Genomic DNA, 115,343 nt, shown 5'->3' with positions numbered 1-115,343 from the left:
CTAGTAATCGTCGAACGCCAAGAACATCCGTAATGGATAACGCGTGCCCGTTGGCGGCCACTACAAGCGCGCCGGCTGGTGTCGGCGAGGCTACGATCGAAAAGCGGTTATCGCGAGCGAGCCTATCATCAGCCAACAAGGGCGTTTCGTTCATACATCGTGGCGGTAGCTTGAATCCTTGTGTGGAGTATTGTTGCGCCAAAAGTCCCAGCGCCTCGCTGCGCAATTCCCCTGATCGGACACATGCCTCCAATCGCTCAATGTAGTATTCAGTTGAGCGCGGCAGTTCAGGGGTGATGATCCCTCCGCTAATGAAGGGTTTGTCGCAGGGCGCAACGTCCAGAAGAGGTTCGCGTGCTAGTAATTTCTCTAGCAGCTTGGTAACAGCCCATAATGGATGAAAGTCAGATTGATTACACCAAATACCAATACTTAGGGCAACGCTAAAGTCGTTACTCTGCGCCTCGGCCACGTGCCATTCCCGCGACGGCCAGTAGATAAACCCACCCGGCCCAGCAGATAGTTTGTAAGAAGACGCCTTGTGCTCCTCGTATATCATGGAATTAATGATCGAGCTATTGGCGCCAACATACTCGGGCGACCATAGACGGAAAGACTTGCGACCGATCAATGGGATAGTAAATACACTCATCGGTCCTTGATGAACACCGAAGGGCGTTGTGCGGTAAGAGCCAAGGAAGATTGCTGTATCCAGCCATCCATTTGGCAAACCTGTGTATGGCAGGAAGTGACTAGTGATGCGCCTGCATTCTCCCCAAACCTGAGCATTGAATGTGTGGGGTTCGGCGAGAAGAAGGGTATATTCACACCCGTGTAGCTGGCTTTGCATCCGATCCCTGTAGCCCTCAAAATTCCTATCGTCCGCACGCGGTAATAGATTGTCGAACGTCGCCTGTTTGATCCCGTCTATCCAAAAGCAGAATTTCGCCTCCTCACCTCCTCTTCGCCACACTTCTGCTGCTGTCACTAGAGACTCGAACATTGCCGGCGTGAGGTTGTCGTTCAAATCAACAAATTCACTCTCACCTGACGTTGCAACCTTCTCCCAGCAGTCGCGTGCGAATGTGGGCCATACCGTGCTAGTACCGTTGCACAAGGTCGTCATGATTTTGCTCACAGTAAGGGGTAGATGAAGGATGCAAAGCCGGCCGGTGTAGCTATCGCCCAGAGTAGTGCGAGCAAGCACAGCGCAACCACCAATGGGAGTAGCCAACCTTCACCCTCCCTAATCAGTCCTCGGATCAACGCAATAAGATCCGCCAACACAGAGTGCAAAATCATCACCAATCTATTCAGATTCATAGACGCTTCACCGAGATATTTCCACAAACGAGCAGATCGATGCCTGTCATACGGAAAAGCAAAAGTGCATCCATCTCATCGTTGACAAGTGGCATGCCTGCAATATTCATTGAAGTGTTAAGAAGTGCTCCGAGCCCGGTGCGCTGTTTAACCCTCTGGAGAAGTTCGTAAAGCCAACCGCCGTCAGAGGCACTCACTACTTGGGGCCTGGTTGTACCATCCACATGCATTGCGGCACGCACTCTCGGAATAGCTTTGTGCCGTACTTGGGCCGTAGCCTGCATCCATCGGTAGGGCATAAAGAGTGCGTTGTGCAGATCAAGCACAGCTTCTGCGTCCTCCTGCAGTATTGAAAGGGCAAAGGGACGGAAGCGAGATCTTAGTTTGACTTGGCTCGCCAGCCGCTCTGCCTGGCGCACACGATCAGGTAACATAAGAAATGATCGATTTCCCAAGGCTCGAGGTCCGAATTCAGCGCGCCCTTGGGCCCAGCCGACGATGCTTCCGTTACAAAGCTCTTCGACACACAGTTCAATTGCGTCGCGAATGTTGGCGTGCTCGATCATACGTATTCCGCACCCCATCTGAGCTATTGTCCCTTTCCAAATCTGCACTGTTTCCTCACCTAGCCTCTCAGGGATTTCCTTGCCAAGGTAAGCGGACACTATCCCCAAGCGAGGCTCTCCCAGATGAGCGGCCAACCAGGCGGCTGCACCAACGGCCGCCCCGGCATCACCAGGATCAAGCGGCACAAATATGTTGGTAAATCCTGCTTTTTCCGCCAATTTGGTGACCATCACCGAATTATTAGCAACGCCGCCAGCAATGCATAGATTCTGCTGCCCACTTTCTAATCGGAGCTCATTTGCGAGTTCCGTGGCCCGTTGCTCCAAATGTGATTGCATCGCTGCTGCCAGTGAAACAGCACTCCGTGTAGCACCTTCGAGGTTTCCTGGGCGCGGAGCGCGAGCGTCAAGACAACCCAGCGCGTCGCTCCTCATGCACCCAAGGTAAGCATTTAGGGGGCCATCAAATGCGCGATCATCATCGAAAGCGAAATTTAGGTTACGAACATTCAATTGTTCCTCGATCGCTCGCATTGAGGCGAAGCCCTCGCTACCGACGAATCCTGCAAGTGCCATCGTGGAGCATTCATCAGCATTCGGTTTCAGACCTAGCAAACGTGTAACCGCCGCGAAAGGTAGACCTAGCGATTCTGAAAAATCCAACTCTCGCAGCAGGCTGAGTGGATTTCCGCGTTTGGCGAGAAACAGTCCGCCAGAGGACCACTCCCCTACGCCATCGAGTGTCATAACCGCCGCAGATTCATAGGGCGAAAGCAAGAATGCTTGTGAGGCATGCGCTTCATGATGGGGGCAGAAAGAAATGAGCTTCGGAGCTACTCCAAGATGCGCAGCCAATTGCGTGCGAATCCAAATACGTTTGCCAAACCATGCCTGCAGCTTGTGGCCAACATGCGCTGCGTTGCCGGGCATACCGGTTAATAGCAAACAGAGCGCACGACTGAGTGCCACATGCGGACGCTCGTAGAAGACCACATGGTCTAAAGAATTGGATTGAATGCCAGCCTGAGCCAATACAAATTCAATTGCCTGTCGTGGATACGCGGCATCGTGCTTACGTAGTGAAAATCGTTCCTCAGCACTTGCGGCAACCAATGTGTTGTCCGATACGAGCGCGGCCGCACTGTCGTGGTAGTAGCAAGAAACGCCTAGTATGTTCGCCACGCGCTCGCTCCCCTGCTATGTCCGCTCTGCGCCGGCCTGAGCAGGGCGCTGGTAGAGGTATGCATCTACACTCAGGAACTCCAGATAGCGTGGACCTCGGAGTATGACCCAAGGGATATCCAGTATTCCCTGAACTGCAACAAGCCCGCTTTCCTCGCAAATCAAATTATCTCTTTCACGAAAGGGAGCAACGATCAATAGATGTCCAGACGGTGCAACCGTGCGACTTAATTCGTTCGTCACTGCATTTGGTGCACTGACTTCATCTACGACATTCAGAGCGCTGACGAGTGACCAAGCGGCGCTACGCACAGGTAAATGCTCAGCAGCTGCGACGATGAGTTCAGCAACTCCGTTTTCGCTTTCTGATAGCGCCGGGATCATTGAGCGTCCCGTGTGTACAGCTGGAAATGAAATATCAATTCCGAGGGAGATATCTGTTCCCTGCTCCGCCGAAATCGCAATTGCTGTGCCGACGCTACAGCCGATATCTAAGTGCCGCGCTCCGCGCTGGTTTTCAGTGTGGCGACGCACCAATTGGTAGGGACCGACTGTAGCTGATTCGACGATCAGCGCTCTAAGCATAGGCGAGACTACTTCATCGGCCGGGTTCTTATCGACGGCTATACCGGAAAAACACAGATGATTGAATACGTACGGCACAACTTCTTCATCCACGTGATGTTTACCATCATAAGTGAACTCGAATCCCTGTCGCAGACACTCTGGAACAGCTGCATCAGGGATCGTGCGTTCAATGTATCCGCGATGCTTCGAGATCTCATCCTCCCAACTGGGCGTTACGACGGCTACCCCATCAATGACGGGGTATAAACAACCGAACTCACACTCAAGAAAGCCGCAGAATAGATCAGTCCCACGTACTTCGCTGCCACTACTTATGTATAAACTCATTTCGTCTGGGCAATGCGGACAAACGAGCTCCTGAAGCAACGTGAGGTTCATTTCGATGTCCTTGCGGTGAGGCGAGCTTTGGCATGTCTAGCTAAAATGGGCCAAAACATTAGTAGAACACCGGTTGCCAACCATCGGCCTACCGTGCCCATTACTTCCGCACCCGCTACACAAAGGGCACTCCAGCAGAGCCTTAGCTTGGCCAATCGAAGCGCCCGAAGCACAGCAATCCGACTCCCGCAAATGCGCCTCAGGTGCAGCAACGCGCCAAAACGATGAAAGGCCTCGTCTGCTTCGATTGCAGTGAACTCTGGAAGCTGTTGAATCAGTTCCGACCATGCTTGGCGATATAGCCAAAATGCTAGGCGGGCCATCGTCTCCCCCACTACCAAATCCGCAAATAGACGTCGGTCGGTGGCGGCTGCCCCCGTTAGCACCTGAGTAGAACTGGCGAGTTCAGACATTCGCGCTTCTTGAGAAGCCAAGTTGCCGAACAAGGTCGAATGACGGAATTCATCGGCAGACACACGCAATAGGAATACTCGCTGACAAGCTGTCAACACATTCGAACGCGCACCTGAAAGTGCTTTCCAGCCACTGTCGAATTCCGTATCGGCTAATCTCTTGGCTAGCCGTCGCGTACGAATGTGCATAGTCGTCCCTCACTGTGAAAATGACGCTAGCTCAGCAATGTATGTTCAGCAAGAAATTGCAACTGAATGGTACGAAGGCAGAGCGAATAAATCGCTTCTAGGAAAAATCCAGATGTGTTCGCAAGGGATATACCCACACTCTATGTAAAACTGCGAGGCTCTAACCTGTCTCTGAGTTTTCACATACACGAAAGGCCGTAAACCGCATCACGAGCGCCTGGTTTCAGATGATGCTGTGGAAAGATTCGGATTACCGCTCACTCGATACAGGCATGCCCATCCCTGGGGAACCCCGCGGCCGGAGCGCGACTCGCCGCAATATTCCAACGAAAATTCGATTTTTTGGGGAATGAGCGATTCAAGAAAATATCTTGGCTAGCTAACAGTCAGCGCAGCGGATTATTTCGCTAATCCGCTGTGCAACCCCGTGCTCGGTGTGGGGTTTATGCGACGTCTATGTCTTAGTGGCGAACGCCGGAACCATGTTGCAGCGGCCTGTAATGGGCAATCGGGGCGCGCAGAACGCATAAGGCGTTGCTATTATTGATCACGGTTGGGACAAAACATCGTATTGAGCTCTGATCCCGAAGCAGCACCAACGAATCCGTCGAATCTCCCCTGCTTAGCAAGAACTTGAGCTGCACGAATGAACCCGCGCCAGGCCACGACCGACACTGACACGCCTCACCCCCAACTCTGCAATCTCCTGCAGTGTCAGTTCGGTTGCGCCGGCGACCAACAAATTCACTGGCTTCGGAGCGACTGCGGCCACTACTGCAACGATCTGCTGACGGGTGGTGATGCCCGGCGCGTACAAGCAATCTGCTCCCGCCGCCGAATAGGCTTGAAGTCGAGCGATAGTGTCATCCAGATCAGCAATACCCATAAAAAATTGTCGGCTCGGGCCACTAACAATATTTCGGTGCTCGACCGGTCAATAATCTCGCGTACGGCACGGACTCTCGCGACAGCGTCGTCGAGGTCTCGTATGGGTTTTGATGTGTCGCCAGTCGAGTCTTCGATCGACAATCCGGCGATGCCTGTTTCGATGGCCAGTGAAACACTTTCTTCGAGATCGTTGAGATGATCAGCGAATCCTGCCTGAAAGTCGGCACTGACCGGCACATCGGTAGCAGCAATCATCTCGCGAAGGTGGCGGATAACTGCATCGCGATTCATTTGGCCATCGGACACGCCATTTGCCCATGCCAGCCCCGAGCTTATGGTGGCCAGCGCTTTAAATCCTAAACTTTGCAAGTAGAGTGCGCTTCCTATGTCCCATGGATTCGGAATCACGAAAAATCCGCTCTTGTGCAAGGTACGGAACGCTCTTTGCATATTTATCGCATGGGTTATTTGGCAGCGTTTATCTCTATACGCGACAACCTGTCCATTTATCCTCGGCTCGGAAGACCCAGGCATATTGCCTGCGCCTCGCAAAACTGAACGAGTGATTTACCGATACCTTTCCCCCGCCCGGCTTCAGATACGGCCACATTTTCAAGAAACATATGCTGATCCTCCGGAAAAAATACGATGAAACCATGCAACTCATCTTGTTCCCCAGTGGCTAGATGCACATGACCGGCTGCGATCTGTGCTCTGAAATCAGCTAACATCGGCGCAGGCTTTCGCCCTATCACTGAAACATAATGGGCATACGCTTGCTCGGCACAAGAGCGAACAGCTAATTCATCGTCTGCAACTGCTTGGCGGATCATGTGTTGTGCGCTCATGGAAATTCCTGACGAAATATTGTGTGTTGTTTGCTTGGAAAAATCGTGTAGGCACCCAGTTGAGACTAAGACACGGACGGCTGCAGACGAACAGTGGTGCGAGACGCTCTAGAGTAGGCGATAATTTCAGGCATTACGTCGACGAACTCTACGCGGCAATCGAGGACGTAGTGGTTGGGCGCCCAATTTTACGCGGTGATCAAGCTCGCTCAGGACCTCGCGAGCTTGATAGGCATCAATCTCGATCAGTTGCTCAAACATCTGCAAGCCTTCAAGTTTTGTTCCTTCCGTCCGATAGAGCGTGATCACAAGCGTTCTGCACCAATACCGGCCGCGATAACAGCCCCTGGTACTGCGGTCATCTCTCGCGGAACGGCGTACCGCGAGGTCCCAAGTAGTTCCATCCAGCCAACGCGCAGTTTTTATCTTAGGCGCGTTCGCACACTAAAGCGAGACAGCTACTGGTGTGCAAATCGGCACGCCAGACATCCAGCGGCAATTGCCGACTGATCAGCCACGCCGCTGGCACAAGCGCCGCCAGGCCCAGCGCGCGTTTCAGCGCTGCCCGGCGTGCCGGATCAGGACGATCCAGCGTGGCCATGGCTAATGCCGATGGCAGATCGTTGAACCGTTGGCGCAATAGCTGAATCTTCTGCCAAGCGTTTTCATGGCGGCTATCGCTGCTGCGCCAGTATTGCAGGCGCGCGTGATCTTCATCCGTCGCTTCGCCAGACTCGAGCAACGCCAGCCATTGTGCGGCGGCGCGTGCCACCTCGCGCGCTTGTGTTTCGGGCGCAACGCGCATCATAGATCCAACATCAAACAATGCTCGTAAGCCTGCGCCATATAACGTTTTATTGTTCGTTCAGACACCTGCAAACGCGCGGCGATCTCGCGGTAACCGAGGCCCTCGAGCTGACTCCACAAAAATGCCCGGCGCACTGGCCTGGGCAAGCCATCAAGCAGTTCATCCAGCGCTTGCAGGGTTTCCAGCAACAACCAGCGCTGCTCCGGTGACGGCACGCTCTCCTCGGGCAATTGCGCCAAGGCTTCCAGATAGGCTTTTTCGAGGCTGCGGCGGGTGTAGAAATTGCTCAGCAAGCGTTTGCCCACGGTCAGCAGATACGCACGTGGTTCCTGAATATCTCTAAGTGGCTGAGCGCTGCCAAGCACGCGCAAGAAGGTGTCCTGACTCAGATCTGCCGCATCCCAGGCGTTACCCATGCGTCGACGCAGCCAGGTTTCCAGCCAGCCGCGATGATCGCGGTACAAGTCGTGCAGGTTCTGCTCCGAGGCCGGCGCTGCTTCAATCATCCAGGAGACCCTGCGCGAAGTTAGATTCAAATGAGACTGATTCTATTTAACTTCGCGTGGGACACAAAGGGATTTTCGTCGTTACGCCGTTCGCGAGCGCTTGAGGGTCTCGCTCGGCAGCTCTTTGAACAGTGCCTGGTAACTGCTGGAAAACCGCCCCAGATGCCAGAACGACCAGTGCATGGCCACCTCAGCGACTGTGGTGTCCGCCGGTCTGCGTTTAAGCAATTCGCGGTGAGCGCTGTTTAATCGGCGCAAGCGCAACCAGTGGCTTGGCGTCATCCCGGTATAGGCCTTGAACGCCTGTTGCAATTGACGCAGTGGCACGCCGGCGACGTGCGAAAGCTCCAGCAAATTCAACGTCTCTTCCGGCGAGTCGGCAGCCCACTCGCCTACTCGTTTCATGATCATTCGTTCTTCGTTGCGGCGCTGCAAACCGCCACGGTCAAGATCAATACGCGCGTTATCGAGGATGAACAAACAATCTTCAAGTAATTGCTGGGTTAGCGATTCTTTACTAGGTAAATCAACGGCTTGCGTCAACTTCGTGAGAATTGAGCTTAACCAGCGACTGAACAGCGCGTTTTGCCCGCCATTGAGCGGCGCCATAAACAAGCCTTCCAGTTTCGCCACATCCAGACCGTGCTGGCGGACAAAATCCGGACCGAACACCACGGCGATTTCCTGATAGTTCTCCGGGGTGATCCAGATGTTGCGGCTGTCTTCATTGAGCAGATACAGCGCGTTGTCGCTGCGATCAAAACAGAACGCCAGAGCACCCGATGGCGCGCTGAAATTCTGCTCGACCCGGGTGTTCATCTGCTCTTCGTAAACCTCGACCCCCTGCAAATCCAGATAGCGGATCTGCCCGGCGAAATGCCCCGGCGACATCTGCTGGTAATGCTGGACCCAACCCGGCGTGGCGCGGATTTGCTCGGAGACATCAGCGGTGTTGAAAGCCTGAACCTGTAGCGGATTACACGTTGTCATGGGAGACCTTGCGCACTCTTTTGGTGCGCTTTGGTGCTGCTTAAAGTGGATAGATGGAACTGCAAGGCTCGCCCAAGATAGTCGTCAACGCGCCACAGGGGAAGGGGCGGAAGATGAAACCCGCCCTCCCCGGCGTCTACAAAACCAATAACGAGGTCTTTATGAATGCCCCTTTCGATCAGCTGTTCACGTGGCTGAAAGATCACAAGATTACCGAAGTTGAATGTGTGGTCAGCGACCTGACCGGCATCGCCCGCGGCAAGATCGCACCGACCAACAAGTTCCTGCATGAGCGAGGCATGCGCCTGCCGGAAAGTGTGCTGCTGCAAACGGTAACCGGGGATTTTGTCGACGACGACATCTACTACGACCTGCTCGACCCGGCCGATATCGACATGGTCTGCAAGCCAGTGGCCGACGCGGTCTACGTGATTCCATGGGCGATCGAGCCAACCGCCATCGTCATCCACGACACCTTCGACAAGTTCGGCAACCCGATCGAGCTGTCGCCGCGCAACGTGCTGAAGAAGGTTTTGCAGCTCTACACCGACAAAGGCTGGAAGCCGATTGTCGCGCCAGAAATGGAGTTCTACCTGACCCAACGCTGCGAAGACCCGGACTTGCCGCTGAAGGCACCGCTGGGCCGTTCCGGTCGCGCCGAAAGTGGTCGGCAGTCGTTCTCCATTGATGCCGCCAACGAATTCGATCCGCTGTTTGAAGACGTTTACGACTGGTGCGAACTGCAAGGTCTGGACCTCGACACGCTGATCCACGAAGACGGCCCGGCGCAGATGGAAATCAACTTCCGTCATGGCGACGCGCTGGATCTGGCCGACCAGATCACCGTGTTCAAACGGACCATGCGTGAGGCTGCGCTAAAGCACAACGTCGCGGCGACGTTCATGGCCAAGCCGATTGGCGACGAGCCGGGCAGCGCCATGCACATCCACCAGAGTGTGGTGGACATCGCCACGGGCAATCCGATCTTCGCCAACGCCGATGGGCAGATGAGCGAGTTGTTCCTGCACTACATCGGTGGTTTGCAGAAGTACATCCCGAAAGTGCTGCCGATGTTCGCGCCGAACGTGAACTCATTCCGCCGCTTCCTGCCGGACACCTCAGCGCCGGTCAACGTCGAATGGGGCGAAGAAAACCGCACCGTTGGTTTGCGTGTGCCGACCTCCGGCCCCGAGTCGATGCGCGTGGAAAACCGCCTGCCGGGCGCCGATGCCAACCCGTACCTGGCGATTGCCGCGAGTCTGCTCTGCGGTTACATCGGCATGGTCGAGGGCATCGAGCCGAGCGCTGCGGTACAAGGCCGCGCCTACGAACGTCGCAACCTGCGCCTGCCGATCACCATCGAAGAGGCCCTGACGCAGATGGAAGAGTGCGAAACCGTTGCGCAATACCTGGGTGAAAAATTCGTGCGCGGCTATGTCGCGGTGAAACGCGCCGAGCATGAAAACTTCAAGCGCGTAATCAGCTCGTGGGAACGTGAATTCCTGATGATGAGCGTCTAAACCACTTCACAAATCCCATGTGGGAGCGAGCCTGCTCGCGAAGCCGTCGGCACAGTCACCATTGATGTTGCCTGACCCACCGCTATCGCCAGCAGGCTCGCTCCCACAAGGGGAATAGCGAACCACCTGAAAAATCCAATAAATTTAAGAGGTGTCGAAATGCGTTTGTTGAAATCCATGGTTCCCGCTGCACTGGCGATGTTGTGCAGCACTGCTGCTCTAGCCCAGCCACAAGTCAGCGTCTACAACTGGACCGACTACATCGGTGAGACCACCCTCGCCGACTTCCAGAGCAGCAGCGGGATCAAGGTGATCTACGACGTTTTCGACTCCAACGAAACCCTCGAAGGCAAGCTTCTGGCAGGCCGCACCGGCTATGACGTTGTGGTGCCGTCCAACCACTTTCTCGCCCGTCAGGTGAAGGCCGGCGCATTCCTCAAGCTCGATCGCTCGCAACTGCCGAACTGGAAAAACCTCGACCCGAAGCTGCTTGAACTGCTGGAGAAAAACGACCCGGGTAACGCGCACGCTGTGCCGTACCTGTGGGGCACCAACGGCATCGGCTACAACGTCGACAAGGTCAAGCAAGTGTTGGGCATCGATCACATCGATTCCTGGGCCGTGCTGTTCGAGCCGGAAAACCTGAAAAAACTCAGCCAATGCGGCGTGTCGATGATGGACTCCGCCGACGAAATATTCCCGGCCGTGCTCAACTACATGGGCATGGATCCGCGCAGCGAAAACCCGGAAGACTATAAGAAAGCCGAAGCGAAACTGCTGAGCATTCGCCCCTACATCACCTACTTCCACTCATCGAAGTACGTATCGGACCTGGCCAACGGTGATATCTGCGTCGCCTTTGGTTATTCCGGCGACGTGTTCCAGGCCGCCAACCGTGCCAAAGAAGCCAAGAACGGCGTGAATATCGCCTACGCCATCCCGAAAGAAGGCGCCAATTTGTGGTTCGACCTGTTGGCAATCCCGGCCGACGCCAGCAATCCCAAGGAAGCCCACACCTTCATCAACTACCTGCTCGATCCACAAGTGATCGCCAAGGTCAGCGCTTCGGTCGGTTACGCCAACCCTAACCCCGCCGCCAAGCAGTACATGGATCCGGATCTGGTGAACAATCCTGAGGTTTATCCGCCACAGGAAGTCCTCGCCAAGCTCTACATCTCCTCTACCCCGCCCCAGGCGATCATGCGTCTGATGACCCGTTCCTGGAGCAAAGTGAAGTCGAACAAATGAATCAGTACACCCAGGAACACGCTCGCTCCTATTACGCCGCATCGGCTCGGGCGAGCACCCCCTACCCCATGCTCAATGGTGATCTGACGGCTGACGTGTGCGTCATCGGCGGCGGGTTTACCGGGGTCAATACCGCCATTGAACTGGCTCAACGCGGGCTCTCGGTGATATTGATCGAAGCCCGACGAATTGGCTGGGGCGCCAGCGGGCGCAACGGCGGCCAGTTGATTCGCGGCATCGGCCATGAGGTCGAAGGTTTCGCGAAACATGTCGGCCAGGAAGGCGTGCGCTATTTGCAGCGCGCCGGGATCGATTCGGTGGAGCTGGTGCGCCAGCGCATCGGAGACAACGCCATCGACTGCGATCTGCGCTGGGGCTTCTGTGAGCTGGCCAACACGCCCGCGCAATTCGCCGCGTTCAAGGAAGAACAGGTCGGCCTCGGCGAACTCGGTTATGCCCACGAAACACGCTTGGTCGGCCCCGAGCAGATCCGCCAGCAAGTGGTCAACGCCGATGGCTATGCCGGCGGATTGATCGACATGGGCTCCGGCCACCTGCATCCACTGGATCTGGTGCAGGGCGAAGCGCGTCTGGCCGCGTCCCTTGGCGTGCGGATCTTCGAGCAAAGTCCCGTGCTGGAAATCATCCATGGCGCGACCGTGCAAGTCCGCTGCGCCACCGGCACCGTGCGCGCCGGCAGTCTGGTGCTCGGTTGCAACGCGCATCTGGATGAACTGGAAAAACAGCTCAGCGGCAAAGTGCTGCCGGCCGGCAGTTACATCATCGCCACTGAGCCCTTGTCCGAAGAGCGCGCCGCGCAACTGATCCCGCACAACCTCGCGTTGTGCGACCAGAAAGTCGGCCTCGACTACTACCGGCTCTCAGCAGACCGGCGTTTGCTGTTCGGCGGCGCCTGCCATTATTCCGGGCGAGATCCGGCAGATATCGCCGCCTACATGCGCCCAAAGATGCTCAAGGTCTTCCCGCAACTGGCGGACGTGCGCATCGACTACCAGTGGGGCGGCAAGATAGGCATCACCGCCAATCGCTTCCCGCAGGTCGGACGGCTCAAGCAGCACCCGAACGTGTTCTACGCCCAAGGCTATTCCGGCCATGGCCTGAACGTCACCCATTGGTGCGCCAAGCTTCTCGGCGAGGCGATCCATTCCGGCCACAGCCAAGGCATGGACGTATTCCGCGGCGTGCCGCACATGACCTTCCCCGGCGGCCCGGCACTGCGCTCGCCGCTGCTGGCACTGGGGATGTTCTGGTATCGGTTGCGCGAGATGCTCGGCTGAGGTGTTTGCTCCTCTGCATTTGCTCTATCCCCAAGCACTTCTATATTGATGAAGTGCTTTGGCGTTCCTGACGCTCAGTGCCTAATTATTCGAGGAGGACACGGATGAAGTCGTCAGCCACCGACGAGCCGCGAGCACCAGGCCAGGCCCCGATCAAGACCCGCCGTTTCAGCGTATCGCTGGTGTGGATCGTACCGATCGTTGCCGTGTTGGTAGGCATTTCGCTGGTGGTGCACAACGTGATGCAGGAAGGGCCGGCCATTGTCGTCAACTTCAAGACTGGCAGCGGTCTGGTGGCCAACAAGACCGAGGTCAAGTACCGCAATGTGGTGATCGGTCAGGTGACCGAAGTCGAGTTGAGCAATGACCAGAAGAGCGTCAACGCCACCATCAAACTGGCCAAGCAGGCCGAAAGTTTTACCCGCGAAGACTCGCAGTTCTGGGTTGTCCGACCGCGCATCGGCGCTGGCGGTGTGTCAGGCATCGATACCCTGCTCTCCGGCGACTACATCGGTGCCGATATCGGCCAGGCCAACAATCGCGCCAAACAATTCAAGGGCCTGGAAAACCCACCGCCGATCACCTACGGCGAACCGGGCAAGCGCTTCATGCTGCACACCCAGGATCTCGGCTCGCTGGACATCGGCTCACCGGTTTACTACCGCAAAATTCCGGTCGGCCAAGTCGTCACCTACGAGCTGGCCCCTGACGGTAAAGGCGTGAACATCGAAGTGTTCATTCATGCGCCCAACGACGCCTTCGTCACCGAAAACACCCGTTTCTGGAACGCCAGCGGCATTGACGTCAGCGTCGGAGCCAACGGATTCCAGGTCAAAACCGAATCGCTGTCATCGATGCTGGTTGGCGGCATCGCCTTCCGTGCGCCGGACTACAGCCCCAACGACGTGGCGGCGGCCGATGACAAGAAGTTCGAACTGTTCGAAGACCAGCTAACCGCCCTCGCCCCGCCCAACGGCAAGGCGCAGTACCTGAGCTTGCGCTTCGACCAGTCCCTGCGCGGGCTCAAGGTTGGCGCACCGGTTGAGTTCCTCGGCATGGAGATCGGCCGGGTGGTGGCGATCAATCTGGATTTCGACGCGAAGAAACGCAGCTTCCCGCTGAACGTCGGCATCGTCATTTACCCGCAGCGCCTCGGTATGGCCTACGGGAAAATGCTCACCGCGTTCAAACACGACCCCAACGACGAAGCCGCCGGCATCCGCCTGATGGGCACCTTTATCGACAATGGCCTGCGCGCTCAGGCCCGCAGTGGCAACCTGCTGACGGGGCAGTTGTACGTGGCGCTGGATTTCTTCCCGAAAGCCGAAAAAGTCGCGTTCGACCCAACGGCCCGCCCCGTTGTGATTCCGACCGTTCCCGGTAGCCTCGAACAGTTGCAGGAAAAACTCGAAGCCGTGGTCGACAAGCTCAACAAATTGCCTGTGGATCGCATTGCCAACAACCTCGACAGCAATCTGGTCGAACTGCGCAAAGGCTTGGCCCAGTTCAACGCCAAGACCTTGCCGGGCGTGCAGAGCACCCTCGCCGATGTCAGCAAGACCTTGCAGTCCGCCAGTTCGACCCTGGCCGAAGATTCGCCGCAGCGCGAGAAACTCACCGAGACCCTCGACGAACTCGGGCGCATGTCGCGCTCGCTGCGTGAGCTGTCGGATTATCTGGGCCGCCATCCGGAATCACTGATACGTGGCCGCCCCGACAACGCCGCGCCAATCGATCTGAAAGGACCGCCACGCAATTGAGCACAGGAGCTTACCCATGGCTGTACCGCTGAAGATCACCGTGTTCGCCGCGTTCATGCTGCTCGGCGCCTGCCGCAGCGACCCGATCAGCTTTCATACGCTGACACCGGTGCAACTGGCCAATACCCGTGCTGGCGGACAAATTCCGATTGAAGGCATCAGCGTGCCGCCGCAGGTCGATCGGGCGCAAATCGTCATTCGCCAGGGCAACAGCGGCCTCGCCATTCTGGACACCGATTGGTGGGGCGCGACGCTGGCCGATGAGTTACGCGGGGCGCTGAGCGATCAATTGAGCAATACCGGTGGGCAAGGCAATGTCTCGGTGCGAATCGAGGTGCAGCGCTTCGATTCAATCCCCGGCCAATACGGCTTGATCGACGCCAAATGGCGCCTGCGCCCTGTCGGCGCCACTGACAGTGGCCTGTTGACCTGCCGCTCGACCCTGCAGACCCCTTCGGGCCCGAGCATCGATGACCTGGTGAGCGCTCAGCAAAACAACGTCAAACGTCTGGCTGAACAGATCAGTCGGGCGGCAGCAGGCAACGCGCGCACCTGCCCTTCCCCGTCCTGATTCGGCTTACAGGTCGAAGCGATCCACCGCACGCCGCCGCTCGTTGTCGTCGCGCACGTCATAATTCGCCGTCGTCTGGATATTGCTGTGATGCGCGAGCTTCTGCGCGATCGACAGATCATGCTCCTCGATCACTCGAGTGATGAACGAGCGGCGGAAATCGTGAGGCATGATCTTCACGCCGACCTGCGTGCCACGCTGGCGGGCGATGTAGTAGATCGCGTGTTTGGTGATGCGCTCGCGGGTGATATGACTGCCACGGCGGATGCGATTGAACAGAAACGCATCATCGCTCTCGCCTTCCTTGAGCTGTGAACGGCGCAGCTCCAGCCACGCATCAAGCTTGGCGAACGCCCAGGCCGGTGCGTACTTGATCAGTTGCTTGTTGCCCTTGCCGGTCACGGTAAGGCTGCGCTCCGTGAAGTCGACCTGGTTCAGATCCAGATCCACCGACTCGGATTTGCGCATGCCGGTGCCATACAGCAACGCAATGACCGCAGCGTCGCGCAGGCCCTGCGGACGCGGGTCGGCGGCGCAGACTTCCATCAATTCATGAATCAGCGTGCGTTTTAGATTGCGCCCCTGCGACAACCGCGTGCCGGCGATGCCTTTTACCGAGCGCATCTTCAGCAGGTGATCCTGACTGATCAGGCTCATCCGCCAGGCTTCGTTCATCACGCCGCGCACGGCGTTGACGTACAGCGACGAGGTATTCGGCGCATAACCGTCGGCGCGCAACGCGGTGACCAGTGCCACCACGTCCTCCGGTTGCAGCGCGTGCCAGGGGATTTCCTCGATATTCACTTCTTCGAAACCGAGACGGTCGGCGGCGTCCTGCAAGACGTAGCGCATGGTCAATTGGCTGGAGGGCGCCAGTCGGGCCAGATAAAGCGTCAGCGGATTAGTGTTGGTCGGGGTGGATTGGGAACTCGACAAGTCAATCAAACGAAACGGCCTTGAATAGAAAACAGTTCAACAAAACAACTTAAAAGTGCAAACAAACTTATATAAAGAGCGACTCTTCTCTATGACTTTTTCACTAAAGATGCCGATAAGCGGAAGAAGTCTGAACGACGGCTGTATGACTTACAGATAGACGAATAGCCGACCGTTTTTTCATGTTCCTTTCACAAAAACGGGCATAACCTTAATTACAACAGGTTGCCCCGAAAGGCCTGCAACCCTGCCGTCCGTGGGCACAAAAGTCAATCAGGCATTCCCCGGCCGGTATTCCAAACCATTGAAATCACGTGTTTTTCAGACAACTGGCTGAAGGATGGCTGTCGCCTCGAGGTTCTTATGAGTCAAGCGTTTCTGCCCTTTTCCCGGCCGAGTATCGGCGACGAAGAAATAACCGCCGTCGAACAAGTATTACGTTCCGGCTGGATTACTACCGGCGCTAAATGCCAGGCACTCGAAGAACAGTTCGCCCACTATGTCGGCTGCCGCCACGCCGTCGCACTATCTTCTGCCACGGGCGCAATGCATATCGCATTGCTGGCATTGGGCATCGGCCCGGGTGACGAAGTCATAACGCCGTCGCAAACCTGGGTGTCGACCGCCAACATGATCTCACTGCTCGGCGCCAAACCGGTGTTTGTCGACGTCGACCGCGACACGCTGATGACGGACGTGGCGCATATCGAAGCGGCCATCACCCCACGCACCAAAGCGATTATCCCGGTGCATTACGCCGGGGCCGCGTTCGATCTCGATCCGCTGTATGCCCTCGCCGACAAGCACGGCATCGCAGTGATTGAAGACGCCGCCCATGCCGCTGGCACCCGCTACAAGGGCCGCCACGTGGGTTCGCAAGGCACGGCGATCTTCTCGTTCCATGCAATCAAGAACATGACCTGTGCCGAAGGCGCGATGTTCGTCACTGACGACGAAGCCCTGGCCAGCCGTGTGCGCATGCTCAAGTTCCATGGACTGGGCGTTGACGCCTACGACCGTTTGACCGGTGGCCGTAAACCGCAGGCGCAAGTCATGGAGCCGGGTTTCAAATACAACCTGGCCGACATCAACGCCGCGATAGCGCTGGTGCAACTGGAACGCCTCGACGCGATCAACGCCCGCCGCACCGAGCTGGCCACAGCCTATCTACAAAAGCTCGAAGGCCTGCCGGTACAGCCACTTGCCCTGCCCGACTACGCGCAACAACACGCCTGGCATCTGTTCATCCTGCGCATCGACAGCGAACGCTGCGGCATGGACCGCGACGCCTTCATGAAAGGGTTGCAAGACCAGGGCATCGGCACCGGCATCCATTTCATCGCCACCCATTTGCACACCTGGTATCGCCAGCGTGATCCCGACCTGTATCTGCCCAACACCGAATGGAACTCGGCACGGCTGTGCTCAATTCCGTTGTTCCCCGACATGACCGATCAAGACCTCGACCGCGTCGTCGGCGCCATCGCCACCCTTATGGATAAACGCCCGTGAAACCTTACCCGATCCGCTGCGTGTCGATCGTCATCCCGGTCTACAACGAACAGGAAAGTCTGCCGGAGCTGCTGCGCCGTACTGAAGCGGCCTGCCGGTTATTGCGTCACGACTATGAAATCGTTTTGGTGGACGACGGCAGTCGCGACGAGTCCGCCCATCTGCTGGAAGAAGCCGCCACCCGTGAAGACAGCCCGTTCGTGGCGGTGATCCTCAACCGCAACTACGGCCAGCACGCGGCGATCATGGCCGGTTTCGAGCAGTGCAAAGGCGATGTGGTCATCACTCTCGACGCCGACCTGCAGAACCCGCCGGAAGAAATCCCGCGACTGGTCGCCGAAGCTGAAAAGGGTTACGACGTCGTCGGCACCGTGCGCGGCAACCGTCAGGATTCGGCCCTGCGCCGCTACCCGTCGAAGCTGATCAACCTCGCCGTGCAACGCTCCACTGGCGTGGCCATGAGCGACTACGGCTGCATGCTCCGCGCTTACCGCCGCACGATCATCGACGCGATGCTCGCTTGCCGCGAACGCAGCACATTCATCCCGATCCTGGCCAACAGCTTCGCCCGCCACACCACCGAAATCGTCGTCGCCCACGCCGAGCGTGAACACGGTGATTCGAAGTACAGCCCGATGCGCCTGATCAACCTGATGTTTGACTTGATCACCTGCATGACCACCACGCCGCTGCGGTTACTGAGCATCGTCGGTTTCACCATGGCCGGGCTCGGTCTGCTGTTTGCCCTCGCGCTGATCCTGATGCGGCTGATCTTCGGTTCTGGATGGGCCGGTGACGGCATGTTCGTACTGTTCGCCGTGCTGTTCGTGTTCACCGGCGGCCAGTTCATCGGCATGGGCCTGCTCGGCGAATACCTGGGGCGCATGTACAGCGACGTGCGCGCCCGCCCGCGTTTCTTCATTGAAAAAGTCTTGCGCAGCCACGCCGTTGTCCCGGCGCCTGCGGTCACCGTTGATGGTCTCTCCTCTTCTTCTACTACCGGTCAGGTTCTCTCATGAGTGCAAAAACTGTTGTCTTCGCTTACCACGACATCGGCTGCGCCGGCATTCAAGCCCTGCTCGACAGCGGCTATGACATTGCAGCCGTGTTTACTAACGCGGATGACCCAAAAGAAAACGCTTTCTACGCCTCGGTTGCGCAACTGTGCGCCAAAAAAGGCATTCCCGTGCACGCCCCGGAAGACGTCAACCACCCGTTGTGGATCGAGCGCATCGCCAAACTCGACCCTGACTACCTGTTCTCTTTCTACTACCGCAATCTGCTGAGTGAGCCGTTGCTGGCCACGGCGAGCAAAGGTGCATTCAACCTGCACGGTTCGTTGCTGCCGCGCTACCGTGGCCGCGCCCCGGCGAACTGGGTGCTGGTCAACGGTGAAACCGAAACCGGCGTAACGCTGCACCGCATGGTTAAACGTGCCGATGCCGGCGCTATCGTCGCCCAGCAGCGCGTCGCCATCGAGCGCAGCGACACCGCGCTGAGCCTGCACGGCAAACTTCGCCTCGCCGCTATCGACCTGTTGCGTGATGCACTGCCCGCCATGCTGCAAGGCCGGATCAGCGAAACCCCGCAGGATGAATCCCAAGCCACAGTGTTCGGCCGTCGCACCGCGGCGGACGGCAAACTGCTCTGGGCGAAACCGGCCGAGCAACTGTTCAATCTGATTCGTGCCGTGACTCAACCGTACCCGGGTGCGTTCTGCGCCGTCGGCGAACACAAGCTGATCGTCTGGAGTGCCGAAGTCGTCAAAGGCAACGACGGTCAGGCACCGGGCCGGGTGATCAGCGTCGATCCGCTGCGCATTGCCTGCGGTGAAGATTCGCTGGTGATCCTCTCGGGTCAGCGTAACGACAACGGTCTGTTTCTCAGTGGCCCGCAATTGGCCAACGAGCTGGGGCTGGTCGACGGCTCGTTACTGCGCGGTGCCGAATCCGGCCGTGCGCCCCGCCGTACTCGCGTGCTGATCCTTGGCGTCAACGGCTTTATCGGCAATCACCTGTCCGAGCGTCTGCTGCGCGATGACCGCTACGAAGTCTATGGCCTGGACATCGGCTCCGACGCCATCGACCGTCTGCGCAGTCACCCGCACTTCCACTACGTCGAAGGCGATATCAGCATTCACTCCGAGTGGATCGAGTACCACATCAAGAAGTGCGATGTGGTCCTGCCGCTGGTGGCCATCGCCACGCCGATCGAATACACGCGTAATCCGCTGCGGGTGTTCGAACTCGACTTCGAAGAAAACCTGAAACTGGTGCGCTACTGCGTCAAGTACAACAAGCGCGTGATCTTCCCGTCGACCTCGGAAGTCTATGGCATGTGCCAGGACAAGAACTTCGACGAGGACACGTCCAACCTGATCGTTGGCCCGATCAACAAGCAGCGCTGGATCTATTCGGTGTCCAAGCAGTTGCTCGACCGGGTGATCTGGGCCTACGGCGCCAAGGGCCTGAATTTCACCCTGTTCCGCCCCTTCAACTGGATGGGCCCGCGTCTTGATCGTCTGGATTCGGCGCGCATCGGCAGCTCCCGCGCCATCACGCAACTGATCCTCAATCTGGTGGAAGGCACACCGATCCGTCTGTTCGACGGTGGCGAGCAGAAACGCTGCTTCACTGATATCGCCGACGGCGTCGAAGCACTGGCGCGGATCATCGATAACGACAACGACGTCTGCAACGGTCAGATCATCAACATCGGCAACCCGGACAACGAAGCAAGCATCCGGCAGTTGGGCGAAGAGCTGCTGCGCCAGTTCGAGGCGCACCCGCTGCGCGACAACTTCCCGCCATTCGCCGGTTTCCGCGACGTCGAAAGCAAGGCGTTCTACGGTGCCGGTTACCAGGACGTTGAGCACCGCAAACCCAGCATCGCCAACGCCAAGCGCCTGCTGGACTGGACGCCGACTGTGGAAATGCGCGAGACCATCGGCAATACGCTGGATTTCTTCCTGCGTGAAGCCATGCTCGAAATCGCGGACAAGAAGTAATGCAGGCCGGTCTACGCATCGACGTCGACACCTTTCGCGGCACCCGTGAAGGTGTGCCGCGCCTGCTGGAAATGCTCGATGAAGCGCAGGTCAAGGCAACGTTCTTCTTCAGTGTCGGCCCCGACAACATGGGCCGGCATCTGTGGCGCCTGATTCGCCCGCAGTTCCTCTGGAAGATGCTCCGCTCCAATGCGGCTGGCCTGTATGGCTGGGACATTCTGCTGGCCGGCACCGCATGGCCGGGCAAACCGATTGGTCGCGAACTCGGGCACTTGATGCGTCAGGCCCGTGACGCCGGTCATGAGGTGGGCCTGCATGCCTGGGATCACCATGGCTGGCAAGCCAATGCCGGGCGTTGGAGCGATACTCAGCTGATCGAGCAAATTCGTCAGGGCGTCGACACCTTGAGCGACATTCTCGGCGCCAAAGTCGAATGCTCGGCCGCCGCCGGTTGGCGCGCCGATGAGCGTGTGATCGAAGCCAAACAGGCCTTCGGCTTTCGCTACAACAGCGATTGCCGTGGGACACGCCTGTTTCGGCCTTTGCTGGCGGACGGCACGCCGGGCACCCCGCAGATTCCGGTGGACCTGCCGACCTTCGACGAAGTCGTAGGCCCCATCGTCGCGGTGCGGGACTTCAACCCATTCATTCTCGACCACTTCCTCCCGCGACAGCTCAACGTCTACACCATTCACGCCGAAGTGGAAGGGATTCTGATGGCTGAGGGTTTTCGTCAACTGCTGGCTGAGGCTCGCCTGCGCAACATCCAGTTCCAACCGTTGGGTGACTTGCTACCCGAGTTCTTCAACACCTTGCCCGTGGGTCGCGTACAACGCGGCGCCCTCAACGGCCGTGAAGGCTGGCTGGGAGTGCAAGGCGCATGATTAAACGCTGGACATTGCCGCTGCTATTGCTGGGCATCTGCTTGCTGGCTTATTTGCTGCCGCTGGGCACGCATGGCTTGTGGATTCCCGACGAGACCCGCTACGCGCAGATCAGCCAGGACATGCTGCTGAGCGGCAACTGGGTGTCACCGCATTTCATGAGCCTGCGCTACTTCGAGAAGCCGATTGCCGGTTACTGGATGATCGCCCTCGGCCAGGAGTTGTTCGGGCAGAACCTGTTCGGCGTACGTTTTGCGTCAGCGTTGAGCAGCGGTTTGAGTGTGTTGCTGTGCTTCCTGATCGCCCGGCGCTTGTGGAACGAGCCGCGCAAAAGCTTCGTCTGCGCCCTGCTCTACATGAGCTTCACGATTGTTGCCGGTCAGGCCGGTTACGCCAATCTCGACCCGCAATTCACCTTTTGGGTCAACCTCAGTCTGGTGGCGCTGTGGTTTGCCGTCGACAGCCGCACCAGCGGCAAGCGCATGGCCGCCTGGGCGGTGCTGGGTCTGGCCTGCGGCATGGGGTTCATGACCAAAGGGTTTCTTGCCTGGCTGCTGCCGGTGCTGATCGCGTTGCCGTGGATGCTCTGGCAAAAACGCTGGCGTGAACTGCTGCTGTACGGCCCGGTGGCGATTGCCATCGCGATCATCGTCAGCCTGCCGTGGGTGTTGGCCGTGCATGCCCAGGAACCGGATTACTGGCGGTTCTTCTTCTGGCACGAACACATCCGTCGGTTTGCCGGTGACGATGCCCAGCACGATGCGCCGTGGTGGTTTTATCTGCCGCTGCTGGTGGCGTTCAGTTTGCCGTGGGTCGGCCTGTTGCCGCCTGCGTTCAAGCAAGCATGGCAGACCCGTACTCAGCCGCCAGTGGTTTTCCTGCTGCTGTGGCTGCTGATGCCGCTGCTGTTTTTCAGCCTGAGCAACGGCAAGCTACCGACTTACATCCTGCCATGCCTGCTGCCGATGGCTCTGCTGCTGGGTAACGCGCTAGCCGACCGCTTGCGTCTGGAGCAAGGCCGGGCATTGAGTATCAATGGCCTGCTGAACGTGTTGCTTGGCTTGGTGATGCTGATTGCCGTGGTGTATCTGCAACTGAAAAAGCCGCTGTACGACCACGAACTGCACAGCCTGGTGCTGCTGTTCATCGGCCTGATCGGCTGGATCATCGCCAACCTGATGCAAGCCTTCCTGCCGTTGCAATGCTGGGCGGCGCCAGCGCTGGGCAGCCTTCTACTGGTCGGCGTACTCCCGGCAGCACTACCCAAATCGGTGGTCGCCAACAAGATGCCCGACCAGTTCATTCGCCATCACGTCACGGAACTGGCGCAGACCACGCACTTGCTGAGTAACGATCTGGGCGCGGCCTCGGCCCTGTCCTGGCGCCTGCAACGCCCACAGGTCGCGCTGTACAACACGATAGGCGAATTGAAATATGGCCTTGCCTATCCTGACGGCATTCAACAGCGGGTCGATCCCGATCAAGTGCAACAGTGGATGCGCGAAGCCCGCCGCAGCGGTTCGGTCGGCGTGGTGATGCGCGTCAAGGGGCAAGACGAACTGGACGAAATCGACAGACTGCCAAAGGACGGCATCCGATACGAACAGGGCAATCTGGTGATCATGATTCTCCCTCGGGAGGCGTCATGAGCCTGTTGCTGCTGTTGGCCGCGTGCGTGCTGACCTGCCTGGGCCAGATAGCGCAGAAATACGCCGTGGAGAGTTGGCGCGGCGTCGAGTCGTCCTGGCCCGAAAAATTGCGTACGCCGTGGCTATGGCTGGCGCTGCTCGCCCTCGGCTCGGGCCTGTTGGTCTGGCTGCTGGTGTTACAGCGTCTGGAGGTCGGCATTGCTTACCCGATGCTCAGCCTGAACTTTGTGCTGATCACCTTGATCGCCCGCTTCGTCTTCCGTGAACCCATCGACCGCCAGCACTGGCTGGGTGTGGCGCTGGTAATCGGCGGCGTGGCGTTGCTGGGGCAACAGTCATGAACCAGCGTCGTGGAATCACTTTCGCTCTCGGCAGCGTGCTGTTAGTCAGCGCCGCGCAACTGGGCATGCGCTGGAGCATGACGCGCCTGCCAACACCCGAACAATGGTTGACGCTGAACAGCTTCGACTGGCGCGCACTGGCCGTCGTCATCACCGCGATTTTCGCCTATGCCCTGTCGATGCTCTGCTGGCTCGGCGCCCTGCGCGATCTGCCGCTGGGCCGTGCCTATTCGCTGCTGAGCATCAGCTATGCGCTGGTGTACCTGTTGGCGGCCAGCCTGCCGCTGTTCAACGAATCCTTCAGTTTCACCAAATCACTGGGCGTGGCGCTGGTCATGCTCGGGGTCATCACCATTAACACGCGTCCGGCTCGTGCGCCCGAATTCAGGAGTGTTCCATGAAAATCACAGTCTTTGGTAGCGGTTATGTCGGTCTGGTGCAGGCTGCTGTGTTGGCCGAGGTCGGGCATGACGTGGTGTGCATGGACGTCGACCAGAAGAAGGTCGATCTGCTGCGCCAGGGCCATGTCAGCATCTTCGAACCGGGGCTGGCCAGTCTGGTGCGCGAGGGGCTGGATTCGAAACGCCTGCAATTCACCACTGATGAACAACTCGCCGTGCAGCATGGTCGAGTAGCGTTCATCGCGGTTGGCACGCCATCCCGTGAAGACGGCTCGGCCGATCTGCGTTATGTGCTCTCGGTCGGTGACGCCATCGCCCGCCACCGTGAGCAGCCGTTGATTCTGGTGGAGAAATCCACCGTGCCAGTGGGCACCGGAGACACCTTGCGCACGCACATCGAAAAGGCTTTGATCAAGGTCGGCCGGCTGCTGCAGTTCGATATCGTCTCCAACCCGGAGTTTCTCAAGGAAGGTTCGGCCGTCGCTGACTGCCGCCGTCCTGATCGCATCGTTATAGGCTGCGAGGGTGATGACGTACGTGACGTGATGCGCGACCTCTACTCGCCGTTCAACCGCAACCATGACCGCATCATGTTCATGGACCTGCGCAGTGCCGAGCTGACCAAATACGCCGCCAACTGCATGCTGGCGACCAAGATCAGCTTCATCAATCAGATCGCTGAACTGGCCGAACATCTGGGCGCTGACATTGAGTCGGTGCGTCAAGGCATCGGTGCCGACTCGCGCATCGGCTACCACTTCATCTACCCGGGCTGCGGTTATGGCGGTTCGTGCTTCCCCAAAGACATGCGCGCCTTGATCCACAGTGCCGAAGAAGCGCATTGCTCCAGCGACTTGCTGCAAGCGGTCGAAGCGATCAACCAACGGCAGAAACACAAGCTCTTCGAACGCATCAACGCGTTCTACAAGGGTGACCTGCGCGGCAAGACCTTTGCCTTGTGGGGCCTGGCGTTCAAGCCCAACACCGACGACATGCGCGATGCGCCGAGCCGGGTCCTGCTGGAGGAATTATGGGCCGCCGGTGCCAGCGTGCGCGCATTCGATCCCGAAGCCATGCAGGAAACCCAGAACCTCTACCCGGACGAGTCGAAACTGATGCTGATGGGTACCCCGGAATCGGTACTGCCCGGCGCCGACGCGCTGATCATTTGCACCGAATGGCAGCAATTCAAGGCGCCGGATTTCGACCTGATCAAGCAACGCCTCAACACCCCGGTGATCTTCGACGGTCGCAACCTGTATGACGCCGAGCGTTTGGCGCGCAACGGCTTCCAGTATTTCCCGATGGGTCGCGGCGAGTCGCGCAAATTGCCGATACCGTTGCAACAATGGCCTCACAGGTCAGACGTCGCTTGATCACGTTGTCGCCTGCCATCCGCCGGCAGTCCCTGATCGCAGGGCTGCTGGCGTTCTTGTTGTTCGTCGCCGGGGTCTACTGGCAGGCCCCGATCGGGTTCGATTCACGCTTTGTACTGTTCGCTCAGGAGATGCTGCGGCACGGGCCGACGGTGTTTCCGACCACGTATGGTCAACCCTATGCCGACTATTCGGCCGTATCGACACTGTTTGTCTGGCTGCTGTCGTTGCCATTCGGCGCGGTCAACGCTTTCACCGCGTGGGCACCGAGCGCCGTTGCCGGTGCGTTGATCGTGACGTTGATGTACCGGCTGCTGACGCCGTATTCGCGGCGCTGGGCGTTGATCAGCATTGCGCTGTTGATGCTCACCGGCACCTTCGTCACCGAAGTGCGCGCGGTGTCACAGGACTTGATGCTCGCCGCCGTGGCGTTTGCAGTGTTCTATCTGGGTTATGCCCATGATCACTTTGGCGGTGGACGGCGCTGGCCTTTGATCTTCGTCTTGTTGTTACTCGGCTTCGGCATTCGCGGGCCGATCGGGCTGGTGGTACCGACCGGCATGTTGTGCAGCTATTACCTGCTCAATCGGCAGTGGTCGCGGTTGCTTGTGTTTGGTGTGTTGGCTTCGGTGTTGCTGGTGGTGTGTGTGGGCCTGCTGTTGTGGTTAGCCAAACTCAGTGGTGGGCCAGTCTTTATGCAAGACGTGATCCGCATGCAGTTCATGGGACGCATGGACGGTAGCGAGGGCGTGAGCGGTTCGCTGTATTACTTCACCAGTTCACTGGGTAACTATGCGCTGGCGTATCCCATGGCATTGCTGGCACTCGCGGCCGCATGGTTGAGCAAGCCGCACCAGCGCGGCCCGGCCTTGCGCCTGGTGCAGTATTGCGCGGCGGCAGGACTGATCGTGATGGTAGGCCTGTCGATTCCGCAGGCGAAGAAGGCTCGGTACCTGCTGCCGATGCTGCCCATGGCGGCGATCATCGCGGCGTATCCGTTTCACGTGATTCACGGACAAGCGTTCAGGTGCTTGCGCGGTTTGCTGCTGGGTGTGTGGCTGCTGACCCCGGGATTATTGATAGCCGGTCTGTTGTTCGCCCAACGACGGTTTCCCGAGCAACTGACCGAAGTCGGCGTGGTGCTGATTGCGTTAGTGGTGCTGCAGTTGGCGGCGCTGTCGCGGATATTGATCCCGCGATGGCGCGCTGAAGTGCTGGCGCTGTGTTCGGTGTTGGCGTTGTGGACGGTATATGTCGCGGTATTTGAACCCGTTGAGCAGCGTCTGTATGACACTCGCACCTTCAGCCGTGCTGCGTTTGCCCAGGTGCAGCAAAACCCCGCCCCGCTGGTGCTGCACGGCATGGGCAAGGACGCGAAGGCGATCAAGTTCATGGTCAACCTCGAACAGGATCTGCAACCGCAGTTCAGCGAAACCGCGCAGCAGCTGGAAGCACTCAAGGGGCCGGCGTGGCTGATGATGGACCGCAGTGATTTCCTGGCCCTCAAAGGTACTCCGCTGGAAAACCTGCAACCGGTACTCAGCGGCCCTTTCGACAAAAACGACTACATCCTGCTGTATCTGAAACCCTTGTAGGCGCTGTCAGGTTGACCGTTGAGCGAGACCCGGTGAGGATGTCGAGCCTGCCCTCGAATCCGAAATAAGGACATTGACCTCTTCGTGGCCACCTATTCGCCCCTCATTCGCCGGTTGATGATCAGCTCGCTCACCGTCGTCATCAGCCGCGCCCTGATCAGCCCGTTATTGACCTTGTTCCTCAGCAACAAACTCGGCCTCAACCCGCAAGACGTCGGCCTGTTGTTGGGTATCGCAGTGTTCAGTGCCACGCTGCTGTCGCTGTACGGCGGCTACATCATCGATAAGCTGGACAAGCGCCAGTTGCTGATCCTGACCATGCTCTCGAGCGGCATCGGCCTGATCCTGCTGACCTTCGCGCAGAATCTGTATCTGGTCACGTTGGTGCTGATTATCAGCGAGACGGCGTCGGCGCTGTTCCTGATCTGCTCCAAGGCGATCCTCAGTGAAAACCTGCCGGTTGGCCAACGGGTCAAGGCGTTCTCCCTGAACTACACGCTGACCAACATCGGCTACGCCGTCGGCCCGATGATCGGCGTGGTAATTGCCGGAATCCAGTCGTCGGCGCCGTTTATCGTGGCGGGTGCGATTGCCATTGGCAGCATTTTTCTGCTGCTCGGTGCCGCCAGAGACGTCAGGCCGATAGCGCCGGTCGGTCAGCCGCAAAGCTTTCTGAAGACGCTGATCATCCTGAAAAACGACCGCACGATGATCCTGTTCACCCTCGGCTGTCTGCTCAGCACCTTGGTGCACGGGCGCTTTACCTTGTACCTGTCGCAATACCTGCTGGTGACCCACACCCAGCAACAGACCCTCGATACCATGGCCGTCCTGCTCGCTTGCAATGCAATCACGGTGATTTTGCTGCAATACCAGGTCGGCCGCCTGCTCAGCCGCGAGCACTTGCGTCACTGGATTGCCGGCGGCACTGCGTTGTTCATTGTCGGGCTGATCGGGTTCAGTCTGGCCGACAGCCTTATTGGCTGGTGCGTGGCAATGTTCATCTTCACTCTGGGCGAAATGATCATCTACCCGGCCGATTTCCTCTTCGTCGACACCCTGGCCCCGGAAGAACTGCGCGGCAGCTACTACGGTGCACAGAATCTGGCGGCGCTTGGAGGTGCGGCGAGCCCGGTGATGTGCGGGTTCCTGCTGATGCACACACCGGCGCCGAGCATGTTCTACGCTCTGAGCGCCCTGGCCGCCGTGGGCGGTTACTTGTGTTTTGTCAGTGGGCGGCGCGTAGCTTCAATTCAGAAATAATGCACTAAAGCTGCATTAATATGAATTTGTCAGCATCGAGATAGATCGGCACACTGTGCGCGTTCCTCCCCCAATGTTGGAACACTTCGAGGGCTTTCCGGATTGTCGGACAGTCCTTTTTTTTGCCCCGAATTTGCTGCAAGGACCGATTCACATGCTCGCTCGCTGGTTGCCCGCCGCCATCAACACCCGCCCCACCGAATGGAGCCGCGCCGCTATCGGCATGGCGTTGGGCACGTTGTTCAGTGTGTGGCTGTGCGCTCAGGTATTTGGCCATGACGTCGCTTATCACCTGATCGGGCCTTTGGGTGCCTCGGCAGTGTTGCTGTTTGCCGTGTCCTCCGGCGCCCTCGCCCAGCCGTGGTCGATTCTGGGCGGGTATTTGTGTGCCGGTGTCGTGGCGTTATTGGTCGCCCATGTGCTCGGGCGCACCCTCGGCAGCGCCTGCCTGGCAGCGGGCATGGCGTTGATTCTGATGTGCTGGTTGCGTTGCCTGCATCCACCGGCTGGTGCTTTGGCACTCACTCTCGTGCTGGCCGATCCGGCGACCATTGCCATGGACTGGAAAGCCATGGAGCCGGTGATGCTCGGCGCGGCGTGCATGCTGCTCAGTGCTTTGGCCTACAACAACCTCACGCGCATTCGTTATCCGAAACGTCCCACTGAACCCGCGCCTGTGGTTGCCCCGGTCGACAGCCAGGCGATCACTGCTGAAGACCTGAAACTCGCATTGGCCGACATGGGGGCCTTCATCGACATCACGCCTGAAGACCTCGAACAACTGATCCACGCCAGCGAACTGCACGCCAAGCGGCGTAGCATCGGAGAAGTCTTCTCCTGACACCACCCTCCCCCTGTAGAAGCTGTCGAGTGAAACGAGGCTGCGATCTTTTGATCCTGATTTAGAAGATCAAAAGATCGCAGCCTGCTGCAGCTCCTACACTGTTGTGGCATTCCATGACTTAGGGCAAAAACGCAGACTGCCCCTGCACATATCCCCGTTGTACACGGCAAATTTGCACTGTTACGATCCGTTAACGCTCGCGCGCGAGCTTCTCGAATAAAGACAATAAAAGCAGGGAGTTAGTGATGACTGCTCAGGCTTCATCCCCGAGGACGTTGTCCATGGATGCCACGCAAAACGAAGTGCTGGCCGAGGTTCGCAACCACATTGGTCACCTGACCCTCAACCGCCCCGCCGGCCTCAACGCCATCACCCTCGACATGGTTCGATTGCTGCAAAAGCAACTCGACGCCTGGGCCACGGACGCTAATGTCCACGCAGTGGTGCTGCGCGGTGCCGGTGAAAAAGCCTTCTGCGCCGGCGGCGACATTCGTTCCCTGTACGACAGCTATAAAAGCGGCGACACGCTGCACGAAGATTTCTTCGTCGAGGAATACGCCCTCGACCTGACTATTCACCACTACCGCAAACCGGTGCTGGCGCTGATGGACGGTTTCGTCCTCGGCGGCGGCATGGGCCTGGTGCAAGGCGCCGATCTGCGGGTGGTCACCGAGAAGAGCCGTCTGGCGATGCCGGAAGTGGCCATCGGTTATTTCCCGGACGTCGGTGGCAGCTACTTCCTGCCGCGCATTCCCGGTGAGCTGGGGATTTATCTGGGCGTCAGTGGCGTGCAGATTCGAGCGGCCGATGCGCTGTATTGCGGCCTCGCCGATTGGTACATCGAAAGCAATAAACTCGTCACGCTCGATGAACAACTCGATGGCCTGGAATGGCACGACACGCCGCTCAAGGATTTACAGAGTCTGCTGGCCAAAAACGCCGTGCAAACCCTGCCCGGTGCGCCGCTCCAGGCCTTGCGCCCGGCCATCGACCACTTCTTCGCCCTGCCGGATGTGCCGAGCATGGTTGAACAATTGCGCGCGGTAACCGTCGCCGACAGCCATGAATGGGCGACCACTACGGCGGATCTGCTGGAAACCCGCTCACCGCTGGCCATGGCCGTCACCCTGGAAATGCTCCGTCGTGGCCGGCATCTGAGCCTGGAACATTGCTTCGCTCTGGAGCTGCACCTGGATCGCCAGTGGTTCGCCCGTGGCGATCTGATCGAAGGTGTCCGCGCCCTGCTGATCGACAAAGACAAGTCACCACGCTGGAACCCGCCGACTCTCGCCGCACTGGACGCTGCGCATATCGCGAGTTTCTTCCACGGTTTTGATGAGAGCGGGAGCTGAGCCATGCACGATCTCGAACTGACTGAAGAACAAGTAATGATCCGCGACATGGCCCGGGACTTTGCCCGTGGCGAAATCGCACCCCACGCGCAAGCCTGGGAAAAGGCTGGCTGGATCGATGACGCCCTCGTGGCGAAGATGGGCGAACTGGGTCTGCTGGGCATGGTCGTCCCCGAAGAATGGGGCGGCACCTATGTCGACTACGTGGCTTACGCACTGGCAGTAGAAGAGATTTCCGCCGGTGACGGCGCGACCGGCGCGTTCATGAGCATTCACAACTCGGTCGGCTGTGGCCCAGTGCTCAACTATGGCAGCGAAGCACAGAAACAAACCTGGCTGGCAGATCTGGCCAGCGGGCAAACCATCGGCTGCTTTTGCCTGACCGAACCGCAGGCCGGCTCCGAAGCGCACAATCTGCGCACCCGCGCCGAACTGCGCGACGGTCAGTGGGTAATCAACGGCGCCAAGCAATTTGTCAGCAACGGCAAACGGGCGAAACTGGCAATCGTGTTTGCCGTGACCGATCCGGATCTGGGCAAGAAAGGTATTTCCGCGTTTCTAGTGCCGACCGACACCCCAGGTTTCATCGTTGACCGCACCGAACACAAAATGGGCATCCGCGCCTCCGACACCTGCGCGGTGACGCTGAACAACTGCAGCATTCCCGAGGCCAACCTGCTCGGCGAACGTGGCAAAGGCTTGGCGATTGCCCTGTCCAACCTTGAGGGCGGACGCATCGGGATTGCCGCGCAAGCCTTGGGCATCGCCCGTGCTGCGTTTGAAGCGGCGCTGGCTTATTCGCGAGACCGGGTGCAATTCGGCAAACCGATCAACGAGCACCAGAGCATCGCCAACCTGCTGGCCGACATGCACATGCAATTGAATGCGGCACGGCTGATGATCCTGCACGCGGCGCGGCTGCGCACGGCGGGCAAACCGTGTCTGTCGGAGGCTTCACAGGCCAAGCTGTTTGCCTCGGAAATGGCCGAGAAGGTCTGTTCGTCAGCGATTCAGATTCATGGCGGGTATGGCTATCTGGAGGACTATCCGGTCGAAAAGTACTACCGCGATGCGCGGATTACCCAGATCTATGAAGGGTCGAGCGAGATTCAGCGGATGGTGATTGCACGGGAGTTGAAGAACTACCAGATCTAACAGCAAAAGCATCGCTGGCAAGCCAGCTCCCACAGGGTTTTCGGTCGATCACAAATGTTGTGTACACCGAAGATAATGTGGGAGCTGGCTTGCCAGCGATGACGTCAGTAAGACTGCTGCATTACTTGCCCTTGAATTCAGGCGTACGTTTGGCCACAAACGCCGCCATCCCTTCCTTCTGATCCTGCGTGGCAAACGCCGCATGGAACACCCGGCGCTCGAAGCGGACGCCTTCAGTCAGATTGACCTCAAACGCGCGGTTGACGCTCTCCTTGACCATCATCGCAATCGGCAGTGATTTGCTGGCGATCACTGCGGCAACCTTGAGCGCCTCATCCAGCAATTCATCGCTCGGCACGATCCGAGCGACGATGCCGCAGCGCTCGGCTTCCACCGCATCGATCAAACGCCCGCTCAGGCACATTTCCATGGCCTTGGCCTTGCCCACGGCTCGGGTCAGGCGCTGGGTGCCGCCCATGCCCGGCAAGACGCCGAGATTGATCTCCGGCTGGCCGAACTTGGCGTTGTCGCCCGCCAGAATGAAGTCGCACATCAACGCCAGTTCACAGCCGCCACCGAGAGCGAAACCGTTGACTGCAGCGATGATCGGTTTGCGGCGATTGGCCACGCGATCGCTGTCGCTGAACAGGTCGTCCATGTAGATCTGCGGATACGTCAGCTCGGCCATTTCCTTGATGTCGGCACCGGCGGCGAAGGCTTTTTTCGAACCGGTAATGACGATGCAACCGATGTTGGCATCGGCTTCCAGGCCATCAAGGGCATGGTTCACTTCGCTGACCAGTTGCGCGTTCAGGGCGTTCAGCGCCTGCGGGCGGTTCAGGGTGATCAGGCCAACGCGGCCATGGGTTTCCAGCAGAATCGTTTCGTAAGTCATGGGCAAGATTCCTTGTCAGAGATTGCGCGAAATAACCATGCGCTGGATGTCGCTGGTGCCTTCGTAGATCTGGCAGACACGCACGTCGCGGTAGATGCGCTCCAGCGGGAAGTCGTTGAGGTAACCGTAACCGCCGAGGGTTTGCAACGCCATGGAGCAGACCTTTTCGGCCATCTCCGAGGCGAACAGCTTGGCCATCGAGGCTTCGACCAGCGCTGGCTGGCCGCTGTCACGCAGGGCGGCAGCGTAATGCACCATTTGCCGGGCGACGGCGATTTGCGTGGCCATGTCGGCCAAGCGGAACGCCACGGCCTGGTGTTCGATGATCGGCTTGCCGAAGGTGTCGCGCTCGCGGGCGTAGTCACGGGCCGCTTCGAACGCGGCGCGGGCCATGCCCACCGATTGCGAAGCGATGCCGACGCGGCCGCCTTCAAGGTTGGCCAGGGCAATCTTGTAACCTTCGCCCTCCTCGCCCAATCGGTTGGCCACCGGCACTTTGACGTCTTCGAAGAGAATCTGGCAGGTGTCCGAAGCGTGCTGGCCGAGTTTGTCTTCGACGCGGGCGACTTTGTAGCCTGGTGAATCGGTCGGCACGATAAGCGCCGTGATTCCGCGTTTGCCAGCACTCGGGTCGGTCACGGCAAACACGATCACGATCCCGGCGTTTTGCCCGGAGGTGATGAACTGTTTGCAGCCATTGAGCACGTAGTGATCGCCTTCAAGGCGCGCGCGGGTTTTCAGGCTGCTGGCATCGGAACCGGCCTGTGGTTCGGTCAGGGCAAATGCACCGAGCATCGCGCCGCTGGCCAGCGGTTTGAGGAAACGTTCGCGCTGATCGTCGTTGCCGAACTTGAGGATCGGCACGCAACCCACCGAGTTGTGCACGCTCATGATCGTCGAGCAGGCGCCGTCACCGGCGGCGATTTCTTCCAGGGCCATGGCGTAGGCGAGATAACCGGTGTCGCAACCGCCCCACTGTTCCGGCACGAGCATGCCGAAAAAACCCAGTCCGGCCATTTCGCCGATGGCTTCTTTGGGGAAACGGTGTTCGCGATCCCACTCGGCGGCGAACGGCTTGAGCCGTTCCTCGGCAAACTGCCGGGCCATGTCGCGGATCTGGTTTTGGTCTTCGTTGGGAATCATGGTGAATCCTTGATTGTTTCCCTATGTAGGAGCTGCCGCAGGCTGCGATCTTTTGACTTTGATTTTCAACAGACAAGATCAAAAGATCGCAGCCTGCGGCAGCTCCTACAGAGGGCGCGCGGTTAGTAGACGCATTCCACGGCCATGGCCGTGGCTTCGCCGCCGCCGATGCAAATGGCGGCGACACCGCGTTTCAGCTTTCTTTGGCGCAATGCCGAGAGCAAGGTCACCAGAATCCGCGCACCCGAGGCACCGATCGGATGGCCCAGCGCACAAGCACCGCCGTGCACGTTGAGTTTCTCGTGGGGGATTTCCAGATGCGTCATCGCCGCCATGCCGACCACGGCAAACGCTTCGTTGACCTCGAACAGGTCAATGTCGCCCAGCGACCAACCGGTTTTCTTGATCAGTTTCTTGATCGCACCAATCGGCGCCACCGGGAACAGGCCCGGAGTGTCGGCAAATGCCGCATGACCGTGAATCACCGCCAGCGGTTTCAGGCCGAGTTTCTGCGCCTGCGACTGACGCATCAGCACCAGTGCCGCTGCGCCGTCAGAGATCGAACTGGAGTTCGCCGCCGTCACCGTGCCGCCTTCGCGGAACGCCGGTTTCAACGAGGCGATCTTGTCCAGTTTGGCTTTCGGCGGTTGCTCATCGTGGCTGATCAGCACCTGTTCTTTGCCGACGGTCACGGTCAGCGGGACGATTTCGTCCTTGAAGCTACCGTCCTTGATCGCCTGTTGTGCGCGGGTGGTCGAGGCGATAGCAAAAGCGTCCTGCGCTTCGCGGCTGAAGTGATTGGTCTCGGCGCAATCCTCGGCGAAGGTGCCCATCAGGCGACCCTTGTCGTAGGCGTCTTCGAGGCCGTCGAGGAACATTGAGTCGAGCACGCGGCCGTGGCCCATGCGGTAACCGGCGCGGGCGCGATCCAGCAGATACGGCGAGTTGGACATGCTTTCCATGCCGCCTGCGATCACCACGTCGGCGCTGCCGGCGACCAGCATGTCGTGGGCCAGAATGGTGGTTTCCATGCCCGAGCCGCACATCTTGTTGACCGTGGTACAGCGCGTCGATTTATCCAGCCCGGCACCCAGTGCCGCTTGCCGCGCAGGCGCCTGGCCGAGGCCCGCGGGCAGGACGCAACCGAACAGCACTTCGTCGACCGCATCGCTGGCAACACCGGCGCGTTCAACCGCCGCTTTGATGGCAGCAGCGCCAAGCTGCGGCGCGGTGAGGCTTTTCAGTTCGCCCTGAAAACCACCCATCGGGGTGCGGACGGCGCTGACGATGACAATCGGATCGTTGGAAATAGTCATGACAAATCCTCCTTACTTGGCGGCCATGCGCAAGGCACCGTCGAGACGGATCACCTCGCCGTTGAGCATGCTGTTTTCGATGATATGGCGGACCAGCGCGGCGTACTCGGCAGGCTTGCCCAGACGTGGCGGAAACGGTACGCCAGCAGCCAGCGATTCGCGAACTTCCGGGGTCATGCCGGCCATCATCGGGGTTTCGAAAATGCCCGGGGCGATGGTCATCACGCGGATGCCGAAACGCGCCAGTTCGCGCGCAGCGGGCAGGGTCAGGCTGGCGATGGCGCCTTTGGAGGCGGCGTAAGCAGCCTGGCCGATCTGACCGTCGAACGCCGCCACCGAGGCGGTGTTGATGATCACGCCGCGCTCGCCGTCGGCATTGGCTTCGCTTTCGGCAATCGCCGCAGCGGCCAGACGCAGCATGTTGAAGCTGCCGATCAGATTGACGTTGATCACCTGAGCAAAACTGGCCAGTGCGTGCGGGCCGTTCTTGCCGAGGATCTTCTCGCCACGGACGATGCCGGCGCAGTTGACCAGACCGTTGAGGCTGTCAAAGGCTTTGACGGTCGCCTGCACAGCGGCTTCGGCAGCGGCTTCATTGCTGATGTCGGCGACGACGCTGTGTACGCCCAGACGCTGAGCCTGCGCGGCAACCGCTTCGGCATTCATGTCCACCAGCATCACCTTGGCGCCGGCATTCACCAGCAATTCAGCGGTGGCCGCACCCAGGCCGGACGCGCCGCCGGTGACGATAAAAACCTTGTTCTCGATCTGCATGACTGTTTCCTTGGATTCAAGCTGAAACGTTTTTCGCTGCGGCCTCTTGAGCCTTGGCGATTTCCTGGTTGCGCAAGATAAAGCGCTGCAATTTGCCGCTCGGGGTCTTGGGCAATTCGCTGACAAATTCGATTTCACGCGGGTATGAATGCGCTGCCAGACGCTTGCGCACGTGCTGGCGCAGTTCTTCGGCGAGCGCAGGTTCCGCGCGGTATTGCGCGCTGAGCACGACAAAGGCTTTGACCAGTTCGGTGCGTTCCGGGTCCGGTTTGCCGACCACCGCCGCCTCGACCACGGCCGGGTGTTCAATCAGCGCGCTTTCGACGTCGAACGGGCCGACGCGGTAGCCGGAGGTGGTGATCACGTCGTCGCTGCGGCCGACGAAGCTGATGCTGCCATCCGGGTTCCATTCCACGGTGTCGCCGCTCAGGTAATAGTCGCCGACGAAGGCTTTGGTTGGTGCGCCTTCATAGCCACCGAACCAGCACATTGGCGATTCAGGCCGGTCGATGGCGAGAATGCCGGGCTGGCCGACGCCGAGTTCGTTGTATTGCTCGTCGAGCACCACGATGCGATGGCCCGGCGAAGCGAAACCGGCGGCGCCGACGTGAACCGGGTGCTCGATGCCGTGGTGGTTACAAAGGACCATACCCAGTTCGGTCTGGCCGTAGTGGTCGTGAATGACCACGTCGAGGTTGTCGGCAAACCAGCGGATCACCTCCGGATTCAAAGGCTCGCCGGCGCTGCTGACGATGCGCAGCTTGCCCTTGATCGACTTGGCGAACTCGTCACCGCCGGCAATCAGCAAGCGATACGCCGTGGGCGAACCGGTCAGGTTGGTGATGCCGTATTTGTTGATCACCCGGCAGGTGCTTTCGAGGGTGAACGGGCCATCGTAGAAGGTGATCGGGTGGCCCATCGACATCGGGCCCGTCACGCCGAAATAGATGCCGTAGGCCCAGCCTGGATCGGCGACATTCCAGAACGCGTCTTCGGGGCGCAGATCAACGGCATCGCGGGTGTAGCTCTGGAACGCGACGATGGCTTTGAGCGGCACCGACAGCGCTTTCGACGGGCCGGTGGTGCCCGAGGTGAACATCAGCAGGAACGGGTCTTCGCCGGTGAGCATCAGCGGTTCACAGACGTTGGAATAGTTGGCCAGTTCAGCCCAGAAACTGAAGTCGCCTCGGACGATACCCTGGCCCTTGGCGCCGCCGACGGTGACCAGTGTCGGGCAATCGGCGACTTCAGCGAGTTTCGGACGGTTGACGGCGTCGGTCACCACCACTTTGGCGCCGGAGCTGTTCAGGCGATGTTCAAGGGCCTTGGGGCCGAATGCGGTGAACAGCGGCTGATAGACCGCGCCGATACGCCAGGTGGCGAACACGGTGATGAGCAATTCGATGTTGCGCGGCAGCAGGCCGGCGACCTTGTCACCCTTCTGCACGCCTTGGGCGAGGAGGAAATTGGCGAAACGCGCGGCTTTGTCCTGCAAGTCGCTGAAGGTGTACGTCGCACTGGCGCCGTCGCGACCCTCCCAGAACAGCGCGATGCGCCCCGGCAATGCATGGCGGTCGCAGCATTCGACGCAGGCGTTGAGCGCCTCAAGCGTACCGCTGAGCGCGGTATCAACGGTGTGCTGATAGTTGAACTGTTCGGTGGCAGACAAGTAGTCGCGCATTGCCAGAATCCCTCTGTGTTTTTTATTAGGTTGGGGAACCGTAAACAACAGAGGGATAGTCGCGCTGTGCGTGGCTTGGGGCAATGGTCAAAGCCATCAAAGTGGCTGACTGGTTTGGCCATGCCTTCGAAAATGACTCACACCTTCTGTAGGAGTTGTCGAGTGAAACGAGGCTGCGATCTTTTGATCTTGCTTTTAAAGGTCAAGATCAAAAGATCGCAGCCTTCGGCAGCTCCTTGTATCTCGACTATCGCTCCGTCAGGAGCGATAGTTCTCGACTGATCATCGAGGGAGGGACTTGGAAGCCGTGCAGCTCCTTAGGCTTTTTGCCTGTGATGTAGATCGTGCTCCAGCCCTCCACACTCACTCGTATAGTTCGAACGGTATCTTGGGCCCGTCTCTGGCGAGAGCCCGCATTCGCAAGGTTGGACAGAGTGCAGTGATGATCGAAAACGGATTAATGGAGAAACGGTCATGTCCAATTTCGTCGGCGTCGATGTCGCTAAAAATACCTTTGATATCGCCACTCACCTGCCAAACGGCAAGCACAAAACCAAGGCCAAACTGGCTAACGACTCAAAAGGTTTCAAAGAGTTTGACGCCTGGCTGAACAAGCAGGTCGAGCCTACAGCTCTGATCGTGATGGAAGCCACCAGCGTTTATCACCTGGAACTTGCCGAGTTCGTCTACAACAAGGGTTACCGGGTCTGCGTCGTCAATCCGGCTACGACCCACGCTTACGCCGACAGCGAGCTGCGCCGGATCAAAACCGACAAAAGCGACGCCAAATTGATCGCTGACTTTGCTCGGGAAAAGGCTGAAAAGCTTCAGCTTTGGGCTCCAGAGCCGCTGAAATATCGTCAGCTAAAGGCGATGGTACGTCGCTTGGATGACCTTCAGGAAATGGAGCAAATGGAGCTCAATCGCCTGGATGTATCCGACGAAAAGGTCAAAGACTCGATCAACTCTGTGCTGCGTCACATCGAGAAAGAGATCGTTGAAACTCACAAATCAATCAAAAAACACATCGACGATGATCCAGACATGCGCCAAATGCGCGACTTGATCGTGACCATCGACGGTATCGGCCAGAAAACCCTTGAGCGGCTGCTGGCCGAGTTGGGCGACCTGCGTAAATATGACGACCCTCGCAAGCTGGTCGCTGCCGCCGGGTTGAACCCAAAGCTGCAGGACTCGGGAAAATTCAAAGGCAGAACAGTGATTTCGAGGATCGGATCGGCTCGCGTTCGGGCGGGTCTATACATGCCTGGGTTGGTTGCACTGAAGCACAACAAGGCAATCATCGCCATGAAGGACCGCTTGAAGGCCAACGGCAAGGCCCCCAAGCAAATCATCTGTGCAGCGATGCGCAAACTCCTACATTTTGTCTACGCCGTTCTTAAATCGGGCCAGCCATTTGACCCGAAAATTGCCCTTGCCCGATGAGGGGCAAGACGGTATCTACAGGAGGAATGCATTTCAGGTGGGGTCATTGAGGATCAGCGTGCGATAGTGCCCGGGATTGGACCCCGACCATTTGCGAAACGCCTTGTAGAACGAGCTCGCATCGGCAAACCCGAGCCGCGCCGCGATTTCAACAAAACTGATCGAAGGCTCCGCGAGCCAGACAATCGCCAACTCCTTGCGCACGCTGTCCTTGAGCCCCTGATACGTCTGCCCTTCCTCTGCCAAACGTCGGCGCAAAGTCGAAGCGGACATACACAACTGCTGCGCCAATGCTTCAGTTTCCGGCCACTGCTCAGCAGGGAGCTGGCGCAAATCCTGTTTGATCCGGCTGGCGAGGCTTTGCGGATCGCGGTACTTGACCAGGATGTTGGCCGGCGCATGGGCCAGGAAGCGTTTCAACTCTTCAACACTGCGCTTGATCGGCAGATCCAGGCAGTCCGCCGAGAAAATCATCCGCGTGCGCGGCCGGTCGAAACGCAGGTTCTCCGAGAACATAACCCGGTAGTCATCGGTGAAGTCCGGTTCCGGGCAACGCAGCTCAATGGCCAGAATCGGAATCCGCCGCCCGGCCAGCCAGCAGGCCACGCCGTGGACGATCATCCAGTAAGTGAAATAGGTGAAGGCACGGCGCGGTTCGGGATCGTCTTCGAGCAGAACGATTTCCGCCAGACTCTGCTGATGCACCAGTTGCGCGGGCAGACGTTCAAGCATCAGCGAGAGGAAACTCAGACCGCCGCTCAAACCGGCAGCGAGTGTCGGTTGCGCCATCGCACTGCGACAAAGGAACTCCAGACTGCCGGACTTGAGCTTGCGCGGGTCCATGCCAAAAAACTCATCATCACCGCGCCGGGCCAACAAACGCCAGAGCCTGGCGTACTGCGAGGCCGGCACCCGGCCATCTTCGGATTGCAACAAGGCCGGCGCAATGCCGACCTTGTTCAGGACTTCTTCCGTGGCCACGCCGGGGACACAACTTTGCAGCAGCGCTTCACGCACCAGTTGAACGGCGATGGTGTCTTTTTCCGACATGGAGCGAGGCAGACCTTGTTGTTTTTGACTGGCGGGCATCTTACCGCACGACAGGAGTACACCACAGAACCCTGTGCAGGAGATCTGTGCAGGGCAAAAACCGGGTTGTTCAGCTGACGTTCAGGTTTATGTCAATGATTGTCATGTGAGAATGACTTTCATTATGTTACAACTTGTAACTCTTCGAATGACTATCTGGATGCCGAATGCTCGTTCCTTTTCTGATCATGCTGCGCGAAGGCATTGAAGCCGCGCTGATCGTTGGCATCATCGCCAGCTACCTGCAACAGACCGGCCGTGGCCAATGGATGCCCGCCGTGTGGATCGGCGTATTTCTCGCCGCCGCCCTCGCCCTGCTGGTCGGTGGAGGACTGGAACTGGTCAGCGCCGAATTCCCGCAAAAGCAGCAAGAACTGTTTGAAGGCATCGTCGGGCTGGTGGCCGTGGGGATTCTCAGCTCGATGGTGTTCTGGATGCGCAAGGTCGCACGGTCGATCAAACATTCGCTGCACGCCTCACTGGATGAAGCCCTGACCTCTTCCAGACATCAGGTCATCGCGTTGATCGCTATGGTGTTCTTTGCCGTGGCGCGTGAAGGCCTGGAAACGGTGTTTTTCCTGCTCGCCGTGTTCCAGCAAAGCGAAGGCCCGGGTGCGCCGATCGGTGCCCTGCTCGGCCTGCTTCTGGCGATTGTCGTCGGCTTCCTGATCTACACCGGCAGCATGCGTCTCAATCTCTCGGTGTTTTTCAAATGGACCGGGTTGTTCATCCTGGTGGTGGCCGCGAGGATTCTCGCCAATTCGGTGCAAGCCCTGCATGAAGCCGGGGTGTGGAATCACCTGCAAACCGTGCTCTTCGACGTCAGTGCAACGCTGCCGATGGACGGCCCGCTGGGCTCGGTGCTGGCCGGCATGTTCGGTTACCAGGATGCGCCAACCGTCAGCACCCTCGGCGCTTATCTGATTTATCTGGTAGTGGCGCTGGTGATGTTTTTCCTCCCGGCGGCGCCCGCCAAAAACGCCGCGCAATCGAATTCCGTTTCCAGCCAATGAGGGCACCCATGTCAAAGCCTAATACCCCACAGGCCTCGCCTCCCCGCGCCTTGCGCTGGGCAGTGGCCGGTTCGGTGGTCGTGATGATCGCCGCCGGCGGCCTGTTCTACTATGCCTCGCAACTGGCGGCGGCCAAACGTCAGCACAACCACGACGAAGTGGTCGTCAACATCCACCCGGGCAGTTGCGAGCCGAATGCGCTGACCGTACCGGCAGGCCGCGCCAGTTTCCGCATCGTCAACCGCTCCGAGCGGGCGGTGGAATGGGAAATCCTCGATGGCGTGCTGGTGGTCGAAGAACGCGAGAACATTGCGCCGGGCTTGAGCCAGGTGATCAACGCCAACCTGCAACCCGGCGACTACGCGATCACCTGCGGCCTGCTGAGCAATCCGCGCGGCACTTTGCATGTAACACCAACCGCCGCTTCCGACGCCGCCGCCAAGGCCAAACCGTCGATGGTCGCCTTTATCGGGCCGTTGTCGGAGTTCCGTGTGTATCTGGCCAGTCAGGGCAGCGCTTTGATCAAAGCCGTGACCGCACTCGATCAGGCGATTGCGAGCGGCGACTTAAGCCAGGCTCAGGCGCTGTACCTGCCGGCGCGTACGGCCTATCAACATCTGGCCCCGGCGGCGCAACGCCTGGCGGAACTGGACAACAGCATCAATGCCCGCGCCGATTACTTCGAAAAACGCGAACAGGATTCAGCCTTTGTCGGCTTCCACCGGATCGAATACGCGCTGTTCCAGCAACGCAAACTCGATGACCTTGCGCCTGTATCTCAGCGCTTGCTGACCGATGTCACCACGCTCAAACAGCAACTGCTTGCCCAGTCGCTGCCACCGGAGCAACTGGTCAACATCGTCGTTCGCAACCTCAACACCCTGGCCGACGTCCGCGCCGCCAGCGGTGAAGAAGAACGCTACAGCCACGGCGACCTCAACGGTTTCGCTGCCAATCTGCAAACCGCGCACAAAGTCGTCGACCTGCTGCGGCCGATGCTGAGCAAATCCGCCGCCGAACTGTTGCCGAAAATCGATCAGGCGCTGGCGGACTTCGACACCCAACTGAACAGTTTCAAGGTCAAGGACGGCTTCGCCAGCTACGACAGCGTCAGCGGCGAACAACGCAAACAGATCGCCGACAAGGCCCAGGCTCTGGCCGACGCACTTGATGGCATTGATCCCGCCCTCGGCCTCTCCGGCCTGTAAGCAGAAGACGAGTACCGATGAAAGATTCAGAACAACTCAACCTGCAACGTCGCCGTGTCCTGATGGGCATGGGCGCGGCCGGTGTCGCACTGGCCGGATCGGCCCTGAGCTGCCCGGCCATGGCCGCAGCGCCGGCACAAGTCACCGAAGCCCCGAGCAGCGATAAAACCGAAGACCGCCACGATTTCCACGGTGTGCATCAAACCGGAATCGTCACCCCGCGCCCGGCGTCAGGCATGCTGGTGTCGTTCGACGTATTGGCCAGTGATCGCGAAGACCTGGAGCGCCTGTTCCGTACGCTCAACGAGCGTATCACCTTCCTGATGAAGGGCGGCCCGGTCGCGCAGATCGATCCGAAGCTGCCGCCGCCAGACTCCGGCATCCTCGGCCCGGTGGTGAGTCCGGACAACCTGACCATCACCGTGTCGGTGGGCGAGTCGTTGTTTGATGAGCGCTTTGGTCTGGCCGACGCCAAGCCCAAGCGCCTGCAACGCATGGTCGGTTTCCCCAACGACGCGCTGGAGGCCGATTGCTGCCACGGCGATTTGAGTGTGCAGTTCTGCTCGAACACCGCTGACACCAACATCCATGCCCTGCGCGACATCGTGAAAAACCTGCCGGACTTGCTGCTGGTGCGCTGGAAACAGGAAGGCAGCGTACCGCCGCAGGCCCCGGCCAAACCCGGGGTGCCGGCGCAATCGGCGCGCAATTTCCTCGGTTTCCGTGATGGCTCGGCCAACCCCGACTCCAACGATGCCAAAGCCATGGATAACATCGTCTGGGTGCAACCGGGCAGCGACGAACCGGCGTGGGCGGCCCACGGCAGCTATCAAGCGGTGCGGATCATCCGCAACTTCGTCGAGCGCTGGGACCGTACGCCTTTGCAGGAACAGGAAAGCATTCTCGGCCGGGTCAAGACTACCGGCGCGCCGATGGGTGGGACTCACGAGAGCGAAGTACCGGATTACAGCAAGGATCCGGCCGGCAAACTGACCAAACTCGACGCACACATCCGACTGGCCAATCCGCGCACTGCCGCGAGCCAGGCCAACCTGATCCTGCGTCGGCCGTTCAACTACTCCAACGGTGTGAACAAGAACGGCCAACTCGACATGGGTCTGCTCTTCATCTGTTACCAGGCCGATTTGGAGAAAGGCTTTATCACCGTGCAGACCCGCCTCAACGGCGAACCGCTTGAGGAATACCTCAAACCGGTCGGCGGTGGTTACTTCTTCACCCTTCCGGGTGTCACCGGCGACAAGGACTTCATCGGTCGCTCGCTGCTCAACGCCACACAACCGAAAACAGCGGCATAAAACAATCCCGACTCTGGAGCCACCCCCATGAAAAAGACGCCACTCGCGTTATTGCTGACCCTTGGTTTGCTCAACACCCCGCTGTCAGCCTTCGCCGCCACCGCGCCGCTGGATCTGGTCGGGCCGGTTTCGGACTACAAGATTTACGTCACCGAGCAACTGGATGAGTTGGCCAGCCACACCCAGCAGTTCACCGACGCTGTGAAGAAAGGCGACTTGGCCACCGCGCAAAAGCTGTACGCGCCGACCCGCGTCTACTACGAGTCGATCGAGCCGATTGCCGAGCTGTTCAGTGATCTCGATGCGTCCATCGACTCCCGCGTCGACGACCACGAGAAAGGCGTGAAGTCGGAAGACTTCACCGGTTTCCATCGCATCGAATACTCGCTGTTCTCGGAAAAAGGTACCCAAGGCCTGGACTCACTGGCGGATGGCTTGAACAAAGACGTCAAAGACCTGCAAACCCGCGTGGCCGGCCTGACCTTCCCGCCTGAGAAAGTGGTGGGCGGTGCGGCTGCGCTGCTGGAAGAAGTCGCCGCGACCAAGATCTCCGGTGAAGAAGACCGCTACAGTCACACTGACCTGTACGACTTCCAGGGCAACATCGACGGCGCGAAGAAAATCGTTGATTTATTCCGGCCGCAGATCGAGCAGCAGGACAAGGCGTTCGTCGCGAAGGTCGACAAGAATTTCGCCACCGTGAACAAGGTTCTGGCCAAGTACAAGACCCAGGACGGTGGGTTCGAGACCTACGACAAGGTTAAGGACAACGACCGCAAAGCACTGGTTGGGCCGGTGAATACGCTTGCGGAAGACCTGTCCACGTTGCGTGGGAAATTGGGTCTGAACTGAGTTTTGTAGCGTCTGTTAAGGCCCCATCGCGAGCAGGCTCACTCCTACAGTTGGAATGCGTTCCCCTGTAGGAGTGAGCCTGCTCGCGATAGCGGTTGTATGACCGCTACAAATTTAAAACCTTACAAAATCCGGTAGAGCAACCGCTCGATCCGCACCCGACTCACGCGCTTGAGAAACTTGGCCACACCGGTCGGGTATTCCGGCAGTGTCTCCAGGTTGTTAAAGCTTTCGATCCGTGCGGTATGGCGGAAAATCTCCTCCAGCTCCTGCGCACGCGGCTCCAGCCACTCGCCCCTCGGATCATCAATCAACAGCGCGTTTTCCAGATCCAGCCTGAACGCCCGTGGATTGAGGTTGTTGCCGGTCAGCAAGGTATAGCGCTGATCAATCCACATGCCCTTGAGGTGATAGGTGTTGTCGCCGTCGCGCCAAAGGTGCAGGTTCAACTGCCCGCTGTCGATGTTGCGTTGATGCCGTTTAGCGAAGCGACGCAGGCTGATCTCGTACAGGTACGGCAGCGCCGCGATTACCTTGAACGGCTCGCTCGGCGGGATGTAGAAGTCGTTGGCAGTCTTGTCGCCGACCACAATGTCGATCTTCACCCCACGGGCCAGCGCGCGATTGATTTCGCGGATCACACCCAGCGGCAAATTGAAGTACGGCGTGCAGATGGTCAGCTGTGTTTGTGCACTGGCGATCAGTTCAAGAATCGCCCGATTCAACGGGTTGTTCTTGCCCACACCCAGCAATGGGCTGACGGACAGGCCTTCTCGGCCCGTGCTGCCGGCGCTGGTGTCGTAGGTCGCGTATTTGAGGCGGCTGCGCAGATCGCCGATGTCGTTGCGCAGGCTGCGCGTGGTCGGCAGGTTGGGCAGGTCAAGACGATGCACGGCTTTCGATTCGATCAGACCGTGCTTGACCAGGTGATGCATGGAGTCCGCCAGTTCATGGCTGCGCAGAACGTGATAGCGGTCGAAGCGGTATTTGTCGAACTTGTGCAGGTAGACGTTGTTCAGGCTCGCGCCGCTGTAGACCACGCTGTCGTCGATCACGAAGCCCTTCAAATGCAGGACGCCAAACAATTCGCGGGTCTGCACCGGCACGCCGTACACCGGCACTTCGCTTTCGTGAGTGCGGGTCATTTCCTGATACCACGCCGAATTGCCTGGCTGCTTACCGGCGCCGATCAGACCGCGCTGGGCGCGCAGCCAGTCAACCACCACGGCGATTTCAAGCTCGGGTCGCTTGAGTTTGGCGGCGTGCAAGGCATCGAGGATTTCCTGACCGGCTTCGTCTTGCTGCAAGTAGAGAGCGACGATGTAGATGCGCTGGGTCGCCGTGGCGATTTTCTCCAGCAGGCAACGACGGAACTCGGCGGCACCGGACAGAATGGTCACGGCCTCGGCGGTCAGCGGAAAGCTGCGCAGTTTGGGCAGCAGAGAACGTTTGAAAAGCAACGGCATAGGGCTCGCAATGATCGAATCCGAAGAACCCGAGAGCTTACACCATCGATCCCTTCGGGTCTTCCCGCTACACGCTCGTTCCCACGCTCCGCGTGGGATGGCCTCAACGGAAGCACCGCGTTCGGCCCTTTGGGACGCAGAGCTTCCCTGGCTGCATTCCCACGCAAAGCATGGGAACGATCAAATCTAAAAATCAATGCTTGACCAAGGAGAACGATCGTTCTACTGTTCGCCACATGAACGAAATCACCGACACCTCGACACGCGACATCATTCTGGATGTCACCGAAAAGCTGATCTATAAAAGTGGCATCGCGGCCACCGGCATGGATCTTCTGGTGAAAACCGCCGGCGTCTCCAGAAAAAGCATCTATCGTTATTTCGCCAACAAGGAAGAACTGACCGTCGCCGCCCTGCAACGTCGCGACGTGCGCTGGATGCACTGGTACCGAAGCGCCGTCGATCAGGCTGAAACCCCGGCCGATCGCCTGCTCAACCTGTTTACCGTACTCAAGGGCTGGTTCGCTTCGGAAGGTTTCCGTGGCTGTGCCTTCATCAACACCAGCGGCGAGACCGGCGATCCACAGGACCCGGTGCGCCAGGTCGCCAAAGACCACAAACAGAAGCTGCTCGACTACGTGTGCGAGCTGTGTACCGAACATGGCGCCGAGGACCCGCAACTGCTGGCCAACCAGTTGCTGATCCTGATTGACGGCGCCATTACCGTAGCGCTTGTGATGGGTGATCACAGTGCCGCTGATAATGCGCAATGCATGGCGCGTAAGTTATTGGATCTGTAACGCCTTAATAAGCCTGACAAGTTGTATAAACATTAACTTTATCGGGAGACTGAACATGTCTACTGCAGCGCAGGTACGTCCGCCATTACCCCCCTTCAACCGTGAATCGGCGATCGAGAAAGTTCGTCTGGCCGAGGACGGCTGGAACTCCCGCGATCCGGAACGGGTATCGCTGGCCTACACCCTCGACACCAAGTGGCGTAACCGCGCCGAGTTCGCCAATAACCGCGAAGAAGCCAAAGCTTTCCTGACCCGCAAATGGGCCAAGGAGCTGGATTACCGTTTGATCAAGGAGCTCTGGGCTTATTCCGACACGCGCATTGCCGTGCGCTACGCGTATGAATGGCACGACGATTCGGGCAACTGGTTCCGTTCCTACGGCAATGAAAACTGGGAGTTCGATGACAACGGCCTGATGTTCCAGCGTTACGCCTGTATCAATGACATGCCGATCAAGGAAAGCGAACGCAAGTTCCACTGGCCACTGGGGCGGCGCCCGGATGATCATCCGGGGTTGTCTGATCTCGGTCTGTAATCGACACAGTTCCAAATGTAGGCGTGAGCCTGCTCGCGATTGCGGTGTGCCAGTCAGCGGAGGTGTTGAATGTGCAGCGGCCATCGCGAGCAGGCTCACTCCCACAGTTGAAATGCATTCCCCTGTCGGAGCCTGCTCGCAATGAGGCCAGACGGGTCGCCGCAACACCCGGAAATGAGTAACATGGCTGCCCTCCCCGCAGCCCCGATCTGCGCCTTGCCGAATAAGCCGATTCCATGCCTTTCGAACTCAGCGTTGACCTCACCACCCTGGCCATTCTGGCCCTTGTAGCTTTCGTTGCCGGTTTCATCGACGCCATTGCTGGCGGTGGCGGTCTGTTGACCACCCCAGCGCTGCTGACGGCGGGTCTGCCGCCGCATCTGGTACTCGGCACCAACAAACTCAGCTCGACCTTCGGCTCGGCCACTGCCAGTTTCACCTTCTACCGGCGCAAACTGTTCCATCCACGGCAGTGGGTGCACGCAATTGTCGGCACGCTGGTCGGCGCGTTGTCCGGTGCCATCGTCGCGCATTACTTGCCGGCGGAATGGCTGAACAAAATGCTCCCGGTGATCGTCTTCGCCTGCGGTTTGTATCTGTTGTTTGGCGGCACGCCAAAGGCGCCGCTGGACAGCGACGCACCGATCAAAAAGAAATGGCAATCGACCCAAGGCTTCAGCCTCGGTTTCTATGACGGCGTGGCCGGTCCCGGCACTGGCGCATTCTGGACTGTCAGCAGCCTGCTGCTGTACCCGATCGACCTGGTCAAGGCCAGCGGTGTGGCGCGCAGCATGAACTTCGTCAGCAATATTGCCGCACTGTCAGTGTTTGTGTTTTCCGGGCAAGTGGACTGGATCATCGGCTTGAGCATGGGCCTGTCGGTGATGGTTGGCGCGTTCTTCGGCGCGCGCACCGCGATCAGCGGCGGCGCCAAGTTCATTCGCCCGGTGTTCATCACCGTGGTACTGGGTTTGACCGTGCGCCTAGCCTGGCAGCACTGGTTCAGCGTGGCCTAAACGCCGCGCCACGTAGACGTCGATCAAGTAACGTGCAATCGATTTTGACGCTGGCAACGGCGGCAGATCGTGCACGTTGAACCACTGGGCGTCTTCGATCTCGTCTTCCTGACAGACAATCTCGCCGCCGGCGTATTCGGCATGAAAGCCCAGCATCATCGAATGCGGGAACGGCCAGCACTGGCTGCCCATGTACTGAATGTTCTTCACCTCGATCTGCACTTCTTCGCGCACCTCACGAATCAGGCAATCCTCCGCCGACTCGCCCGGCTCGGCGAACCCTGCCAGCGTGCTGTAGACCCCAGCGACGAAACGCGGTGAGCGCGCCAACAGGATCTCGTCGCCACGGGTGATCAGCACGATCATGCTCGGCGAAATACGCGGATAACTGCGCAGATCGCACGGCTGACAGTACATCGCCCGCTCTTGCGGCACCTGCGTCATGGCTTGACCGCAATTGCCACAGAAGCGGTGTTCACGGGCCCAGGTGCCGATCTGCGCGGCGTAACCGAGCACTTTGTAGATCGTGTGATCGCCGTCGAGCATGAACGCTCGCAGCCCCTTCCAGTTGCAACCCGGTACTTCGCTGGCACTGCGCAACTCCAGCAGGTACACGGGTTCGCCATCGAGATGGCCGATGCCGTGCTCGGCAAGAATCGACAAGTCCTGACGCTTGAGCCATTCACGCGGGAACAGCGCGCCGTTGTCATCGAACAGAAAGCCTTCGGGGCTGCGCGCCACGGCCCAGCCGCCGGGTTGATCGGTGTCCAGTACTGCAGTGGTCCAGCGAGATGTCATGGTTCTCAATCCAGAAATTCGGGTTTCTGTTTGCTCATATGGGCGGCCATGGCCACGCGCAAGTCGGTGGATTGCAACATGGCGGCGTTCCAGGTGGCAACGTATTCGAGACCGTCGTCGATGCGATGGTCGCGCATGTAGCTGATCATTTCCTTGGTGCCGGTGACCGCAATCGGCGACTTGGAGGCGATGTCGCGAGCGATATCCAGCACGCCTTCGAGCAGTGCGTCCTTGTCGCTGTAGACGCGATTGACCAGGCCGATGCTACGCGCCTCTTCAGCGCCGAAGGTGCGACCGGTGTAAGCCAGTTCACGCAGCATGCCGTCACCGATGATCCGTGGCAACCGTTGCAAAGTGCCAACATCGGCGGCCATGCCAATATCGATTTCCTTGATCGAGAATTGTGCATCTTCGGCGGCGTAGCGCATGTCACAGGCTGCAATCAGATCGATCGCGCCGCCCAGGCAGTAACCCTGAATGGCGGCGATTACCGGTTTTCGGCAGTTGTCGACGGCATTGAACGAAGCTTGCAGGGTGAGGATTTTTTTGCGCAACAGGCGCGCGTTGCGGCCGACGTCCTTGCCCAGTTCATTGGCGACGCCAGCAAGCATCATCAGGTCGATGCCGGAGGAAAAGTGTTTACCGTTGCCGCTGAGCACCACCACGCGCACTTCGTCGGTGTCGTCGATCCACTGGAAGATCTCGACGATCTCGCTCCAGAACGCGGCGTTCATCGAGTTGATCTTTTCCGGGCGATTGATCTGCACATGGGCGATGTTATCGACCAGTTCGACGCTGAAGGCGGTGTATTGAGTCATGGCAGTGATCCTTTACCGGGCTGAAAATGAGGCCCGAACTATAACAAGGCATCACGGTGGCGGTTCGGCCAAATGCGGGACTTTCTGAAACGCACCTCCCATGTAGGAGCTGCCGAAGGCTGCGATCTTTTGATCTTGATCTTCAAAACCAAAATCAAAAGATCGCAGCCTGCGGCAGCTCCTACAGAGGTTGCGTGGTTAACTCGCCAAGCGCCGCAGCCCAAACAACATCCCACCCGCCCCCAGCAACATCACCGCCAGAAACACCGGGTAGGAAATCCACCACGGCGTCCCTGCCGTCATCATGCTGAACTCCGACATACCGCCAATGCTCGCAATCAGGTTCAAGGGCAAAAACACCACGTTGATCAACGTCAGTTTGCGCAGCAAATTATTCATGCTGTTGTTCATCAGGTTGCCGCGCGCGTCGATCAGGCCGGAGAACACCGTGGAGTAAATCTCGGCCTGTTTGTAGCACTGGTTGTTTTCAATGATCAGGTCGTCGATCAGGCCCAGCGCTTCGCTGCTGAAGTGCTGTTTCTCGGCGTGATTACGCAGGCGCGTCAGTACCGCGCCGTTGCTGTGCAGGGCGTTGATGTAATAGATCAGGCTTTCGCTGAGGTTGAACATCTGCACCAGATGCTGGTTCTGCATCGAGGCGTTGAATTTCTGCTGCAACTCGCGGGCGACCAGTTTGATCACCTTCAAGTGCCCGAGGTAGTGATGGATGTTGTTGAACAACAAGTCGAGCAAAACATCCAGCGGCGTGTTTAACGGCTGGCGAGTGCCGAGACCGTGCAACGGCGTGTCGTCGGTGGCGATCACCAGCAGTTGCCCCGGCGCGAACAGCAGGCCGCAGGACGACACCTCGAATGCCAGGCTGCCACCGCCGGAATAGTTTTCCGGGCGTTTCCAGATCAGGAACAAGTGATCCGGGTGAAACTCGATCCGCGACACCTCGTCCGGGTCCAGTGCCGAGGCCAGTGCGTGTTCATCGACTTTGAAATGACTATGCAGCAAGTCGCGCTCGGCGGCGTCAGGGTTGCTGAACAGCATCACCTCGGCGTCCAACCGCTCGACGCGCTGCAAAGCGCCATGGCTCAGAGCAAAACTGCTGATCATCGGCGCTTCACCAGGCCTGGCCGCGGCGTTTGAGTTCCAGCCGTCGCACGAACTCTTCCAGCACCAGTGAATACAAATCGTCCTGCAAATACGCGTCTTCGATGCCCGCGTCGAGGTTCGGGTTGTCGTTGACTTCGATCACCACGACCTTGTCGCCCGCCTGCTTGAGATCGACGCCGTAGAGGCCGTCGCCAATCAGGTTGGCCGTCTTCACCGCCAGCTCCACCACCGCGCGGGGCGCCTCGTGGACGGCCAGTGTCCGGCATTCGCCGTTGACGTCCTGGCCCTTGGCCTTGTGGTTGTAGATCTGCCAGTGTCCCTTGGACATGAAATATTGGCAGGCAAAGATCGGTTTGCGGTTGAGGACACCAATGCGCCAGTCGTACTCGGTGTAGAAAAACTCCTGGGCCAGCAACAGCACCGAGTGTTCGAACAGTTCGGCCGTGGCTTCGAGCAGCGCCTGCTGACTTTCCACCTTGATCACACCACGGGAAAAACAGCCGTCGGGGATCTTCAGCACCAACGGAAAGCCCAGGCGCTCGCCCACCCGTTCGAAGTCTTCGGGTCGCTCCTTGTAGAGAATCTCGGTGGCAGGCATACCCAGTTGATGGCTGTTGAGCAGATCGGTGAGGTAAACCTTGTTGGTGCAGCGCAGGATCGACGTCGGGTCATCCATCACCACCAGTCCTTCACTTTCGGCTTTCTTGGCGAACCGGTAGGTGTGGTTGTCGACGCTGGTGGTTTCGCGGATCAACAGGCCGTCGTACTCGGCCAGTCGCGCGTAATCTTTGCGCTCGATCAGTTCGACGTCGATGCCCATGGTCTTGCCGACCCGAATGAAATTCTCCAGCGCCCGGGGGTTGGACGGCGGCAACGCCTCTTGTGGATCGTGCAGGATCGCCAGGTCATAACGGGCCACTTGTGGCGAACGCGGCACCCGCCAGACTTTACGGCTGAAGCCGTCCAGTGCATTGGCGAACTGATCTTCCTGATCATCACGCAACTTGTGCAAGGCGCCGGACTTTATACCTTCGATGTGCCAGCCGTTGGTTCGTTTGAACTCAACTAACAATATCGGACAGGGAAATACTTCAAACAACTGACGGGCCAGATCCTGTAATGGCTCGATATGCGTTTTGCCGAAATAAAGGGTCAGGGTAAAACCTTCGGTATCACTGTAAAGGTGATGGCTAAGGGCTTTTTCCAGGGTTTTATCGAGATCATCCAGCGCCAGGCCGTAGAGTGACTTCTTGGTCAGTTCGCTGATTGTGCGCACCGACGGAATCACCTTGTGCCCCCGTGCCTCCGCCAGCAGTGAGCAGTAATATCCGTGGCCCAGGTACTTGTAGCTGCGGCACAGGTTGATCACCTGCACACGTTTTCCCGACTCGCTTTCACGGGTTTGCTCCAGGTATTCCTGCGCTGTGATGATGTCGTCGCTGGGGAAATATGAAGCCCAATCTTCCTTACGCTCGACAATGATCAACACTTGACTGGATGCTCTAACCGCTGAATTTAAATAAGTTGCCGCCGGCAAACTTTGCTCCGATACTTCGCGCCAATGACCCTGTACCGCTGACATAGAGATTGATCCGTTGGAGAACAAGACCTTTTCTATTAAGCACGAAGTTTTTCGAAAGTCCCGTTTCGTTACGCAACTTTTACGGTGGTCATATGAGTGCTGTTTTTCGTTTGGCGGTAGTTGAAGATCTGCCGGCGCTGCTGGCATTGGAAATGCAATGTTTCACCACGGATCGGCTCACCAGTCGCAGCTTTCAATGGATGATCACCCGGGCTCACGCGCAATTGTTGGTAGCCGAGCGTGACGGGCAATTGCTGGGTTACGCGCTGGTGCTGTTTCATCGGGGGACGTCACTGGCGCGGCTTTACTCCATCGCAATTGCTACCGAGGCTCGCGGCACCGGTCTGGGCAAGCAACTGCTGCAACGGATCGAGGCCTGCGCGCTGGACCATGATTGCGCGTACCTGCGCCTGGAGGTGCGTACTGACAACCCCGCCGCCATTGCTCTGTACGAACGCAACGGCTACCGGCGTTTCGCCTTGATTCACGATTACTACGAGGACCATGCGGATGCGCTGCGCCTGGAAAAACGCATTCTTCAGCACCGGGATTCGCGGAACATCAAGGTGCCCTGGTACGGGCAAACCACAGACTTCACCTGCGGCCCGGCGTGTCTGTTGATGGCCATGGGCGCACTGCACGCGGATCGTTTGTTGGAGCGACGCGAGGAGTTGCAGATCTGGCGCGAGGCAACGACCGTGTTCATGACTTCGGGTCATGGCGGGTGCAGTCCGCAAGGGTTGGCACTCGCGGCATGGAAGCGCGGTTTTCGGGTACGTCTTGAGCTGAGCCTGGCCGGACCGTTGTTTCTTGACGGAGTGCGCGATGAGCATAAAAAAGACGTCATGCGCCTGGTTCACGAGGAGTTCACTGCGCAGTTGCAGGACACCGATGTGGAGCGAGTGATCGGTGCACCACTCGATTTGCCGCGCTTGCTTGATGCAGGTGGGCAGCCGCTAGTGCTGATCAGCAGCTATCGCCTGACCCGATCCAAGTCACCGCACTGGGTGGTGGTGACTGACTGTGATGAGGATTTCGTTTACCTGCACGACCCGGATGTCGATCACAGCCAGCATCGACAACCCATGGACTGCCAGCATGTGCCGGTCAGTCACGGGGAATTCGAGAAGATGTGCCGGTTTGGACGGGGAAAGTTACGGGCTGCCGTAATTTTGTACAGCCGCAATGCGCGCTGAACCCAAGGTGAGGGGCACCTCCCCTCACCTGTCCGGCACGGCGCTATTTCAGACCGATCCTGTACAGCGAACCATCGGACTCGTCAGTCAGCACATAGAGATAACCGTCAGGGCCTTGCCGTACATCCCTGATCCGTTGCTTGAGCTCACCGAGCAAGCGTTCCTCATGCACAACCTTGTCGCCATCGAACTGCAATCGAATCAACTCTTGAGAAACCAAAGCGCCGATAAACGCGTTGTGTTGCCACGGCTTGAACCGATCGCCATCGTAGAACGCCATTCCCGAAACGCCCGGTGACTTTTCCCACACATGGTGCGGATCAACCGCACCTTCGACACTTTTGCCTTTGGCTTCCGGGATTGGCTGCAGCGAATAGTTGATGCCGTGAGTCGCCTGCGGCCACCCGTAGTTTTTCCCGCGTTCGATGATATTTACCTCATCGCCACCACGCGGCCCGTGTTCGTTTTCCCAAACTGTGCCGGTCCACGGGTTGAGCGCCGCACCCTGCGGGTTGCGAATGCCGTAAGACCAGATTTCCGGCCGCACGCCGGATTGCCCCACGAACGGATTGTCGTCCGGGACTTTGCCGTCCGGATAAATCCGTACGATTTTGCCCTGCAGCTTGTCGAGATCCTGAGCAGTCGGCCGGTCGTTGTTTTCGCCCAGGGTGATGAACAGATAGCCGTCGCGATCAAACACCAACCGCGAACCGAAGTGGTTGCCGGTGGAGAGCTTAGGCTCCTGACGGAAAATGACTTTGAAGTCCTTCAGCGTTTTCAGGTCATCCGACAAATAGCCGCGACCCACCGCCGTCCCGGCCTTGTCCCCCGCTCCGCCACCCTCGGCGTATGACAGGTAAACCAGGCGATCCTGTTTGAAGTCCGGTGACAAGACGACATCCAGCAATCCGCCCTGCCCCTTGGCCCATACCTTGGGCACACCGCTTATCGGTGCCGACAGATTGCCGTCCGCGCCAACCACTCGCAGGTTACCCGGTCGTTCAGTCACCAGCATGCCTTGGCGATCCGGCAGGAAGGCCAGCGCCCATGGATTCTCGAGTCCCTGGGCAATCGTGGTGACTTCAAGGGTGCCCTGCTCGCTTTGCAGCTCCTTGGGGGCCGCGGCGAACGCCGGAGCACTGATCAGTGCGCCGGCGCAAAGGGTGGCTAGAAGGGTTTTACGCAACATGCACGATTCCTTTTGTCTGTTTCAAAGGCTGGCAGAAACTCGGCCCTGCCGTTCAACGATTAGTGTTGGTGCTTCGCGAAGGTGGATTGGGAATGAATGTAGGTGGCGTACTTGGCACCGAACGAATCGGCTGGCCGTTGCCAATACCTCGGTTTTCGACCGTGGGCTGACGTGGTGCAGGAACGGTGTTCGGCGCGCGGATTGGCGGGGCACTGGGCTGGGTGCCCTGCATGCTGTTGGGGTTGGCCCGGCGGATCGGGCTGTTATAGGGATTGTTGCTGTTGCCGGCCGGACTCTGCGCCAGCACGACGTCCGCATGAACCAGACCACCACTGAGTGTCAGGACGGCGACGCCAATTAGAAATCGGTTCATGGGATGGCCTCTCGGTGTGCGTGGAATAGAGCCTTCGAGTGCACGCTACGCCGTGGGTTCGGATTTGTTAACCCGTCAGCCTTAAACAACATGTAACACGGCTTGACCAAGTCATCCGAAACCGCCGCATTCATTGGAAACTTTCGCCGCGAGCCACAGGTCACCTGAACATCACTCGGAGAACTCACCATGGCTCGGGCAATCTGGAAAGGCGCAATCAGTTTCGGACTCGTGCATATCCCCGTTGCGCTGGTTTCAGCGACGTCGTCCCAAGGCGTGGACTTCGACTGGCTCGACAGCCGCAGCATGGACCCGGTGGGGTACAAACGCGTGAACAAGGTGACCGGCAAGGAAGTCACCAAGGAAAATATCGTCAAAGGCGTGGCCTACGAAAAGGGCCGTTATGTGGTGCTCAGCGAAGAGGAAATCCGCTCGGCGCACCCGGTATCGACCCAGACCATCGACATCTTTTCCTTTGTCGACGCCGAGCAGATTCCGCTACAGAACATCGACACGCCCTACTACCTGGCGCCGGACAAGCGCGGCGGCAAGGTCTACGCGTTGCTGCGAGAAACCCTGAGCAAGACCAACAAAGTTGCCCTCGCCCGCGTGGTTTTGCATACGCGCCAGTATCTGGCTGCGTTGATGCCTCTGGAGTCGGCGTTGGTGCTGGTCAAATTGCGTTGGCCGCAAGAGGTACGCGGTCTTGATCAACTGGAACTTGGCAGCGAGGTCACCAAGCCACAATTGGCCAAAGGTGAATTGGACATGGCCAAACGGTTGGTTGATGACATGAGCGGGGACTGGAAGCCCGAAGACTATAACGACGAATTTGAAGACAAGATCATGGCGCTGGTGGAGAAAAAGGCCCACGAAGGCAAGATCGAGGATGTTGAAACGGTGGGCGGCGAGGAAGAGCGCAAGACTGCCGATGTGATCGACCTGACCGAGTTGCTTAAACGCAGCCTGGGTGGCAAGGCGCCGGCTAAACTGAAAACCAAGGCAGCCAGCAAAGCTGCGCCGGCCAAGCGAACCAAGAAAGCCTCCGGGGAATGACAACTGGCGGATTGTCAGGCAACTGACAGGTTGCTTTTGAGACAGTCACTTTTCATGTAGGAGCTGCGGCACGCTGCGATCTTTTGATCCTGTTTTTAAGGGCCAAGATCAAAAGATCGCAGCGTGCCGCAGCTCCTACAGTGAACGGGGGGCGGCGCGTCAATCAGATCAGGATGAAGACCGCCAGCAAACCGCCGAAGATCGCCCACTTCTCCATGTAATACCGTGCACGATTACGCTTTTTCAGCTCTTTACCACGCAAACGGATCTTGTAGATTTTGGTAAACAACCGGTTGATCCCACCGGTCCGGTCACCCGAATCGTTCGGCGCACCCGCTGCCGACATCACCGTGCGGCTGAACCAGCTATTGAACGCTGCGGCCCAGCGATACTTCATCGGACGTTCGATGTCACAGAACAGGATGATCCGGTTCTTGTCGGTGGTGTTTTCTGCGTAATGAATGAAGGTTTCATCGAACATAACCGCCTCGCCATCGCGCCAGTGGTAGTTCTCCCCGTCGACATTGATGTAGCAACCGGCGTCATTGGGCGTTTCCAGACCCAGGTGATAGCGGTAGGAGCCGGCGTACGGATCACGATGGCGTACCAGTTTGGAACCCGGCGGCAGTTCGGCGAACATCGCAGCCTTGATCGAACCGATGCTTTGCACCAGCTCGGTGGTGCGCGGACACAACTTCATCGCCGACGGATGACTTTCGCCGTACCACTTGAGGTAGAAACGCTTCCAGCCGCTTTTGAAGAACGAGTTGAAGCCGACATCGTCGTACTGGTTCGAACGCTTGATCTCGCCGGCACGGAGCAGGTTCTGTCCTTCTTCGCGAATTTCTTCCCAGTGCGCCTGCAACGGGCTCAGATCGGGAAACTCGGACGGATCGAGATACGGTTGGTTCGGCTTTTTCGAGAACAGGTACAGAAAGCAGTTGATCGGCGCGAGAAACGTCGAGTGGTCACTCAACTGCCGGCCCAGCTTGTGCCGCACGCGTCCACGCAGGTGGACGTATGCAATGGAAATGACATAAATAGCAGCAATGATGAGTTTCACGGAAATCGTCACACGTCAGAAGTGAACAAACTGCGCGCCTGGCGGCCAGTGGCCTAGCGTCTGATGCAGTGGTCTGAGTAAAAATGGCACGTCCTTGAGCCCGCGCCGCTCTAGGGCGCTGGGTGAATGGCTGGCATTTTAGCCACACTTTGTAACCGATAGTGAACCTTCATCTGTGAAAAACTGTCCCGTGATTGCTCCAATCGACACTCGTGGCGTCTTCGCCCTATCGTTTAAAGAGCCAGACCAGTACAATCGCCGCCAAACTTTACGCGCCCCCCTTGGTTGATGACGGGACTTCCCCGCTTCAGCGCACTTTGACTCGGGCCAAGCGCTCCAGCCGCACCCTCGCTACTCAGAATGCTTCGCAGGAATAACTCTTGATCTCTACAGCTAACATCACGATGCGATCTTAGATGCATCGTGATGCGGCCAAAAGCGCAATAAAATCAGTCGGTTAGTGCGCACGAGATCGCACCAGAATACGCCTTTTAGCAGCTGATGGTATCAAAATTGGTATCAGCTTTAGTCCTGCAAGCTTCCGATATGCCAGCTGCTGGGTAAGCAGCCCTTCCCTGGGCGCTTCTTCGCAAGCATTTTGATCAAAGCTAGCCCACCGAAGATTAAATTGGGCATGTCCTACAAAACACGGGATTTTAAGTCCATTATTTTTCCTTATAAATCATAACCTTATGGTGACGATTTTCCGCATCACACAAATTATCTGTTCGTTTTAGGGTAGTGAAACCAGGACCTCAAAACAAATTGCGGAAAGAATTCGGGCCGCCGGAAGCCCGTATTTCAAGCAAAGGCAGTCGGATGTAGGTCTGTAGAAATGGCCTTGAAGCTGTCACCGGTTACAGCTCTACATTGAATCCGCTGAGGCCCACGCCTTCGGCAAAACGCCCCACCGCGGTCAAGCTGGCCCAGGTGCGCAGTGACTCACGTCGCGAGCGCACCGGCACCCAGCGTGCGCCGCTGCCGCCCAGGCGAATCGACAGGCCCCAGTCGGGGCCGCCGTTGATCCTGGCCACCAGGCATTCGCACACCGCGTGTTGTTCGACCAGGGCGCGCAACACCTCTTCGTGAATACCTTCGCCGATCACTGCTCGTGCTCCTGACGCCGCGCCGCGGCCGCGGCCTCGAAGATCTTATACAAACCTTCGATACTGGCCGCGTTCAGCACCTTGACCGTCTCCAGGCCCAGCACAAAACCTTCGGCACGATCACTGGCGCGAAACAGGTCGTCAGCCGTGTGCGCCAGTTCAATTTGGTGCAGCAGTTTCAGGGTTTGCACCTCCACTGCGTTCGGCAGTTTCAGTGCCGCCAATGCATCAGTCATGCGTACTCCCACGTCCAGAGATCAACCAGATATCGAGGGAATGGTAGACCAGCCCTGGGGGGACCGGCTTCCACGGCCACAAAAAAAGACCCCCACACCTGAGCCAGGTGTGGGGGCCGATTGAACATAGGCTGGAATTCAATGAACAGGTCATTTAAGGAGGAATGCTCAGCACACCAGCGCTATGATGATGCCCATGAAAAACATAAAGGTCGTGTCTGGCCGATTGACACCTAAAGCTCTCTCTGTAGGCCTGATAGCTTTCATCTTCCTTGTCTGTGTCACGCTAGTTTCCGCAATTGCCTGGCAGTTAAAGGAATCCGCAGACGAGCGTTTGACAAATGCCAAAATTGCTGTCCATAACATTGTTCGGGCCTCCGAGCAGCAGGCTCAAGATACCTTACGCCAGGCTGAGAACATTCTCAGCAACCTTGCAGAGCGTGTTGAAAATGACAAACTTGGCGCCGAACAGAGAATTCGTTTATCCAAAGTCATGGCCAACAACGTTGAGGCAACCGACGGAATTCAAGGACTCTTCATTTACGACGAGAATGGCGACTGGGTAGCAAATTCGTTTTCGTCAGAGACGATCGGAAAGAACAATAGCGATCGCTCTTATTTTATCTACCACAAAAACCATCCTGACTCGGCCATCCATATTGGCCAAGTCATTTTGAGTCGCACCACCGGCGACATGATTATCCCGGTCAGCCGACGCACTCAATACCCAGATGGCAGCTTCAGCGGCGTGGTTTTGGCGACGTTACCCGTCGCATACTTCCAGCGCTTTTTTGATCGTTTAGATGTAGACAAACAAGGGGTGATACTGCTTGCGCTGAATAATGGTGATTTACTTGCACGCCGGCCAATGATTGACGCGTTAATGACTACTAATATCGCAAAGGGAGAGTTGTTTAGTCGGTACTTAATAAACAGTGATGACGGATCAGCAAATCTGACATCGATCGTGGATGGGGTAGAGCGAGTCTATGCCTACAGCCGCATACGTGGCCTTCCGATCGTCGCTGCAGCAGGACTATCCCTAGACTCAGTATTTGCAACGTGGTGGACGTACGTCTATCAGGTATCGGTTATAGTGGTAGTTATACTATCTGTGCTGATAAGTTTGGGCTTTCTCTTCTATCGACAAATTCAACGTTTGTTGGTGGCAGAAGAAGAGCTGCATCTTGCGCATCGTGATTTAGAACATATTGCTAAAACAGACAGCCTCACGGAGTTGCCTAACCGTAGGTGTTTCGACTCTACACTGGCACAAGAATGGTCGAGAGCATGCCGCACTGGAAATAGCTTAGCGATAATACTTATCGATATAGATTGGTTCAAGCAGTACAACGACCATTATGGCCATGTTCTCGGCGACGAATGTTTAAGGAAAATCGCACAGCTAATAGCCAAAAATACAAATCGTCCAGCCGACCTCGCTGCCCGTTATGGCGGGGAAGAGTTTGTAATCCTGCTTCCAGAGACAGAGCTGGCAGGTGCAGTAAAGATAGCAGATGATGTGCGGTCTGAAATAGAGGCTGCAAAAATTGAACACACAGGGAGTCCTAGGGGCATTGTCACCATCAGTGCAGGTATCGCTTCCAATCACCAAGATGGCGTGATTGTAGCGATTGATTTGCTAGAACAGGCCGATGGTTTTCTGTATCGCGCAAAAAAACTGGGTCGCAACAGAATTGAGCATCAGTCGAAGGGAGTGCTCGAAATATAAAGCGTTGCGGCTAAAGTTCTACTGCTCGCAGATCCTTTTAAATCAACAGCACAGAGTTCCTCAGATCGTTGGTGTGCTACTTACTGAGAAGCCCCGGATTTCCTAAACGCTTCCGACAGTCAGTTTTGGCCAGTGTCTTCCTTTCGCCGTCGACTGCAATTGGCCGATTGCTGCAGGCCGCAATCGTACCTGGGTGATCCAAATCACGCCACTGGAGCGCGACATGATGTTGAAAGCCACTTTCTTCAGAATTACGTACAGACCCTATAGGTTAAAGTGTTGGTTTCTGCCCCGTTCTTTAGCTATGTAGAGAGCTTTATCGGCTTGTGTCAGTAGAGCGTTATACGGGTGCAATGGACCAAATGTATGTACTGAAAATCCAACGCTTATGGTTAAGTACCCTATACTGGAAGCGGAGTGAGGTATTCTCAGGTCTCGCACTAGCTGGCATAAAGTCTCGATATGCCGAGCTGACTGATCTTTCGTCATGCCGCTGAACAGAATTACAAATTCTTCACCGCCATATCTGGCTGCAAAGTCAGATCCTCGCTGGAAAGACTTATTCAAACTATCAGCGACACGTACCAATGCTTCATCGCCAGCTTGATGCCCATAAATGTCATTGTATGACTTGAAGTTATCAACATCGACCATGGCAAGTGTCAATGAGTCGCTATTGCGGCATGCAATCTTACATTGAATTTCGAACTGAGCATCAAAAAAACGACGATTGTAAATACCTGTCAATCCATCCTTCATAGATAGCTGCTCGAAGTGCGCTTTCATTTCCCCGAGGGACTGATGCTCGTCGCGAAGTTGCTGCTGTATTAGCATGCGAGATGTTACATCTTTTTGTATACCTAGAAAATTTGTTACAACCCCATTTTCATCATGAATAGGAGATATACTTAACTCATTCCAGAACATCGTTCCATCCTTGCGGTAGTTACGCAAGGTTACGAGACAGTACTCACCTTTTTTAACAGCGTTGCGGATAATTTCAAGTTCAGGCTGTTTTTGGTCGTTTCTTCTTAGATATCGACAGTTGATGTTCGTGATTTCTTCGAATGAGTAGCCGGTCATGCGCTCAAAAGCAGGATTTACAAAAATCAGCGGATTATCTTCGATAAGATTATCGGAGATAGTAATGCCATCGCGCGAATCCATAACTGCCTGTTTAAGAATTTCAATCTTCATACAAGTTCCGTAAGCGGGAATGAATGGAGGAGCGCAGTTTTAAAAATACTTGCCTTCTAGATTGTGCCGTTAATTAACATTGCCTGACGTGTAAGTGTAGTCGTTAAAAAATACAACGGCTATTTTTATGCTGTCGAAAGCCGTTGCGATTGATTTTAGTCAAAATATCCGCAGAAATAGGCTTGGCTGGCTGATTGCATCAGAAACGACCGGCACTGGTTATTCAGAATTAGAGGCTAAACTGATCACTTCTTTTTTCGCGCGCGACCGCTTGGACACCGGCAGCTTCTGGCCGATTGCAGCCAACCAGGACGCCCCCTAGCACTGCCTTAGCCGCATGATCGCGCCTGTAATCGCTGTTGCGTTTATATCCAGTGTTTCCAAAGCTGCAACGGCATTATCGGCAACAACGTCTGCGCCAGCCCCTGAAATCCAATGGCTAATCTCTTCAATCGCCGCCGCCAAGGCATGCTGGTTGTGCAGGAGCAATGTCAGAGCATCTGCCGTAGCAATGTTGGAGTCTGAGTCATATGGCATGGAAGTCGTCCTTGGACCTAAGTTTGGAGAAGCCTAGTTCATCAGATGGCTGATGAAGGTCAGTGATCCATTCAGCAGGCACTATTTACGCATCAAAATAGTGCGCCAGTCCCATCTCAGTCCCATATGGCCTTTTTTCAGACGTCAAAAACCACAAACCCCCGACTTTCTCTAGGAAAATCAGGGGTTTGTGTTTACTGAATATGGCGGTGAAGGAGAGATTCGAACTCCACCCCCCTAACGACTGCCAATATTCATTTGCGATATCTTGGAAATGGCCGCTTTCGGCCCAGAGTGTGTAAAAACGCTTCGTCAAAATTGAAGTGTACGCGTCTACGTTAAATCTGAAATTTGTCGGCACGTCAGCAGATGTAGATTTCGCGTAGAAGCGCGATTTTCAATCCGGTTTTGAGTACCTGTTGCACTGAAAAACGTTTTTACACAGCCTCGGCCAAAAGCAGTCGTTCACGGCAGGCAACTATCGACGCACAGCAGTAATCTGAACCGCATTGATCTAAAGCAATGCCTCCTGCCCATCCTAAAATCGTGACGGCAGTTCATTTCCGGCCTGGGCATCCGAAAAGACCTCATCTGGATCTGCCTGACACCAATATCTGAAAAGTAGGCGGGGCTCGATATTTCCGAAATATTGATCCACGATGCTCTCGGGGCGCACGACCAATTTAGGTTCTGGCCATTGCTGGGCTAAAACACCTAATGGTTTGCCAGATGAATAAACAACCCAAGTGGCCTTGCCTCCACTGATACGAGGTAGGTAGTCCATATCTTGTATCACTTCGATCAAGGTGCGCAGTGTTGCTGATTGATCGAGTATGATCGATGTTGCATGACTTTCCAGATCATCTCCCGCATGAATGCTATCTCGATCAATGGCAACTACCAACATGACTGCTCCTTTTAGTGGTGTGCTTTCACCAGATCGATCAGCGTAGAGACATCAGCGGCTAACTGTCGAGTGCGCTTATAGCCGAAGCCTGCCGTACCAGGCTACCGCTTTCGGCCAATACCTACCCCTCAATTCCGCTAGGTCTCATCTGTAAGTAGACGGTGATACGAGTTGCTGAGTGCCAAAAAGAGCGGCTCACGCGTAGGAAATTTCCTACAACTCCGTCGGAAGAGCCTGAGTTTTTGCCGCTAAATTTCCTGTTCAAATCTCTCCTCAATGACTTTCCAGCGCCAGCTTGTTTAAGCGTGTCCTGAAAAAAACCAATGAGTGAGGGATTTATGAACAGCATCTACCGAACTATATGGAATCGCACGCGCACCTACTTTACGTTGCCGTCGGAGTCGGCGTCTGACGCTTTAAAATCGCGCAACAGCCTTGTGCGCTTTTCTTCAAAAGCTCCGGCTTTTGCCTTGAACACACTGTCCGCCAGCTTGTTGTTGGCTTTTTCCAGCATGGGGCACGCCGCTGTTATGGTCGTCGACGGCACGACCTATAGCGGAACCGGGACAGTGGCGGCATCAGGTAACAACAACCCTGCATTGCAGGTTATGAATGACGGTGAGGCGACTTGGAGCAGCGGCATTCTCAGCACTTCAGGCACCGGCTTAGGCGCTGTTCTGGTAGGAAGCAACTCCACGCTGAATTTGATCGGCATGACCGTAAATTCCCTCAAGGCCAGGACGTCTGGGTTGATGGCGTCTGGCGGCTCTACGGTAAACCTTCAAAACACCCAAGTCGCTGCACTGGGTGACAGCGTCGCGTTGGATGTCAAAGAAGCAAGCCAGCTACGTGGTAACGATGTGCAGATCAACAGCACCGGCTCGGGCCTGATCGTGACGAATTCGACGGCCGATGTCAGCAATCTCGATATTGTTACCCACGGATCTTTCGGATTTGCAATTGCAGCATTAGGAACCAGTAACGTCAACGTTCGCGGAGCCACCATTAAAACCACCAATAACAGGGGCTATGGAATATACGCCACCCCAGGCGGGACGGTGGTGGCGAACGATATCGTGATCAGTACCTCGGGCGCCAATGGTCTTGGAGTGCAGGCCAACGGAAAGGGTGCTCATATAAGTCTGGACGGCGGCAGTATCACCGCAAGCGGAACTGGTACCACTTACGGAGTTAATGCCTATGGAGGGGGGACAGTTGATGTCAAGAACATGGACATTGCCTCTAAAAGCGAAGCGATAAGGGCTGAAGTTGGAGGGACGGTGAATGTTGAGTCGTCAAACCTGCACTCAACGGGTACTGCCATCTCTGTCGCAAATGGAGGCATTGTCAATGCGAACAATGTGAGTATAAAAAACAGCGGCGCGCGTGCGCCAATGGTGTGGGCGTTTACTGATTCATACGTGAATCTTGTCAACAGCAATATTGAAATGTCGGGGGGCCATGGTATCTATGCTGATACTGGAAATGTAACCCTCGATAACGTTCGTATCCACAGCGAAGTAGGTGGCTTGGGTATTCTCGCCCGCTGGGGGGGCACCGTTGTGGGCAATAACGTCGATATTGCTATGAGTATGACTGGTGATAGCGACAAAGAGGACAACATAGGCCTGCGTCTGAGCTCCAGTTCACCTGTTTCCAATGTTAGTTTCGATAATTCAAGTATTAAGGTAAATGGCAAATTTGCCACTGCTATTGGCGCTTACGGAGCGAATCAGAAAAACGTCCTGCTTAAGAATACTGTGGTCAGTTCCGAGAATGTTGCTATCAAGGCGGGCGAATCCGTTGCTTTTGATGTGACTGCTGACAGCTCTACCATCGAAGGTAAAACATTAATGGCCGGCGGGACTGCCAAATCGGGAGGACAGCAAGTTGTGAGCGTAGCACTGAGCGCCACTAACGGCTCCCGACTTAAAGGGGACGTGGAGATCGACCGTAATTACACCCTCGACAGCAGCCTTAACCTTAACGAAGCTTCTACCTGGAAAGGCGCATCGACTGGTTTACATAATCTGAGCCTCCGTGGTGGCAGTATGTGGACTATGACTGGCGACTCTTCGGTGAGCGCCCTGTCGTTGAACGACGGCCGTGTAAATTTCGACCACTCCAACGGCTTGTTCAAAACGCTGACGGTGGGCAATTTGAGCGGCAATGGCAGCTTTTTGCTTAACACTGACCTGGCGACGCTACAAGGCGACTTGCTCAAGGTTGAAGGGCAAGTTGACGGGGAGCACACGCTGATCGTTGCTGATTCCGGCCGCCAGGCCCAAGGTGAAGCACTGATGCTGGTGGATACCAACGGCGGCGCGGGGAAGTTCGATTTGTACGGCGGTAAAGTCGACGTGGGTGCCTTCCGTTATGGTCTCGAGCAGCGCGGCGATGACTGGTACCTGGCTGGCACTGCCGAGGATGCGGGCGGTGGTGAGGGGCCAGTGGATGATACCGGTGGCGGTGCGGGCGGTGGCGAGGGGCCAGTGGCTGATACCGGTGGCGGTGCGGGCGGTGGTGAGGGGCCAGTGGCTGATACCGGTGGCGGTGCGGGCGGTGGTGAGGGGCCAGTGGCTGATACCGGTGGCGGTGCCGGAGGTATCGTTGCGCCCGTTAAACCAGTTATTAGCAATCCTCAGCCGGAGAATCTGAGTAAGGGCGCGAACGCTGCCATCGCTCAACAGGCGGCGGCCACAGGACTCATCGGGGCGCAGATGAATGCCTTGACCAAACGACTCGGCGAGTTGCGTATGGGCAATGATGAGGGTGGTCTGTGGACTCGTGGCTTCGGCAAGGAGCAGCGCATCGATACAGGTTCCAGCCGTACCTTTGAGCAGCAGGTCAACGGTTTCGAGATCGGCGCCGACAAGGCCATTCCTTTCTACAACGGCAAGCTGTACATCGGCGGTATGGCTGGACAAGGTGAGGCTCGTCAGAACTTCGGCGAAGGCAGCAAAGGCCAGATCGACAGCGCCATGCTCGGCACCTATGCAACCTACATCGACCAAAACGGCGTGTACGTTGACAGCGTGCTGAAGTACACCCACTTGGACAACAAGGTCGACATCACCAGCAATATGGGTAAGAAGGTGGATGGCAAATACAAGAATCACGCCATCGCGGCGAGCGTTGAGGTTGGCAAGCAAATCGATCTTGGACAAGGCTGGTTCGTCGAACCACAACTGGAAGTGCAAGCGTTCCGCGTGGGCAGTGCCGATTACACCGCAAGCAATGGCTTGAAAGTTGAACAGGACGCCGTTACTTCCGTTCAGAGCCGAGTGGGCAGCCTATTCGGTCGTAACATGAAACTGGATAACGGTATGTCCGTGCAGCCATACGCCAAAGCATCGTGGATTACCGAACATGCCGGTGACAGCAAGGTGAGCGTCAACGATGTAAAACTGGACAGCAAGTTGCCAGGTTCGCGGGCCGAAATCGGTGGCGGGGTAATCCTGCAAAACGCCGAGAAGCACAAGTTCTTCATCGATGCGGAATACACCAAGGGCAATGGCATCGAACAGCCTTATTCGGTGAACGTAGGCTACCGCTACGCTTGGTAAAATCCTCTCCTGAAGGCAGTTTCAAATAAGCGAACAAGAACCGGATCTATGAATTCGGGTCTTGTTCGTTTGTGTTGTTAATATGATTCGCCAGTTGCATTTCGTCATTCGAGGCAAGAAACGGTTCCTACGTGAAAATCAACTGCGCCTTTAGCAAGTAGGGGCGCATGACTTGTACGCAATTGACGTTTGGGTTGGCAGTTGTACGTTTAGGCCACTGCCCACTTATGGCCGGTAGCGGTCGCCTGCCAACGTCCGCTTCTGGCCGATAGCTGACGCCGCGCCATTTCAATGCGCCGCTCGAGCGGTTCGAGGGTCATCGGCGGCTTCCTTGATTGGCGGATCAGCGAGGACCCATGCCTGTTTCGACGCACTCAAGGCGCTCAACGAGCCGGTCAAATCGGTGCTCCAGTGCTTCGATGTACTGGACAAGTTCCACATTAATGGGGCAGCCATGCTGCTCCGCTCGCTACTCCAGGCGCGCTTGTGTCTCGGCGGCCCACTTGGCTTTGCACTCAGGCCTGCAACTCGTCGTGGTGAGCCTCAAAGCCATCAGTCTCTTCAAGATCCCAGCACGGATCTGCAAACCATCCGCGCTTGATCTAGGCTCTGTGGTGCCGTTTGGACAGTGGCGATGCCTTCATCCTGGACCCGGGTGGTAGTAAGCCTAGGCCGGCTTTGCAGTCAGATGGACATGCCATGACCAATGGACCCCACGTCAGGCATTTCCATGGAGCAACAGACATGCCCAAGGCACCCAGCTCGTCCGCCAAAGCGCCACGAAAAACTGCAGCAACCAAAAGCAATGCTATCGCCACCCAGGCACTGAAGCCGGCGGTCCATCGCACCCCCATCGCCGGCCGGGTGTTTGACGCCCGCCCCGATCGCCTTGATTTTCGCGACCTACCCTACACGCCCCCGCTACGTTCCCTGTCACCCTGCTGGCCATTGCAAACGGACCTGGCACGATACCTCAAGAGCTATGTGGCCGCAGGCCTGGTCCTCGATCAGGGCAGTGATGGCGCGTGTACCGGCTTTGGGCTGGCCTGCGTGGTCAATTACCTGCTGTGGTTGCAGCATCTGTCCCTCGGTGACGGGCACGTCTTCACCCCGGTCAGCCCGCGCATGCTCTACGAACTGGCCCGGCGCTACGATGAGTGGCCGGGGGATGACTACGAGGGCTCAAGCTGCCGGGGTGCGCTCAAAGGGTGGCACAAGCACGGCGTCTGCAGCGAAACTCTCTGGCCCTTTTCGCAGAAGGCCTTTGTCCGGCCGCTACCCGGATGGGACAGCGATGCTCCGTCCCGGCCACTGGGTGTCTACTACCGCATCGACCGCACCTCGGTGATCGACCTGCAGGCGGCAATTCTCAACATTGGTGCCATCTATGTTTCGGCAAAGGTCCATGACGGTTGGGACACCCTGATGCGCAGCCGCGCAACCGCCGTACCGAAGAACCATGCCACCCTTTCGGTGATCCCCGCGGCGAAAAACCCAGGCTCCCTGGGCGGTCATGCCTTTGCACTGGTTGGCTACAACCAGCGCGGCTTTATCGTGCAGAACTCCTGGGGCACCCGCTGGGGCAACGCGGGGTTTGCCATTCTGCCTTACGAGGAATGGGTGCTGTACGGCACCGATGCTTGGGCCTGTGCCTTGGGCGTACCACAACTGCTGCCGGCGGCGCAGCAGAAAGCCGGGGCTGTGGCCATGCGTACGCAGATTGCCTCGGCCTTTCGCCTGGGCTCGGGCCGTTCACTGACCAGCCTTGACCGCAGCGCACGGCAGCCGGCCAACCCGGTGGATGACCCCTGGCCCTTCGATCACCCCTTCCTGCAACCTCTGTACCAGCCCTTGACCACTCCCCGTGCCTACGAGCTGACCCTGGTTACCGGCAACGACGGCGAAATCGTCCCCACTGACTTCACCCACGACCCGCTGAACCGAGTCGGCCTGGTCCAGGAAACCGTGCACGAGCGGCCACTCGCCTGGCTTGCTACCCAGAAACCGAAGACGACACTACGCTTGGCGATCTATGCTCACGGCGGGCTGAACGCCGAGGATGAGTCGATCCAGCGCAACCGCGTGTTGGCGCCCTACTTCCTGGCCAACGGCATCTACCCGCTGTTCCTGACCTGGAAAACCGGCCCCGGCGAAACCCTGGCGAACATGACCGCTGACTGGTTCCATTCGTTGTTCGGTGACCGCGATGCCCTTGCCACCGGATTCTTCGAGGATCTCAAAGATGCCAAGGACCGCATGGTCGAGGCATTGGGCAATGTGCTGGGCACCGGCATCTGGTCGCAAATGCGCAACAATGCTCGTGACAGCAGCAAGCCGGGGCACGGCATTGACCTGCTGGCCGAGGCGCTGCGCGACTTGTCCAACGCCCTGCAGCAACAAGGCGCGACACTTGAACTGCACCTGATCGGGCACTCCGCCGGTTCAATTCTCCTGGGCCACCTGCTTGACCGGCTCGGCCCTGCGGGTGGCAGTGTGGTGAAGGTGCGCAGCTGCGAGCTGTTCGCCGCAGCCTGCTCGTCGCGCTTTGCCCTGGACCACTACCTCAAGGCCCACGCCAATGGCGTATTGCCGCTGGATCAACTGTGGCTGGATGTGCTGCGCGATGAAGACGAGAAAGCCGATGGCCTGCCCACGCCAGGCTTTGCCGCCTATGGCAAATCACTGCTGTACCTGGTATCGCGCGCCCTGGAGGATGTGCGCAAGCAACCCTTGCTGGGCATGGCCCGCGCCCTGGACAAGAAGTTTGCCACCGACCAGGACCAATGGGATGCCGGTACCCTGGCCGACGTGCAGCAATGGCTGGCGAACTGGCCGAGCAAACCGGATCGCTTGCGGGTCTGGCCAACACCCTGGGTCCGGCACACCCGTGATGGCCAGCAGATCCAGGCGACCCATGGTTCCTTCGATAACAATATCGAGGTAATGACCTTCGTGCTCCGGCGCATACTCGCCGGCAAGAAACTTGTAGGCGATCTGGAGTGGCTTGACTACTGAACCACTCTACACCCGGTGAAAGATGCAAGCCCGCCGTGAGCTGGCGGGCTTGTCCCTATAGGTCTGGATGACCTTTGCCTGCCTGGAGTATTCCGCGCTCGACGATAAAGTCGATCAGCGCCTGCAATCCTTGCCCGGTCTTTAGATTGGTAAAGCCCCACGGCCGCTGTGGACGCATGTACTAGCACCACCGCGAGCTGATTGAAGCCGACTCCTCGGTTCCGATCTCCCATTCGCCGAGCCACATTGCTGGTGATGGGATTGGGTAAGTTTCGCGAGTCCACGATAACGAAATCATCGCCATTGGCGTGCAATTTTATGAAAGCTCAGCGGCATAAACAGACCTGGTAGCGAGAAATGTATCGAATGAGGTTCCAAGCGAACTATCCCTATTCGCATGACTTTTGCAAGTTGTGCGAAAACTCATTGGGCGATCGTGTTAGACAGACTGGGCACATCGTTATGTCTGATTCATCACCGGCTGCTTTTGGCCGTTAGCGGCCGTACCGAGTGACGTTTGCACACAAGCAAAGCGGAATACTTAGGGCCATAACCCATTGAAATTACTTGCTTTAGACATGGACTTGAAAACCGTCGACTGTAACAGGTCCATGAGTTCGAATCCCATCGCCTCCGCCATATTATTACCGACAAAGCCCTGATTATTCAGGGCTTTGTCGTTTCTGGCATTCGGGATATTTGCTCCTCTCACTATGGATCGTTTCCGCATCTTTTCAGCTATTTCCGCAACCCTCCCGTTCCGTACCGACCTTTCCCACCTGGATCAAGAAGCTCAACTAATACGCAAACTGGGTATTCGGTCAGGATCGATAATCAGCATCCGGCCATCAGCTGTGAATCCGGAGCGGCAGCTAACGTCCAGAAGCGGACCTTCGACTGATCAGATTCTGGTGGATAAGCTGGCGTCTTTTCCAGCGACAGGGACGAACGCATGACAGAGGTTTACCAGGGAAGCTGTCTTTGTACAGCAATCCGTTACGAGCTACTGACGACGCCAAAAGCAGTGAATCATTGTCACTGTGGTCAATGTCGTAAAGGTCGTGGGGCAGCATTCGCTTCGTATGGAAGCGTGCCCAGTAGCGCACTATGGAGATTCAACGGTGCCGGGCACATCACTAGGTATTCTTCTTCAGAATCAGTGCTTCGCGAGTTCTGCCCGACGTGTGGCTCGACTTTGTTCTGGTCACGTTCCCAAGGTGTATTTACCGATTGGGTTTCGATTGCACTGGGCACACTCGACATCCCCTTCACGCCTCAGAAGCAAAAACACGCTCATGTCGACTCCAGAGTTTACTGGTATACGCCATCCTGCTCATCGCATCAGATGGAATGACCGCAATGGGCTGAAAGCGGCCATTCAGCGTCTACGAGTTGTGGGGCAATTCACTACACGGTTACTTCTCGGGAATCACCAACGTTGCATCAATCTCGAACTGCATGCCGTCAAGGGCGAGTCTGGGTACAGGAATCAAAGTGCTGGCGGGTAGATGCTCACCAAATAGCTGCTGAACTTGCGCCTGTACGAGACTCGTGTATTCCTCCTGATGATCAACAATTAGAACCTGTATCTTGACCACGTTTTCCGGTTTGGCCCCGGAGGCTTCAATGGCGTGGCGCAGATTCTCAAATGAATAGGCAATTTGCTCTTTCATTGTTTTACCACGAATCTTCCCGCTTACATCTCCGCTGAACTGGCCAGACAGATAGACAGTTCGTGAGTTCGATGGTGCGATGACCACTTGAGAAAAGCCATACTGTGAGGTGTCCTGGAGTGCCGGTGGATTAATTCTGAAAACGTCCTCGGCGAAGCTGGCCATCGAAAAAGTGGCGAACAGTGTTCCAAATGCAATACATGTTATTTTATTCACTTATAAAATCTCTAAAAGTTTTGTTAGCTGTATCTTGATTAATAATGCGCACGGCTAATTTAATTTCGGCGAAAGCAGCCCTCCACTTTCGGTATTTGAAAGTCTTTACTTGGCATTTCCAGGCATGAGTTCCCCCGCGCTTTGATTTACTCTGGCACTTAGAGGGGGGGGACTCATTGTGTATCAGTTGGCATCAGCCAAGTCATTGAAAAAGTGCTTTTATTAGCTACTGCTGGTGATCTTCTCTACGTTGCAGTGTGTCGTCGTCGGTCAGCATTTTGACAAGTGCCTCGGCAACGCGCTCACGAACCGCTCTGGTCAGTGGCTTGTTGGAAACGTACTGATAGGACCAAAGTCCATCAGCGGCTAGGCGTGCAATGAATCTGGCCAGGGCGGCCGCATCGTTAATGTCTTCTGGAACGGGGGCAGACCAGGCTTCAATGATTCGATCCCAGGGTTTCGCCAGTTCAGGATATTTCGAGAACTCTAGGAGAAACAGCAGTTCTGCCCGAGTGGCCCCTTCAGCGGAAGTCCTGTGATAGGCCATGTAACGTTCCAACGCCATTGCTTCCTCCGCAGGTTTGCCCGCATGCCGGACAAGGTTCGCTTCCCACTGATCGGCAAGGTGTTGATTGATAGCTTCGATCAACGCCCCCCGTGAAGGAAAGTGATAAATCATGCCACCTCGTGTCACCTCCGCTTCTGCGGCCACCGTGTCGAACGTAACAGCAGTTAATCCGTCACGGTTAACGACTCGGACTGCAGCATCGAGAATATTGCTGCGATTACTGACGCGCATAAGAACCCCTTAGATGTTAGTGCGAAGCGGCATTGTAAAAGACAGAGCCTGGGCCATGCCGTCTTAGCAGGAAAGCCGTGATGAAGGCCCCAATGACAAGCACACTCGCAATAATATTCATGACAAATAGATAACTGCGGTCAAAGGCTGCGGACGCGATTTCCTTGAGCAGGGATCCGTCAGTGCTTGTTTCAGCCAAAGCTATCGCCTCGGCAATCCCGTTGCGCGCGGCTTCTGGCAGACCGGTCGGCAACTGTAGACCCGACGAGTACACGGCCCCAATCAGGCTGCCGAGTATTGCCACTGCGAAAAGACTTCCAAACTCATAAGAGACTTCTTCGACTGAAGAGGCCATACCAGCTCTGTGGGCCGGGGCGTTGCCGATGATTGCACTGGAAGCAACTGCCATAACCGCGCCCAATCCCAGCCCGAGTATTGCCAGACCAGCGATGATCCAAGGCAGACGATTAATGTCGTAGCAAATTAGAAGCACTCCAAGTGCGGCTACGAGCAAGCCTCCAGCGATCAGGGGCAACAGCCCAACTTTGTGAAGATAAGCCCCACCGAGCAGCGCACTGGGTAGACAACCCAATGCGGCAACGGAGGCAAACAAACCTGCTTCCAAAGGGCTAAATCCTGTGATCAACTGGAAGCGTTGGGTCGTGATCAGTTGTACTCCAGCCATGGCAAACAACGTCAACGCCGCCGCAAGCACGCCCGCCATGAACGCAGGATTACGAAACAGTGATAAATCAAGGAGGGGATGATCTAGTCGCGCTTGTCGACGAATGAACAAAGTGCCAGCAATCAAAAAGCAACCAAGCGAAGTGACGGCCAACGCCCATGAAGGCTGACCAGAAGCGATACTTTTGATCGCAAGTACCAGGCCGGAAAGAGATACGAGCGCCAACAAAGACGAGAAAACATCCCAAGACTTCGACCTGTCGACTGCCGCGCGCGGTGTAATGACCAAAGCGCTGATGAACGCCGCAACCACGATGGGCACGTTGATCAAGAAGACAGACCCCCACCAGAAATGCTCTAGTAACAATCCTCCAATGACTGGCCCGGCAGCAGACCCAACAACGGAGAGCGATCCCCAGATTGCAATTGCAAGATTGCGCTCTTTCTCGTCATGGAATGACAAGCGAACCAACGCCAGTGTCGCCGGCATCATGGCAGCGGCGCCCACAGCCAAAAAAGCTCGGGCAGCAATCAGCATTTCCGGGGTATGTGAAAAAGCGGCGACGAGGGATGCAACACCAAATACAGCAAGTCCGCTCAGAAACATCCGGTGATGGCCGATTCGATCACCCAATGTCCCTGCCCCCAGAAGCAGACCAGCCATGACCAAAGGATACGCATTGATGATCCACAGGCTCTGACTCGTCGTGGCGCCAAGCTCCCTAACCAAGGTCGGTAGAGCGGTGTAAAGAACTGAATGATCAAGAGTGATGAGGACGAGTGCTACCCCCACTGTAGCTAACAATCCCCAACGATGATTTGTAGCGTTCATAGCCGTGCTCATCAGATTAGAATGCCATAACTGTACATTCTAGAATGTACAGTTACTACTCTGCTGGAATAAATATTTTCTCCTCTCGACGAACAGCATTACCAACCAACGTTAACGTGTTGGGCAAAACCTCGATTTCCCTGACCACCATTGGTGCAGAAGCCAGGGTGGTATCGAACGTCCGTAACTGGAGGTGGTTGCGTCAGTGGCAGATCACCAAATCAGGTTTCTCAAGGAAGCACACGCTGTTTCCTCAGACTGTCCAGCGCGTTGAGCAGAGATGCTTTTGAGTCAACCCGTTCAGTAAATCCGTAACGATAGATTTTGTTGGTGTCTGAAATGATGTCTGTCTCAGTGTGGAAAATAAAATCTCCGAATGCCCACCCAACCAGTTTTTCTAGGTCAGGCTGAATCAAACCGTGACGTTCGGATATCTCTCGCCATAGGGCGGCTTTGTCAGGCATATGCTGCGCAAGCGTCAGTGGAACCGCAGACGCCGTTTCCATCCCTAAATGTCTGGCCGTGTCTTGCCACATGCGCTCCCAGCGGAAAATGTCACCATTGGAGATATTGAATGCTTCTCCACTCGCAGACTCGCTGAGTGCAGCCCATACACTTGCGCGAGCCAGCAAGTTTGAATCTGTGAATTGCAGCAACTGACTGAAGGCTTTGTCGGTACCGGGAAATCGGAGCGGGATGCCCAGCTCTCGGGATAGTTCTGCGAAGACGCCAATGACAAGTGCGATGTTCATCGGGTTACCGTAGATATCCCCGATCACCAGGTCAGGACGCAGCGCCACGTAATCCCAGCGAGCCTTCTCGGCGCGCTTATTCAGTTGTGCTTCCTGAGCAAGATACAAGTTCGGAGGCATATGCCCCGCGTCACTTTCCAGTGCAGGCGTACGAACAATCGCCCCAAGATGTGAACCATAAATTTTGAAGCCCTGATAGATGACCACTCGCTCAAGAATGGAATCTACTAGTTCCAGTCCGTCGAGTACGTTGGCCAACATATCGGCATTGCGACAGGCTTCTACGGCCAGGTCCGGATCAGGACTGAAAGCTGCGTAAAACACATGAGTGGTGTCTCGCGCGGCCTCTACCGCGATGGCCACGGCATCGGCGTCGGTCAAATCAGCAAGCACCGTCTCGATACCGGGGACAGTTCGGCGATCAAGCGCCCTGACCCGCCAACCTTCGCGTTTTAACTCCTGCGCAACAGCGTTGCCGATAATCCCGTTTGCGCCAACGACCAGAGCGACTTTCGAATTTGCTGAAGACAGGCTCATGCTATTCCACCATAAAGATTTACGATCATCAGTTCTCTCCTTGCGCACGTTTTATGCGGCACAGGCACATGATGCTAAAGCGAGGATCTGTGATATAGACTGCAATCACGACTGGCTTCTATGACATAAATTCACATGGCGCGTTGGGATATCAATCGTTTAGCAGAAATGGAAGTGTTTGTGCGGGTCATCGAACTCGGCAATTTTTCGGTGACCGCGCGGGAATTTCGCATGACACCTTCTGCTGTCAGCAAGCTGATTACCCGGCTTGAAACTCGTCTTCAGGCACGCCTACTGAATCGAACGACGCGTCGGCTTTCACCTACTTCTGAAGGCCACTCCTTTTATGAGCAATGCGTAAGAATTCTAGCGGATGTTGAAGACGCTGAACGCAGCACCTCAGGCCAGGCCGATCCGCGAGGACGTTTACGCGTTAGTGCCAGCGTGCCTTTTGCAAAGGACGTTTTATTACCTCTGGTCGGTGATTTCCTCGGGCGGTTCACAGATGTAGCGCTCGATATCGTACTGACGGATCAAGTGGTCAATCTGGTCGAGGAGCGCACCGACGTGGCGATTCGTCATGGCCCGCTGGAAAGTTCACGTTTGGTGGCAAGAAAACTTGGTGAGACAAAGATGGTTGTCGTCGCGTCCCCCAAATATCTAGAGCGCCATGGCCTGCCGAACGTGCCAGATGACTTGGCCAGCCATCACCTTTTGGACTTCGGCTACACGCGCACACTCAAGGGCTGGCCTTTCATCGTCAACGGTTCTCAACAAATTATCACACCACAAGGCAACCTCACGGCCAGTGATGGAGAAGCCCTGCGCCAATTAGCAGTGGCAGGAACAGGCCTGGCGCGCCTAGATGAATTCCAAGTGGTGGACGACATCGCCTCAGGAAGACTTTCGCCAGTACTGCAACCCTTCAATCCGGGAGATATAGACCTCGTACATGCGGTCTTTCTCGGCCAAGGTACTCAGATGCCGTTACGGGTTCGGATTTTTCTCGATTACCTCGTTGCGAATGTTCGACTCAAACGACTGGAAACATTGACCTAGGGGTATTCATCGACTGGCTAGTGGAGCGGTTTGCTCAAATTGACTAAAGCGAGATGCGACCACCCTGGAAGCTGCTCTGACCAAGTACGCTCACAATTAAAAAGCATCATTGCCTGGAATCAAAGGGCCGGGTCCACTGTTGCTTGCGCATCTCGTTCTATCCAAAAACTCAACAAGCTGCTCTTCATCGTGTATTCAGTGCCCGATCAAAAAGGACGGGGCCGGACTGAGCTTTCCCTAATGAGTCATTTGGATTAAGTAGTGGGCACTCCCCCATCGTTAAACAACCACAACCAATGCACCCTTCTAAACTAGTCGATAGTTTCTCGAGCTGCTCAATACGCAGCCTTAGCGAGGCCGCCCAAGCTGTTGACACTGTCTCCCATTCTTTTGCTGATGCTTTGCGCTCGTGAGAGATTGGCTCGAGGGCGGTTTTGATATCGGAAAGAGAAATACCGCTGGCCTGAGCTATTCGAATGATCGCGATGCGCCGGAGGATGCCACGGCTAAAAATGCGCTGGTTCCCGGCCGTGCGCTGAGGCCTTAGCAACCCCTTCGACTCATAGAAGTGAAGGGTCGAAACTGGCAAGCCGCTTCGCTTGGCTACCTCGCCAACGGTGAGGCTTTGGGCGTCAGAAATTTTTCCTTTCACAGCTATTGACCTCAAGTTATGTTTAGGTTTCATAGTCTAGCCACCTGATGCGCAAGGCACAACCTTGCACATGGATATTAAGTTTTCCTACAGGACACTTTCATTAACTTCAACTGCGTAAAATTGTCCGACTAGGAACTTAATCTCCATACAGGCAGCTGCCTCAAGGGTATTACCAATCATGTATTAAGAGGGATGGGCAATGGTAAGTTGGGCGTTTATTTTTGAAGCACCAGAAACAGATCCGAAAAAAGATCCGTTCGTTATTGATAGAGGCGGCATGCGTAACACCGTAATTGCGGTGCCTAAACAAGCGGATGCCGTTCAAGTAGCGGTTGATCTTGTCAAAGAAGGTGTGCAATTCATTGAGTTGTGTGGCGGTTTTGAGCCGTTATGGACCGGAAAAATCATTGAAGCTACAGGAGGCAATATCCCAGTCGGTTCGGTCGGTTTCTCAGGGGGCCGATCCGTGGCTCAACTGGTTCAGATTTTCTCGAAAGACGCGTGATTCACTCAATGCCCCCCCGCGGCTGCAACGAACCTTCAAGCTTGGAGAGCCACGCCATGGCGCGATCTAGCACGTCATTCGTACCGCTAATCGTTATCACTAGATAGGAATTTACTGGTCGCATACTTAGTCAGCCCTGCTCTAAACATCCGCTACTGGCCGAGGCTGTGGAAAAATGGTTATGAGCGTCGCTAGTATCCAAACAAGGGCTGACAATTGCCTGTTTTACGCGAAAGCTGGATCTGGCAGAACAGCCGATAGATTTTGCATAGACGCGCGAATTTCGATTTTACTGAAGCGTTTTTACACACCCTGCGTCGGTAGCAGTCATTCACTAGCGGCTGCTATGGGCCTAAAGCAGTCTTCATAACGCATGGGTATTCTGTTGAAAACAGCAAGCCCGCCAATCCGGGCTTGCTTGGTAATTTTTTACATCTCGACCTGCGTACCCAGCTCTATCACCCGATTCAACGGCAATTTGAAGTATCTCAAGTTGCTATTCGCGTTCTTCAGCAAAAATGCGAAGAGGCTTTCTCGCCAACGGGCCATACCTATTCGTTTAGTCGAGATCACTGTCTCTCGGCTGAGGAAATAGGTCGTACGCATCGGACTGAAATCCAGTTCAGCTAAGTGACAGAAACTCAACGCTAAGGGGACATCCGGCTCCTCGATAAAACCAAAGTGCAGATTGACCCGGAAGAAGCCTTCACCATAGGCCTCAACCTCGAACCGCCGTTCAACACTAACGCGAGGGCTGTCTTCAGACACTACGGTTAGCAATACCACTTGTTCATGCAAAACCTGGTTATGCAGCAGGTTGTGCAGCAGCGCATGAGGAACAGCATCGGCCCTGGCTGTCAGAAACACCGCCGTGCCCTGCACGCGATGGGGAGGTTGCGTACGGATGCTGGCGATGAACAACGGTAAAGGAAGCGCAGTTTCATCCAGCCGCTCAACAATAATCTTCCTGCCCCGCTTCCAGGTCGTCATCAATATGAACAGGCCGATGCCGGCAATCACCGGGAACGCGCCGCCCTGAAAAATCTTTGGTGCATTGGCCGCGAAATACAGACTGTCCACCAGCAAAAATCCGAGCAGCATCGGGACGGCCAACCAGCGCGGTGTTTTCCATAGGAACAGGATGACGACTGAGGACAAGATGGTGGTGATCAGCATGGTCCCCGTCACAGCGACACCGTAAGCTGCGGCCAACGCACTGGACGACTCGAAACCAATTACCAGCAGCACGACACCAACCATCAACGCCCAGTTAACCGTACCGATATAGATCTGCCCCTGCTCCTGGCTGGAGGTATGCTGGATGAACATGCGAGGGACGTAACCCAGCTGGATGGCTTGGCGAGTCAGGGAGAAAGCACCAGAGATCACGGCTTGAGAAGCGATGATCGTGGCTAGTGTGGAGAGCGCGATCATCGGCAACAGAGCCCATTCAGGCGCGAGCAGATAGAACGGGTTGCGCACGGTCTCCGGGTTTCCCAGGATCAAGGCGCCTTGGCCAAAATAATTGAGTACCAGCCCCGGCAACACCAAAAAGAACCATGCGCGGGCAATTGGCTTGCGGCCGAAGTGCCCCATGTCGGCATACAGCGCTTCAGCCCCAGTCAATGCCAACACGACGGCGCCCAGAATAGCAACACCCATTCCCGGATGAACCACGAAGAACTGCACTGCCCAAGCCGGGTTGAGTGCTTGTAGCACTTCCGGGCGCTGCAAAATACCGTAAATTCCTAGAGCACCCAACACCACAAACCACAGCACCATCACTGGGCCAAATAGGATACCGATGCGTGCTGTGCCGTGCTTTTGGATCAAGAACAGAGCCACCAGCACGATCACTGACAAGGGCACAACCCAGTGCTCTATACCGTCAAACGCTAGCTGTAGTCCTTCAACCGCAGAGAGCACCGAAATAGCCGGGGTGATCATGCTGTCCCCGTAAAACAGTGCCGCACCGAACAGACCGAGCAGAACCAATACCTTGCTCATGCGTGGATAGGGTGCTGAAGCGCGGCGGGCCAGTGCGGTCAGCGCCATGATCCCCCCTTCGCCCTGGTTGTTGGCACGCAGAATGAACAGCACGTACTTGATTGAGACCACCCAAATCAGTGACCAAAAGATCAACGACAGGATGCCCAGCACTCCGTCGTGATTTATCTGGACTCCGTAGTGGCCGGAAAACACCTCTTTCAGCGTGTAGAGGGGGCTGGTGCCAATGTCCCCGTAAACCACGCCGACGGCGGCGACAAGCAAGCCCACTCCTGACGATTTGGATTGGGAGTCTGCATGTGTACTGGTCACTGTTTCGCTCAAGGGTCGCTTCTCTCAAATTACTGTGGAGAACGTGCATGCCATCCTTGGGCAGTACGATTTGCCACGGCCAGTGGAAATTTTTGGCACATGGACGATCTAAAAAATCGCCGGCCAGTATCGTTGCGGATAAAAACACCTACCGTAAAGAAATCGTAAAAAATCTAGGTGAGCAATTTCACATTTTACAAGCAGTCCAAACGCTAGTTTAGGTCAGGACCGTGTATTGCCCCTTTAACTTAGTTATAAATTTACGCAATGGATCGATTGCAGCTCTTCGCAACAGGCAGCAATCGGCCCAGAGTGTGTAAAAACACAACTACGCTCAAAAGCCCTGTATCGAATTTTTATTTCGTTGTACGTTGAAGCCGCGAACGGCTTTGAACTGAATGATGACCGTCCCCGGCCACAACACTCGCAAAGGAATGCACATGATCGATGGTCCCGCCGTTTTGACAGTCTTTTTGGTTTACCTGGCTGGTGTCGTTATTCCAGGGCCAAATTTCGTTGCAGTAGTCCACAAAGCGGTAGCTGCTACGCGGTCAGAAGCTTTGGCCTTGGTAGCAGGCATCGTATTGGTCAATTTGTTCTGGGCCACCTGTGCAATCGCAGGTATCGGCGTTGTGTTTGCTGCGTTCCCTTGGGCGGCGCTAATCGTAAAAGTTCTGGGGGCAGCCTATCTGATGTGGTTTGGATTCCGACTGCTGCTCAAGGCCGGGAAGAGCGCGCTTGCCCCCTGTAATAATGCTGTCGTCGGAAACTTTCGGCAGTCATTCATCCAAGGGGTCGTTACGAACATTGGCAACCCTAAATCCATGGCCTTCTATGCCGCTATTTTCTCAGCGGCAGCCCCCACCCACGTTTCACCAAGCACGTTTGTGTCGATGCTGGCAGTCGTAATGGTGGTTTCGGTGACTTGGTATGGAGTGGTCGCAATCGCTCTTTCGCAACCTGAGATCGCTTCAGCGTATCGAAGGAGGAAAAAAGCTATTGATCGATTATGCGGTGGTTTGATTTTGTCTCTAGGGATCCGGCAGCTGGTTCAATAAGTCTACGATTGAGTATCTATCCAGCCCGAAAACCCTTGCTATGATTTTTGAGGATTTCATCGCAAGGATCGCTCATGAAGCGCTTTATTCAAGATGAACATCGAGGCCAAGGCACCTTACTTCCCGAGAGTCTCGACGACTACGTCAGCGATACCAATCCGGTGCTCGTAGTCGATGTCTTTGTCGATGAACTCGACCTGGTCAATCTGCGTTTTGACGGTGCCATCCCAGCCGATACTGGCCGGCCTGCTTACCATCCCTCGGTCTTGCTGAAGATCTACATCTACGGTTATCTCAACCGCATCCAGTCGAGCCAACGTTTGGAGCGAGAAGCCCAACGCAACGTCGAGCTGATGTGGCTGACCGAGCGTTTGATGCCCGATTTCAAGACCATTGCCAACTTCCGAAAAGACAACAGCAAGGCAATCCGAGGCGTTTGTCGCCAGTTCGTCGTGCTCTGTCAGCAGTTGGGATTGTTTGGAGAAAATCTTGTTGCCATCGTTGGCAGTAAATTCAAGGCTGTCAACAAACGTGATCGCAATTTCACCAGCGCCAAGCTAAAGCGGCGAATGGAAGAAATTGAATCGAGCATCAATCGGTATCTGACTGCGCTCGACGAAGCCGATCAGCAAGAACCCTCAATCGCTCAGCCCAAGGCTACTCATCTGCAAGAGAAAATCGACAAGCTCAAAGCTCAGATGAAAGAGTTACAGGTCATTGAAATCCAGCTCAACGAGTCGCTGGATAAACAGGTCTCACTGACCGATCCAGACGCCCGATCCATGATGACTCGCGGCACTGGAATCGTCGGCTACAACGTGCAGACAGCGGTCGATACCCAGCACCATTTGATCGTTGCGCATGAGGTCACCAACGTCGGCTCCGACCGCGATCAACTCAGCTCGATGGCCAAGCAGGCCCGCGAAGCGATGGCGCCAGAAGTGCTGTCGGTAGTGGCTGACCGAGGTTACTTCAAAAGCGAAGAAATCCTGGCTTGTCACGATGCCAACATCACCGCCTATGTGCCCAAGCCGATGACCTCCGGAGCCAAGGCTGACGGGCGTTTTTATAACGATGCCTTCATCTATGACGCGGCAAAAAACGAATACATTTGCCCGGCTGGAGAGGCGCTGATCTGGCGCTATACCAACGTTGAAAAAGGCCTGACGTTGCACCGTTACTGGAGTTCGAAATGCCGGGGCTGCGCCATGAAATCGCAGTGCACACCGAGTACGGAGCGGCGAGTACGGCGCTGGGAACATGAAGCCGTGCTGGAGGAAATGCAGACCCGCCTGAGCAACGCGCCGGAGATGATGCGAATCCGAAAACGGACTGTTGAACATCCCTTCGGGACGCTCAAACAATGGATGGGCACGACACACTTCCTGACCCGAAAGCTTAACGGGGTGAGTGCGGAGATGAGCCTAAATGTGCTCGCCTACAATCTGAAAAGGGTTATGAAAATCATCGGCACCACTAGCTTGATGAAAGCGTTAACGGCGTAAAAACCGGTCTTTTACACCCCCGGCCAAAGGACTTTAAGAGGCTGCTGAGCCATTTAACTGTTCCTGAAAACGTCGTGACCTTGATCAGTTTGCGAAACGTGAGCACGGCCTCCTGGCGTCGATATAGAAACCCAATCTGACGTTTTTACAAACTCTCGGCCAGAAGCGGCCATCTATCGTCTACGGATTCTGGGTCGATTCACTCCGTAGAGTAAAGCGCTGACGCCAGAGCAACAGAAAATCCAGGAATTGGAGGCTCGAATCGCTCGACTTGAGCGGGAGAAATCCATTTTAAAAAGGCTGCCGCGCTCTTGATGTCGGAAGAGCACGAGCGCACGCGCTGATTGATCAACTGAGCCCCAAGAGCCGGTTGATTGGCTTTGCGCAGTCTTTGATGTCACTCGTTCGTGTTACTACGCCTACCGTCTCAGGCGCCGAACTCCAGACGTTGAGCGGCTTCGGTTACGCAGCCGGGTTAACGAACTGTTTACGCAAAGTCGAAGCGCCGCCGGTAGCCGCAGCATCGTGTCGATGATGCAGGAAGACGGCGAGCAAATTGGGCGGTTCAAGGTGCGATGCCTGATGCGGGAACTAGAGTTGGTCAGCAAACAATCTGGATCACATGCCTACAAACAAGCGACGGTTGAGCGGCCTGACATTCCGAACATCTTGAATCGAGAGTTCTATGTGCCGGCGCCGAATCTGGTCTGGTGTGGCGACATCACCTACATCTGGGCTCAAGGAAAATGGCATTACCTGGCTGTCGTTATGGATCTTTACGCGCGCCGAGTGGTGGGCTGGGCGCTGTCGAACAAGCCGGATGCGGATCTGGTCATCAAGGCGTTGGACATGGCCTACGAACAGCGTAGCAGGCCTCAAGGACTTCTGTTTCACTCGGATCAGGGCTCGCAAGGCGGATTCAACCGGTCGTCGCAACACCTTGATCGAGGTGTTTATGGGACGACCCGCAGGATGGATGCGAAAATTGACGGGCCGGGGAGCGTGTGTTCCGCAGTTTGAAAACTGAATGGATACCGACTGTGGGCTACATGACAGCTCAAGAAGCTCACCGCGACATCAGTTATTACCTGATGCATCGGTACAACTGGATTAGACCGCATCAGTTCAATAATGGGCTAGCCCCGGCTCAGGCTGAGAAAAAACTTAACGTCGTTTCCGGGATTAGTTGACCACTACATAATGAGTCCATTAAAGCTCTTCGCCACAGGCGACTCTCAGCCAAAAGCAAACCTTGAAACGAGTCTAAAATTTAGGGACGACTTACTTCGACTTCCCGTAAATCGTGTGCCCTCTAACTCGCTATCTTCTTATGCGTTTTTTTGCCCTTCGATTTTGGCAGTAATTTCGCCGCTTCTGACAATCGAGTCTCAGCGTCTTCAAGAGCGGCGGTCGCGGATACCGTCCAAGCTGATTGCAGTGGAAGCAGATCTTTTTCTGTCAGGGCTATCTGGCACCACTGGTAGTGATCGTGCCAATCGCCCAAGGCTGACTGCAACCCTCTCAATACCTTCGCCTCGTCCATAGACAACGCTGACAGTGCCGGAAACGCTTCTGTCAGGTAACGGGTACGTTTAACTAGCACTCTCAGTTGGTGCCGATCGAATTCCTTGTCCTCTATCGCTGTGTGCAACTGCTCGACCTGCTTTTGAAGTGCCTTTTTGATGCGCGGTCGGATGTCTGTCCAACCTCCATCGAGCTCGACTGCACGGAATCCCGCAGGCCATGCATCAAGTGCGGCAAACAATCGACTAAGGGGCGCGCCATCAAGTATCGCGGCATATCCGGCGTTCAAGCGCAGAAGTCTGGTCCGAGCCAATTGAGGAAAGCCTCTGTTCTCTAGTTCCTGGATGATGACCTCCAAATCGCGGGTAGGAGTGGTCTGCCTTCCTACAGCCGCCGCTGACTCGTTCAAGGCCCGCATTTCCTCAGCACGACGAAACGGCTTCAGCAAGCTCCTGATGCGCCTGACGGCAATACGAAGATCATGCAACGCCTCACTGTCGGTACGCGCCTCAAGGCGTGCGCGTGCGCTGTACAGTTTTACCTGCAGGCTGAAGATTTCAGCCGCAAACGTGTCCACAAATGCCATAAAGTCAGATCCTTACGTCAGGATTTCCTTGAAGACTAGTAGCGGCCAGCGAGGAGCGCAGACTCCATATCACTCTGTCACTACACTCCTCGCTCACTGTAGCCTACAATTTTATTTCAGTTTTGAGTCAGCTTGGGGTGGGGGCCGGCGGGGCATGCAGGCCATGCTCAGTTCAAGCGCCCAACAAAACGCACAAGGACGGTGGAAAATGCGACCAACGACAGACGTTATCCGGGCCCAATTGCGGGATGCAGAAGCGGTGCTTCAACATCTGGATAACAAGCTTGAAGGCATCTGCTTTGATCCAGCCATGCCCACCAGTGTTGACGCGGCAACACGTCAAACGGCAACACTGATTGATACATTACTTATAGGTTTCGCGGGCAATCCAATACTCGGCCCACTAGCTGAGCAATTGAAAGTGCAGTATCTGGAAAATATAAGAGAGCGAGTGAGAGTTTCCCAAGCGCTGCAGCCAACAACCAGGTCGAGGCACACGGTTACCAGTATGCTGCGTAAAGTTTGGAGAAGCCTCAGCTAGGCTTTACACAGAATCGTCATCGTTATTTTCTAAGGTTGTGCAGCCGGCAATAATCGGTCCAAGGCATGTTGACCATTTCGGCTATTACCTGATGCTCTGCGAGAATACTTTGATAAGCCTGCTCCTCTGAGCTTGCAATCAGCCGCAGTGTCAGCTCCCAAGTACCGATGCCAAGCCTCTGTGCTTCATCCTCAAATGCCTGCTCAATGAGTTCCTGTTGATCTTTCGGACTGAGCATACGGACGCGATTGTTGAGGGACGGGTTGTTGCTCAGGAAGCGAGCGCGTGCATGTTGGGAGTCTTTCGGAGTCATAAAGCAGTCTCCTTGTCGCGGTTAAACGCTCCCTCATTTTAATCTTACGATGACGACAAGATTCTTTCGATGCCATGAACTTGGTCCCTCGGTCGGGATGCCATGGTTCGGCCGTTTTAATAGACTTCCGGCACCATGAGTTCCGGTGGCGTCGGACTGCGGGAGTAGTCCTCCTTACGCACACGCTGCGGCAGTTCGATCACCGGCAACTCCACTTCTTCGTAAGGCATTTGGCCAAGCAGATGATGGATGCAGTTAAGTCGGGCTTTTTTCTTGTCGTCCGCTTGCACCACCCACCAGGGGGCTTCAGCAATGTGGGTGCGCTCGAGCATGATTTCCTTGGCCTTGGTGTAGGCCTCCCAACGCCGACGTGACTCCAGATCCATTGGGCTGAGTTTCCACTGCTTGAGCGGGTCATGAATGCGGCTGAGAAAGCGCAGATTTTGTTCCTGGTCGGAAATGGAGAACCAGTACTTGATCAGCTGGATGCCTGAGCGGGCGAGCATCCGCTCAAACTCTGGCACAGTTCGGAAAAACTCTTCGTACTGATCGTCGTTGCAGAACCCCATAACCTTTTCAACGCCGGCACGGTTGTACCAACTGCGGTCGAATAGCACGATCTCTCCTGCTGCCGGCAGGTGAGAGACATATCGCTGGAAGTACCATTGAGTGCGTTCGCGGTCATTGGGCGCAGGCAGAGCAGCGACACGGCATACCCGGGGGTTGAGCCGCTGGGTTATGCGCTTGATTACCCCACCCTTGCCTGCTGCATCACGCCCTTCGAACAAGATGACTACCTTGTGTCCGGTCTTGACCACCCAGCTTTGCAGTTTCACCAGTTCACCTTGCAGGCGAAACAGCTCGCTGAAATAAAGTCGTCGGTCGTCCTTCTCACTACCATCAGGAACGTGGTCATCGAATAGCGCGTTCAGATCATGCACATCTTCGGATAACTCCAATTCCAGCTCCTCGTCACTGTGGTCGAGAAGCTCACGCTGAATGCGTTGTATCAAGTGGTCTTGAGCTGAGGGCATGGTGAAGACCTCGGGTACGGGATCGTACCGCCATACTGACGGCGATTTATGACTGAGCAGTTACCGTAGTTCTCGGGATCGGTGATTGCTTGAACAAGACGCTATATCCCGGCCCGACGTCGCGAACGTTCAACCCTTAGCCGAAACCGACAGCCAGGGCATTTCCTATACCGCGGGCGTACCGCCTGTTGCCGCTGCCCTGCTGGTTGCCCGCGGCGAGTGGGATGTGCAGCGCATGGACAATATCGAAGAGCTGCCGGCTGAGCCGTTCCTCAAGGCGCTGGACGTGATGGGCCTGCCGACCCGCATCAAGGATCAAAACGGCGATCGTCCCTGGAACGGGGTAGCCTGAGGCTAGCAACGTCCAGCGACGCTTAACGCCGCTACAAAACACGCCGCTCGTTGAGCGGCGTTTATGGTTGCACTGAAAATCAGGATACGACTTCTGAACACTGTTGCACCGGGTTCGTGCTCCTGGCCTGTTGTTGCCGGGTGAGCAATGACTGTACGTCAGCGACGGCATCCAGAACCCTCTGCGCCCAGTGCTCATCCTCCGGGTGCACTACGACAACGCGAAAACCGTGATCATAGCCTTCCGAGCGCACACCTTCGGAGTCATCGACATGCAAGTCGATATCGAAGGCCGGGGGGAATTTCGACGGGCCGTTTGACAGCCCGTTTGTCGTCAACGCCTGGTTATGCACCACACTGTTGACGACGCCGTCGACGCGGATTCCATACAGCAACAGCCAGCGCCTGATATAGGCCTGGGGCCGACCGGACGACGTGTAAACCCAAATACTGCAGCCCTGGCGGCGCAACTCGCGGGTCAATGAGCGCGTACCGCATCGTAGCGGTTCACCCAGCCAACGATGCACACAGGCCGGCAACCAGCTCTGCTCGACGGCACAGTGATGCAGCTGGCAGGCCAGCGTGTCATCAATGTCGAACGAAACCCGTATACGCTGGCGACCGAGTCGATTCATGGGCATAGCACCAAGGAAGGCCAGCCATACGCGGCTGGCGGAAGTCCGGTACCAGGCGGATAGTGGCTGCCTGCTCATCAATTCCCCCCTTTAAAGACGGGTGAGGCCGTTTCTTTGAGAAAAAAATTCGTCGATTCCGGTGCTTGCCCTTCCAGGAAGGCTGCATACTTTTTCTTGATTTTGGGCAATTCATACAACGCCTTGACCCCATGCTTGGCAGAGTTGCGTATGACCGATGAGGGGTTGAAGTAACCCTCAGCATTGTCCAGCGTCAGCACGAACGGAGGCAAGCCGGCGCGCATGAGCAGATAGCTGACGATCAGCGACCCACTGCGGTTATTGCCCTCGATAAACAACTGCGGCTTGCTGAGGATTCGCACATAGACACCGGCCGCACGTTTCCAGACTGATTCGCTGCGATACGCGCAGTACCAATTGAACAAGTCCTTTATCCCGCCCTCAACGTTGTTGAAGAAGTGCTGCTCGGTCGCCGCAAGATGTTGAGCGTATTCAACCCGGCGTGCCGGGTCCCGGCCGCAGAGTACGGTTGCATTGATCTCCAGCATCAGGTTCAGGTGTTGAAGGTCGAACAGGTCAACGCCGCGAGATACATAGTCGTCAATCAGCGCATAGCCTTCAAGCACATTGAGCAGCACTTCGTCAGTAAAGGGATCACGCGGCTCGGTAAAGTGCCGGCTAAGTTCGGCGAAACGGCACTGAACCTCGCGTAATACCTCTTCAATCGCTGACAAATCAAGACGACGCGTTGCAGACATTGGCAATCCTGAGGACGGTAGATAAAAGGGGAAAACGGCCGAACCTCAGTACAGCACCTTAGGCCATGGCCGCTTGCCGTCTTGACTGTATACTTGCTGCCTAACTGAACTTGCCGCTGATGTAGTCCTCGGTCATTTGTTCGCGCGGTTTATCGAAAATCTGGGTGGTCGGGCCCATCTCGACCAGATAGCCGGTGCGCGTCCCTTGCGAAATATCAACCGAAAAAAAGGCGGTTGTGTCAGCGACACGAATGGCTTGCTGCATATTGTGGGTGACCAGGGCGATGGTGTAATCCTTCTTCAACTCGATCATCAACTCCTCCACCCGGCGGGTCGCGATCGGGTCAAGTGCCGAGCAAGGCTCGTCCAGCAAGAGCACTTCGGGTTCGGTCGCGATGGCGCGTGCGATGCAAAGCCGTTGCTGCTGGCCTCCTGACAGCGAAAGGCCGCTGACCTTGAGCTTGTCCTTGACCTCATCCCACAGCGCGGCGCCCTGCAAGGCATGTTTCACGCGGTCACCCAGGTCTCCCTTGTAGCGATTGAGGCGCAGGCCGAACGCAACGTTGTCAAATATGCTCATCGAAAACGGATTCGGCTGCTGAAACACCATGCCGATGTAACGACGCACGACCACTGGATCGACGCCCTTCCCATACACGTCTTGCCCGAGGAAATGCACATGCCCTTCAAAGCGAAAACCCTTAACCAGATCGTTCATCCTGTTGAGGCTGCGCAGTACCGTACTTTTGCCGCAACCAGACGGACCGATGAAACCGGTGATCTTATTTTTTTCGATCGGTACATGGCTGTCACGGACTGCCAGGAAGTTACCGTAGAAGATCTTGTCCAGCTTGCAGTCCATGACGACAGGCGCCTGAGTGACAAACGGAGCCGCGACTCGCAGAGTTGATACGTTCAAGATTCAGATGCTCCGTTCTCAGTACTTGGGCTTGCCGAAAATACGGCTGACAATATTGACGACCAGTACGATCATCACCAGCACCAGCGAGGCCGCCCATGCGAGTTCGAGTTGGTTGTCGAAGGGCATGCCGGAGAAGTTGTAAATCAGCACGGCGAGCGATGCCGTCGGATTCATGACCGCCAGGCTTCCGTCATGGTAGATCCAGTAGTTGCTGAACAGCGCAGTAAACAACAATGGAGCGGTTTCGCCTGCTGCCCGGGCCACGGCCAGCATGACCCCGGTCAGGATTGCCGGCATGCCGGTCGGCAAGACGATTTTCCAGATGACCTGCGAGCGGGTGCAGCCCATGCCGTAGGCGGCATCTTTCATGATTTTGGGCACCATCCGCATCGACTCTTCAGCCGTCAGCACGACGATCGGCAACATCAGCACGGCCAGTGCCACGCCGCCAGCCGGGGCCGAGTAGGTACCGGTGGTCATGACCACCAGCGCGTAGGCGAACACCCCGGCCAGAATGGAGGGCAGCCCCGTAAGCATCTTGGCGGCAAAGCGGGCGGCATTTGCCAGTTTGCTGTCAGGGCCCAGTTCCGCCAGAAAGATGGCCGCCATGATGCCGACTGGCACCGCAATGGCGGCCGCGATACCAACCATGACGAAGGTGCCTGCCATCGCGTTGCCAAAACCACCGCCCGTTTCGAAACCGGTGGGCGGCAGTTCGGTGAAGACCTCCAGGTTCAGGCGTGCTCCGCCGCGGGTGATCAGCATGTAGAGCACGGAGATCAACGGCACGCTCGCTAATAGCGCACCACCCCAGACCAGCGTGGTCAACACCAGGCTGCGTAGCGCGCGGCCTTCAAACTTGCGCTGCAGGCTTGGAAATTTGGCGTCAGAGGACATGATGTCAGTCATTATTTAGTACCACGTTGGGCATAAACCATGATCATGGAACCGATGATGTTCACCAGAAGCGTGATAAACATCAGGACCAGTGCGGCGTACATCAACACTTCAATCTCGTTCGGCCCTGCCTCGGGAAAATTCAACGCCAGCAAAGCAGCCAGGGTATTGGCCGGGGCAAAGAGCGACAGAGAGATGTTGTTCGCGTTGCCCACGAGCATCGCCAGCGCCATGGTTTCGCCGAGCGCGCGGCCCAACCCCAGGACCAAGGAACCGAAGATACCGGTGGCGGCAGATGGCACCATGACCTTAAGAATCGCTTCCCAATGGGTGGTTCCCATGCCATAGGCGGCCTGCTTGGTTTTCATCGGGACGCCGGTGAGGGCGTCCTGCGAGACGGCAGCAATGGTCGGTAGAATCATGATTGCCAGCACCAGCGCCGCCGGCAGCAGTCCAGGTCCGCTCAAGGATGTTCCAAAAAAAGGTATCCAGCTGAGTTCGCTGTTCAGCCACTCTGCTAGCGGGCGAATCGCCGGAATCACCACGTAGATCCCCCACAGACCATAAACGACGCTTGGGATGGCTGCCAGTAACTCGACGATGGTGCGGAAGACGGCAGCGAGCTTGGTGGGCAGGAAATCCTGGGTCAGAAAAATCGCCATGCTGACACCGAAAAAACCGGCGATCAGCAGCGCAATGAAAGCACTGTAGAGCGTCCCCCAAATGGCCGGCAGAATGCCGTACTTGCCCTGATTAACATCCCAGACGGACCCCAAAAGCACATCTAGGCCGTGCTTCTCCATGCCGGGAATGGCCTTGCGCCCCACTTCGAATATAAGCGCAAAGACCAGAGCCAGAATCAGCACCACGCCTATTTGCGCTAACGCACGGAAGATGCGATCGACCAGAAAGTCCTTTGCGGACGGTGGTTGGCACGCAGAAGCCGGATTTACCGGTACGACAAAAGGTTTGTTCATTGGCTCATTCCGGAATGAAGGGAAACTCTCCCGGCGCTGAAAGCAGACGCCGAGAGAGGCCTCGGGAGCGCTTACTGGATATTGGCAGACGCTTTACGAACCTGATCGACGACCGATTGTGGCAACGGGATATAACCCATCGAGTCGGCGATTTTCTGCCCTTCGGTCAAGCTGTACTCGATCATCTCTCGCATGGCCTTGGCCTTCGCCGGATTGCCGTTGTCCTTGCGGAAGATCATCCAGGTGTAGGACGTGATCGGATAGGACTTGGCGCCGTCCGGATCAGGCAGCCAGGCCACCAGACTTTCGGGCATTTTTACCGCAGCCAGTGCCTCGGCACCGCTTTCCGCGTTCGGTACGACGTACTGACCGGCCTTGTTCTGCAACTGCGCGAAGTCAACCTTAGCGAGTTTGGCGAAGCCGTATTCGATGTAACCGATGGCACCCGGGGTCTGGCGTACGGTCGCTGTCACACCGTCATTCTTAGGCGATTTGATGAATTTGTCGCTAGCAGGCCAGTTGACGGTATTGCCCTCCCCCAGCGCCTGCTTGAACTCAGGATTGATGGCCGCAAGGTGCTTGGTGAACACCGCTGTCGTACCGCTGGAGTCTGCACGCACAACAACCGTGATCGGCGTATCAGTCAGTTTCAAGTCGGGGTTGGCTGCGGCGATCTGCGGATCGTTCCAGCGTGTAATTTTGCCCAGAAAGATGTTGGAGTAGACGTCGCGTGGCAACTTGAGCCCTTTAGGATTGCCCGGCAGGTTATAAGCCAGCACGATTTCACCCGCCGTCATTGGAAGCAACTGCACGCCCTCCCCTACCTTGGCAATGTCTTCGTCTTTCATAGCCGAGTCACTAGCGGCGAAATCAACGGTCTTATTCAAAAAGTCCTGCACGCCTGCCCCGCTGCCCTTGGATTGGTAGTCCACAGTGACACCATCGGACTTCTTGCTGAAATCCTTGAACCAGGTGAGGTAAATCGGTGCGGGGAAACTGGCTCCGGACCCAGTCAGTCGGACGTTTTCCGCTGCGAAGGACATTGAAGTAGCCAAAAGAGAAGCAGTAACGGCGAGCGCAGCAGACTTCATCAAACGTTTCATCGAGGAAACTCCTTAAAGGGGCTCCCGAACACTGCAGCAATTTCGTTAAGCTTTCATGAATGTTGGATGGCATTGAGATCAAGGAGGGTGAGATTAGTGCCGGCCAACGCTTTTGAAAGCCTTGCCTTGCTTTAGAAAATAGCCACTAATCTGATATCGCCAACCTGTCTCATTTCTGTCACGTAAGCCCCGTAGCGTTCCCTCGCCAAGACGCAAGAGGGTAATCTTATGAACGCAGGGTGCCGGGTAAAAATCCGACGTCTAGCTGCAAACGCAGAAGTACGAAAGAGAGTGATAGGTGCTTTCTGGAAAAGCAAAAACCTGGTGCTTCAAACGGCGGAATACAGGATTGCTCTTTTGCACCGATATCCTGCTGGATTGGTAGACGATTCTGAAATTGAAGCCCTGCTGGAAAGCTGGCCTCTTCATCGTACCTATCTCCCCGCACAAACCTATTGTGCTGCGGGGACTTGATTGCCCCCCCTGCGACTTTCCGGGAGACTTGACGTTGAGCAAATGCGCTCGGTAGGAGAGGCTTCTACCAGAACCGTTTTATACGTTTGGGTGCGATGCTCAATTCACTCGTCAGCAAAATGATGAGTATGCGCCTGCAACGAGTCGGGTAGACGGATACGTGACTGCGGTCATGAGCCCGCCTTTTCAGCGGCTTTTCAATGAATCCTTTCAAGATTTCAATGGATTGAAATTTCAGTAAGATGGCGGGCCTCCCACTAACACGATCCCGCGGGTTTCCGACCCCGTACCCTTCGAAAGTCCCCAGGGTCCCCGGCGGCTTTCTGCCCGGTCCGGTCAATCGACTCGGCATCCGAGTGCCATGCCCTGCCCCCATCCCTTTGGAAAGACGGACATCCCTACGAAGGTTTCAGCTAGAGAGATTCCGCGAGTTCGATAACCCGTGTAGGGGGCGGCCCTCACGGAGGACCCGTAAAAATCGGCGCCCTACCCGGCCTGCCCGGCTCATGCCTTCGGTTCCGCCTCGCTCAGGTCCAGCCGCTTGGCGACCCAGCGTTCGTACAAGCCGATGGCGACATCGGCGCCGGCCATCGCGGTCAGGCAACCCAAGGCGCCGGCTGTCCAGATCGACAGGCCCGCACCGAACAGCAACATCATCGCTGACACGCCGCACACGATGCAGGCACCGGACCGAAGTGCGAGGCGGCGCAACAATGCCCAGCCTCTCGCCCCGTCCTTGTCGGCGCGCCACATCTCGCCGGACACGCCGCCAACCAATGACAGGGCAATCACCAACCAGATCGGCATCTCTGCCAGTGCCTGTTGCTCGTTCGTCATTGCCCGCCCCTTAAACAAAAAGACCCGGCGCATTGGCCGGGTCAGGTGGTGGGTGGCCTGCCGCGCTTTGCGGTCGCACCCATCGAAGATGGCCCCTTTTTACAGGTCGATTCTGGTGGCAGCAAGACCGTTTTAATGCCATCCGGTGAATGTGTGGGTGACGCCCGGTGAACGGCAGGCGAATGTCGGTGAATATCTATCCCGGCTGTCTTTTGCTTTTCTGGCGTCCCATGCGTCCCACCTCTCTAAAACTAGGTGGGACGTCTGAAAGCCCCGTAGATTGGGGCTTTGCCCCACCGTCCTACTTTTAACTCTCCTTCCTCGTGTAAAGAGAGAATATTTAAAAACACGCGTGCGCGTGAACACGCGCATTGATGCCCGCTACGCATACACGGGCGGGAGACATGAAAAAGGTGGGACGGTGGGACAGCCCAGCAATGACGCGGCTTGCGCCCGTCCCACCACCGCAAAAAGCGGTGGGACGGAGGCAGGCCGGTGGGACGGCGTGAGCCAGAGGAATGCCCACGATCAAGCCGCCTCCCCCAGGAGGAAGTGCTCGACCACGATGTGAGCGTCATGCAGGCGCTGGTAGTAGAGGTTGCGTGTGCAGCCACTCTCGGCCAGACGCGCAGTCAAAGGCGCATCAGGCTGGAAGTAATGCACCTGGACCACCGACATCAACTCAGGATCGAGCCGTTTCTTGACGATGCGCTCGATGTCCAGGGAGGCCTCCAGCGGCACCCTGCTCCCGCGCCTTCCGCGCACAAGCTGACCACCGCTCTCCATCATCATGGCGACCATGTTGCCGCCCGAGTAACCGGCAGCCACTTCATCGCTGTGCAGCTCCTGCGCCCATTGCTTGAGGGCCATATCGATTGCCTTAATCATCGAAGCACGGCTCCTCGAACTCAGGTTGTTCCAGCGCAGGCGCCCTGCCCCAACCCTCCGGTTTCTTGTACGCCCATGGCCGCTGGCCGCTCTTGCTCAAGGCGCCCAAACGGAACCGTCGCCACCCCAACCGATGCAGGATCGCACCTACGCGCATCTGTTCCGGTTTGCCCCAGTGGCCGGGATCGAGCTTGAGCGCCTGACTCATCACCTCACTGCCGGTGGTGGTTTCGCCGATCTGCGACTCTTCGAGCCAGGTCAGGATGGGCGTTTCCCATTCGTCTACCACGAAGCGTTCGTCCTGTTCCTCGCTGAACATCGGCGCTTCCTCTCGCGTTACCCACCAGAGGTCGCCGGCCTCAAAACAAAACATCGCTTCAGCCCACAACTGGTCGCGGATCTCGCGCAGCAACGCCACGTCGACCTTGGTACAGGCCACCGGCCAATACCGGCGGTTGCCGGTGGCGTCCTTGAGGTACTCGTCCTGGTTGGTGGTACCGACGAAAACGCACTGGCGTGGCACGTCCAGGGTTCTGCGGCCATAGCTTTCGCGGTAGGTGTCGGTCGATGCCGAGAAGAACTGTTTAGCCTTGGTGCTTTCGGCCTTGTTGAAGCTGTCCAGCTCGCCGAGTTCAACAATCCACTTGCCACGGATTGCCTGAAAGCCGTCCTTGTCACCGAGCGCAAACGGCGTATCCATGAACCACTCACCGCCGAGCACGCTCATGGCGGTCGACTTACCGGCGCCTTGTACGCCTTCGAGAATCATCACCGAGTCAGCCTTGCAGCCGGGCTTCATCACCCGCGCCACGGCCGAGATCATCCAGCGTTTGCCGACCTTGGACGTGTAGTCGGTTGCCTTCACACCCATGACATCCGTCAGCCAACGCTCCAGGCGCGGTACGCGATCCCATTCGAGTTTTTTCAGGTACTCGCGCACCGGGTGAAACGCGTGGTCGTGGGCCACGACGCTGACAGCCTCGATGACGTGCGAGGACTTCACACGCAGGTTGTACTGCTGCGCGAGCCACTTCATCACGCGCACGTCGTCGATGTCGGCCCACTCGCCGGTGCCACCGCCATAAGGCGCAGCACGCAGCTTGACGATCTTCGAGCTGAAGGCGCAGTAACTGATCACACCGGCCCAGCGTTCATCATGGGCGAGGATCAGTTCGACGTTCTGCATGTGCGCGATTAAAGCACCGCTCTCGCTGCGGGCGAGTTGATCCTTCCAGCCACCGGCAGCGGGTGGACGGACCACAGCGAGGACTTGTCGACGCACTGCGTCGAGGCCTTCGGCGACGTGCAGATCGTTGAAGTCGGTCCACTTCTCGTGACGCTCGACAGTGAAGATCGGCGCAACGACCTGGGCACCGACGATCAACGCAGCATTGCTCGCCTTCTCGTCGCCCGGATTCCAGGCATCGCCATTAGGCTTGGTGGTCTTCCAGTCGTCATCGCGGCAGATGATCAGCGGGCAGCCGGCAAAGCGCTCGCGCATGACCTTGCACACGGCCAACAGGTTGCCCGCATCGAAGGCGACGGCCACAGCGAGTGAGGTCGCCATGTGCAGACTGGCGCCGGTGGCGTACCCCTCACAAACCAGCACCGGTTCGCCCGGTACCGGGTGCGGGCCGAGCAGGTGAAAGGTGCCCTCCTTCGCCATCCCGTAAGGCCAGTAGGATTTGTCGCGGCCGGTGTCTTCCTGCTTGTTCGGGAAGATTACCTGCAGGCCCATGATCTGATCACGGGCGTTCTTCATTGGGACCAACACGGCACCGGTGCGCGGCGCGTAACGCACGTTGATGCCAACGATCTGTTTACGGTCCAGGTAGTCGCTGCGCCCGGTGGTCGGCATACGCTCGAACAAACCCTGCGCCCTTTTCGCGGCCCGCCGCGCAGCGTTACTCGCGATTTCGGCGGCGCGGCGCTTGGCTTCCTCCTGGCGGGCGCGCATCACTTCACGCTCTTCCGGCGACATGCGACCGGCCTTGACCTTGATCTTCTGCGTCTCACCCGAACGCCAGTCACCGAAAGCGCCGAAGATCAGCGTGTCGCCCTTCTCCGTGCGTTGTTCATGGACGACGTACCAGCCGTTCTTTTCCTTGCCCTTGTCCTGCGATGTCTTGCAGCGGGTCAGCTTGCCAAACACCAGCGGCTGCACTGGCTCCAGACCGTAGTCGGTGAATTGCCCTAATACCTCATCGAGCATGCTGAATCCCCCGCTCAGAAAGGGACTGGCAGCTGATGCATTGCGAGCAACCTGGTTGAGCCAGGCGGCGTGCTTCCGGGATCGGGTCGTCGCAGGCTTCACAGAACAGCAAGGAATGGGCAGCGCTTTCGGCCTTGGCAGCGCTGCGCGCAGCCATGGCCTGATCGATGCGTTCCTGCACCAGATCATTGGCGAAATCGGCGATGTCAGCCACGGTCAGCACCTCGCGTCGTCTGGTTGACGTAGGTGGCGCGGTTGAACAAACCCAGTAGCCCTTGAATGCCCCGGAACACCTGTAGGCGAATCGCTGCGAGTTCCTGATCGGTGACGACACCGTCGCCGATGCTCTTGGCCCAGGTCTCGGCCAGATCGGCGACTTGGCGGAAGTACTCGGCAATACCCGTCGTCAGAGTCTCGGGCATGTCGTTGGTGTAGGTGTCGGCCAGCTCCTGCCAGACCGTGTCACCGACCAGCGCATGCACCGCATCGAGAATGCGGCGATCCTTGGTCAGTTCTAGGATCTCGCCGAATTCCTGAATGTTGATGGAGTGACTCGGGTGAGTCGGCGACAACTTGTGCTGCAGCGTGGTCGGGTTGCGGCCAGTGGTAGCAGCGATGGCAGCAGCGCCGCCCGGGTAATCGCGAGCGGCGTGGTACAGCGCTAAATCGAGCGGCAGAATTTCCCGCTGCGCCCGTTCCAGAGAACTCAGAGCGATACGGCTCATGGCATTAATCCTAAAAGTTGCCAGTGCCGCGCGACAGAAGTTGGTGATACATTTGCCGCGTGGTCTGGAGAGGCCCAAAGCCGGCTAGGTTCGTAAGACCAACACCGGCACCGTGCCGGGGCGAACAATCCGTTGTTCACCCCTGGCGCAACAGCTGCCAGCTCTGTGGTAAGAACGGCAGCAACACCAAGGCTTCCGAGCCTTGGAAACGCGATGAAAGTCGGCGGCATGTGGTGTGCTCGCCTTCCGACATCGCGACCCGACCGCATTGTGGTGATGCTGTCGGGAGGAACTGGGCGACCCTTGGGTCGCCTTTTTTCTATGCAGCTTGTATTTCAACGTCGGATTCGGCTGGGAATATCTCGGGTAAATCCGGCCTAAGCTGATGAGGTAGCAGCGCTCCAGAAAGTGCTTTCGATAGATGTCGAACCTGTGCGACTGGAATACCTCGCCGACGCCAATTAAAGAATCTCTGAGGGCTGATTTTGCACTCTCGCGAAAGCTGGGAAGGGCTTTTGCCGGAGGCCTCAGCAACCTGCAGTACTAAATCGAATATCTGAGCAGGTGTACTCATGACGTTATCCATACCAAACAATTTGAACAGCAAGACCAAACAATACGTTTGTTATCATCTGAATGCAAGCGCTGTAACATTCTGTTTATGAGTAAACAAACGCAAAACCTCAAAGGCCAACGCTTCCGTGAAGCGCTCGAAGACTCCGGATTGACGGGGGCCCAGCTCGCTCGAGTTCTCGATCTCGAGAACGACCAGAACATCACGAACTGGAAAGCTAGGGGCGTCCCCGCGTACATGGTCGGCGAAGTTGCGCTGACACTTGTCGTGGAGCGCGAGTGGCTAGAAGGGAAAGATGTACCAATGCGGACCAAGAGCACTGAGCGAAACCCATTACGCCCGGCTGCTAACGATTCGCCGCTTTACGTGCTGGAGCCAATGGCTCCTTGGGACTCAGAAACACCAATAGACAATGACGAGGTGGAGCTAAGGTTGTACAAGGAAGTGGAGTTATCCTCTGGACCTGGAAAGGTTGCGCGTACAGAGGTTCAGGAGATCGCTGGACCCAAGCTTCGTTTTTCACGAGCTACAATGAGGACTTGCGGAGTAGATCCCTCAAACGCTGTATTTGCCACCAACAGCGGGAACAGCAATCACCCACTGATTCTTTCGGGAGCGACAGTCGGCATTGATACGGGAATGACGCGAATCGTCGATGGCGAAATGTACGCAATCGACCACGACGGGCATTTTCGGATTAAGTTTCTTCAACGTACTGCCAACGGCATCAAGATGAGGAGCTTCAATTCACAGGAATACGCTGACGAAGACTATGACTTCGATCAGATCATGGCTCAACGGGTGGTAATTCTTGGCCGCATATTTTGGTGGTCATCAATACGTCCATTGAAAGGCCCCTCTCTGATCTGACACCAAACAAAATGTGTTGACCAAAAACCAAACAGATTGTTTACTTGCCTCACTCTCCAACCACAGTGAGGCATCACCATGCGCGCCACCGCATCCCTACATGTCCATCCTGCATGCGTCAGCAATCGCAAACTGATCGAACAGCTGCAGCTCGCCACGGGCTGTCTGGTCGTCATTCATAACAGCAAACCAAAGCTTGTCGCCAAGTCCTGCCAGCCCTCTCCTATCGATCCGAACGGTGGAGGGCACGCAGCATGATCAAGTACAAGATCGACAACCGCACGCTGCAGTTGCTCAACGCCCAGGTCAACCTGACCGAGACCTTCAACCACGTCCTGCGCACAGCACCGAAGCGTGAATGCCTGGCATTCCGTCTCAAGGCTGAGCGCGGCGCAGTGGAAAGCACTTTTGTCGTCGAACTGGGCAGCGAACGCCACACGCTAACCCTGCCAAACGACAAGAAGATGCACCTCAAACTGGCCGATTTCATTGAAGAGATTGCCAACGGTCCGTTCGACGCGAGCAACTCCAGCGACCTGGTGCGTCTCCCGCATGCCGATCGTCAATACGGTCGCTTTGAAGTCCAGGACAAGCAGCGCGTGTTCGAACTGGTGCACACCGGCGGCGTGCTGAGCCTAGACATGGGTTTTGAACTTCCCCTGCATGTGGCGCTACATCGCACTCATACACGCCGCGGCGTCACCGCGATCTTGAGCATCGGCAACAAGAGTCCGCATACGCGCTGCTTCACCTTGTACGACCCCGATGCCGAGATCTACGCAAGGCTCCTTGAGTCCATCAACCACCTTGCTGCAGCGGCCACTCCTGCTGCGCACGCGGCATGAGGAGGACGATATGGAACGCACCCTCGCCCAAGCAGCCGCACAACTCGGCCTCACTCGCCCCAAATTGATCGCTCTCATGCGGGAAAAAGGTTTGCTCAAGGGAAACCTGCCGGCGGACCTGAAGCGCGACAACGCGTACCTGCGGATCAAGGACAGCCCCTGGTATGACGAAAAATGCGGAATGCAGTACAGCCAGTCGACCCGCGTCATGCAAGCCGGCATCCGCTGGCTGGCCGAGCAGCTGGAAATCGATCTTCCTGCCATCCCGGCAGATCGCCGTGACGTGGCCTAGGGAGTACGCCCGCCAGATCGTTGCCATGCGCACACGCGAGGAGCGCAACGCCGCGCTCCTCGAAGTGCCCGAACATCTGCGCGAGCTGACCAGACGCCACTGCCTGAACGCCTGGAACCACCCCGCACGACAACAACGCAAGGAGGCTCGACAAGTCCATGAGTAACGCTGCACAGAATCCGCTTCGTCTGCATCCGGCGCCCGAATCGGCCACCGTCGAACTGCTCTATCGAATCTTCGGTGACGTCCTGATCCCGCTAGAAAAAGTCCGCGAGCAGTACTTTCGCAATCTCAACGAGCAGTCGTTCGTGACGGAGATCAACAGCGGCCGGATCCAGCTTCCCATAACCACGCTGGACACCAGCCGCAAGGCGCTGAAGTACGCGCACATCCGCCATGTTGCCTCGCTGATCGACATCCGCGCCTACAAGGCTGATGAAGATATGCAGCGACAGCAGGACGGCCAACGCCAAACGGCCCCCACACCACTGACGGCTGTCACCACCAGCCAACGACAATCCTAGGAGCACACCACATGATGACCCCAATACAAATCGGTGCACTGATCATCCTGATTGCTCTGGCCGGCCTGCTGCTCTGGGGCGGTTACATCATAGGCCGCAGCGATGGCCTGGAGACCGGCCTGCGCGAGGGTGAAGACATCCAACGCGCCGCAAGCGCGAAAACCATCCGCGAGCTTCGGGCCTCCCTGCAGTTCATCCGGGCCGATCACACTCGCTTGGCACAAACCTGCAAACGACTTGAAGCGCCCCCCCTCTTCGGCCCGGCCGAGCAACAGACGCTGGTCACCATCGGCGAGTTGCTGCGGATCACCGCCGAAACCTTCAGCGCCTTTCGTACCGGCAAGAAGCTCGAGCGTGATGCCCGATCACTGCGCGAACAGGCCCTTGCAATTGCTGCGCAGCTGCAAACAGGAATCCAAGGCAGCTTAGTAGGACAACCACTCGGCACCGCCAACCAATTTACTGTGGAGGCTACGTAATGTGGTTACTTTTCCCTCAGTCGCAACGGACGGAACGTCCGGTCCCAGGCTCATTGGAAAAAGCACCTTACTTACACAGAAGGGAGGGTTAAGGAAATGACTAATAGCAGTTTGGAATCCATACCTCACCCTGACGTAGATAAGGTGTCGGAGGAAGTTATGGCACATTTCTTAGGCATTTCGTCTAGGGCTCTTGCGACGCGCCGCGCACGCAAACAGATACCCGAAGGGGTCTGGAACAAGCAGGGACATCGCATTATGTATAGCAAAAGAAGGTACGAGGAATGGCAAGAAGCACAATGGATTTGCCCAGTGGAGTGGAACTCTTCCGCAAATCCCTCAGGATTCGTTTTACTTGGAACGGGGTCCGCAGATGCGAAACGCTCCCCTACCCCGCGACGCAGAAAGGCATTAAAGCTGCATCCCAACTACGCGATCAAGTAAAGAGCCTGATCAAGCTCGGCCTCCTGGATGATACCAAGTACGCAGAGCTGTTCCCCGGCTCGGCCGTTCTGCTGAACAGCATTCCAACCTTTCACGAGTACGCGCAGCTTTGGCTTGATGGTCGAGTCATCACAACCGGCACGCGCAACAACTACAAAGGCGCGCTCAACCTGTACTGGATTCCGCCACTGGCACTGATCCGCCTCGATCAAATCACTCCCGCACTCCTACGCCGCGTTATTGCGGCAACGGAGTGGACATCGCCAGGTGTTCGGCGTAACGCTCTGGTCAAACTCTCGACGATTCTGGAGGCGGCAGTTGCTGAAGATCTGATCAAGAAGAACCCGGCAACGACAATAGACCGGCCCAAGCGATCGCGAAAGGAGATCAGCCCATTCTCCCTAGACGAAGCCAACAGCATCATTGCCCACCTGTATCAGACAACACACTGGCCGAGCGGGATATACGCCGCGTTCTTTGAGTTCGCATTCTTCACCGGGCTGCGACTGTCGGAAGTCGCGGCGCTTCGCTGGGATGCGGTCGACTTGGTGAAACGTCAGGTTCATGTCTGCCGCACCGTGGCTCTTGGCCTAGTCGAAAAGCGAACCAAGACCGGCAAGGACCGCTTTGTTCTGCTGAATGAACGAGCCCTCCACGCGCTCGAGTTCGCCCGTCAATACGCAGAGCGTCGCGCAAATGGCATCGGCAAGATCAAAACCACGCCTTATGTGTTCCCGCCTTCGAAGAACAGCGAGTACATCAAACAGACCTCGGACCTGCACAAACAATGGAGGCCTGCTCTGAAGGCGCTAGCGATGCCTTATCGGCCGCCGTACAACTGCCGTCATACTTATGCGACAATATGCTTAATGTCCAACATGAACCCCGCATTCATCGCTCAGCAACTTGGCCACAGCGTCCAAATGTTGCTGACGACGTATGCGCGTTGGCTCAACTCAAGCTCAGACTGGGGGGAGCTGGAAAAGCTCCAGATTGGTATCAAATCGGTATCAGGTAAAAAAGACCAGCTCTAAACCATTGATAGGTAAGGTAATTGATCTCCACAGCTAACATCACGATGCAGTTCGGCGCCAAGCCGCTCTTCGAAAACGTTTCGGTCAAATTTGGCGCGGGCAACCGTTACGGCCTGATCGGCGCCAACGGTTGCGGCAAGTCGACCTTCATGAAAATCCTCGGCGGCGACCTCGACCCGTCCGGTGGTCAGGTCATGCTTGAGCCGAACGTACGCCTGGGTAAGTTGCGCCAGGACCAGTTCGCTTACGAAGAATTCACCGTGATCGACACCGTGATCATGGGTCACGAAGAGCTGTGGAAGGTCAAGGCCGAGCGCGACCGCATCTACTCGCTGCCGGAAATGAGCGAAGAAGACGGCATGGCGGTAGCCGAGCTGGAAACCGAATTCGCTGAAATGGACGGCTACACCGCCGAATCCCGTGCCGGTGAACTGCTGTTGGGCCTGGGTATCGGCATCGAACAGCATTTCGGCCCGATGAGCGAAGTGTCGCCAGGCTGGAAACTGCGTGTGTTGCTGGCGCAGGCACTGTTCTCCGATCCGGAAGTACTGTTGCTCGACGAACCGACCAACCACCTGGACATCAACACCATTCGCTGGCTGGAAAACATCCTGACCCAGCGTAACAGCCTGATGATCATCATCTCTCACGACCGTCACTTCCTGAACAGCGTGTGCACGCACATGGCTGACCTGGACTACGGCGAGCTGCGCCTGTTCCCGGGCAACTACGACGAGTACATGACCGTGGCGACCCAGTCCCGCGAGCAACTGCTGTCGGACAACGCCAAGAAGAAAGCACAGATTTCCGAGCTGCAATCGTTCGTCAGCCGCTTCTCCGCCAACGCCTCGAAAGCCAAGCAGGCTACATCCCGCGCCAAGGCGATCGACAAGATCCAGCTGGCTGAAGTCAAGCCTTCGAGCCGTGTCAGCCCGTTCATCCGCTTCGATCAGAACAAGAAGCTGCACCGCCAGGCGGTGATGGTCGAAAAAATGGCCAAAGGTTTCGACGGCAAGCCGTTGTTCAAAGACTTCAGCTTCCAGGTTGAAGCGGGCGAGCGCGTGGCGATCATTGGCCCGAACGGTATCGGCAAAACCACCCTGCTGCGTACTCTGGTCAACGAGCTCACGCCGGATGCCGGTAGCATCAAGTGGACCGACGCCGCAGAACTGGGCTACTACGCTCAGGATCACGCGCACGACTTCGAAGACGACGTCACCCTGTTCGACTGGATGGGTCAGTGGACTCAGGGCGAGCAGATGATTCGCGGTACTTTGGGCCGCATGCTGTTCTCCAATGACGAGATCCTCAAGTCGGTCAAAGTGATTTCCGGTGGTGAACAAGGTCGCATGCTGTTCGGCAAGCTGATCCTGCAAAAGCCGAACGTGCTGATCATGGACGAACCGACCAACCACTTGGACATGGAATCGATCGAAGCGCTAAACCTGGCGCTGGAAAACTATCCGGGCACGCTGATCTTTGTCAGCCACGACCGTGAGTTCGTATCGTCCCTGGCCACGCGCATCATCGAGCTGAGCCCGGACGGCGTGACCGACTTCAGCGGCACCTATGATGACTACCTGCGTAGTCAGGGTGTCGTGTTCTAAGAAGCAATTTGCGCTTACTGAAAGCCCTGTCCATGTGACGGGGCTTTTTGCATTTCCGGATACGGCATGATCCTTCCCACGCTCTGCGTGGGAAGGATCAGGACAGAGCGTTCTTTGATCGTTAGCCTGCTTTCTTTTATTTCAGGCCCAAGCCATGATGCCGACTCTCCCACCGCCGCCCGCGAACGAGTCCTCATGTCTGCGCAGCAACTGCCACCGCAAAGCTCCATGGCGATCACCCTGCAGATCGTCTCTATCGTTTTCTATACCTTTATTGCCTTCCTCTGCATCGGTCTGCCAATTGCGGTGTTGCCCGGTTACGTGCACGAACAGTTGGGTTTCAGCGCGATCATCGCCGGGCTGGTCATCGGCTCGCAGTACCTGGCCACCCTGCTCAGTCGACCGATGGCCGGGCGCATGTCGGATACCGTCGGCACCAAACGGGCGATCGTTTATGGCTTGATCGGGATTGTGCTCAGTGGCGGGTTGACGCTGATTTCGACCTTGCTGCAAAGCTATCCGCTGCCGAGCCTCTTGATTCTGATTGTCGGGCGCTTGCTGCTGGGCGTCGCGCAGGGACTGATCGGTGTCGGCACCATCAGTTGGTGCATGGGGCAGGTCGGTGTCGAGCACACAGCAAGGTCGATCGGCTGGAACGGCATCGCGTCATACGGCGCGATTGCCATTGGCGCGCCACTGGGTGTGGTCATGGTTGCCGAATATGGTTTCGCCAGTCTGGGCATTGCACTGTCGGTGCTGGCGGCGGGTGCGCTGGTATTGATCCGCAACAAACCTTCGGTGCCGGTGGTGCGTGGCGAGCGCCTGCCGTTTTGGGCCGTGTTTGGCCGCATTGCCCCGTTTGGTGCCAGCTTGAGCCTGGCCTCGATCGGCTACGGCACGCTGACCACGTTTATCACCCTGTATTACCTCAACCGTGGCTGGAGTGGCGCGGCGTATTGCCTGACGGTGTTCGGGGTGTGCTTCATCCTCTCGCGGTTGATGTTTATTTCGGCCATTGGCCGTTTCGGCGGTTTCACTTCAGCGATCATCTGCATGACAGTGGAAACCATGGGCCTGGTGATGTTGTGGCTCGCGCCTTCAACCGCGTTTGCACTGATCGGCGCGGGATTGGCCGGGTTCGGGCTTTCACTGGTGTATCCGGCGCTGGGGGTCGAAGCGATCAAGCAGGTGCCCAACTCCAGCCGTGGCGCCGGGTTGAGTGCTTATGCGGTGTTCTTCGATCTGGCGCTGGCGATTGCCGGGCCGTTGATGGGAGCGGTTGCGTTGAATCTGGGATATTCGTGGATTTTCTTTAGTGCGGCGCTGTTGTCGGTGACCGGGTTGGCGCTGACCTTGCTGCTCAAGCGCCGGTCGATGGCTTAAAAGCAAAAGATCGTTTATTGATCTGCCGTCTGCATCCCCGCCCGCGTCGGCCTGCCCAGCGTATGCGTAAAGAACCGTCCGGCCTCCGAGATCAGATTGCGATGGATATCTTCACGATCAACCCCATCAGCATCGGTACACAGCGCCGGCATGGCGATGATCTGCTCCTCATTACACGGCGCCATAAACACAAAGTGCCCTGCCCCGGCCAGTAACTTGAAGTCGGGCGCAGTCGGCAGTTTACGCGCCAGTGCCGCAGCGTTTTTATCGAACGCAACGAGTTTGTCGCCATCGCCGCTGTAAAGCAGCACTGGCACATGCACATCAGCCAGGGTATGGCGGCCGAACTTCAGGCTCAGTGGCGCCATCAACAGCAACGCATGCACGCGTGGATCGGCCACCGGCTGCAGGTCATCACGATCAACGATGAGTTCGCCCTGAGTGTTGCAGGCGTCACGGTCGTCCGGGCGTTCCTGGCAATAGCGGCGCAGGCGATCCAGATCCGGTTGCGCCCCTGACAGAATCAACGCCGTCTCGCCCCCAGCCGAATAACCGATCACACCAACCTGATCGGCATTGACGAACGGCGCCAGCATGGAGTCGCCAAGGGTTGCGGTAATCGCTTCGGAAATCTGGATTGGCCGCCCGTAGAGATTGCTCAGGGTGCCGAGTCGGCTGTGATCCTTGGAGTTGTCACCGGGATGAATCACCGCCACCACCACAAAACCTTTGCGTGCCAGCGACGTGGCAAGGTCGTGCAGCGCCAGTGGCGTGCCGGTGTTGCCATGGGACAGCATCAACATCGGAAAGCGGCCCATGGCGACTTTGGTATCTTCGCCGGCCTCGACTGAATAACCTTCGAGCAGGCTCATATGTTCGCGGTCGCTGGAAGGATAGAACGCGATGGCGCGCATCGGTTGCAGATCCAACGGATCGAGGAACGTCATCTCGTGGTAACCGACGCTCCAGACAGGATGGCGCCCCGGCGCAGCTTGCACTGAATTCAGGCTGCCGAGCAGGCAAATCAGTAACGTTGCACAAAGACGCATCATGGGCTGCCCTACCCTGTTGTTACTCAATCGAAAGATCCATTGCGTTGTGAAGGCCGGAAACGCCGGGGATTCGGTACTCCGGTTCACCAATGCACTCAGACGCTGATCGCTTGACTGCATAACCCGGGCCAGATTATGTAACAGTCAGAAACAAAAAACTCCGTATCTGGCCCTTGCGGAACCAGAATACAGAGTTTTCGGGGGATTGCCTGAACGAGAGCTGTTCTTTACGCAAGCCTTACGCGGCGGCGAACAACTGCTCGCTGATCTTCGCTTGAGCGGCGGTCATGGCGTTGTTGCGCACTTCGTCGCCATACGCCAGGCCTTCGGCACGGACGATTTCGATGTCAGTGATGCCGAGGAAACCCAGTACCAGCTTCAGATATTCTTCGTGAGCGATACCGCTGGCCTGGCCGGCATGAATGCCGCCGGAGGTGGATACGATCACCACTTTCTTGCCGCCGCACAGGCCTTCAGGGCCGGCTTCGGTGTAACGGAAAGTTTGACCGGCAACGGCAACACGGTCGATCCACGCTTTGAGTTGGGTCGGCACGGTGAAGTTGTACATCGGTGCAGCGATGACTACCGCGTCGGCAGCGATGAATTCGGCCAACGTCGAAGCGCTCAGTTCGGCCTCGTGCTGTTGGGCGGCGTCGCGCAGTTCAGCGGTGGTGCCGGCGGCCACCAGAGTAGTCGACGAGAAGTGGCTGATGGCGTCAGCGGCGAGGTCACGGTAGGTCACCACGACGCTTGGCTCAGCGACTTGCCAGGCTTTGACGACTTGGCTGCTCAACTGACGGGAAGCCGAGTTGTCGCCCAGAATGCTCGAATCGATATGCAGCAGTTTCATGTGGAATCCCCTGGAATGAATCGCCGGTGGCGACGGAATGGAGACAATCCTACGGAAGAAACCAATGGATGATTAGCCGCCGACAATGCGATAGTTTGTCCCACTGATAGAACAGTCGGATTCTCTACGATGCAAGACCTCAACGATCTCTACTATTTCGCCAAAGTCGTCGAGGCCGGCGGCTTTGCGGCCGCCGGGCGATTGCTGGGCATTCCCAAGTCGCGATTGTCGCGCCGCATCGCTGAACTAGAAGAACGCCTCGGCGCCCGCTTGCTGCAACGTACCACCCGGCAGTTGAATCTCACCGCTGTCGGTGAGCGCTATTTGCGCCACTGTCAGGCGATGTTGCTGGAAGCGGAAATGGCTGACGAGGCAGTGGCAAGCATGTCGAGTGAGCCACGAGGACGCTTGCGTGTGTCCTGCCCAACGGGTCTGGCGCGGGAAATGTTGCCGTGGGTCATCAGCGAATTCCTCGGCAAGTTCCCCCAGGTGCAACTGGAAGTGGTGTTGGTCAACCGCCGGGTCGATCTGGTCGCTGAAGGCTTTGATGTCGCCCTGCGCGTGCGTGAACACGGCGATGAAGATCCGTTGCTGGTGACCCGGCGTCTGCGTCAGGCACAAATGGTGGTGGTGGCCAGCCCGGCGTTTACTCAGGGGCAGTCGATCAGCCATCCGCAGGATCTGAGGAGTCTGCCGGTGCTTGGCGCTCTGGAGGCCGATCGCATGGTTCACGTGCGGTTGTTCGATCAACAGGGCAAGAGTTTCGAGTTGAACATGGAAGCTCGGCTGGGCATCGATGACTTTATTGTGCGCAAGGCCTGTGTGCTGGCCGGCCAGGGCTTCACATTGCTGCCGATGATGTACTGCGAGGAGGAACTGCAAAACGGCACACTGGTGCAATTGCTACCCGAGTGGTCGCTGCCCGGTGGCTGGTTGCAAGCGGTCTATCCGCATCGTCGCGGGGTGATGCCGGCGGTGCGCGCGTGGATCGATCATCTGGTCGAATCGTTCAATGCCTGTGGGGAGCGGTTGTTATGAAAAAGGCAAAAATGAGCGAGGCGGACGTTGCCGCGTTTTGCCTGGGATTACCCGGTGCGCGCGAAGACTACAAGTGGGGTGGCGTGCGCGTGTTTTCGATTGCCGGCAACAAGATGTTTGCCTTGCAGGGGCTGCGCGGAGATTCGCTGGCGTTCAAGGTCGACAAGGATCTGTTTCTCGGCCATTGCGACCGCCCGGGCATTCACCCGGCGCCGTACCTGGCGCGGGCGCAGTGGATCATCATGCACCCGCCCTACCCGCTGGGCGCCGAGGAGTTGCAGGGGTTGCTGCAACGCTCGCATCAGTTGGTAGTAGGCAAGTTGCCCAAAAAGACACAGATCGGATTATTGCTGTAAACCCGATCCCTGTAGGAGCTGCCGAAGGCTGCGATCTTTTGATTTTCAGGATCAAAAGATCGCAGCCTTCGGCAGCTCCTACACGGGGGGATTTTTGTCAGTACAGTGATAACAGGTTCGAACCGAGAAACAGCTGATCAATCCAGAACACCTGGTGCAACACGACGATCACCCAGAACAGCACCTGAAACGACACCTTGCGCGTCTTGTGCCGGAACACTTGCTGGGCGACCAGCGCGCCCGGCCACCCCCCGGCCAGTTCCACTGCGTGGAGGATGTTTTCCGGCGTGCGCCACGCATCGGTGCGGGCCTTGCGCTTGTCGGCCCAATACATAAAGAACGCCAGCACGCTGACGACGCCATACGCCGCCAGCGGGACCAGCGAGATCCCGCGCAACCACATCGACAGCGATCCGAACACCGGCAGCGCGCAGACAATCAGCAGCACCAGTAGCTTCAGCTTGAGGTTTTGAATACTGCCACCGGACGGGCGACCTTCAGGGCGGCGTGCGCGGGAATCATTCATGGCTTGGCCGCCGACCAGTCCACCCAGCCAAACTGCCAAGTCGCCAGAATGACCAGGCCGAACACGATCCGGTACCAGGCAAATGCCGCATAGCTGTGGCTGCCGATGAACTTGAGCAACCCACGCACGGCGATCATGGCGAAGATGAACGCGGTGACGAACCCGATGGCAAACACCGGGAAGTCCGCCGGCACAAACAGATCGCGGTACTTGTAGCCCGAGTAAACCGCAGCACCGACCATGGTCGGCATCGCGAGGAAGAACGAAAACTCGGTGGCTGTTTTGCGCGACAGGCCGAACAACAGGCCGCCAATGATCGTCGAGCCGGAACGCGACGTGCCGGGAATCATCGCCAGGCACTGGGCGAAACCGATTTTCAGCGCGTCCGTCCAGCGAATCTCATCGACCGTTTCCGCGTGCACCTCATGCTGACGCTGCTCAGCCCACAACATGATGATGCCGCCCACCACGAGCGCAGCAGCGACGGTGATCGGGTTGAACAGGTACTCGTGGATCAGATCGGCAAAGATCACGCCCAGCACCACGGCGGGCAGAAAAGCGATCAGCAGGTTGGCGGTGAAACGCCGCGCGCTGGGTTGCGTCGGCAAGCCAACCACCACATCGAGAATCTTGCGACGAAACTCCCAGACCACCGCGAGGATCGCGCCGAGCTGGATGATGATGTTGAACGCCATGGCTCGTTCGCCGCCGAAGTCGAGCAAGTCGGCAACGATGATCTGGTGTCCGGTACTGGAAATGGGCAAAAACTCCGTCAGCCCTTCTACAACGCCTAGTATCAGTGCCTGCAAGGCCATCCAAAGATCCATCAATCCCCCAAAGAGCGATGCACGCCGGCATGCCCCGATAGTATTTTTCTTTCGTTCACTGCGATCAGCGTAGCTGGTTGTTGCTGTACCGATTCCGCGCACACAGGATCCACACGAAACAGTCAAAATTCCGTGAAATAGCAACTTGGATTCAGGTTTTCACGCGCGGGGCCGAAATCCTAACAGACAAGCCTTAATAGCGCTGCCGCGTTATACGACTTGGGTCGCGTATGCCCGCCCACGGAATCGTGGTTGGATGCTGGCGGTCGTTTATTACAAGAAAAAGAATCCGGAGTGACAGCGTTATGAACAGCTTGCGCAGTGTGTCGATCAGCCGACGCTTGTGGCTCATCTTGATTGTGGCGGTGGTCATGTTGCTGACCTTGGGCGTGTTGATGCTCAAGCAGATTCACGACGACCTGTACCAAGCCAAGGCCCAGAAAACCCAGCACGTGGTGCAGACCGCCAGTGGTTTATTGACTTACTACCACGATCTGGAAACAGCTGGCACCCTGACCAAGGAAGCCGCGCAGAAACAGGCACTCACCGCCATTCGGGGCCTGCGTTACGACCAGAGCGACTATTTCTGGATCAACGACCTCACGCCCGTCATGGTCATGCACCCGACCAATCCCAAGCTTGAAGGCCAGAATCTCTCGGCGATCCGCGATCCGGATGGTTTTGCCGTGTTTAACGAAATGGTCGCCATCGCCAAGAGCAAAGGCGCCGGCATGGTCGATTACCGGTGGCCGAAACCGGGCGCCAGTGAGCCAGTGGCTAAAACCTCCTACGTGAAACTGTTCGAGCCTTGGGGCTGGGTGCTCGGTTCCGGTGTTTATGTCGATGATGTGCAGGCCGAATTTCAGGGCCAGATGATCAAGGCGACGGTGATCGGCCTGGTGATTGCCCTGATCATGGCATTGCTGGTCATCATGATCGCGCGCAGCATCGTGCGCCCGTTGCAGGAAACCGTGAACGCCATGGCCAACATCGCCAGCGGCGAAAGCGACCTCACCCGCAGCCTCGATACCCACGGCAAGGATGAAGTCACGGAGCTCGCACATCACTTCAACGCTTTCACCGCCAAATTGCGCGGAGTGATTGGCGAGTTGCAGGTGTCGGCCAGTGCGCTGGGCCAGTCGTCCAGCGAACTGGGCAATGATGCTTCCCAGGCTCAGCAACGCAGCCAGCAGCAATCGCAACAGATGGAACTGGTGGCCACCGCAATCAACGAGGTGACCTACGGCGTGCAGGATGTGGCGAAAAACGCCGAACATGCGGCCGCTGAAATGCGTGACGCCGAGGCGCAGGCGCAACAGGGTCAGATCAACATCGACGGCAGCCTGCAACAGATCGACAAGCTGTCCGGCACCATTGATCAGGCGGTGGAAGTGATTCGTACCCTCGCCGCCGAAAGCACCCAGATCGGCAGTGTGCTGGAAGTGATTCGCTCGATTGCCGAGCAGACCAATCTGCTGGCGCTCAACGCGGCCATTGAAGCGGCACGGGCTGGCGAACAGGGCCGAGGGTTTGCCGTGGTCGCGGATGAAGTGCGCTTGCTGGCACAGCGTACGCAGAAGTCGACGGCGGAAATCCAGTCGATGATCGAGCGCCTGCAAAACCACTCCGAGGCGGCGGTCAAGGTGATCGGCGACAGCAGCAAAGCTTCGCAATTGACCATTGAACAGGCCGGGCTGGCGGGTGCAAGCCTGAATGCCATCGGCCAGGCACTGCGCAACCTCAATGGCCTGAATGCGTCAATTGCCAGTGCCACACTGCAACAGGCGCATGTGGTCGAGGACATCAATCAGAATGTCACGCAAGCGGCCGGTTTGTCTCACAGCACGGCGCTGGCGGCGGAGCAGTCGAGTGTCGCCAGCGTGCGACTCGGACAATTGAGCGAACAGTTAAACAACCTCCTGCGCCAGTTCCGCGTGTAACACATAACCTGTGGGAGCGAGCTAAATTTTCAGCAGGCTCACTCCCACAGGTTTTCTCGGTACAATCCGCCCCCGTCTTCAACTCCCCCAAGGAACCCCCATGTCCGGGCTTGAACTGTTTGCCGCCGCTCTCGGTGTGATCGCCGTGTGGCTGACGGTCAAACAGAATCCGTGGTGCTGGCCGATCGGGCTGGTCATGGTGTTGCTCTATAGCTGGATCTTCTTTGAAGTGAAGCTGTATTCGGACATGTTGCTGCAAGTAATCTACGCCGCGTTGCAACTCTACGGCTGGTGGCAGTGGACGCGTGCGGGGACGATGCATGACGGGCGCGAGGTGACGCGTCTGGATACTCGCTCGGTGTTGCTTGGCCTGAGTGTTGGCGCTGTCGGCAGTGTCCTGCTCGGGGCGGCCATGGCCCACTGGACTGACGCCGCGCAACCGTGGCTGGACGCCGCGCTCACCGGTTTCAGCCTGGTCGCGCAGTTATGGATGGCACAAAAACGCCTGCAATGCTGGGCACTGTGGTTTGTGCTTGATGTGATTTTTGTCGGCTTGTTCCTCTACAAGGGGCTTTACCTGACCGCCGCCCTGTATGCACTGTTTACGCTGATTGCGATTCAGGGCTGGCGCGAATGGCGCGCCGATCCGGCGTTGCGTACTTGAAGGTCGTGGTTCTGACCGGCCCCGAATCCACTGGCAAGAGCTGGCTGGCGGCAGGCCTTCAGCAACGGTTCGGCGGACTGCGGGTGGACGAGTATGTGCGCTGGTTCATCGAGCAGAATCCCCGTGACACCTGTCTGGCGGACATTCCCGAGATCGCCCGCGGCCAGCTGCAATGGGAAGATCAGGCGCGAGCGCAAAAGCCGTCGCTGCTGATTCTCGACACCCACCTGCTGAGCAACATCCTCTGGAGCCAGACCCTGTTTGGCGACTGCCCGGCGTGGCTTGAGCCGCAATTGCTGGTGCGACATTACGATCTGCATCTTTTGCTGTCTCCGGAACAGATCGACTGGACCGATGACGGCCAGCGCTGCCAGCCGGATCTGGATGAGCGCCTTGGGTTCTATCGAGCCACTCGCGACTGGCTTGAGCAACATCGACAGCCGTTCCAGATCATTCAGGGCGACTGGTCCGAGCGCCAGACGCAAGCCTTTGCCGCTGTGGCGACTTTGCTGGACGAGTAAGGGCATTCGGCCCAACTTCCCCACTGTTTACCCCTGCTTTGGGGCAAAAGTGTCCATTCCTGAAACACTCGCGTGAGTGCAAAGTGCCCGTTTCAACGGCATTCATCGCTTTGTCACACCGGTTGTTACGCCGTTGAAACACCCCGCCGCAAACCCTTGTTCCAGAGCATTGCTCAGCCAATAGACCGGTCGGCAATCCTGTACGTGTTTCAACAATGAAACAGCTTGCGCATCAGGCATGCCCGACTTCGCCTTAACTCATTGATATTGCGCAACAATCAAAAAGCGGCACAGCTTTCGCTCTTTCCTTCCCAACGCTGACTAGGGCCAGCCCACTGAAGAAGGAATTGCCGCCGTGGGGAACTTCAATAAAAGCTTGACCTGCCTTCTGCTGATCGGATCAGCAGCCAGCACAATCCTCAGTTTCAACGTTCAGGCCGAAGGCAACGGCGTTATCGTCCTCAACCGCGATGTACAGCCTATCCCTATTGGTCGCAGCGGCGGCAAAGACCCCTACCCAACGACCGTCAACGCCAACCCTTCGGCGCGCATCAACCAAGCGATGAACAGCACCGAACTCAACGACGGTGACTTTGCCAGTGTCGCCAGCGGCTCTTCGATTCGCGGCAACATCACTACGCCGACGGCAAACATGCCGGGCATGAACACCCTCACCAACCCCAACGGCATGCCCGGCATGAACGGCGGTCACGGCGGCGGCGCTGGCGGTTCGATCTCCAACACCGTCAATCGCGCAATGAGCTCCGGCCTTGCTCCGCTAACCCGCATGGCTGGAGGCCAATAAGATGAATCGCACCCTTGTGCTGCTCGCCCTTCTCGGCTGCACCCACGCAATGGCCGACCCCGGCTCAGTGAACAACGCGAACATTCAGGACACCGGCATCCAGTACCGCGGCAATTACAACGTCAACCAGGCCGCCGGCGACCAGATGCAACAGACCAACACCAAGGCCATCGCCATCGGCACCTCGGCCAGCGCCACCACCAACGTCAGGCAGCGGATCGATACTCCGGCCAATCCCTCGACGAATGCCAGCGCAACCATTGGCGGCAACTCTTTCAGTAACGGCAACGGGATTCTGGGCGTGAACCAGGGCGCCGGGGCCAACAACCAGATGGCCAACGTGACGCGCGTCAGCATCAGTGCTGCCCCGCAGAGCGTTGACGACAGCGCCCTTTCGCAACAGAACGTGGCGTTGTTACCGAGCTCAGGAGCAACTGGTACCTCAATCGGCAGTCGCCAGGTCACGACAAGTGATCAGGCCTTCACCGGCAGCCGAGGGGTAATCCAGGTGAACCAGAGTGCCGGGGTGGGGAACCGTATGGCTAACACCCTGAGCATCCGGGTCGCAGACTGACCCAAATAAAAAGCAGTGCAATTAGAAAGTACCAACACTTAACCAACTAATAAGCACGGAGAAACACCATGAAACCTACAATGGCTCTCAAACCACTGGTTTTCGCACTTGCAGCAGTGATGGCAATCGCAGCACAGGCAGGCGGTCGTGATGACGATCATGGTAATGGGCACGGCAATAATCACGGGCCTAAAGGGCCAACTTTAGAACAACTGCTGCAAATCGGCGCTGGCGCCGGGGCTGCCGTACTCGACACCCAAAACAGCGATGGCAACCTGGTCGGCAACCAAGGCACCAAAAATGATGCCAGCGTCAGAGACTCGGCAAACGGCACCAACGGCAACGTCGGCATGAACAACACCGCCGGTGATGGCAACCAGCAAGACAACGCCGCTGCATTGGCTACCGCTGACGAAAGCTTCATCTTCGGCACTGCCGTGGCCGTTTCCAGCGCCACCCAGGTCAACAACAACAACGCGGTTGCCAACTACTCGACAACCAACAACGCCAACCTCAACAACGTGGGTAACGGCGGTTCCGGCAACATTGGTGTGAACAACAGTGCCGGCAACTTCAACCAACAGAAAAACAACCTGGCTATTGCTGTATCGGGTGGTCGTGTAGCTAACGCCGCTGCTGCTGCGAACCAAAGCTCCACAGGCCTTGTGGTGTCCAACAACGGCACTCAAGTCTACAAAAAAGAAACCCTCACTGGCACCATCGCCGCTGCCGGCGCGTTCGCTGCAGTTGGCAAGGCTACCATCGAAGGTGATAAAGGCCATGGTGGTTATGGCGACAACGACCGCGGTAACGGCGGCTATGGCGGCAGCAAAGACCAGAAAGCAACCTTCGAAGCTGTGGGCATCTTCGGTCTCGCTGGCGTAACCACGCAACAAGTGCTGACCCCAGACGGCTGGAAAAACCCTGTGACCAACAACGCAAACGTCTCCAACGTTGGTAACAACTTCTCCGGTAACGCTGGTTACAACAACGCCGCTGGTGTGGGTAACCAACAAAGCAACTCGCTGTCCATCGCTGCAGGTTGCAAAGCCTGCATGTAATCGCGATCGAAACGAAAGCCCCGGAAACGGGGCTTTTCCTCAGTCCGTAAAGGCGTATCGATCATGCGTAAGACTGCCCTTCTCGCTCTGCTTTGCCTGTCTGGCCTGACTCAGGCTGCCCAGATGCCCATCGCTGCCCTGCCAGGTGGCGTACTCGTCTACAAGAACGTGCAAAGTATTCGTGAGCGCAAGTTTGCCGACATCGTCGAACAGAAAACCGACTTCAGTTGCGGCGCCGCCGCACTGGCCACGGT

The 115,343-nt window shown here is 57.1% G+C and carries 107 protein-coding genes and 5 pseudogenes (2 of these 112 running past the window's edge); 57 read left to right on the top strand and 55 right to left on the bottom strand.

Annotated features, from left to right (window positions below):
- The 9 genes and pseudogenes from ACA043_RS14600 to ACA043_RS14560 all read right to left on the bottom strand — a co-directional run.
- A protein-coding gene (locus tag ACA043_RS14600; RefSeq protein WP_497659560.1) for a hypothetical protein crosses the window boundary here: on the bottom strand, positions 1–1,234 show its 5' portion. It extends 149 nt beyond the left edge of the window; 1,234 of the gene's 1,383 nt are visible here — the first part of the coding sequence; it begins with the start codon at positions 1,232–1,234; the stop codon falls past the left edge of the window.
- An 85-nt stretch (positions 1,235–1,319) separates the two neighbouring features.
- Positions 1,320–3,071, bottom strand: a complete 1,752-nt coding sequence (locus tag ACA043_RS14595; RefSeq protein ID WP_497659559.1) for a carbamoyltransferase N-terminal domain-containing protein — start codon at positions 3,069–3,071, stop codon at positions 1,320–1,322.
- A gap of 15 nt (positions 3,072–3,086) precedes the next feature.
- Complete coding sequence (locus ACA043_RS14590; RefSeq protein ID WP_497659558.1) at positions 3,087–4,037, bottom strand: class I SAM-dependent methyltransferase; 951 nt, start codon at positions 4,035–4,037, stop codon at positions 3,087–3,089.
- 1,224 nt (positions 4,038–5,261) lie between these two features.
- Positions 5,262–5,525 (bottom strand): isocitrate lyase/phosphoenolpyruvate mutase family protein, encoded by a 264-nt coding sequence (locus ACA043_RS14585; protein ID WP_497659557.1) that lies wholly within the window; start codon positions 5,523–5,525, stop codon positions 5,262–5,264.
- Positions 5,411–5,956 carry an isocitrate lyase/phosphoenolpyruvate mutase family protein gene (locus ACA043_RS14580; RefSeq protein WP_497659556.1) on the bottom strand — a complete coding sequence of 182 codons (546 nt, stop codon included), beginning with the start codon at positions 5,954–5,956 and terminating at the stop codon, positions 5,411–5,413. Before ACA043_RS14580 ends, ACA043_RS14585 begins: the two co-directional genes overlap by 115 nt.
- 77 nt (positions 5,957–6,033) lie before the next feature.
- Positions 6,034–6,375 (bottom strand): GNAT family N-acetyltransferase, encoded by a 342-nt coding sequence (locus tag ACA043_RS14575; protein ID WP_497659555.1) that lies wholly within the window; start codon positions 6,373–6,375, stop codon positions 6,034–6,036.
- A gap of 457 nt (positions 6,376–6,832) precedes the next feature.
- Positions 6,833–7,180: pseudogene (locus tag ACA043_RS14570) on the bottom strand (DUF4880 domain-containing protein); the annotation flags it as partial.
- Positions 7,180–7,689: a sigma-70 family RNA polymerase sigma factor gene (locus ACA043_RS14565; protein WP_187680577.1), complete on the bottom strand. Its 510-nt coding sequence runs from the start codon at positions 7,687–7,689 to the stop codon at positions 7,180–7,182. The gene ACA043_RS14565 and the pseudogene ACA043_RS14570, both read right to left, overlap by 1 nt.
- Positions 7,690–7,770: 81 nt before the next feature.
- Positions 7,771–8,679, bottom strand: coding sequence for a helix-turn-helix domain-containing protein (locus ACA043_RS14560; protein WP_497659554.1), 909 nt, complete (start codon positions 8,677–8,679; stop codon positions 7,771–7,773).
- Positions 8,680–8,840: 161 nt separating this feature from the next.
- On the opposite strand from ACA043_RS14560, the gene ACA043_RS14555 reads away from it, so the two are divergent.
- The 5 genes and pseudogenes from ACA043_RS14555 (at position 8,841) to ACA043_RS14535 (ending at position 15,076) form a co-directional block, all read left to right on the top strand.
- Entirely contained in the window at positions 8,841–10,199 is a 1,359-nt protein-coding gene (locus tag ACA043_RS14555) for a glutamine synthetase family protein (protein WP_187680579.1), read from the top strand.
- Positions 10,200–10,358: 159 nt separating this feature from the next.
- Positions 10,359–11,447 (top strand): polyamine ABC transporter substrate-binding protein, encoded by a 1,089-nt coding sequence (locus tag ACA043_RS14550; RefSeq protein WP_497659553.1) that lies wholly within the window; start codon positions 10,359–10,361, stop codon positions 11,445–11,447.
- Positions 11,405–12,745, top strand: a pseudogene (locus ACA043_RS14545) (NAD(P)/FAD-dependent oxidoreductase); the annotation flags it as partial. The gene ACA043_RS14550 and the pseudogene ACA043_RS14545, both read left to right, overlap by 43 nt.
- A 104-nt stretch (positions 12,746–12,849) precedes the next feature.
- Positions 12,850–14,505 carry a PqiB family protein gene (locus ACA043_RS14540; protein WP_187680582.1) on the top strand — a complete coding sequence of 552 codons (1,656 nt, stop codon included), beginning with the start codon at positions 12,850–12,852 and terminating at the stop codon, positions 14,503–14,505.
- A gap of 16 nt (positions 14,506–14,521) precedes the next feature.
- The gene (locus tag ACA043_RS14535; protein ID WP_497659552.1) at positions 14,522–15,076 is read left to right on the top strand and encodes a PqiC family protein; all 555 of its coding nucleotides are present in this window, start codon (positions 14,522–14,524) and stop codon (positions 15,074–15,076) included.
- 6 nt (positions 15,077–15,082) lie between these two features.
- On the opposite strand, the gene ACA043_RS14530 is transcribed toward ACA043_RS14535, so the two are convergent.
- On the bottom strand, positions 15,083–15,928 hold the full coding sequence (locus tag ACA043_RS14530; RefSeq protein ID WP_497659648.1) for a site-specific integrase: 846 nt from the start codon (positions 15,926–15,928) through the stop codon (positions 15,083–15,085).
- Positions 15,929–16,375: 447 nt separating this feature from the next.
- Between ACA043_RS14530 and arnB the strand changes: the two genes are divergently transcribed.
- The 13 genes from arnB (at position 16,376) to ACA043_RS14465 (ending at position 31,391) form a co-directional block, all read left to right on the top strand.
- Positions 16,376–17,524, top strand: coding sequence for a UDP-4-amino-4-deoxy-L-arabinose aminotransferase (gene arnB / locus ACA043_RS14525; RefSeq protein WP_497659551.1), 1,149 nt, complete (start codon positions 16,376–16,378; stop codon positions 17,522–17,524).
- Positions 17,521–18,543, top strand: coding sequence for an undecaprenyl-phosphate 4-deoxy-4-formamido-L-arabinose transferase (gene arnC / locus ACA043_RS14520; protein WP_497659550.1), 1,023 nt, complete (start codon positions 17,521–17,523; stop codon positions 18,541–18,543). The genes arnB and arnC overlap by 4 nt, the downstream gene beginning before the upstream one ends.
- Positions 18,540–20,531, top strand: coding sequence for a bifunctional UDP-4-amino-4-deoxy-L-arabinose formyltransferase/UDP-glucuronic acid oxidase ArnA (gene arnA, locus ACA043_RS14515; RefSeq protein WP_497659549.1), 1,992 nt, complete (start codon positions 18,540–18,542; stop codon positions 20,529–20,531). Before arnC ends, arnA begins: the two co-directional genes overlap by 4 nt.
- The gene (arnD, locus tag ACA043_RS14510; protein ID WP_497659548.1) at positions 20,531–21,415 is read left to right on the top strand and encodes a 4-deoxy-4-formamido-L-arabinose-phosphoundecaprenol deformylase; all 885 of its coding nucleotides are present in this window, start codon (positions 20,531–20,533) and stop codon (positions 21,413–21,415) included. The genes arnA and arnD overlap by 1 nt, the downstream gene beginning before the upstream one ends.
- A complete protein-coding gene (gene arnT / locus ACA043_RS14505; protein ID WP_497659547.1) occupies positions 21,412–23,064 on the top strand; it encodes a lipid IV(A) 4-amino-4-deoxy-L-arabinosyltransferase in 1,653 nt (550 codons plus the stop codon). The genes arnD and arnT overlap by 4 nt, the downstream gene beginning before the upstream one ends.
- The gene (gene arnE, locus ACA043_RS14500) at positions 23,061–23,405 is read left to right on the top strand and encodes a 4-amino-4-deoxy-L-arabinose-phosphoundecaprenol flippase subunit ArnE (protein ID WP_401264327.1); all 345 of its coding nucleotides are present in this window, start codon (positions 23,061–23,063) and stop codon (positions 23,403–23,405) included. The genes arnT and arnE overlap by 4 nt, the downstream gene beginning before the upstream one ends.
- On the top strand, positions 23,402–23,806 hold the full coding sequence (arnF, locus tag ACA043_RS14495; protein WP_497659546.1) for a 4-amino-4-deoxy-L-arabinose-phosphoundecaprenol flippase subunit ArnF: 405 nt from the start codon (positions 23,402–23,404) through the stop codon (positions 23,804–23,806). Before arnE ends, arnF begins: the two co-directional genes overlap by 4 nt.
- A complete protein-coding gene (locus ACA043_RS14490; protein ID WP_497613912.1) occupies positions 23,803–25,182 on the top strand; it encodes a UDP-glucose dehydrogenase family protein in 1,380 nt (459 codons plus the stop codon). Before arnF ends, ACA043_RS14490 begins: the two co-directional genes overlap by 4 nt.
- Complete coding sequence (locus ACA043_RS14485) at positions 25,155–26,777, top strand: ArnT family glycosyltransferase (protein ID WP_497659545.1); 1,623 nt, start codon at positions 25,155–25,157, stop codon at positions 26,775–26,777. The genes ACA043_RS14490 and ACA043_RS14485 overlap by 28 nt, the downstream gene beginning before the upstream one ends.
- Before the next feature lie 84 nt (positions 26,778–26,861).
- Positions 26,862–28,040 (top strand): MFS transporter, encoded by a 1,179-nt coding sequence (locus ACA043_RS14480; protein ID WP_497659544.1) that lies wholly within the window; start codon positions 26,862–26,864, stop codon positions 28,038–28,040.
- Positions 28,041–28,194: 154 nt separating this feature from the next.
- Positions 28,195–28,881: an HPP family protein gene (locus ACA043_RS14475; RefSeq protein WP_401264339.1), complete on the top strand. Its 687-nt coding sequence runs from the start codon at positions 28,195–28,197 to the stop codon at positions 28,879–28,881.
- A 248-nt stretch (positions 28,882–29,129) separates the two neighbouring features.
- Complete coding sequence (locus ACA043_RS14470) at positions 29,130–30,236, top strand: enoyl-CoA hydratase/isomerase family protein (protein WP_497659543.1); 1,107 nt, start codon at positions 29,130–29,132, stop codon at positions 30,234–30,236.
- A gap of 3 nt (positions 30,237–30,239) precedes the next feature.
- A complete protein-coding gene (locus tag ACA043_RS14465) occupies positions 30,240–31,391 on the top strand; it encodes an acyl-CoA dehydrogenase family protein (protein ID WP_187680596.1) in 1,152 nt (383 codons plus the stop codon).
- Between the two features lie 121 nt (positions 31,392–31,512).
- Here ACA043_RS14465 and ACA043_RS14460 read toward each other — a convergent pair whose 3' ends face one another.
- The 5 genes from ACA043_RS14460 to ACA043_RS14440 form a co-directional block, all read right to left on the bottom strand.
- Positions 31,513–32,286, bottom strand: coding sequence for an enoyl-CoA hydratase (locus tag ACA043_RS14460; protein ID WP_497659542.1), 774 nt, complete (start codon positions 32,284–32,286; stop codon positions 31,513–31,515).
- A 15-nt stretch (positions 32,287–32,301) separates the two neighbouring features.
- A complete protein-coding gene (locus ACA043_RS14455) occupies positions 32,302–33,429 on the bottom strand; it encodes an acyl-CoA dehydrogenase (protein ID WP_497613898.1) in 1,128 nt (375 codons plus the stop codon).
- Positions 33,430–33,551: 122 nt separating this feature from the next.
- Positions 33,552–34,745 (bottom strand): acetyl-CoA C-acyltransferase, encoded by a 1,194-nt coding sequence (locus tag ACA043_RS14450; protein WP_497659541.1) that lies wholly within the window; start codon positions 34,743–34,745, stop codon positions 33,552–33,554.
- A 12-nt stretch (positions 34,746–34,757) separates the two neighbouring features.
- Positions 34,758–35,519, bottom strand: a complete 762-nt coding sequence (locus ACA043_RS14445; protein WP_489881386.1) for an SDR family NAD(P)-dependent oxidoreductase — start codon at positions 35,517–35,519, stop codon at positions 34,758–34,760.
- A 16-nt stretch (positions 35,520–35,535) separates the two neighbouring features.
- A complete protein-coding gene (locus ACA043_RS14440) occupies positions 35,536–37,200 on the bottom strand; it encodes an AMP-binding protein (RefSeq protein WP_497659540.1) in 1,665 nt (554 codons plus the stop codon).
- 474 nt (positions 37,201–37,674) lie between these two features.
- Between ACA043_RS14440 and ACA043_RS14435 the strand changes: the two genes are divergently transcribed.
- Entirely contained in the window at positions 37,675–38,646 is a 972-nt protein-coding gene (locus ACA043_RS14435) for an IS110 family RNA-guided transposase (protein ID WP_497657778.1), read from the top strand.
- Between the two features lie 33 nt (positions 38,647–38,679).
- Here ACA043_RS14435 and ACA043_RS14430 read toward each other — a convergent pair whose 3' ends face one another.
- A complete protein-coding gene (locus tag ACA043_RS14430) occupies positions 38,680–39,696 on the bottom strand; it encodes an AraC family transcriptional regulator (protein WP_497659539.1) in 1,017 nt (338 codons plus the stop codon).
- A 206-nt stretch (positions 39,697–39,902) separates the two neighbouring features.
- On the opposite strand from ACA043_RS14430, the gene efeU reads away from it, so the two are divergent.
- Genes efeU through efeO (ACA043_RS14410) form a run of 4 tightly spaced genes read left to right on the top strand, consistent with a single transcriptional unit; the run spans position 39,903 to position 44,124 of the window.
- On the top strand, positions 39,903–40,748 hold the full coding sequence (efeU, locus tag ACA043_RS14425) for an iron uptake transporter permease EfeU (RefSeq protein WP_497659538.1): 846 nt from the start codon (positions 39,903–39,905) through the stop codon (positions 40,746–40,748).
- A gap of 8 nt (positions 40,749–40,756) precedes the next feature.
- Complete coding sequence (gene efeO, locus ACA043_RS14420; protein ID WP_497659537.1) at positions 40,757–41,956, top strand: iron uptake system protein EfeO; 1,200 nt, start codon at positions 40,757–40,759, stop codon at positions 41,954–41,956.
- A 17-nt stretch (positions 41,957–41,973) separates the two neighbouring features.
- Entirely contained in the window at positions 41,974–43,272 is a 1,299-nt protein-coding gene (gene efeB, locus ACA043_RS14415; protein ID WP_497659536.1) for an iron uptake transporter deferrochelatase/peroxidase subunit, read from the top strand.
- A 27-nt stretch (positions 43,273–43,299) separates the two neighbouring features.
- Complete coding sequence (efeO, locus tag ACA043_RS14410) at positions 43,300–44,124, top strand: iron uptake system protein EfeO (RefSeq protein WP_497659535.1); 825 nt, start codon at positions 43,300–43,302, stop codon at positions 44,122–44,124.
- Positions 44,125–44,246: 122 nt separating this feature from the next.
- Here efeO (ACA043_RS14410) and pssA read toward each other — a convergent pair whose 3' ends face one another.
- Entirely contained in the window at positions 44,247–45,590 is a 1,344-nt protein-coding gene (gene pssA, locus ACA043_RS14405; protein WP_497659534.1) for a CDP-diacylglycerol--serine O-phosphatidyltransferase, read from the bottom strand.
- Positions 45,591–45,826: 236 nt separating this feature from the next.
- Here pssA and ACA043_RS14400 point away from each other — a divergent pair, with 236 nt between their 5' ends.
- The 3 genes from ACA043_RS14400 (at position 45,827) to ACA043_RS14390 (ending at position 47,941) form a co-directional block, all read left to right on the top strand.
- Positions 45,827–46,390, top strand: a complete 564-nt coding sequence (locus ACA043_RS14400; protein ID WP_401264371.1) for a TetR/AcrR family transcriptional regulator — start codon at positions 45,827–45,829, stop codon at positions 46,388–46,390.
- Positions 46,391–46,445: 55 nt separating this feature from the next.
- Complete coding sequence (locus ACA043_RS14395; protein WP_103302046.1) at positions 46,446–46,925, top strand: nuclear transport factor 2 family protein; 480 nt, start codon at positions 46,446–46,448, stop codon at positions 46,923–46,925.
- 236 nt (positions 46,926–47,161) lie between these two features.
- Positions 47,162–47,941: a TSUP family transporter gene (locus tag ACA043_RS14390; RefSeq protein WP_489881394.1), complete on the top strand. Its 780-nt coding sequence runs from the start codon at positions 47,162–47,164 to the stop codon at positions 47,939–47,941.
- Here the strand turns inward: ACA043_RS14390 and nudC are convergent.
- The 4 genes from nudC to ACA043_RS14370 all read right to left on the bottom strand — a co-directional run bounded on the left by nudC (position 47,909) and on the right by ACA043_RS14370 (position 52,261).
- On the bottom strand, positions 47,909–48,739 hold the full coding sequence (gene nudC / locus ACA043_RS14385) for an NAD(+) diphosphatase (RefSeq protein WP_497659533.1): 831 nt from the start codon (positions 48,737–48,739) through the stop codon (positions 47,909–47,911). The two genes, ACA043_RS14390 and nudC, sit on opposite strands and share 33 nt — an antisense overlap.
- 5 nt (positions 48,740–48,744) lie before the next feature.
- On the bottom strand, positions 48,745–49,557 hold the full coding sequence (locus ACA043_RS14380) for a crotonase/enoyl-CoA hydratase family protein (RefSeq protein WP_187681219.1): 813 nt from the start codon (positions 49,555–49,557) through the stop codon (positions 48,745–48,747).
- A gap of 198 nt (positions 49,558–49,755) precedes the next feature.
- A complete protein-coding gene (locus ACA043_RS14375; RefSeq protein WP_187681218.1) occupies positions 49,756–50,679 on the bottom strand; it encodes a magnesium transporter CorA family protein in 924 nt (307 codons plus the stop codon).
- A gap of 7 nt (positions 50,680–50,686) precedes the next feature.
- A complete protein-coding gene (locus ACA043_RS14370) occupies positions 50,687–52,261 on the bottom strand; it encodes a RimK family ATP-grasp domain-containing protein (protein ID WP_401272071.1) in 1,575 nt (524 codons plus the stop codon).
- 92 nt (positions 52,262–52,353) lie between these two features.
- On the opposite strand from ACA043_RS14370, the gene rimI reads away from it, so the two are divergent.
- Positions 52,354–53,457 carry a ribosomal protein S18-alanine N-acetyltransferase gene (rimI, locus tag ACA043_RS14365; protein WP_497659532.1) on the top strand — a complete coding sequence of 368 codons (1,104 nt, stop codon included), beginning with the start codon at positions 52,354–52,356 and terminating at the stop codon, positions 53,455–53,457.
- 43 nt (positions 53,458–53,500) lie between these two features.
- Here the strand turns inward: rimI and ACA043_RS14360 are convergent, their stop codons facing one another.
- Together ACA043_RS14360 and ACA043_RS14355 are read right to left on the bottom strand one after the other, a co-directional pair.
- Entirely contained in the window at positions 53,501–54,646 is a 1,146-nt protein-coding gene (locus ACA043_RS14360) for a PQQ-dependent sugar dehydrogenase (RefSeq protein WP_497618154.1), read from the bottom strand.
- A 52-nt stretch (positions 54,647–54,698) separates the two neighbouring features.
- Positions 54,699–55,019 (bottom strand): hypothetical protein, encoded by a 321-nt coding sequence (locus tag ACA043_RS14355; protein WP_489879871.1) that lies wholly within the window; start codon positions 55,017–55,019, stop codon positions 54,699–54,701.
- Between the two features lie 189 nt (positions 55,020–55,208).
- Between ACA043_RS14355 and ku the strand changes: the two genes are divergently transcribed.
- Positions 55,209–56,075: a non-homologous end joining protein Ku gene (gene ku / locus ACA043_RS14350; RefSeq protein WP_497659531.1), complete on the top strand. Its 867-nt coding sequence runs from the start codon at positions 55,209–55,211 to the stop codon at positions 56,073–56,075.
- A gap of 163 nt (positions 56,076–56,238) precedes the next feature.
- Here the strand turns inward: ku and lpxO are convergent, their stop codons facing one another.
- The 3 genes from lpxO to ACA043_RS14335 form a co-directional block, all read right to left on the bottom strand.
- On the bottom strand, positions 56,239–57,138 hold the full coding sequence (gene lpxO / locus ACA043_RS14345; RefSeq protein ID WP_489879869.1) for a lipid A hydroxylase LpxO: 900 nt from the start codon (positions 57,136–57,138) through the stop codon (positions 56,239–56,241).
- An 857-nt stretch (positions 57,139–57,995) separates the two neighbouring features.
- Complete coding sequence (locus tag ACA043_RS14340; protein ID WP_497659530.1) at positions 57,996–58,244, bottom strand: hypothetical protein; 249 nt, start codon at positions 58,242–58,244, stop codon at positions 57,996–57,998.
- Positions 58,241–58,480: a hypothetical protein gene (locus ACA043_RS14335; protein WP_108224700.1), complete on the bottom strand. Its 240-nt coding sequence runs from the start codon at positions 58,478–58,480 to the stop codon at positions 58,241–58,243. The genes ACA043_RS14340 and ACA043_RS14335 overlap by 4 nt, the downstream gene beginning before the upstream one ends.
- A gap of 196 nt (positions 58,481–58,676) precedes the next feature.
- On the opposite strand from ACA043_RS14335, the gene ACA043_RS14330 reads away from it, so the two are divergent.
- Entirely contained in the window at positions 58,677–60,212 is a 1,536-nt protein-coding gene (locus ACA043_RS14330; protein ID WP_497659529.1) for a diguanylate cyclase, read from the top strand.
- A 264-nt stretch (positions 60,213–60,476) separates the two neighbouring features.
- On the opposite strand, the gene ACA043_RS14325 is transcribed toward ACA043_RS14330, so the two are convergent.
- Positions 60,477–61,409: a GGDEF domain-containing protein gene (locus tag ACA043_RS14325; protein WP_497659528.1), complete on the bottom strand. Its 933-nt coding sequence runs from the start codon at positions 61,407–61,409 to the stop codon at positions 60,477–60,479.
- Positions 61,410–61,536: 127 nt separating this feature from the next.
- Between ACA043_RS14325 and ACA043_RS14320 the strand changes: the two genes are divergently transcribed.
- Positions 61,537–61,731, top strand: a complete 195-nt coding sequence (locus ACA043_RS14320; protein WP_497659527.1) for a hypothetical protein — start codon at positions 61,537–61,539, stop codon at positions 61,729–61,731.
- On the opposite strand, the gene ACA043_RS14315 is transcribed toward ACA043_RS14320, so the two are convergent.
- Both ACA043_RS14315 and ACA043_RS14310 read right to left on the bottom strand, forming a co-directional pair.
- Positions 61,728–61,946, bottom strand: a complete 219-nt coding sequence (locus tag ACA043_RS14315) for a hypothetical protein (RefSeq protein ID WP_497659526.1) — start codon at positions 61,944–61,946, stop codon at positions 61,728–61,730. The genes ACA043_RS14320 and ACA043_RS14315 overlap by 4 nt on opposite strands.
- A gap of 538 nt (positions 61,947–62,484) precedes the next feature.
- Positions 62,485–62,853, bottom strand: a complete 369-nt coding sequence (locus ACA043_RS14310) for a hypothetical protein (RefSeq protein ID WP_497659525.1) — start codon at positions 62,851–62,853, stop codon at positions 62,485–62,487.
- Positions 62,854–63,191: 338 nt separating this feature from the next.
- Between ACA043_RS14310 and ACA043_RS14305 the strand changes: the two genes are divergently transcribed.
- Positions 63,192–66,419 carry an autotransporter outer membrane beta-barrel domain-containing protein gene (locus ACA043_RS14305; protein WP_497659524.1) on the top strand — a complete coding sequence of 1,076 codons (3,228 nt, stop codon included), beginning with the start codon at positions 63,192–63,194 and terminating at the stop codon, positions 66,417–66,419.
- A 288-nt stretch (positions 66,420–66,707) separates the two neighbouring features.
- On the opposite strand, the gene ACA043_RS14300 is transcribed toward ACA043_RS14305, so the two are convergent.
- Positions 66,708–66,875 (bottom strand): hypothetical protein, encoded by a 168-nt coding sequence (locus ACA043_RS14300; RefSeq protein WP_191625163.1) that lies wholly within the window; start codon positions 66,873–66,875, stop codon positions 66,708–66,710.
- A 528-nt stretch (positions 66,876–67,403) separates the two neighbouring features.
- On the opposite strand from ACA043_RS14300, the gene ACA043_RS14295 reads away from it, so the two are divergent.
- Positions 67,404–69,434 carry a C1 family peptidase gene (locus tag ACA043_RS14295; protein WP_497659523.1) on the top strand — a complete coding sequence of 677 codons (2,031 nt, stop codon included), beginning with the start codon at positions 67,404–67,406 and terminating at the stop codon, positions 69,432–69,434.
- Positions 69,435–69,615: 181 nt separating this feature from the next.
- On the opposite strand, the pseudogene ACA043_RS14290 reads toward ACA043_RS14295, so the two are convergent.
- Positions 69,616–69,770: pseudogene (locus tag ACA043_RS14290) on the bottom strand (diaminopimelate epimerase); the annotation flags it as partial.
- Between the two features lie 616 nt (positions 69,771–70,386).
- Between ACA043_RS14290 and ACA043_RS14285 the strand changes: the two are divergent.
- The gene (locus ACA043_RS14285; RefSeq protein ID WP_497659522.1) at positions 70,387–70,788 is read left to right on the top strand and encodes a GFA family protein; all 402 of its coding nucleotides are present in this window, start codon (positions 70,387–70,389) and stop codon (positions 70,786–70,788) included.
- Between the two features lie 61 nt (positions 70,789–70,849).
- On the opposite strand, the gene ACA043_RS14280 is transcribed toward ACA043_RS14285, so the two are convergent.
- The 4 genes from ACA043_RS14280 to ACA043_RS14265 all read right to left on the bottom strand — a co-directional run bounded on the left by ACA043_RS14280 (position 70,850) and on the right by ACA043_RS14265 (position 74,927).
- Positions 70,850–71,323, bottom strand: coding sequence for a RidA family protein (locus ACA043_RS14280; RefSeq protein ID WP_497659521.1), 474 nt, complete (start codon positions 71,321–71,323; stop codon positions 70,850–70,852).
- Between the two features lie 226 nt (positions 71,324–71,549).
- Entirely contained in the window at positions 71,550–72,122 is a 573-nt protein-coding gene (locus ACA043_RS14275) for a TetR/AcrR family transcriptional regulator (protein WP_497659520.1), read from the bottom strand.
- 16 nt (positions 72,123–72,138) lie between these two features.
- Entirely contained in the window at positions 72,139–73,638 is a 1,500-nt protein-coding gene (locus tag ACA043_RS14270) for an MFS transporter (RefSeq protein WP_497659519.1), read from the bottom strand.
- Between the two features lie 230 nt (positions 73,639–73,868).
- Positions 73,869–74,927: an SDR family oxidoreductase gene (locus ACA043_RS14265; RefSeq protein WP_497659518.1), complete on the bottom strand. Its 1,059-nt coding sequence runs from the start codon at positions 74,925–74,927 to the stop codon at positions 73,869–73,871.
- Between the two features lie 135 nt (positions 74,928–75,062).
- Here ACA043_RS14265 and ACA043_RS14260 point away from each other — a divergent pair, with 135 nt between their 5' ends.
- A complete protein-coding gene (locus ACA043_RS14260; protein WP_497659517.1) occupies positions 75,063–75,986 on the top strand; it encodes a LysR family transcriptional regulator in 924 nt (307 codons plus the stop codon).
- A 184-nt stretch (positions 75,987–76,170) separates the two neighbouring features.
- Here ACA043_RS14260 and soxR read toward each other — a convergent pair whose 3' ends face one another.
- Positions 76,171–76,671, bottom strand: a complete 501-nt coding sequence (gene soxR / locus ACA043_RS14255) for a redox-sensitive transcriptional activator SoxR (protein ID WP_497659516.1) — start codon at positions 76,669–76,671, stop codon at positions 76,171–76,173.
- 169 nt (positions 76,672–76,840) lie between these two features.
- On the opposite strand from soxR, the gene ACA043_RS14250 reads away from it, so the two are divergent.
- Positions 76,841–77,146, top strand: a complete 306-nt coding sequence (locus tag ACA043_RS14250) for a DUF6506 family protein (RefSeq protein WP_497659515.1) — start codon at positions 76,841–76,843, stop codon at positions 77,144–77,146.
- 429 nt (positions 77,147–77,575) lie between these two features.
- Here ACA043_RS14250 and ACA043_RS14245 read toward each other — a convergent pair whose 3' ends face one another.
- A complete protein-coding gene (locus ACA043_RS14245; protein WP_497659514.1) occupies positions 77,576–79,477 on the bottom strand; it encodes a potassium transporter Kup in 1,902 nt (633 codons plus the stop codon).
- 428 nt (positions 79,478–79,905) lie between these two features.
- On the opposite strand from ACA043_RS14245, the gene ACA043_RS14240 reads away from it, so the two are divergent.
- From ACA043_RS14240 to ACA043_RS14230, 3 genes and pseudogenes are all read left to right on the top strand, one after another.
- On the top strand, positions 79,906–80,523 hold the full coding sequence (locus ACA043_RS14240; RefSeq protein WP_497659513.1) for a LysE family translocator: 618 nt from the start codon (positions 79,906–79,908) through the stop codon (positions 80,521–80,523).
- Positions 80,524–80,597: 74 nt separating this feature from the next.
- Entirely contained in the window at positions 80,598–82,028 is a 1,431-nt protein-coding gene (locus ACA043_RS14235; RefSeq protein ID WP_497659512.1) for an IS1182 family transposase, read from the top strand.
- A 210-nt stretch (positions 82,029–82,238) separates the two neighbouring features.
- Positions 82,239–83,218, top strand: a pseudogene (locus ACA043_RS14230) (IS3 family transposase); the annotation flags it as partial.
- A 122-nt stretch (positions 83,219–83,340) separates the two neighbouring features.
- On the opposite strand, the gene ACA043_RS14225 reads toward ACA043_RS14230, so the two are convergent.
- Complete coding sequence (locus ACA043_RS14225; protein ID WP_497659511.1) at positions 83,341–84,138, bottom strand: CHAD domain-containing protein; 798 nt, start codon at positions 84,136–84,138, stop codon at positions 83,341–83,343.
- A gap of 154 nt (positions 84,139–84,292) precedes the next feature.
- On the opposite strand from ACA043_RS14225, the gene ACA043_RS14220 reads away from it, so the two are divergent.
- Complete coding sequence (locus ACA043_RS14220) at positions 84,293–84,679, top strand: YuaX family protein (protein WP_497659510.1); 387 nt, start codon at positions 84,293–84,295, stop codon at positions 84,677–84,679.
- Positions 84,680–84,701: 22 nt separating this feature from the next.
- Here ACA043_RS14220 and ACA043_RS14215 read toward each other — a convergent pair whose 3' ends face one another.
- Positions 84,702–84,992, bottom strand: a complete 291-nt coding sequence (locus ACA043_RS14215; RefSeq protein ID WP_497659509.1) for a DUF6388 family protein — start codon at positions 84,990–84,992, stop codon at positions 84,702–84,704.
- A 116-nt stretch (positions 84,993–85,108) separates the two neighbouring features.
- Entirely contained in the window at positions 85,109–86,026 is a 918-nt protein-coding gene (ppk2, locus tag ACA043_RS14210) for a polyphosphate kinase 2 (protein ID WP_497659508.1), read from the bottom strand.
- Positions 86,027–86,156: 130 nt separating this feature from the next.
- Here ppk2 and ACA043_RS14205 point away from each other — a divergent pair.
- Positions 86,157–86,378: pseudogene (locus tag ACA043_RS14205) on the top strand (saccharopine dehydrogenase); the annotation flags it as partial.
- Between the two features lie 79 nt (positions 86,379–86,457).
- Here the strand turns inward: ACA043_RS14205 and ACA043_RS14200 are convergent.
- From ACA043_RS14200 to ACA043_RS14150, 11 genes are all read right to left on the bottom strand, one after another.
- Positions 86,458–87,090, bottom strand: a complete 633-nt coding sequence (locus tag ACA043_RS14200; protein WP_497659507.1) for a hypothetical protein — start codon at positions 87,088–87,090, stop codon at positions 86,458–86,460.
- Positions 87,090–87,788: a hypothetical protein gene (locus tag ACA043_RS14195; protein ID WP_497659506.1), complete on the bottom strand. Its 699-nt coding sequence runs from the start codon at positions 87,786–87,788 to the stop codon at positions 87,090–87,092. Before ACA043_RS14195 ends, ACA043_RS14200 begins: the two co-directional genes overlap by 1 nt.
- Positions 87,789–87,888: 100 nt before the next feature.
- Entirely contained in the window at positions 87,889–88,650 is a 762-nt protein-coding gene (gene pstB / locus ACA043_RS14190; protein WP_217827632.1) for a phosphate ABC transporter ATP-binding protein PstB, read from the bottom strand.
- Positions 88,651–88,725: 75 nt separating this feature from the next.
- A complete protein-coding gene (pstA, locus tag ACA043_RS14185; protein ID WP_497659505.1) occupies positions 88,726–89,619 on the bottom strand; it encodes a phosphate ABC transporter permease PstA in 894 nt (297 codons plus the stop codon).
- On the bottom strand, positions 89,619–90,584 hold the full coding sequence (gene pstC / locus ACA043_RS14180) for a phosphate ABC transporter permease subunit PstC (RefSeq protein WP_497659504.1): 966 nt from the start codon (positions 90,582–90,584) through the stop codon (positions 89,619–89,621). Before pstC ends, pstA begins: the two co-directional genes overlap by 1 nt.
- A gap of 71 nt (positions 90,585–90,655) precedes the next feature.
- Positions 90,656–91,687 (bottom strand): phosphate ABC transporter substrate-binding protein PstS, encoded by a 1,032-nt coding sequence (gene pstS, locus ACA043_RS14175; RefSeq protein ID WP_497659503.1) that lies wholly within the window; start codon positions 91,685–91,687, stop codon positions 90,656–90,658.
- A 978-nt stretch (positions 91,688–92,665) separates the two neighbouring features.
- Positions 92,666–92,998 carry a phage holin family protein gene (locus ACA043_RS14170; RefSeq protein WP_008080174.1) on the bottom strand — a complete coding sequence of 111 codons (333 nt, stop codon included), beginning with the start codon at positions 92,996–92,998 and terminating at the stop codon, positions 92,666–92,668.
- Positions 92,999–93,526: 528 nt separating this feature from the next.
- The gene (locus ACA043_RS14165; RefSeq protein ID WP_103366964.1) at positions 93,527–93,886 is read right to left on the bottom strand and encodes a PA0613 family protein; all 360 of its coding nucleotides are present in this window, start codon (positions 93,884–93,886) and stop codon (positions 93,527–93,529) included.
- Positions 93,879–96,098: a VapE domain-containing protein gene (locus ACA043_RS14160; RefSeq protein WP_497659502.1), complete on the bottom strand. Its 2,220-nt coding sequence runs from the start codon at positions 96,096–96,098 to the stop codon at positions 93,879–93,881. Before ACA043_RS14160 ends, ACA043_RS14165 begins: the two co-directional genes overlap by 8 nt.
- Positions 96,088–96,312, bottom strand: a complete 225-nt coding sequence (locus ACA043_RS14155) for a TraR/DksA family transcriptional regulator (protein ID WP_008080171.1) — start codon at positions 96,310–96,312, stop codon at positions 96,088–96,090. Before ACA043_RS14155 ends, ACA043_RS14160 begins: the two co-directional genes overlap by 11 nt.
- Entirely contained in the window at positions 96,305–96,823 is a 519-nt protein-coding gene (locus ACA043_RS14150) for a phage regulatory CII family protein (RefSeq protein WP_083368989.1), read from the bottom strand. Before ACA043_RS14150 ends, ACA043_RS14155 begins: the two co-directional genes overlap by 8 nt.
- A gap of 661 nt (positions 96,824–97,484) precedes the next feature.
- Here ACA043_RS14150 and ACA043_RS14145 point away from each other — a divergent pair.
- The 8 genes from ACA043_RS14145 (at position 97,485) to ACA043_RS14110 (ending at position 104,875) form a co-directional block, all read left to right on the top strand.
- Positions 97,485–98,267 (top strand): S24 family peptidase, encoded by a 783-nt coding sequence (locus ACA043_RS14145; protein ID WP_497659501.1) that lies wholly within the window; start codon positions 97,485–97,487, stop codon positions 98,265–98,267.
- Between the two features lie 254 nt (positions 98,268–98,521).
- Positions 98,522–99,112, top strand: a complete 591-nt coding sequence (locus ACA043_RS14140; protein ID WP_497659500.1) for a hypothetical protein — start codon at positions 98,522–98,524, stop codon at positions 99,110–99,112.
- 10 nt (positions 99,113–99,122) lie between these two features.
- Entirely contained in the window at positions 99,123–99,404 is a 282-nt protein-coding gene (locus tag ACA043_RS14135) for a phage antirepressor KilAC domain-containing protein (protein ID WP_497659499.1), read from the top strand.
- A 158-nt stretch (positions 99,405–99,562) separates the two neighbouring features.
- Positions 99,563–99,928: a pyocin activator PrtN family protein gene (locus tag ACA043_RS14130; RefSeq protein ID WP_108224737.1), complete on the top strand. Its 366-nt coding sequence runs from the start codon at positions 99,563–99,565 to the stop codon at positions 99,926–99,928.
- A gap of 11 nt (positions 99,929–99,939) precedes the next feature.
- Positions 99,940–100,407 carry a hypothetical protein gene (locus tag ACA043_RS14125; protein WP_497659498.1) on the top strand — a complete coding sequence of 156 codons (468 nt, stop codon included), beginning with the start codon at positions 99,940–99,942 and terminating at the stop codon, positions 100,405–100,407.
- Positions 100,408–100,691: 284 nt separating this feature from the next.
- Positions 100,692–101,885 carry a tyrosine-type recombinase/integrase gene (locus ACA043_RS14120; protein ID WP_497659497.1) on the top strand — a complete coding sequence of 398 codons (1,194 nt, stop codon included), beginning with the start codon at positions 100,692–100,694 and terminating at the stop codon, positions 101,883–101,885.
- A gap of 20 nt (positions 101,886–101,905) precedes the next feature.
- Positions 101,906–103,492 (top strand): ABC-F family ATPase, encoded by a 1,587-nt coding sequence (locus ACA043_RS14115; RefSeq protein ID WP_187681360.1) that lies wholly within the window; start codon positions 101,906–101,908, stop codon positions 103,490–103,492.
- Positions 103,493–103,687: 195 nt separating this feature from the next.
- On the top strand, positions 103,688–104,875 hold the full coding sequence (locus tag ACA043_RS14110) for an MFS transporter (RefSeq protein WP_497659496.1): 1,188 nt from the start codon (positions 103,688–103,690) through the stop codon (positions 104,873–104,875).
- A 14-nt stretch (positions 104,876–104,889) separates the two neighbouring features.
- On the opposite strand, the gene ACA043_RS14105 is transcribed toward ACA043_RS14110, so the two are convergent.
- Both ACA043_RS14105 and ACA043_RS14100 read right to left on the bottom strand, forming a co-directional pair.
- The gene (locus ACA043_RS14105; protein WP_497618148.1) at positions 104,890–105,927 is read right to left on the bottom strand and encodes an alpha/beta hydrolase family protein; all 1,038 of its coding nucleotides are present in this window, start codon (positions 105,925–105,927) and stop codon (positions 104,890–104,892) included.
- Positions 105,928–106,165: 238 nt separating this feature from the next.
- Entirely contained in the window at positions 106,166–106,777 is a 612-nt protein-coding gene (locus ACA043_RS14100) for an FMN-dependent NADH-azoreductase (protein ID WP_401267461.1), read from the bottom strand.
- 129 nt (positions 106,778–106,906) lie between these two features.
- Here ACA043_RS14100 and ACA043_RS14095 point away from each other — a divergent pair, with 129 nt between their 5' ends.
- Together ACA043_RS14095 and ACA043_RS14090 are read left to right on the top strand one after the other, a co-directional pair.
- Entirely contained in the window at positions 106,907–107,815 is a 909-nt protein-coding gene (locus tag ACA043_RS14095) for a LysR substrate-binding domain-containing protein (RefSeq protein WP_497659495.1), read from the top strand.
- Positions 107,812–108,171 carry an MmcQ/YjbR family DNA-binding protein gene (locus ACA043_RS14090; protein WP_187681355.1) on the top strand — a complete coding sequence of 120 codons (360 nt, stop codon included), beginning with the start codon at positions 107,812–107,814 and terminating at the stop codon, positions 108,169–108,171. The genes ACA043_RS14095 and ACA043_RS14090 overlap by 4 nt, the downstream gene beginning before the upstream one ends.
- A gap of 97 nt (positions 108,172–108,268) precedes the next feature.
- Here the strand turns inward: ACA043_RS14090 and ACA043_RS14085 are convergent, their stop codons facing one another.
- Positions 108,269–108,697 carry a DUF1294 domain-containing protein gene (locus ACA043_RS14085; RefSeq protein WP_497659494.1) on the bottom strand — a complete coding sequence of 143 codons (429 nt, stop codon included), beginning with the start codon at positions 108,695–108,697 and terminating at the stop codon, positions 108,269–108,271.
- On the bottom strand, positions 108,694–109,524 hold the full coding sequence (locus ACA043_RS14080) for an undecaprenyl-diphosphate phosphatase (RefSeq protein WP_489879865.1): 831 nt from the start codon (positions 109,522–109,524) through the stop codon (positions 108,694–108,696). The genes ACA043_RS14085 and ACA043_RS14080 overlap by 4 nt, the downstream gene beginning before the upstream one ends.
- A 305-nt stretch (positions 109,525–109,829) precedes the next feature.
- Here ACA043_RS14080 and ACA043_RS14075 point away from each other — a divergent pair, with 305 nt between their 5' ends.
- The 7 genes from ACA043_RS14075 to fapD all read left to right on the top strand — a co-directional run.
- Positions 109,830–111,464 carry a methyl-accepting chemotaxis protein gene (locus ACA043_RS14075; RefSeq protein WP_187678375.1) on the top strand — a complete coding sequence of 545 codons (1,635 nt, stop codon included), beginning with the start codon at positions 109,830–109,832 and terminating at the stop codon, positions 111,462–111,464.
- A gap of 100 nt (positions 111,465–111,564) precedes the next feature.
- Positions 111,565–112,128, top strand: coding sequence for a nicotinamide riboside transporter PnuC (gene pnuC, locus ACA043_RS14070; protein ID WP_187678374.1), 564 nt, complete (start codon positions 111,565–111,567; stop codon positions 112,126–112,128).
- A complete protein-coding gene (locus ACA043_RS14065) occupies positions 112,125–112,649 on the top strand; it encodes an AAA family ATPase (protein WP_497659647.1) in 525 nt (174 codons plus the stop codon). The genes pnuC and ACA043_RS14065 overlap by 4 nt, the downstream gene beginning before the upstream one ends.
- Before the next feature lie 355 nt (positions 112,650–113,004).
- On the top strand, positions 113,005–113,454 hold the full coding sequence (fapA, locus tag ACA043_RS14060; RefSeq protein ID WP_187678373.1) for a functional amyloid chaperone FapA: 450 nt from the start codon (positions 113,005–113,007) through the stop codon (positions 113,452–113,454).
- A 1-nt stretch (position 113,455) separates the two neighbouring features.
- Complete coding sequence (gene fapB / locus ACA043_RS14055; protein ID WP_401267443.1) at positions 113,456–114,028, top strand: fibril amyloid subunit FapB; 573 nt, start codon at positions 113,456–113,458, stop codon at positions 114,026–114,028.
- Between the two features lie 68 nt (positions 114,029–114,096).
- Entirely contained in the window at positions 114,097–115,089 is a 993-nt protein-coding gene (gene fapC / locus ACA043_RS14050) for an amyloid-like fimbrin subunit FapC (RefSeq protein ID WP_497659493.1), read from the top strand.
- Between the two features lie 63 nt (positions 115,090–115,152).
- Positions 115,153–115,343, top strand: the 5' portion of a protein-coding gene (gene fapD / locus ACA043_RS14045) for a fibril amyloid maturation endopeptidase FapD (protein WP_123531668.1). It continues 490 nt past the right edge of the window; 191 of the gene's 681 nt are visible here — the first part of the coding sequence; its start codon is at positions 115,153–115,155; its stop codon lies beyond the right edge, outside the window.

The organism is Pseudomonas sp. LBUM1648, from assembly GCF_059716145.1.
This window is presented reverse-complemented; position numbering and strand designations above follow the sequence as displayed.

Bases quoted from the DNA above. Each gene is read 5' to 3' on its own strand.
- ACA043_RS14590 (WP_497659558.1), bottom strand. From the start codon at position 4,037: ATGAACCTCACGTTGCTTCAGGAGCTCGTTTGTCCGCATTGCCCAGAC.
- ACA043_RS14585 (WP_497659557.1), bottom strand. From the start codon at position 5,525: ATGGGTATTGCTGATCTGGATGACACTATCGCTCGACTTCAAGCCTAT.
- ACA043_RS14575 (WP_497659555.1), bottom strand. From the start codon at position 6,375: ATGAGCGCACAACACATGATCCGCCAAGCAGTTGCAGACGATGAATTA.
- ACA043_RS14565 (WP_187680577.1), bottom strand. From the start codon at position 7,689: ATGATTGAAGCAGCGCCGGCCTCGGAGCAGAACCTGCACGACTTGTAC.
- ACA043_RS14560 (WP_497659554.1), bottom strand. From the start codon at position 8,679: ATGACAACGTGTAATCCGCTACAGGTTCAGGCTTTCAACACCGCTGAT.
- ACA043_RS14555 (WP_187680579.1), top strand. From the start codon at position 8,841: ATGAATGCCCCTTTCGATCAGCTGTTCACGTGGCTGAAAGATCACAAG.
- ACA043_RS14550 (WP_497659553.1), top strand. From the start codon at position 10,359: ATGCGTTTGTTGAAATCCATGGTTCCCGCTGCACTGGCGATGTTGTGC.
- ACA043_RS14540 (WP_187680582.1), top strand. From the start codon at position 12,850: ATGAAGTCGTCAGCCACCGACGAGCCGCGAGCACCAGGCCAGGCCCCG.
- ACA043_RS14535 (WP_497659552.1), top strand. From the start codon at position 14,522: ATGGCTGTACCGCTGAAGATCACCGTGTTCGCCGCGTTCATGCTGCTC.
- ACA043_RS14530 (WP_497659648.1), bottom strand. From the start codon at position 15,928: ATGCGCTACGTCTTGCAGGACGCCGCCGACCGTCTCGGTTTCGAAGAA.
- arnB (WP_497659551.1), top strand. From the start codon at position 16,376: ATGAGTCAAGCGTTTCTGCCCTTTTCCCGGCCGAGTATCGGCGACGAA.
- arnA (WP_497659549.1), top strand. From the start codon at position 18,540: ATGAGTGCAAAAACTGTTGTCTTCGCTTACCACGACATCGGCTGCGCC.
- arnD (WP_497659548.1), top strand. From the start codon at position 20,531: ATGCAGGCCGGTCTACGCATCGACGTCGACACCTTTCGCGGCACCCGT.
- arnT (WP_497659547.1), top strand. From the start codon at position 21,412: ATGATTAAACGCTGGACATTGCCGCTGCTATTGCTGGGCATCTGCTTG.
- arnE (WP_401264327.1), top strand. From the start codon at position 23,061: ATGAGCCTGTTGCTGCTGTTGGCCGCGTGCGTGCTGACCTGCCTGGGC.
- arnF (WP_497659546.1), top strand. From the start codon at position 23,402: ATGAACCAGCGTCGTGGAATCACTTTCGCTCTCGGCAGCGTGCTGTTA.
- ACA043_RS14490 (WP_497613912.1), top strand. From the start codon at position 23,803: ATGAAAATCACAGTCTTTGGTAGCGGTTATGTCGGTCTGGTGCAGGCT.
- ACA043_RS14485 (WP_497659545.1), top strand. From the start codon at position 25,155: ATGGCCTCACAGGTCAGACGTCGCTTGATCACGTTGTCGCCTGCCATC.
- ACA043_RS14475 (WP_401264339.1), top strand. From the start codon at position 28,195: ATGCTCGCTCGCTGGTTGCCCGCCGCCATCAACACCCGCCCCACCGAA.
- ACA043_RS14470 (WP_497659543.1), top strand. From the start codon at position 29,130: ATGACTGCTCAGGCTTCATCCCCGAGGACGTTGTCCATGGATGCCACG.
- ACA043_RS14465 (WP_187680596.1), top strand. From the start codon at position 30,240: ATGCACGATCTCGAACTGACTGAAGAACAAGTAATGATCCGCGACATG.
- ACA043_RS14460 (WP_497659542.1), bottom strand. From the start codon at position 32,286: ATGACTTACGAAACGATTCTGCTGGAAACCCATGGCCGCGTTGGCCTG.
- ACA043_RS14455 (WP_497613898.1), bottom strand. From the start codon at position 33,429: ATGATTCCCAACGAAGACCAAAACCAGATCCGCGACATGGCCCGGCAG.
- ACA043_RS14450 (WP_497659541.1), bottom strand. From the start codon at position 34,745: ATGACTATTTCCAACGATCCGATTGTCATCGTCAGCGCCGTCCGCACC.
- ACA043_RS14445 (WP_489881386.1), bottom strand. From the start codon at position 35,519: ATGCAGATCGAGAACAAGGTTTTTATCGTCACCGGCGGCGCGTCCGGC.
- ACA043_RS14440 (WP_497659540.1), bottom strand. From the start codon at position 37,200: ATGCGCGACTACTTGTCTGCCACCGAACAGTTCAACTATCAGCACACC.
- ACA043_RS14435 (WP_497657778.1), top strand. From the start codon at position 37,675: ATGTCCAATTTCGTCGGCGTCGATGTCGCTAAAAATACCTTTGATATC.
- ACA043_RS14430 (WP_497659539.1), bottom strand. From the start codon at position 39,696: ATGTCGGAAAAAGACACCATCGCCGTTCAACTGGTGCGTGAAGCGCTG.
- efeU (WP_497659538.1), top strand. From the start codon at position 39,903: ATGCTCGTTCCTTTTCTGATCATGCTGCGCGAAGGCATTGAAGCCGCG.
- efeO (WP_497659537.1), top strand. From the start codon at position 40,757: ATGTCAAAGCCTAATACCCCACAGGCCTCGCCTCCCCGCGCCTTGCGC.
- efeB (WP_497659536.1), top strand. From the start codon at position 41,974: ATGAAAGATTCAGAACAACTCAACCTGCAACGTCGCCGTGTCCTGATG.
- efeO (WP_497659535.1), top strand. From the start codon at position 43,300: ATGAAAAAGACGCCACTCGCGTTATTGCTGACCCTTGGTTTGCTCAAC.
- pssA (WP_497659534.1), bottom strand. From the start codon at position 45,590: ATGCCGTTGCTTTTCAAACGTTCTCTGCTGCCCAAACTGCGCAGCTTT.
- ACA043_RS14400 (WP_401264371.1), top strand. From the start codon at position 45,827: ATGAACGAAATCACCGACACCTCGACACGCGACATCATTCTGGATGTC.
- ACA043_RS14395 (WP_103302046.1), top strand. From the start codon at position 46,446: ATGTCTACTGCAGCGCAGGTACGTCCGCCATTACCCCCCTTCAACCGT.
- ACA043_RS14390 (WP_489881394.1), top strand. From the start codon at position 47,162: ATGCCTTTCGAACTCAGCGTTGACCTCACCACCCTGGCCATTCTGGCC.
- nudC (WP_497659533.1), bottom strand. From the start codon at position 48,739: ATGACATCTCGCTGGACCACTGCAGTACTGGACACCGATCAACCCGGC.
- ACA043_RS14380 (WP_187681219.1), bottom strand. From the start codon at position 49,557: ATGACTCAATACACCGCCTTCAGCGTCGAACTGGTCGATAACATCGCC.
- ACA043_RS14375 (WP_187681218.1), bottom strand. From the start codon at position 50,679: ATGATCAGCAGTTTTGCTCTGAGCCATGGCGCTTTGCAGCGCGTCGAG.
- ACA043_RS14370 (WP_401272071.1), bottom strand. From the start codon at position 52,261: ATGTCAGCGGTACAGGGTCATTGGCGCGAAGTATCGGAGCAAAGTTTG.
- rimI (WP_497659532.1), top strand. From the start codon at position 52,354: ATGAGTGCTGTTTTTCGTTTGGCGGTAGTTGAAGATCTGCCGGCGCTG.
- ACA043_RS14360 (WP_497618154.1), bottom strand. From the start codon at position 54,646: ATGTTGCGTAAAACCCTTCTAGCCACCCTTTGCGCCGGCGCACTGATC.
- ACA043_RS14355 (WP_489879871.1), bottom strand. From the start codon at position 55,019: ATGAACCGATTTCTAATTGGCGTCGCCGTCCTGACACTCAGTGGTGGT.
- ku (WP_497659531.1), top strand. From the start codon at position 55,209: ATGGCTCGGGCAATCTGGAAAGGCGCAATCAGTTTCGGACTCGTGCAT.
- ACA043_RS14335 (WP_108224700.1), bottom strand. From the start codon at position 58,480: ATGACTGATGCATTGGCGGCACTGAAACTGCCGAACGCAGTGGAGGTG.
- ACA043_RS14330 (WP_497659529.1), top strand. From the start codon at position 58,677: ATGAAAAACATAAAGGTCGTGTCTGGCCGATTGACACCTAAAGCTCTC.
- ACA043_RS14325 (WP_497659528.1), bottom strand. From the start codon at position 61,409: ATGAAGATTGAAATTCTTAAACAGGCAGTTATGGATTCGCGCGATGGC.
- ACA043_RS14320 (WP_497659527.1), top strand. From the start codon at position 61,537: ATGCTGTCGAAAGCCGTTGCGATTGATTTTAGTCAAAATATCCGCAGA.
- ACA043_RS14315 (WP_497659526.1), bottom strand. From the start codon at position 61,946: ATGCCATATGACTCAGACTCCAACATTGCTACGGCAGATGCTCTGACA.
- ACA043_RS14310 (WP_497659525.1), bottom strand. From the start codon at position 62,853: ATGTTGGTAGTTGCCATTGATCGAGATAGCATTCATGCGGGAGATGAT.
- ACA043_RS14305 (WP_497659524.1), top strand. From the start codon at position 63,192: ATGAACAGCATCTACCGAACTATATGGAATCGCACGCGCACCTACTTT.
- ACA043_RS14300 (WP_191625163.1), bottom strand. From the start codon at position 66,875: ATGGCTGCCCCATTAATGTGGAACTTGTCCAGTACATCGAAGCACTGG.
- ACA043_RS14285 (WP_497659522.1), top strand. From the start codon at position 70,387: ATGACAGAGGTTTACCAGGGAAGCTGTCTTTGTACAGCAATCCGTTAC.
- ACA043_RS14275 (WP_497659520.1), bottom strand. From the start codon at position 72,122: ATGCGCGTCAGTAATCGCAGCAATATTCTCGATGCTGCAGTCCGAGTC.
- ACA043_RS14270 (WP_497659519.1), bottom strand. From the start codon at position 73,638: ATGAACGCTACAAATCATCGTTGGGGATTGTTAGCTACAGTGGGGGTA.
- ACA043_RS14265 (WP_497659518.1), bottom strand. From the start codon at position 74,927: ATGAGCCTGTCTTCAGCAAATTCGAAAGTCGCTCTGGTCGTTGGCGCA.
- ACA043_RS14260 (WP_497659517.1), top strand. From the start codon at position 75,063: ATGGCGCGTTGGGATATCAATCGTTTAGCAGAAATGGAAGTGTTTGTG.
- soxR (WP_497659516.1), bottom strand. From the start codon at position 76,671: ATGAAACCTAAACATAACTTGAGGTCAATAGCTGTGAAAGGAAAAATT.
- ACA043_RS14250 (WP_497659515.1), top strand. From the start codon at position 76,841: ATGGTAAGTTGGGCGTTTATTTTTGAAGCACCAGAAACAGATCCGAAA.
- ACA043_RS14240 (WP_497659513.1), top strand. From the start codon at position 79,906: ATGATCGATGGTCCCGCCGTTTTGACAGTCTTTTTGGTTTACCTGGCT.
- ACA043_RS14235 (WP_497659512.1), top strand. From the start codon at position 80,598: ATGAAGCGCTTTATTCAAGATGAACATCGAGGCCAAGGCACCTTACTT.
- ACA043_RS14225 (WP_497659511.1), bottom strand. From the start codon at position 84,138: ATGGCATTTGTGGACACGTTTGCGGCTGAAATCTTCAGCCTGCAGGTA.
- ACA043_RS14220 (WP_497659510.1), top strand. From the start codon at position 84,293: ATGCAGGCCATGCTCAGTTCAAGCGCCCAACAAAACGCACAAGGACGG.
- ACA043_RS14215 (WP_497659509.1), bottom strand. From the start codon at position 84,992: ATGACTCCGAAAGACTCCCAACATGCACGCGCTCGCTTCCTGAGCAAC.
- ppk2 (WP_497659508.1), bottom strand. From the start codon at position 86,026: ATGCCCTCAGCTCAAGACCACTTGATACAACGCATTCAGCGTGAGCTT.
- ACA043_RS14200 (WP_497659507.1), bottom strand. From the start codon at position 87,090: ATGAGCAGGCAGCCACTATCCGCCTGGTACCGGACTTCCGCCAGCCGC.
- ACA043_RS14195 (WP_497659506.1), bottom strand. From the start codon at position 87,788: ATGTCTGCAACGCGTCGTCTTGATTTGTCAGCGATTGAAGAGGTATTA.
- pstB (WP_217827632.1), bottom strand. From the start codon at position 88,650: ATGGACTGCAAGCTGGACAAGATCTTCTACGGTAACTTCCTGGCAGTC.
- pstA (WP_497659505.1), bottom strand. From the start codon at position 89,619: ATGACTGACATCATGTCCTCTGACGCCAAATTTCCAAGCCTGCAGCGC.
- pstC (WP_497659504.1), bottom strand. From the start codon at position 90,584: ATGAACAAACCTTTTGTCGTACCGGTAAATCCGGCTTCTGCGTGCCAA.
- pstS (WP_497659503.1), bottom strand. From the start codon at position 91,687: ATGAAACGTTTGATGAAGTCTGCTGCGCTCGCCGTTACTGCTTCTCTT.
- ACA043_RS14170 (WP_008080174.1), bottom strand. From the start codon at position 92,998: ATGACGAACGAGCAACAGGCACTGGCAGAGATGCCGATCTGGTTGGTG.
- ACA043_RS14165 (WP_103366964.1), bottom strand. From the start codon at position 93,886: ATGATTAAGGCAATCGATATGGCCCTCAAGCAATGGGCGCAGGAGCTG.
- ACA043_RS14160 (WP_497659502.1), bottom strand. From the start codon at position 96,098: ATGCTCGATGAGGTATTAGGGCAATTCACCGACTACGGTCTGGAGCCA.
- ACA043_RS14150 (WP_083368989.1), bottom strand. From the start codon at position 96,823: ATGAGCCGTATCGCTCTGAGTTCTCTGGAACGGGCGCAGCGGGAAATT.
- ACA043_RS14145 (WP_497659501.1), top strand. From the start codon at position 97,485: ATGAGTAAACAAACGCAAAACCTCAAAGGCCAACGCTTCCGTGAAGCG.
- ACA043_RS14140 (WP_497659500.1), top strand. From the start codon at position 98,522: ATGATCAAGTACAAGATCGACAACCGCACGCTGCAGTTGCTCAACGCC.
- ACA043_RS14135 (WP_497659499.1), top strand. From the start codon at position 99,123: ATGGAACGCACCCTCGCCCAAGCAGCCGCACAACTCGGCCTCACTCGC.
- ACA043_RS14130 (WP_108224737.1), top strand. From the start codon at position 99,563: ATGAGTAACGCTGCACAGAATCCGCTTCGTCTGCATCCGGCGCCCGAA.
- ACA043_RS14125 (WP_497659498.1), top strand. From the start codon at position 99,940: ATGATGACCCCAATACAAATCGGTGCACTGATCATCCTGATTGCTCTG.
- ACA043_RS14120 (WP_497659497.1), top strand. From the start codon at position 100,692: ATGGCAAGAAGCACAATGGATTTGCCCAGTGGAGTGGAACTCTTCCGC.
- ACA043_RS14110 (WP_497659496.1), top strand. From the start codon at position 103,688: ATGTCTGCGCAGCAACTGCCACCGCAAAGCTCCATGGCGATCACCCTG.
- ACA043_RS14105 (WP_497618148.1), bottom strand. From the start codon at position 105,927: ATGATGCGTCTTTGTGCAACGTTACTGATTTGCCTGCTCGGCAGCCTG.
- ACA043_RS14100 (WP_401267461.1), bottom strand. From the start codon at position 106,777: ATGAAACTGCTGCATATCGATTCGAGCATTCTGGGCGACAACTCGGCT.
- ACA043_RS14095 (WP_497659495.1), top strand. From the start codon at position 106,907: ATGCAAGACCTCAACGATCTCTACTATTTCGCCAAAGTCGTCGAGGCC.
- ACA043_RS14090 (WP_187681355.1), top strand. From the start codon at position 107,812: ATGAAAAAGGCAAAAATGAGCGAGGCGGACGTTGCCGCGTTTTGCCTG.
- ACA043_RS14085 (WP_497659494.1), bottom strand. From the start codon at position 108,697: ATGAATGATTCCCGCGCACGCCGCCCTGAAGGTCGCCCGTCCGGTGGC.
- ACA043_RS14080 (WP_489879865.1), bottom strand. From the start codon at position 109,524: ATGGATCTTTGGATGGCCTTGCAGGCACTGATACTAGGCGTTGTAGAA.
- ACA043_RS14075 (WP_187678375.1), top strand. From the start codon at position 109,830: ATGAACAGCTTGCGCAGTGTGTCGATCAGCCGACGCTTGTGGCTCATC.
- pnuC (WP_187678374.1), top strand. From the start codon at position 111,565: ATGTCCGGGCTTGAACTGTTTGCCGCCGCTCTCGGTGTGATCGCCGTG.
- fapB (WP_401267443.1), top strand. From the start codon at position 113,456: ATGAATCGCACCCTTGTGCTGCTCGCCCTTCTCGGCTGCACCCACGCA.
- fapC (WP_497659493.1), top strand. From the start codon at position 114,097: ATGAAACCTACAATGGCTCTCAAACCACTGGTTTTCGCACTTGCAGCA.